Here is a 111,349-nt window from a genome sequence, read left to right as displayed (position 1 = left end):
CCGGATGCGCAACGAGGATGTCATCGACCTCTATGGCCGCGTGAACGTCGGTGCTCGGGTCATCGTGCTCTGACGACCGCCGCTGCACGACATCCGCAACTGAAAAAGGCCGCCCGTGGGGCGGCCTTTCGCATTCTTCAGTTCGCTGCGACCTGGGAGCATCAAGCGTAGTCGCTGCCACCGTCGTCGTCGCCATAGCCGTCATCAGCGTCGAAGTCGGCCGCGTCGTTGTCATTGCCGCTGTCGTCATAGTTCGCCTGGTCGAACAGGCCGGCACGGCCACCGTCGCCGCCCGAACGGCCGATGTCGTCGAGACCGGCGTCGCGCGCCAGCGAGCCGCTGGACTGGTCGCCGCTCCACGGGCCGGCACCACCGCCGCGCTCCTCGATGATCGTGGTGTCACCGAACGCCTGATGCGACCCGCCGCCCATCATCGAGCGGATGCCGCCGAGCAGCAGCGAGCCGCCGACCATGCCCGCCGCAGCGGCCGCCGCCGTTCCGAGGAACGAGCCGCCTCCACCGCCGAACATGCCGCCACGCGGCTGGCCGAAGCCGCCCTGATCGTAAGGGCCGGGCTGACCGGGATAGCCGGGCTGGCCCTGGTAGCCCGGGGGCATCGCCTGACCGCTGTTCCAGACCGGTCGGCTCTGCGACGGCGGCGGCACGTTGGGGACCGAACCGCGGCTGCCCGAGCCGAAGATGCTGTCGCGCATCGAATCGAGGAAGCCGCCGGACTGGGCCTGCTGCGGGGCCTGGGCGTGCTGCAGCTCCTCGATGCGGGCATTGGCGCGCTTCAAGGCTTCGTCCTGCACCAGCACCGTCTGCACCAGCGCGTAGACGGCATTGGGAGCCCGCTGCAGCGCCTGGGCGATGGCGGCGGCGGCCTCCGGATCACGCGGTGCACTCTCCAACTTGGCAAGCCGGTCGAACAGATCGTCGATGAGTTGGCGTTCTTGCGGTGTCATGTCGTTCTCCTGCCGCTTGCCTTGTTCCGGCCAAGCGCGGCCAAGATTTAGGGGGACTTTGTGGCCCGGCCAGCCGGGGCGCGGATTAAATTTCCGTATGCGACACAGCGTCTCTCGGGCTTGCGCAGCGTTTTGGACCTCGATGTTGCCCGCACTACAGGAGGAACGCAGCCGGGCGGCCTTTTGTTCGTCGCAGACCCGCAAGATCCGTTCAGGCCAGCGTCATCCGCCGGCGGTCGAGCAGCGCTGGAAAATGCTCGCCGGCGAGATAGGCGTGCTCGTGCTCGCGCTGGACGGTCAAGGGATCGAGCTCGATCAGGACGTCGTCGACGAAGCCGGGGTGGCACATCACCAGCCCGTCCTCGGGCAGCTCCTCCAGGAAGCCGTCCATCAACGTGGCGAAATCCGAGGTCTTGCTGAAGTCGTAGGCGCCGGCGAAGGCAGGATTGAAGGCGATCTCGGCCCGCTTGGCATGACGGCGGAATTGGGCGCTCAGGACGTCCAGCAGCAGCGCCTTCGGTGCCGTCAGCCGCTGCATCAGCGGCACGTTCCGCCCCCCCTGACGCACCCAGGCCGCCGGCGCGGCTTCCTTGACCGCGGCGAGGAAGCCCTCGCGCACCTGCGGATAGAGCTGGGCGTGCTGATGGCCGTCGACGAAATCCGGGGCGCGGCCGAACAGCTCGCCGAACGCCGCAAGCTGCACCAGCACCTCGGCGCGGATCAGCTCGGGATCGAGCCGGCGGGACATTCCGGCGCGCAGCAGCTTGGGAAAGGGCAGGAACATGCCGCCCTCCGACGGGCGGAAGTGCATGGTGAGGGGCCGGAACGGCGCGGTCAGCGTGACATGCAGGCCGATGGCGCAGCGCGGGCTGTCGGACGCGACCTTGGTCAGCTCCGTCACCTCGTCGCGTCCGATCGCGGCGCCCACGGTCATCACCGAGGTAGCGTTCAGCCGACCGCGCGCGATCAGGTCGCGGATGGCGCTGTTGACCCCGGGGCTGATGCCATAGTCATCGGCGCACAGCCAGATGCGCCGGTGCGGGGTGGCGCTCATTCGGCGGCGTTCCTCTCGGCGCCGTCGCTCCGTGCATCGAGCGCTGCACGCTTCTCGCTGTGCTCGGCGACGAAGTAGATCGGACGCGCTTTCAGCTCGGACAGGATCTTGCCGATATACTCGCCCATGATGCCGATCATGATCAGCTGCACGCCGCCGATCGTCATCAGGCCGACCATCAGCGAGGGATAGCCAGGCACCGATTTGCCGGTTGTGAAGGTCTCCCAGAGGATCGAGAGGCCGAACAGGAACGCGGCCGAGGCCAGCAGGATTCCGAGCAGACTGGCGAAGCGCAAAGGCGCGACCGAGAACGAGGTGAGACCTTCGATCGACAGGCCTAGCAGGCCGGTCAGGTTGAAGGTTGTGACGCCATGGGCGCGGGCCGCTGGCTCATAGTCGACGCGGATCTGACGGAAGCCGATCCAGCTCGCCAGGCCCTTGAAGAAGCGGTTGCGCTCGGGCAGCTGCCGTAGCGCGGCCACCGCGCGCGGCGACAGCAGGCGGAAGTCGCCGGCATCCTCCGGAATCTTCTGCCGCGCCCCCCAGTTGATGAGCGCGTAGAAGCCGTGAACGGCGACCCGGCGCAGGAACGGCTCGTTGTCGCGATGCGCCTTGGCGGTATAGACGACGTCGTAGCCGTCCTTGATCCAGTGCGTGACGAGTTGCTCGACCAGGGCCGGCGGATGCTGGCCGTCGCCGTCCATGAACAGCACCGCGCCGCGCCGGGCATGATCGAGGCCGGCCATCAGCGCGGCCTCCTTGCCGAAATTGCGCGACAGCGACACGACCTGCACATCGAGCGCATCGGCCTGCAGGGTGCGGGCGATCGCGAGCGTGTTGTCGCGGCTGCCATCGTCGACATAAACGAGCTCACAGGCGAGACCGAAGCGCTGACGCAGGGTGCGTGCGAGATTGTTCAGCCGCTCGTGCAGCGCCGTCAGTCCCGCGCCCTCGTTATAGACGGGGATAACGATCGACAGTCCCTGCGACGCGGCGTCGGCCGCGGTCGTGGTCAGGTCGGACACGTCAGTTCCCAGCATCGCTCAGAGTCCTCGTTCTCCTACCAACATATGGTAGTCGCGCTCACCTGTCGCTACGATGAACGGCGATTTATGATCGCAGGAAGGCCTCGAGGCGGGCAAACAGCGGATTCTCGCGGTCGAGCACGTAGTCGAGCGAGGCGACCGAGACGGTCTCGGCGCCATGCGTGCGCAGAAAGCTGCCGAGCGCGTAGATCTGCGCCGGCGGGCAGTGCAGGGTGAGCATGCCGGACGAGGTCGGGCCGCCGAACGGCGCCACGACGCCGAAACGGTTGTGCGCCTCGGTCAGCATTGCTGCGTCGCACCCTTTGAAGCGGGTGCGGACCTCGCGGTATTTGCTGGCGCGGGCGCGGGCATGGATGTGGTCGAGAATGATCCGGGCGCTCTCGCGCGGACCCTCCGACCAGTCGGCGTCGCGCGAGGCGACCAGGTTGGCCTGGCTGCGCAGGATCACGCCGTCGTCCAGCACCTTCAGCCCGTTGGCGGCGAGCGTCGAGCCGGTGCTGGTGATGTCGACGATCAGCTCGGCCGTGCCGACCGCGGGCGCGCCCTCGGTGGCGCCGGCGCTCTCGACGATGCGGTAATCGACGATGCCGTGGGCGGCGAAGAAGCTGCGCGTCAGGTTGATGTACTTGGTGGCGACGCGCATCCGGCGATTGTGCTGAGCGCGAAAACCGGTGGTGACGTCATCGAGATCGGCCATGGTCCGGACGTCGATCCAGGCCTGCGGCACCGCGACGACGACGTTGGCGCCGCCGAAGCCGAGCGTGTCGATCAGCAGCACGCGCTTGTCGGCATCGGTGATGCTCTCGCGCACGAGATCCTCGCCGGTGACGCCGAGATGCACGCTGCCGCGCGCCAGTTGCGAGGCGATCTCACTCGCAGAGAGATAGGCGATCTCGACATTGTCGAGACCTGCGATGGTGCCGCGATAGTCGCGCGCGCCGCCGGGCTTGGACAGGTTCAGCCCGGCGCGGCCGAAGAAGGCTTCGGCATTCTCCTGCAGACGTCCCTTGGAGGGAACGGCGAGGACGAGGGGGCCGCTCATGATGCTCTCCCGACCGGGGACTTGCCCACGGCGCTGCTCTGGGCCAGGCGCTCGATCCAGATCGAGAAGCCGACGGCCGGAATCGACTCGGCGGCGCCGAGCTGGCTCAGCAGGCCGTCATAACGGCCGCCGGCGACCAGCGGCTCGTCGCCATTGTCAGGATGATGCAGCTCGAACTCGAAACCGGTGTAGTAGTCGAGGCCGCGGCCGAACGACGTGGCGAAGCGCACCTTGGCGATGTCGATGCCGCGCTGGGCCATGAAGCCCGCGCGGGCCTCCAGCGCGTCGATCGCGGCCGAGATGTCGAGCTTGGCATCGGCGGCGAGGGCGCGAAGCTGCTGGACGGCTTCGGTCGGGCTGCCGCTGATGGCCAGGAAGCGCTTGATGCGGTCCAGCGCGTCACGCGGCAGCGCCCCGCTCTTGAGGGTGGACTGCTCGAGGAAGCGGTCGGCGATCTCCGCCACCGTGCGGCCGCCGACGGCGGTTGCGCCGGCAATCGACATCAGGTCGGTGACCAGAGCGAGCGCCGCCTTGCGGTCGGAGCCGGCCAGAGCGGCGAGCACGCCCTCATACTCGTTGCGCGGCGCCACCGAGGCGATCGCCAGCCGCTCGAGGTCCTGCGCCAGGGTGCGCTTGCGGTTGAAGTCCTTGATCAGCCGCCGCCGCCAGACCGGATAGAGATCGAGGGCGTCGATCAAGGCCGTGAACAGCGCGACGTCGCCGGTGCGGATATCCACCGCGGCAAGGCCGGCGGCGGCGGTCGCCTCGATCGCCAGCGCCAGCATCTCGGCATCGGCAGCGGGCCGGTCCTGGCGGCCGAACGATTCGATCCCGGCCTGCAGGAACTCGCTCGGGCGGCCCTCGCGGTAGCGAAATACTGGACCAAGGTAGCTGAAGCCGGCCGGCTGCCCGGCGCGGGCCGAGCCGAGGTAGTCACGGGCGACGGGAATGGTCAGGTCGGGGCGCAGGCACAGCTCTTCGCCAGCGGCGTCGCTGGTCAGATAGAGGCTCTTGCGGATGTCCTCCCCGGAGAGGTCGAGGAACGGCTCGGCCGGCTGCAGGATCGCCGGCTCGGCCCGCTCATAGCCGGCCTGGGCGAAGGATTGCAGCAGCGTGTCCGCCCACGCGGCGGGTCCGGTCGGAGCGGGTCCGGTCATGTCGATTCGAGTTCCAAAGTGGCTTGGGCGCCCGCTGGAAGCGGCGGCTGCCCCTTAGCATGGCCGTTTGACGGTTTCGACTGGGAATGGCCGCGGCGCGCCACAATTGGTCGGATGCCTTAACCGCGGGCTCCGGCCCAGTCTCCGAGCGTCGCCTGAATCACGGCGAGGGCGGCGACGCCGGCCGTATCCGCGCGCAGGATGCGCGGGCCCAGGGCCAGCCTGATCACATGCGGCTGGCGCAGCAGCAGCGTCCGTTCATCGTCGGCGAAACCGCCCTCCGGTCCGATCAGCAGGTCGATGCCGGCCGCATTCTGGCCGCCGCGCAGGGCCTGCAGCGGATCGGCCAGTTCGGCCGCCTCGTCGCAGAACACCAGCAGCCGCTCGGGTCGCCGCTGCGCGAGGAAGCGCTCCAGCGGCACCGGGTCCTTGACGTCGGCGAGGCTGAGGATGCCGCATTGCTCGGCGGCCTCGACCACGTTGGCGCGCATGCGCTCGCCATTCACGCGCGACACCTGGGTGCGACGGGTGATCACCGGCTCCAGCCGCGCGGCGCCCATCTCGACCGCCTTCTGCACCATGTAGTCCAGCCGCGCGTGCTTGAGCGGTGCGAAGACGTAGGCGATGTCCGGCAGGTGATCCTGCGGCCGGCTCTGCTGCTGGATCGTCAGGCCATCCGGCCGCTTGCGGCCCTCGATCACGGCCCGCCATTCGCCGTCGCGGCCGTTGAAGGCCAGCACGTGATCGCCGGCGCCAAGGCGCAGGACGTTGCCGAGATAATTTCCCTGGTTGCGGTCGAGCGCGACCGAGCCTCCCTCCTGCAGGGGCGCGTCGACGAACAGGCGCGGGGCGTTGAAGTCGTATGCGGGCATGGAGCGAAGCGGAGCCGATGATGGACGTTGCTTACCGGACCCACGCGCCAGCCGCAAAGCCGGAAGGGCCGTCACGTGGTGTTGTATCGGACATCGGCGATGGCGCCTTTCGGCCGTGCTGTCGACAGATTTTACCGTTTCGATCCCGCCGGTCGTCCCCCGGGACGGACATCCGACGATTCCGTAAGCCTCGATGCGGAGAACGGCCTTGATCTTGAGACATTCGACTTCGGCGCTTGCGATCTGGGCGCTGGTCGCGATCATCGCGGTGATGGTCGCCGCGCCGTCCCGGGCCGATGACAAGGCGGTCGCCGCGCCGCAACGGGCGGCCCCCGCGGTTCCGGGCGGTGCCAGCGTGGCTGGCTTCCGCCCGCCCGAGACCTGCCTGAAGGAGTTCACCCCGCTGCGGGACGAGACCGCCCGCCGGGCCAAGCTGCTCAAGGCGGCGACCGAGCGGCGCTTTGCGCCCGGCGAGGCCTGTCAGCTGGTGCATGACTACGAGCTCGCCCAGACCAAGATGATCGACTACGCGGTCGCGCATGCCTCGCTATGTGGAATCCCCGCCAAGATCACCGATCAGCTGAAGGCGAATCACGAAAACACCCTGGCCGTGATGCGCAAGGTGTGCACGGCGACGTGAACCGTCCCGCCGGCCGCCGAATTGGCGACTCCGGCTTGGGCGAGGGCGCGGAGTGAACGGATTTTTGGGCTCCGACGTTCGGGAAGGGCCTCGTTTTGGGCCTTTGCGCCGGTTGGAACCCGGCTGCGTCTCTGCGCCGCGGATGTGATCAAATCCGCGGTTGTGCTGGACGGGCGAGAATCGTAAAAGCCCCGGATCGGATCGTGCTTTCATCCGGAAGTGTTGAGGATTCTTGGTCTTGCCGGAGAACCAGCCTTGATCGTCCGCCAGTCTTTCATGCCGCTCGCCATTGCAGCGCTGGTGCTCTCCACAGGGCAGGTCTTCGCGCAGAGCTCGTTTCCCGCGCCGATGCCTGGCCAGGCCCAGACCAGCAATTCGCCGTTTCCACCCATCAACGGTGCGGCGCCGACCCGGGCTGCAGCCCCGGCAAGTCCGTTCCCCAGTCCAGGCGCCTCGGCGTTCGGCGGCGGTGGCGGTGGCGGCTTCCAGCCGGCCCCGATGGGAGCCGCGCCGCAGGGTGGCCCGCCGGAGAGCTGCATGAAGGAGTTCATGCCGCTGCGCGAGGAAGCCGAGCGTCGCGGCAAGCTGATCAAGGCCGCGAGCGACCGCAAGGCCTCGCCTGACGAGGCCTGCAAGCTGATCGCCAATTTCGGCAAGGCCGAAGTGAAGATGATCAAATATGTCGAGGCGCATGCGGCGAGCTGCGGCATCCCCCAGCAGATCTCCGATCAGCTGAAGGCCGGTCACAAGAACACCGACGCGCTGGAAAAGAAGGTCTGTGCCGTGGCGGCGCAGATGCAGTCGGGGGCCGGAAGGCCCGCGGCTCCGAGCCTGAGCGACGTGCTGGGCTCGTCGGCTGCGCTGCCTGAGGCCAACACGACGAAGAAGGGCGGTTCCGCCTTCGACACCATGACTGGCAACGTTCTCACCCGATGAGCACGACCGCCGTCCGCGTTGCTGACGCGACCGGCAACTGGGTCGACACGCTGGCGCCGGTGTGGAGCCGGCCTTACCTGCGGCTCGCCCGCTTCGATCGCCCGATCGGATCCTGGCTGCTGCTGATGCCGTGCTGGTGGTCGGCCGCTCTGGCGGCCGGGATCGGCGGGGACCTGTCCATGCTGCCGGCGTGGATCGGGCTCTATTTCGTCGGCGCGTTCGTCATGCGTGGCGCCGGCTGCACCTGGAACGACATCACCGACCGCGATCTCGACGCCAAGGTGGAGCGCACCCGTTCGCGACCGATTCCGGCCGGACAGGTCGGCGTGAAGCAGGCGCTCGCCTTCCTGGTGGCGCAGGCCCTGATCGGCTTGGTGGTGCTGCTACAGTTCAACCGGTTCGCGATCGCCACCGGCATCGCCTCGTTGCTGATCGTCGCGATCTATCCGTTCATGAAGCGTGTCACCTGGTGGCCGCAGGTCGTGCTGGGTCTCGCCTTCTCGTGGGGCGCGCTGATGGGATTTGCGGTTGCGTTCGGCCGCATCGATGCAACCGCGCTGCTGCTCTACGCCGGGTCGATCTCGTGGGTGATCGCCTATGACACGATCTACGCGCATCAGGACGCCGAGGATGACGCGCTGATCGGCATCAAGTCGACCGCGCGCCTGTTTGCCGAGCGCACCCATCTGGCGCTGGTCGTCTTCTACAGTTTGGCCGTGATGCTGATAGGGGCCGCCTTCGCGACCGCCCATGTGCATGTCGCGGCGTGGCTCGGGCTCGCGGGTTTTGCCGCGCATCTCGGCTGGCAGATCTGGCGTCTGGATATCGCCGATCCGGCGCTGTGCCTGCGGGTGTTCAAGTCGAACCGCGATGCTGGGCTGCTGCTGTTCGCAGCGCTGCTGGTCGATGCCGTGCTGCGCGCAACCTGATCAGTTGCGCGCGATGATCTCGCGCTCGCCGCGATGGACCGAGGCCGGATTGAGCTGGTAGCCGACACGGCGGCGCATCAGGAAGCGCGGGCGGCGCGAGCGGATCGCGTTGCGGCGGCGGCGGCGCGGCGTCGCCTCGCGGCGCGCGTCCTGCAACTGCGGCAGCGCGAACGTCTCGCTCCACATCGCCCACGCAGCAACGATCTCGTTCTGGTCGTCGCTGACGCAGAGCGGGATGGTCAGGGAGGGGTCGCGGTGGACGAGCACCAGCATCACCTGCGTGGCGTCGATTTCGCGCACGCCGATGCCGAGGAAGTCGCTGACGCGGAGGTTCAGGGCCATGCGCATGCCGCTGACGGCACGCCGCAGGACCACGCGCTCCCGGTGCAATTCGATCTGCCGGATCCCGCCATCGGCACGGGTATCGTGCGCGCTGTACGAGACGGGTAGGGAAAGAGGGTCGAGCCGCAGGACGCGGCCCGACCCAGCGGAATTGCTTCCGCCTGTTGCTGTTTGACGCCTCACGGCTTGGTCTCCCCGCCGGGATTATGCTCCCGGTCGATGCGTGTGACCTTGCCACGCGGATCGCCCGTATCGGCTTAACAAGCCTGGTTAATCAGATCTCACGCATGATCCTCTCACCGTCATGATTGACAAGCGCTTGCCCCGCATGATTGACGAGACCTTGCCGATTTGCCGACAATCCGATGTGCCGTCTGCCGTCCTGCTTGAAGTCGGCGTGAACAGGCCACATTTCGTTTGGATTGAGCCGTCTTCGCCGCCCACCTGACATCGATCGGATCGTGTTCGTGACCTCTTCCCCAGCCTCATCGTCGACATCAGCCCAATCAGATCTGCTCGACCAGTCCGCCCTGCGAACGCTCGCCGAGCGGCTGGTGGAAGCCGCGAGGAAGGCCGGCGCCGATGCCGCCGATGCCATCGCGGTGCGCGGCATCTCGCAAGGCGTCGAGGTCCGTGACGGGCGAGTCGAGGAATCCGAGCGCTCGGAAGGCGACGATGTCGGCCTGCGCGTTCTCGTCGGCAAGCGCCAGGCCGTGGTGTCGACCAACGACGTCAGCGGCGACGGTGTGGCGCGGCTGGCCGAGCGGGCCGTGGCGATGGCGCGGGTGGCGCCTGACGACCAATATGTCGGCCTCGCCGATCCGGCGCTGCTGGCGCGCGATATTCCCGAGCTCGACCTGCTCGATCCGCAGATTCCCTCGACCGCAGAGCTGGAGCGCCGTGCCCAGGAGGCGGAGGCCGCCGCGCTCGGCGTGAAGGGCGTGACGAAGTCCGGTGGTGCGTCGGCCTCGACCGGCATCGGCGGCATGGTGCTGGTCACGAGCGACGGTTTTCACGGCGCCTATCTGCGTTCGAGCCAGAGCATCTCGACGACCGCCATTTCCGGCGAAGGCACCGGGATGGAGCGCGACTACGACTACACGGCGGCTCCGCACGGCGCCGACCTGCTGGCGCCCGCGGCCGTCGGGCGCAGCGCTGGCGAACGCGCGGTGGCGCGCGCCAATCCGCGCAAGGTTGCGACGTGCCAGGTGCCGGTGGTGTTCGATCCCCGCGTGTCCGGCTCGCTGGTCGGACATCTGGTCGGCGCCATCAACGGCGCCTCGATCGCGCGCAAGACCAGCTTCCTCAAGGACAAGCTCGGCGCGCAGCTCTTCGCCAAGGGCATCCGCATCATCGATGATCCGCTGCGCAAGCGCGGACTGCGGTCGCAACCGTTCGACGCCGAGGGCGTGAAGGTGAAGCAGACCGCGCTGGTCGACGACGGCGTGCTGACGACGTGGCTGCTGGACTCGGGCACCGCGCGCGAGCTCGGCATGGTGACGACCGGCCACGCCCATCGCGGCGTGTCGTCGTCGCCTTCGCCCGGTCCGTTCAATCTGCATCTCGAAGCCGGCGTCGTGACAGCCAAGGAGCTGATCTCGGACATCAAGCAGGGCTTCTACGTCACCGACCTGATCGGCTCGGGCGTCAACGGCGTCACCGGGGACTACAGCCGCGGCGCGTCCGGCTTCTGGATCGAGAATGGCGAGATCGGCTATGCCGTGAGCGAGGTGACGATCGCCGGGCATCTGTTCGAGATATTCAAGTCGATGACGCCCGCCAGCGATCTGGAATTCCGCTATGGCGTCAATGCGCCGACGGTGCGCATCGAAGGATTGACGCTTGGCGGACGATGAGATCGAGAAACCGAACGAGACCAGCCTCGCGGCAGACGCCAGGCTCCTGAAGGAGGCGGTCCGCGAAGCCGGCGAGCTCGCACGTTCGATGTTCGGAACGGAGCTGCGCAAATGGACCAAGGGGGCGTCGTCGCCCGTCTCCGAAGCCGACATGGCGGTCAATGCACTGCTCGAACGCAGGCTGCGATCCGCAACGCCGGATTACGGCTGGCTGTCCGAGGAAAGCGCGGATGATCGGGAAAGACTCGGCCGGTCACGGGTCTGGATCGTCGATCCGATCGACGGCACGCGGTCCTATCTCGGCGGCCGCAACGATTGGTGCGTGAGCGTTGCGCTGGTCGAGCACGGTGCGCCGATACTCGCCGCCGTGCATGTCCCGGTCAGCGAGGAGTTCTTCTTCGCCGCCCGCGGTAGCGGCACCACGTTGAACGAACAGCCGGTTCGGGTGGCGCCCGGACGAGAGCTCGAATTCTCGCGCGTGGCCGGTCCAAAACCGTTGGTTGAGCGGCTGGCTCCGGATTCTGCGCGGATTGAACTCCATCCGCGAATCGGATCATTGGCGCTGCGCCTTTGCCGTGTCGCGCATGGCGGGCTCGATGCCGCTTTTGCAGGCGGGCAAAGCCGCGATTGGGATCTTGCGGCGGCTCATTTGATCGTGCAGGAAGCGGGGGGTAAAATGACCGCGTTGTCCGGCGAGGCGATCCTCTATAATCGTCCGGAGGTGGTGCACGGGGTGCTGGTGGCAGCGGGCCGCGACCGACATGCCGACATCGTCGCGCAGTATCGCAGGTTACCGCCGGACTGATCGCCCTGGATCGCCCCCTCCACGTCGCCTGCAAGGCGTTGACTAGGAAACGATACCGATGACAGATAGCGCCTCGCAGCAGCTCCTTCACCTCGTGATCGGCGGCGAGCTCATCAATCTCGACAAGAACGAATTCAAGGATCTCGACAAGGTCGATATCGTCGGCGTCTATCCGAACTACGCGGCGGCCCACGCCGCCTGGCGAGCCAAGGCGCAGATGACGGTCGACAACGCCCACATGCGCTATTTCATCGTTCACCTGCACCGGCTGCTCGATCCCGGTCAGGATGCGAAGTAAGACGCAAAGCTCGCGACTTGAAACATCTGATCCGTAATACGCTGCGTAGCGGCTGGTTCCAGCGTGCCGTCGGGTTCCTCGCGGCCGAGTACCTGCGGTTGGTGTGGCTGACCAACCGCTTCACCTATGAGCCGCCGGAGGTCTACGACATCGTCGAGCCGCAGATGCCGGCGATCTTCGCGTTCTGGCACGGCCAGCATCTGCTGACCCCCTTCATCAAGAACAAGCCGAGCTATCGCGCCAAGGTGCTGATCTCCCGGCATCGCGACGGCGAGTTCAACGCGATCGCCGCCGAGCGGCTCGGCATCGGAACCATCCGCGGCTCCGGCGATCATGGCTCCTCCTTCCACCGGAAAGGCGGGGTGGGGGCGTTCAAGGAGATGGTGCGGGCGCTCGAAGACAACTATAATGTTGCATCGACCGCCGATGTGCCGAAGCGGGCGCGGATTGCGGGTCTCGGCATCATCATGCTCGCGCGCGAATCAGGACGTCCGATCATGCCGTTCGCAATGGTCACGAGCCGCTTCATCCGCCTGAAGAACTGGGACAGCACCACCATCAATTTGCCATTCGGCCGCGGCGCATTGGTGGGAATCAAGGAAATCAACGTGCCGCGCGATGCCGACGCCGCGATGATGGAAGAGGCACGTCTCGACCTCGAGGCGACGCTGAACGAATGCATGCGCCGCGCCTATGAGATCGTCGGCCGTCCCGAGGCCTGTCCTCCGCCGGTCGCGTCGGGAGCATCGAGTGCCTAGCCCGCTGCCGATGGCCCTGCGTGTCTACCGCGGGTTGTCCTCGGCGGCGGTGCCGCTTGCGCCGGCACTGATCAGACAGCGGCTCAAGCACGGCAAGGAGGATCCCGAGCGGACCGACGAGCGGCGCGGCCTGAGCCATGACACGCGCCCGCTGGGTCCGCTGGTCTGGATTCACGGTGCCAGCGTCGGCGAGGTGCTGGCGGCGGCGGCGCTGATCGAGCGGCTGCGTGAGCTCAACATCCGCATCCTCATCACGTCCGGCACCGTGACGTCGGCCGCCATCGTGGCCAAGCGCTTCCCGCCCGACGTGATCCACCAATACGTGCCCTATGACACGCCGCGCTTCGTGGAGCGGTTTCTCGATCATTGGCGTCCCTCGCTCGGGCTGTTCATCGAGTCGGACCTCTGGCCGAATCTCATCCTCGCCGGCGCCTCGCGGCGGGTGCCGATGGTGGTGATCAACGGCCGCATGTCGCCGCGCTCGTTCCCGCGCTGGCGCCGCATGTCCGGCACCATCTCCGCCTTGCTCGGACGCTTTGATCTCTTCCTGACGCAGTCGCAGGCGGATGCCGACCGGTTCGCCGCGCTCGGCGCGCGCAACGTCATCACCACCGGCAATCTCAAGCTCGACGTGCCGGCGCCGCCCGCCGATCCGGCGAAGCTCGATCGGCTCACGGCGATGACGCGCGGCCGTCCGGTCGTCGTCGCCGCCTCCACGCATCCCGGCGAGGACGAGATCCTGATTGCGGCCCACAGGGCCTTGTCGGTGTCCTATCCGTCGCTGCTCACCGTGATCGTGCCGCGCCATCCGCATCGTGGCCCGGCGGTCGCCGAGCTCGTCGCAAGTGCCGGCCTGCGGGGCGCCTTGCGGTCGCGGGAGGACCAGCCGCTCGCCGGCACCGACATCTACGTCGCCGACACGATGGGTGAGCTCGGCCTGTTCTACCGGCTGGCGCCGGTCGTGTTCATGGGCGGCTCGCTGGTCGAGCATGGCGGCCAGAATCCGATCGAGGCCGTCAAGCTGGGTGCGGCCATCGTGCACGGGCCGCACGTGTTCAACTTCACCGACGTCTATGAGTCGCTGGACAAAGCCGGGGGAGCCAGGCTCGCCCACGATCAGGAGGCGCTGATCCGCCAACTCCGGCAACTGCTCGCTGATCCCGCAGCCGGCAACAGCCTGGTTGCGGCAGGAACGCGGGTGGTCGATCAGCTCGGTGGCGCGCTGGAGCGGACGCTGTCAGCGCTCGAGCCGTATCTGTTGCAGGTCAGGCTCGAGATGGGGGCCGCCGGCGATGCGTGAGCCGGCCTTCTGGCATCGGCCGGCCTCCTGGCAATCGCGTCTGCTGTCTCCGCTCTCGACACTCTACGGCGCCGTTGCCGCACGTCGGATGGCGCAAGGCGGCGTCGATGCCGGCCTGCCGGTGATCTGCGTCGGTAATTTCCACGTCGGCGGAGCCGGCAAGACGCCGACCGTGCTGGCGCTGACGGATATTCTGCGTGACCTCGGCGAGCGGCCGGTGGTGCTGAGCCGTGGCTATGGCGGCCGGCTGGGCGGTCCCGTCGTCGTCGATCCTGCGGTCCATGAGGCTGCCGATGTCGGCGACGAGCCGCTGATGATGGCCGCGCGGGTGCCGGTCGTCGTGGCGCGCAATCGCGCCGACGGCATCGGTCTCGTCAAGGCGCAAGGCGCCACCGTCATCCTGATGGACGATGGCTTCCAGAATCCGTCGATTACGAAGGATCTCGCGCTGATCGTGATCGACGGCGCGCGCGGCCTCGGCAATGCCGAGGTGTTTCCCGCCGGACCGTTGCGCGCGCCGCTGCCGCCGCAACTGGCGCGCACCGACGCATTGGTCGTGATCGGCAGCGGCGGAGCCAGCGAGGCGGTCGCCTCACATGTGTTGGCGGCCGGCAAGCCGGTGTTTTCAGCCGCGTTGCGGCCAGATCCGCAGATCGTTGCGGCGCTGCGGGGCAGGCCGTTGCTGGCGTTTGCCGGGATCGGCGACCCCGCCCGCTTCTTCCGCACCCTTCGCGGCGCTGGTCTCGACGTCAGGCGCGAGCGTGCCTTTCCGGACCACCACCCGTTCACGGCGGGCGACGTCGTGGCCCTCGCCAACGAAGCCAGGCGTGATGGATTTGCCCTGGTGACCACGGAAAAAGATCTCGTGCGGTTCCGCGGCCACGAGGCCGCGCCCGATGTCATGGCATTCCCGGTCACACTGCAGTTCGACGATCTCGCCGCGTTGCGCGCGCTGGTTGTGCAACGGCTGTCAGCGAAGCGCAAAGATCAGCCGTTGGCCTTCAATGCGCCAGGATAATGCCGCTGCAGCACGGCGCTCGGCAGGGCGTAGGCTTCCTGCAGATCGACACTCCAATACTTCAGCTCGTCCAGCGGAATCCGCACATCGGTGACCGCGCAGCGCACATAGCTTCCCGGTGAGATCACCCGGAAATCGCCATCCAGATACTGCACCTGCGCCTCGCCCTGGCCCGAGGGACCAAACTTGTTGAGCACGTCCGCGATCTCCAATTCCTTGACGTGAAGTCCCCCTACGCGGGCGCCGCGCGCACACGACAGGCCGAATTTCGATGATTTCCTAGCATAGATGGGGGACGCTGTCCCCCCGCGCAAACCCACTGATTTGTGATGCTTCTGCTCGAAACTCCGTGCTAGCTAGATTGCGATATCCGCCGCTTGTCCCGCCCGGCTGGTTTGATGCGCTCCCTCGTCGCCATCGTCGTCTCACTGCTCTGCGCCACGGCGTTTCCAGCCTTGGCAGAGCCGTTGCCAGCGCCCGTCGCGGTCGAGATCCCCTCGGGAAGCTATGTGCTGCACGCCCAGCTCTACCGGCCGAAGGGGGCCGGCCCATTTCCGGTCGTCGTCGCGCTCCACGGCTGCGGCGGGCTTTCCGGCCGCTCGGAGCCGGTGCTGCCGCGCTATCGCGACTGGGCCGAGGAACTCGTCAGGGACGGCAAGGCCGTCCTGCTGCCGGACAGCTACGGCTCGCGCGGGTTGGGCCCGCAATGCCGCGTCAAGGAGCGTCGTATCAGCGGCCGGCGCGAGCGTGTCGCCGACATCGTGATCGCGCAGAAATGGTTGGCCGAGCAAGCCTGGGCGATGCCCGACCGGGTCAGCCTGGTCGGCTGGGCGGCCGGCGCGAGCGCGCTGTTGTGGGCGGTGCGCCCGCAATTGCCCGAGCATGTCTCGCCGGATTTTCGCTCGGCGGTGGCGTTCTATCCGGATTGCCGCGCCTCGTCCGGCCTCGGCTGGAGCACGCGCGTTCCGACATTGGTGCTGATCGGCGGCCTGGACGACGTCTATTCGCCGCCCGCGTGCCGGCAGATGATCGATGGCGCGCGCGGCCGCAGCGCGCTGACCCGCATCGTCATCTATCCCGGCGCCTATCACGATTTCGATCGTGTGAACCTGCCGCTGCATCAGGTCGCGGGATCCGACGCCGGGGCGCCCGAGCGCGGCCATGTCGGCTCGGATCCCGAGGCGCGCGCCGATGCGCAGAAGCTCGTGGCCGATTGGCTGGCGCGCTGAAGGCTACTCAGAACAGGCTGCCTTGGTCGGCGGGATCGGGCGTGCGCTTCGGTGCCGAAGGCTTGGCCTCGCGCGCAGGTTTCGGCGATGACGGCGCTGCCGGCGGAAGCGGGCGGTCCGCGCCCGCCGTGGCCGCGACCTTGCCGTCCGCAAATTCGATCGAGAGCGCGGCGCCCGGACCGATGCTCGCGGCATGGTGCAGCGGGTGGCCGGCCTCGTCACGCACCAGGGCAAATCCACGGGCCAGCACGCTGCGATAGGACAGCGCGGTGAGGAGCTTCTCGTTCTGGCCGACGCGGGCCGACAGGCGCTGAAGCTGGGTCAGCAACGCGCGCCGGGCCCGCTCGGCAAGACGTTCGGTTCGGTCGCGCTCGCGACCGATGGCCTGGCGCTTGGCCTGGGCGTAGGCTTGGCGCGAGGCCTTGAAGCGGGCGTCGAGCGCCTCGAATCGCTCGCGCCGCCGGTGCAACTGGCCGCGCGACGACAGCGACAGCCGCTCGGACGACGCGATGAGACGATGGCGTGATTGCGCGATCTGCGCGTGCAGCACGCGCAGAGTGAGCTTGGCGCTCGCCGCCGCGAATTGGCGAAAGTGTACATGCGTGTTGGTCTTCAGCGCGCGTGGCAGGCCGGCGGCCGCCGAATCCAGCCGCTGCCTGGGAATGGCGAGCAGATCGCTAGGGCCGGGCAGGGCGCGCGCGGCGGCGCGCAGCTCGTTGCGGCGGCTCTCCTGGCTGCGCTGCCAGCAGACGCCGACACGGCGCGCGAGGCTTGCGACCTCCTGCATCAGCTCGCTGCGCACCGGCACCGCCATTTCCGCGGCTGCGGTCGGCGTTGGCGCACGTTTGTCGGCGGCGAAATCGATCAAGGTCACGTCGGTCTCGTGGCCGACCGCCGAGATCAGCGGGATCATGCTCTCGGCCGCGGCGCGGACCACGATCTCCTCGTTGAACGACCACAGGTCCTCCAGCGAGCCGCCGCCGCGCGCGACGATCAGCACGTCGGGCCGCGGGATCGGGCCATCCTGCGGCAAATCGTTGAAGCCACGAATCGCGGCGGCAACCTGCTCGGCCGAGCCTTCGCCCTGCACCTTCACGGGCCAGACCAGCACGCGGCGAGGAAAGCGGTCCTCGAGCCGGTGCAGGATGTCGCGGATGACGGCCCCGGTCGGCGAGGTGACCACGCCGATCACCTCGGGCAGCCATGGCAGCAGTTGCTTGCGTGCGGGATCGAACAGTCCTTCGGCCCCGAGCTTCCGCTTGCGCTCCTCCATCAGCGCCATCAGCGCGCCGATCCCGGCCGGCTCCAACGCCTCGATGACGATCTGGTATTTCGACGAGTTCGGATAGGTGGTGAGCTTGCCGGTGGCGATCACCTCGAGCCCCTCCTGGGGCTTGAAGCGCATGCGGCCATGCACGCCCTTCCAGATCACCGCCTCGATCTTGGCGCTCTCGTCCTTGAGCGCGAAATAGCAGTGCCCCGAGGAATGCGGCCCGCGAAAGCCGGTGATCTCGCCGCGCACCCGGACATGGCCGAACTGGTCCTCGACGGTGCGCTTCAGCGCCGAGGACAGCTCGGTGACGGTGAATTCGGGCGCGTTGGGCAAGGCTTCCGCAGGCGGCATCGCTGTTTGATTCGGTTCGGGGAGCAGCAGCCAAGGTAGGGGCTTTCCGCGTCCGCCGCCAATCAAGCCGTTGCCTTTTCGATAACTCTATAATACAGAGTACTCTGTAAAATGCAGAAAAGCTGGAGGACAGCGTGCGACGCGGCGCGAAGTTCCTGTTTCGGGTCCTAGGATGGGGGCTCTGCCTCCTGGGCATGCTCGCTTTGGCCCTGGCTGCGATGATCGCGACGCCACTGGTGCGCCCGCCCGAGCTCAAGTCGATCTCGGAGACGGCCGGCCAGGTCGACCGCAGCACCATGCCCGGCCTGCAGCGCTTCAGTGCCCGCGATGGCACCGAGCTCGCCTATCGCCACTACCCGGCGCGCGGAACGGCTGTCGGCAAGGTCGCCATCGTGGTCCACGGCTCCTCCGGCTCCAGCGTCGCCGTGCATGCCCTTGCCGATGCGTTGGCGGCGCGCGGCATCGATACCTTCGCGCCCGACATTCGCGGCCATGGCGGCTCCGGCACCCGCGGCGACATCGGCCATCTCGGACAGCTCGAAGACGATCTCGCCGACCTCGTCGCCGAGGTCAGGAGGTCGATTCCGGCCCAGCCGATCGTGTTGCTCGGCCATTCGGCTGGCGGCGGCTTCGCGCTGCGCGCGGCGAGCGCCCCGATCCAGGATCTGTTCACGCGCACCGTGCTGCTCGCGCCCTATCTGGGTTACGACGCGCCGACCAACCGGGAGAATTCGGGCGGCTGGGCCGGTCCCGACATTCCGCGCATCCTGGCGCTCGGCGTGCTCAGGCGCATCGGCATGCCGTGTTGCGAGGCACTGCCTGTGCTGGCCTTTGCTGTCAGGCCGAACTCGGAGAAATTCCTGGCGCCGACCTACAGCTACCGGCTGTTCCGCAATTTCGCGACCCGTGGCTACAAGGCCGATTTCACTGCGGCGAAGCACCCGGTGACCGTCATCGCCGGCGCCGATGACGAGCTGATGCGCGCCGACAAATATGCAGATGCGGTGCACGCCGTCGTGCCGGGCGTTGACGTGAAGCTGATCGCTGGCGTCAATCACATGGAGATCGTGTCGGCGCCGCAGGCGGTGAGCGCGATCGCCGAGGACGTGGCGACGCACTAGAGGTCCAAACCGCATGATCGACAGCCTGGAAGCCGCGCGGGCGCTCAGCGACATCGAGGATGTGACGAAGCGCGTGCGGCAGTCGCAGATCTATCGGCTGTCGAGCCTGCTGATGATCCTCTGGGGCGTTCTCGTCTTCGCCGGCAATCTCGTGACCTATCTCGCGCCCAACTACGCCGACAAGGCCTGGCTATCGGTCTATGTCCTCGGTCTGGCCGGGTCGCTGGTGTTGGGCGCGACGGAGAAGGCGCGTTCCGGCGTACGCAGCTTCGATCTCCGGGCGCTGCTCGCCTTCGTCATGTTCTTTGCGTTCGGCTTCTTCGTCGAGGCGATCGGCCATTTCGGCCCGCGCGAGATGGGCGCATTCTGGCCGGTCTATTTCATGCTGTTCTACGGCCTCGCCGGCTTGTGGTTCGGCGCGGCGTTCACGGTGTTCGGTCTCTGCGTGACCGCGTTGACCCTGGTCGGCTATCTCTTCATCGGCGCGGCTTTCCCGCTGTGGATGGCGTTCGTCAATGGCGGCGGCCTGGTTCTCGGCGGCTTGTGGATGCGACGGAGCTGACGGTTTGGCGGAGCTCGACGAGATCATCCACCAGCCGCTGCGGCTGAAGATCATGGCGGCGCTGAATGCCCTGCCTGCCGTGGCCGGGCTGGAATTCGTCCGGCTGAAGAAGCTGACCGGCGCCACCGACGGCAATCTCGGCGCGCATATCGACACGCTGGCGCGCGCCGGCTACGTCGCCGTGGACAAGGCCTTCGTCGGCAAGAAGCCGCAGACCACGGTCACGGCGACCGCGGCCGGCCGTGCGGCCTTCGCCCGCTATGTCGCGAATTTGCAGGGCATCATTGCCGGCGCTGCCGCGAAGCCGCCGGAGCCATGATTTGACTCCGTTGCGAGGGCCGGGCAATTGGGGCGTCCAAATTGGCCCACCCCTGCGACGGCATCGACGATGAACATTCTGCTCCTTGGTTCCGGCGGCCGCGAGCACGCGCTCGCCTGGAAGATTGCCGGCTCGCCGCTGCTCACCAAGCTGTGGTGCGCTCCCGGCAATGCCGGGATCGCCAAGGAGGCCGAATGTGTCGCGCTCGACGTCGCCGATCATGCGGCGGTGATCGCCTTCTGCCGGGCGAACAAGGTGGATCTGGTGGTGGTCGGCCCCGAGACGCCGCTCGCCGCCGGCATCGTCGATGATCTCGAGGCTGCCGGCATCAAGGCGTTCGGCCCATCCAGGCTCGCCGCCAAGCTCGAGGGCTCCAAGGGATACACCAAGGATCTCTGCGCCGAATACGACATCCCGACCGGCGCCTACTGCCGCTTCGACAACGCCCCCGAGGCGCTCGCTTATGTCCGCGAGCATGGCGCTCCGATCGTCGTCAAGGCAGACGGGCTCGCGGCCGGCAAGGGTGTCGTCGTGGCCAAGACGGTTGCCGAGGCCGAGGACGCCATCAAGATGATGTTCGAGGGCGGCTTTGGCGTCGCTGGCGCCGAGGTCGTCATCGAGGAGTTTCTCGAAGGGCGGGAGGTGTCGTTCTTCGCGCTGTGCGACGGTGAGACCGCGATACCGCTGGCCTCCGCCCAGGACCACAAGCGGGTGTTCGATCACGACCAGGGACCGAACACCGGCGGCATGGGAGCGTATTCGCCGACGCCGTTCGTGACGCAGGAGATTCATGACAAGATCATGAATCAGATCATTCAGCCGACCATTGCCGGGATGAGCGCCCGGGGCACACCCTTCAGGGGCATTCTCTATGCCGGCCTGATGCTGACGGCTCAGGGGCCGAAGCTGTTCGAATACAACGTGCGCTTCGGCGATCCGGAATGTCAGGTGCTGATGCTGCGGATGATGTCGGATCTCGTGCCCGCCATGCTGGCCGCCTGCGATGGGCAGTTGAAGAATTTCGACCTGCGCTGGTTTCCCGACGCCGCCGTCACCGTGGTCATGGCCGCGAAGGGCTATCCCGGCGATTACGCGAAGGGCGGTGTGATCGAGGGACTCGACGATGCCGCGAGGATCGAGGGCGTGGAGATCTTCCACGCCGGCACGGTGGCGAAAGACGGCGCCATTCTCGCCAATGGTGGGCGCGTCCTCAACGTCTGCGCGTCGGGAAAGAGCGTCGCCGAGGCTCAGGCGCGGGCCTATCAGGCCGTCGACCGCATCAAATGGGCTGACGGCTTCTGCCGGCGCGACATTGCCTGGCAGGCGGTGGCGCAGGAAGGCGGTCGGGGCTGAGCATCGTGATCGCCGCAGTCGGCCCCGCAAGGCTATTTTTCCCGCGAGAATTGTGGCAGTTCCATAGACTCATGCCGTGATGGGATGAATCAGTTCCGCCGTGGAACGGAGGGGCCATGGAATGCGCGCGGTGCGGCAGGCAGAATCAGCCCGGGAGAGCCTCGTGCGACCGGTGCGGCGAGCCGCTCAGCCTCAGATGTGAGGCGTGCAACCAGACCAACAGCCCGTCGAATCGCTTCTGCGGCCAATGCGGCGCGCCGTTGCCGGGCCGGCTGGCTCAGCCGGATCAGAACGCCCAGCGGGTGCTACGGACCCTGAGCAGCAAGGGCGGTGAGCGCAAGCGACTCACCATCCTGTTTGCCGACATTCGCGACTCGACCCAGCTCATCGATAGTCTCGGCGATCCCGAACTCGCGATGCAACGGCTCGATCCGGTCCTCAACCTCATGAAAGAGGCCGTCCACCGCTATGACGGCGTCGTCAACAAGACACAGGGCGACGGCGTCATGGCCCTGTTCGGCGCGCCGGTGCCGCACGAGGATCACGCCGTGCGTGGCTGCCTCGGTGCGCTCGCGATGCAGGACTCGATCGCCCGCCTGGCGGATCCGCATCTGCAGGTCCGCGTCGGACTGCACACCGGCGAGGTGATCGTCCAGGTCGTCGAGAACAGCATGTACCAGACCTACGATGCGGCCGGCGCCAACGTGCATCTGGCCAATCGTCTGGAGCACATGGCCGAGCCAGGGACCATCCTCATCAGCAAGGAGACCTACACCGGCGCCAGGCAGTTCGTGGAAGCCGAGCCGCTCGGCACCCACACGCTGCGCGGCATTGCCTCGCCGGTGTCGATCTACAAGCTGATCGGCCGCCTGAATGCGCCGGCGAGCGACGTCTTCCGCAGCGGGCAGCGGCTGTTGCCGTTAATCGGTCGCAACGCTCAGCTTGCGGTGCTCGAACGCGAGCTCGACGACGTCCTGGCGGCCAGAGGCGCCGTCGTCGGCATCGTCGGCGAGGCCGGCATCGGCAAGAGCCGGCTGTGCTTCGAGTTCGCCGAGCACTGCCGCCGCCAGGGCATTCGCGTCTACGAGGCGCGCGTGCTGGCACATGGCCGCGCCACCCCGTTCCAGCCGGTGCTCGAATTGTTGCGTGACTTCTTCGGCATCCGGGCGAAGGAGCCGGTCGAGGTGTCGCGACAACGCGTGGTCGACAGGCTCGAGGCCCTCGGCATTCCCGATACGGCGCTGGTGCTGCTGCTGGACTTCATGAGCCTTGCCGATCCGTCTCGTCCTGCGCTTCGGCTCGATCCGGGCGTGTTCAAGACGCGCCTCCTCAACGTGTTCAAGACCTTGTTCCGCTCGGCGCCGGCGGATGGCGCCGTGGTGATCATGATCGAGGACCTGCATTGGCTCGACGAGGCCAGCGAGGAGTTCGTCGAGGCGCTCGCGGAGGCCTCGATTGGCACCAAGACGCTGCTGGTTGTGAACTACAGGCCTGGTTTTGCCGCATCCTTCATGCAGCGGGCTCCGTTTCACGAGCTGCACATCGTGCCGCTCGCATCCGCCGAGGCGCGCGAACTGCTGCGCGGCGTCTTCGGCGCCGACGCATCGCTCGAGGCGCTGGTCGGCGACATCATCGAGCGCGCGCAGGGCAATCCCTTCTTCCTCGAGGAGCTGGCGAGCGCGGTTTCCGAGAGCGGCGGGTTCGAGGGTGAGCGCGGCGCCTATCGGCTGAAGGGCGGGATCGGCCCGATTCCGCTGCCGCCGACGGTGCATGCCGTGGTAGCGGCCCGCATCGACCGTCTGAGCGAGACTGCCAAGAGCGTCCTGGAAACAGCGGCTGTGATCGGCCGCTCGGTCGCGCTCGCCGTGCTCAAGCCGGTCGTCGGGCTCAGCGAGGCAGACCTGTTCGACGCGCTCGCACAACTGAGGCATGCCGATCTTCTCTATGATCTGCCGCCGTTCGACATGGGCGTGCTCGCCTTCCGCCATCCGCTGATCCAGGAGGTGGCCTATGCCATGCAGCTGCGCTCGCGCCTGAGCAGTGTGCACGTGGCCGTGGCCAAGGCGATCGAGGCGCTGGATTGGGGCACGCAGGACGAGTTCGCCGCCCTGATCGCCTCGCATTACGAATTCGCCGGCCAGACCATGCAGGCCGTCGAGCATCTGCAGCGCGCGGCGCGCTGGATCGGCCGCACCAACACGGCGGAGGCGCTGCGGCTGTGGAAGAAGATCCGCTCCCTGCTGCAGGCGCTGCCGCCATCCGAGCGCGTCGACCGCCTGCGAGCGCTGGCCAGCGGCCAGATCCTGAACTTCGGCTGGCGCGAAGGCATCTCGGCCGAAGAAGTCAAGCCTTTTGCTGAGGAAGCGTTGAGATTTGCCCGCTCCTCCGACAAGGCGCATGAGCCGTTGTTGATCGGCGCTTATGGACGCGTGCTCGCTTCGACGGGAGCGGCCGATGACTACGTCGACCTGGCGCAGAACGCCATCAAGCTGACCTCGGGCGAGGGCGATGTCGGCCGCTACGCGACCGTCAACGCCATGCTGGCGCAGGCATACACACATTCGGGACGGATGAACGAGGCGCTCTCGGCGGCCAATACGGCTATCGCTGCGATGGCAAGCCAAGCCGGCTTCGACAGTCACGTCACGCTTGGTTTGAACCCGAACCAGATTCTCGGCTTCGACGTCAGCTATTGGGTGAGATGCATCAGGGCGCGCGCAATGGCTCATCTCGGCCAAATCGAGGATGCTCGCAGCGAGCTTCTCGAACTGGTGCAGCAGCCTTCATCCGAGGTCGCACCGGTGCTTCAGTTCGTTCCGCACTTCAACCTGGTGGAGCTAGCATGGATCGTCGGAGACCAGGGTCTTGCGCGCGAGCACGCAAGGCGAGTTTCCGATCTCGCTGAAACATCCGGCATTCCCTACATCCGCGTGCTCGCCTTGCTCTGTGCAAGCCTCGAACAGGCTTTGACTGGTCGATTCGCCGATGCGACGAATGAGATGGTTGGAGCGATCGAAGCCGCACGGGCCGCAAGAACCGGGCTTGAGCTTGAGGCGCGCATGGCTGCCATAAATGCCGATCTGCTTTACCGGAGTGAGGACTTCGATGCCGCTATCGAGGCCAGCAAACAGGCGATCCTTGTAGCCAAACGAAAGACGGATCGAGTCGCGGAGTGTTATGCGACGATCATCCTGGGCCTTGCTCTTGCCGGAGCCGGCAGGAACGAGCAGGCTGCGGGACTTCTCGAGCAGATACGACATTTGATGAATGTCTCCGGTGCGTTCTGTCTGCGTTCATTAGTTCAGAAATTGCAATTGCATCTTGAAGCAATGCAATGATGCATGCATTGTCGATTCGTTGAATTCCAGCTTTTTCAGATTTGGGGGTTACAATGGGGGTAATGATTAAAGACAGTACTACCCTTGATATTATCGTGCAGCTCAACAAACGGTTCGATGCTGATGCTTTGCCCGAAATGGTTGAGCTACAACGGGAGTTCGGGGTCTTCTCGCTGAAGCATGGTCTACAGCAGTCCTTTGCTTTGCTCGGAATCGTGCCTGCCGATTGGTCCGAGCGGCGGCGCTGGTACAAGTTTCTCGAGTTTCTCAAGACTTATCCGTCGGACCTCGCCAATGTTAACGGGCATGATCGAGTGATCCAGGCGTTCAAGGATGACCTCGAATCCGAAAAGCCGCTCCCCGTCTCGATCGTCTGTCATTCCGCGGCTGACGATCCGCGGGTGACCGTGTCCGAAGGTCGTCCGATCGTTTTTTCTCTCGACACGCACGTCATCATCTCGATTCCGACGACGCCCGGTCGTGAAGCACGCAAGCAGGCGGCTGAGACCGCCCGCACAAGGCGGGTCGAGAAACGCAAGAAATGACCGTGAGGGCGGGCAGCGTCGTCGGGGCCGATCATCTGTCGCTCGATGACATCTCCTCCGACGTCGATGCCTACTACACCGCATGCGTCGCGCGTCATGGTGCGACGCCGCGGGGCGTCGACTGGTCCTGCGAGGCGACGCAGGGCCTGCGCTTCGTGCAGCTGATGAAGCTGTGCGATGCGTCGGCGCCGTTCAGCCTCAACGACATCGGCTGCGGCTATGGCGCGCTGGTGCCGTTTCTGGCCGCGCGCTATCCGACCTGCGAGATCGACTATCTCGGCATCGACCTGTCGCGCGCCATGATCAGCCGCGCCCGTCGGCGCTTTGCCGGCCCGCAGCGGCGTTTCGTCGTTGCTGCGGAGAGCCCGCGCATCGCCGACTACTCGGTCGCGTCCGGCATCATGAACGTCAATGTCGGCTATCCGCGCCAGGCCTGGGAGAGTTACATCAAGGGCCTGTTGCGGCAGATGTTCGCCACCAGCCGCCGCGGCTTCGGCGTCAACTTCATGCGGGCCCACGGTGACGATGACGAGGCCTCCGATGCCGCGACGGCGCGGCTGTACCGGACCACGCCGGAGATCTGGGCGGCCCATTGTGAGCGCGAGTTTGCCGCGCCGGTCGAGGTCATCGGCGGTTACGGCATGAAGGAGTTCACCCTGCTGGTGCGCCGCAGACCCGAGGCGGCCGTCTCGGACGGCGATCCGTCGCACTGATGTCCCCAGCTCCGTTGCTCTCATCCAAGCCCGGTCGACACGCTGCCGCGATCGCGCGCGCGGTGGATGTGCTGATCTCCTCGAAAGGTCACGCCAGCCCCTTGCGGCTTGAACGGGCCTGCGCACTGCTGCGCCAGCATGCGCCGCTGCACTGGGTCGAGCGCCCGGGCGTGCGTCCGTTCTGGGCCGTCACGCGCTACGCCGACATCGTCGCGATCGAGACGCGGAGCAGGGATTTCGCTGCGGGACCGCGCACCTATCTTGCCAGCGAAGCCTCGGAGGCCGTGCTGCAGCGGGTCACCGGCAAGCCGCAGGCCGTCCGCAGCCTCACCGAGATGGATCCCCCGGATCACGCCGCCTATCGCGCGGTCATCCAGGGCGCCTTCGCGCCGCCTTCTCTGCGCGCGATGGAGAGCTGGCTGACGCAATGGGCCGCCGAGATCCTCGACCGGGTTGCCGTGCGTGGTGATGCTTGCGATTTCGCACGCGACGTCGCGCTGCCGTTCACCTTCCGCGTCATCGGTCGCATGCTGGGCACGCCGGAAGCCGATGACGCACGGCTTGCCCGGCTCGCCCAGGCGTTCGTGGCCGCCGAGGATCCGCAGCGGCGTTTTGCCGAGGCGCCCGGCGACACCATGCGCATGGCCATGCTGGCGTTGCGCGACTACTTCGAAGCCGTGGTCGCCGACCGCCGCGCCAGCCCGCGCGACGATCTCGCCAGCCTCATCGCGCAGAGCGCGCCGCATGGCGCCGCGATGCCGCATTACGAGCTGATCTCCTATTTCATCCTGCTGGTGACGGCCGGCCACGACACCACCTCGCTCGCTTTGGCCGGCGGGCTCGAGGCGCTGCTCGCGGACCCGGGCCAGCTCGCGCGGTTGCGCGCCGAGCCTGAGCTGCTCGATCCGGCGATCGAGGAGATGCTGCGCTGGACCACGCCGGTGCGCCATTTCATGCGGACGGCGGTCGGCGACACCGAGGTCGCCGGCCAGGTCATTCGCGCGGGCGAGGCGCTGGCCTTGTTCTTTCATTCCGGCAACCGCGACGAAGCCATGTTCGACGACGCCGGCACGTTCCGGATCGATCGCAGTCCGAATCCGCATATCGCCTTCGGCCGCGGTCCGCATGTCTGCATGGGGCTGCAGCTGGCGCGGATGCAGATGCGCGCGATGTTCGCGGAGCTGCTCCGTCGTACGTCGCATATCGCGCTCGCCGGACGGGTGCGCCGGGTCGAGTCGCCGTTCATGAGCGGGGTCAGCAGCCTTCCCATCCACATCCGCTTTCGCGAATGATGCGGCCGGGGCGAGGCCTCGTCAGCGCCGCGCCTTGAAGAAGTCCTTCAGCATCTGCGACGCCTGTTGCTCGCCGACGGCCGAATAGACCTCCGGCGCGTGGTGGCAGGTGGGCTGGCAGAAGAACCGCACGCCGGATTCGACGGCGCCGCCCTTGGGATCGGCGGCCCCATAATACAGCCGGCGGACGCGGGCGAAGGAGATGGCGCCAGCGCACATCGTGCACGGTTCCAGCGTGACGTAGAGGTCGCAATCGACCAGCCGCTCGCTGCCGATCGCCTGCGCGGCCTGGCGCAGCGCCAGGACCTCGGCATGGGCGGTGGGGTCGCGGTCGGTCAGAGTGCGGTTGGCGGCGGTGGCGATGACCACGTTGTCCCGCACCACGACGCAGCCGATCGGCACCTCGCCGGAAATTGCGGCCGATTCGGCCGCTTTCAACGCCAGATCCATGAAAGAAGGAGCGTTCATGGCTCGTAATGCCCGGATAAGTCTGGTACTGCATCGCCCTTCAGCAAAACCGGACCTCGATTTCCCGCGTGACAGGCGCTGCTCAGAGCGCGCGTACCACGCGACGTCCCGCACCTCAAAGTGAGACCTTCATGCCCCGCGACACCGACAAAGACAACGATTCCCGCGGCCGCCGCGGCGGCGCCCCGCGGGGGCGTTCCGAAGGGACTAAGGGACGCTCGGGCGCCGCGCGCGGCCCGGAGAAGAAGTTCGCCAAACGCGGCTTCGGCGACAAGGCGGCGGGGGCCAAGGGCAAGCGCTCGTTCGACGAGGGCCGTGCACCGCGCCGCCGCGACGACGGCGACGCGCCGCGCAAATCCTTTGGCGAAAAGCCGCGCTTTAACCGCGATGAGCGTCCGCGCGGCGACCGTCCGTTTGCCGCGCGTCCGCCGCGGGGTGAGAACGGCGAGAAGCGCGCCTTCAAGCCGCGCGGCGATCGGCCGAAATTCGACCGCGACACGGGCGGCGGCAGCAAGCGTCCCTACACGCCGCGCACGGATCGCGACGAGGCCCGTCCGGCGGCGCGATCCTCCGAGCGCAAGTTCGGCGAACGCAAGCCCTACGCGCCACGCGAGCGTGACGGTGAGAAGCGCCCCTATACGCCGCGCAGCGGGGGCGCCCGCGATCGCGGCGACCGTCCGCGCACCGAGCGCAGCTTCGGTGACCGGCCGCCGCGTGGCGATCGGCCGGAGCGGAAGTTCGGCGGCGAGAAGACATTTTCCCGCGGCGCTGACGGCGATCGCGGCGAGCGCAAATTCGGCGCCGGCCCGCGCGGTCCGCGCAAGGAATTCGGCGACCGTCCGGCCCGCGGCGAGTCCAAGCCGTGGCAGAAGCGTGAGGGCGGCGATCGACCGGAGCGCAGCGCCCGCCCGCCCCGCGATGGTGCGCGCAGCTTCGACCGTCCCAAGTTCGACCGTCCCAAGTCCGACCGGCCCACGTCCGATCGCCCACGCGAGGATCGCCCCAAATTCGATCGTCCGAAGTTCGACCGTTCCGCCTCCGATCGGCCACGCGGGGACCGTCCCAAGTTCGACCGGCCCACGTCCGACCGTCCGAAATTCGACCGGCCGCGCGATCGCGGCGACGACCGCAAGTTCGATCGCCCGCGTCAACGCCCCGAAGGCCGCAGCGAGTGGCAGGAGCATCCGCGTGGCGAAGGTCGGGGTGGTGATTTCGCCGACCGGCCGCGCCGCGACAATGAGGACGAGAGCCGGGTCTTCGCCAAGCGTCCGGCGTTCGGCGGCCGCGGTCCGTATCGCGAGCGCAAGCCCGAGACCGACAAGCGCACCAAGCGCGTCGTGCCCGACGAGGCGCCGAAGCCCGGCAAGGCTGGCGAGCGCATCGCCAAGGTGCTGGCGCGCGCCGGCCTTGCCTCGCGCCGTGATGCCGAGGAGATGGTGACGCAGGGCCGCGTCACCGTGAACGGCCGCATCATCAACTCGCCGGCCCTCGACGTCACCGAGAACGACGTGATCCAGGTCGACGGCGCGCCGTTGCCCGAGCGCGAGCGCACGCGGCTGTTTTTGTACCACAAGCCGCGCGGGCTGATGACGACGCACAGCGACCCCGAGGGCCGCCCGACCGTGTTCGACAATCTGCCCGAGGGTCTGCCGCGCCTGATCTCGATCGGCCGGCTCGATTTCAATACCGAGGGGCTGCTGCTGCTCACCAATGACGGCGGGCTGGCGCGCGTGCTCGAACTGCCGGACACCGGCTGGACACGCCGCTATCGTGTCCGCGCCCATGGCGAGATTACGCAGGCGCAGCTCGACCAGCTCGCTGCAGGCGTCGAGGTCGACGGCGTGAAATACGGCCCGATCGAAGCGACGCTGGAGCGCGACCAGGGTGCCAATGTCTGGCTGGTCGTTGCGATCCGCGAAGGGAAGAACCGCGAGGTGCGCAACGTGCTCGCCCATCTCGGCCTCGAGGTGAACCGCCTGATCCGCGTGTCCTACGGTCCGTTCCAGCTCCTGGAGCTGGCCGAGGGCGAGGTGCAGGAGGTCAAGACGCGGGTGCTGCGCGAGCAGCTCGGCGAGAAGGTCATCGCGCAGTCGGGCGCCGATCTCGGTCCGGCCGGCAAGGGTAATCGCGAGCCGTTGCCGGATCCGAAGCCCAAGCCGAAGCGCGAGGTCGTCGCCGACCGCAAGGGCCGGCGCGTGCTGGTCCAGCGCACAGGCAGCGAAGAGGCACGCGAGCGCCACGAGGCCGAGGCGCGCTTTCCCGGGCCGCCGCGGCGGCCGAAGCGCGGCTATCACGGCAAGCGCGATATCACGCCGCAGGACGAGTAGGGTGGTGCGATGCGTGTCGTCGGCGGACGGCTGAAGGGCCGCAACATCGCCTCGCCCGCCTCGCGCGACATACGGCCGACGCAGGATCGGCTGCGCGAGGCGCTGTTCAACATCCTCGTGCACGCCTACGAGGATCCGATCGAGGGGGCACGCGTCCTCGATCTGTTTGCCGGCACCGGTGCGCTCGGCATCGAGGCTGTCTCGCGCGGCGCGGCGTTCACGCTGTTCGTCGACAACGGCGCCGAGGCAAGGGCGCTGCTGCGCAACAATGTCGAGGCGCTCGGCCTCGGCGGTGTCACCAAGGTCTACCGCCGCGATGCCACCAATCTGGGTCCGGCGCGCCCGGTCGAGCCGTTCTCGCTGGTGTTTCTCGATCCGCCCTATGGCAAGGGTCTGGCCGAGAAGGCGTTGGCCTCGTTGCGCGACGGCGGCTGGCTGGTGCCATCGGCGCTGCTCGTGGTGGAAGAGTCCAAGGCCGCCGCGTTCAAGGCGCCCGAGGGGTTCGAAGAGCTCGAGCGCCGCGCCTATGACGACACCGAGTTCGTGTTCTTGCGTGGCTCTTGATCCTTGCGAATGGCTCGTTGCGGAAGTCGTCGGCGCTATCTCCTCCCGAACAGCTTCTCGACATCGGCGAGCTTGAGCTCGACATAGGTCGGGCGGCCGTGATTGCACTGGCCGGAGTTGGGCGTGTCCTCCATCTCGCGGAGCAGCGCATTCATCTCTTCCGGCTTGAGGCGGCGGCCGGCGCGCACCGAACCGTGGCAGGCCATGGTAGCGGCGACGTGCATCAGGCGGCGCTCCAGCGGCAGCGCCTCGCCCCATTCCTCCATGTGCTCGGCGAGATCGCGCAGCAGCCCCGCCGCATCGATCTTGCCGAGCAGCGACGGCGTCTCGCGCACCGCGACCGCGCCGGGACCGAACGATTCGATCGCGAGGCCGAATGAGGCAAGCTCATCAGTCCGCGCGAGCAGCGTCTCGACGGTGGCTTCATCGAGCTCGACGATGTCCGGGATCAGCAGGATCTGCCGCTGCACACCATGCGCCGCGAGCGAGGCCTTGAGCCGCTCATAGACGATGCGCTCATGGGCGGCGTGCTGGTCGACGATGACGAGGCCGTCGCGGGTCTGCGCCACGATGTAGGTGTCGTGGATCTGGGTGCGCGCAGCGCCGAGCGGACGGTCGAGCAGGTCGGGCGCGGCCGGCTGCTCGTGCAGCCGAAGATCGGCGCGGGGCGTGCCGACGTCGAAGGCCGCTTGAGAGGATTCCGCAAGCCCGAACGACCCGAAATCTGGTGAGGGCGCCGCCGCAGGGACGGAGCCGCCGAAATGCGGCATCACCGGCGCCGACGGCGAGCGCTGCCAGTCCCAATTCATCGGACCGACGTTGGGCCGCGGTGGCGCGAAGGCCGGGCGGAACGCGGCGATGGTCGCGCCGCCGTCATTGGCCGCGGTGCGGCGGCCTTCGCGGGCGAGACCTTCCTTCAACGCGTGGATGATCAGCGCGCGCACCAGGCCGGCATTGCGAAAGCGCACCTCGGTCTTGGCCGGATGCACGTTGGCGTCGACCTCGCGCGGATCGAGTGTGACGAACAGCGCCACGACAGGATGGCGGTCGCGCGGCAGATAGTCGGCGTAGGCTGCGCGCACGGCGCCGAGGATCAGCTTGTCGCGCACCGGGCGGCCGTTGACGAACAGATACTGCCCAAGCGCATTGGCGCGCGTCAGCGCCGGGGCCGCTGCGAAGCCTTCGACCACGACATGATCGCGCTCGCTGCGCACGGCGATCGCATGGCTGCGGAAGTCGGCGCCGAGGATGTCGCCGAGCCGCGTCAGCTGGCCCGGCGCGCCGGGCAGCGCGGCGGCCCAGGTCACCGGCGCGCGCTCCTCGCCGGCGAGCGTGAAGGCGATGTCGGGCCGCGCCATCGCCAGCCGCCGCACCACCTCGCGGATCGCCTCGGCCTCGGTGCGGTCGGTCTTGAGGAACTTCAGCCGGGCCGGCGTGGCGTGGAAGAGATCGGCGACCTCGACGCGGGTGCCCTGGTTCAGCGCGGCCGGCACGATCGGCGACTTGTCGCCGCAATCGACCGCGAGCGCCCAGGCATGCGGCTCGCTCCTGTGCCGCGTCGTGATCGACAGCCGCGCCACCGAGCCGATCGAGGGCAGCGCCTCGCCGCGGAACCCGAGGGTGCGGATCTGCAGCAGGTCCTCGTCGTCGAGCTTCGATGTCGCGTGGCGCTCGACCGCGAGCGCAAGATCGGCCGCCGTCATGCCGCCACCGTCGTCGGTGATCGCGATCTTTCGCCGGCCGCCACCGTCGGTGAAGATGTCGATGCGGCTCGCGCCGGCATCGATCGCGTTCTCGACCAGCTCCTTGACGACGCTCGCCGGCCGCTCAACCACCTCGCCGGCGGCGATGCGGTTGACGATCTGTTCGGGAAGCTGGCGGACGGGCATGGTGCGAACGAACTTGAAAGCTGGCTGGCTTGGATATTGAAGGCGCGCGGCGCTGCGGCGGTCACGTTGCAAATGTGGGGTGAGAATAGCTTTTTTCATGCGCTGCGGCAGAGAAAAGCAACCTTCTCCAACGGGATTGTGAGGCGGGCGGGGCCAGTATATCGTTTCGCAAAAATAACGATCAGCCGGAGGAAGCCCATGTGCCATCTGTTCGCACACCAGCCTCAGCGCGATTATGAGTCGCAGACCCGCTCGTTGCGGATCGGCGGCCATAGCACGTCGATCCGGCTCGAAATGGCGTTCTGGGACACGCTCGAGGAGATCGCCGCCAAGGAAGGCATGAGCCTCGCCAAGTTCGTGACCACGCTGTACGCCGAGGTGCTCGACCATCACGGCGAGGTGAAGAATTTTGCGTCGCTGCTGCGCTGCTCCTGTCTGATCTATCGGGCAAAGGCGACTGCGACGCTGCCGGAATTTACCGCGGCGGCGATCATGGACGCGGCCGAGTAGCCACGGCCCCGCTGTCTTGTCTCCCTCCCCCGCTTGCGGGGGAGGGCGAGGGTGGGGGCGCCACAGCGGCAGTCCCGCCGCAGCGTTCCCCCACCCGCATCGCATCTTCGATGCGATGCGACCTCCCCCGCGAGCGGGGGAGGCGCTGACCGTCATCGTCGCAAGCCGTGTACTCAACACAGCAAGGACTTGCCCATCAGATCTCCTTCTTCTGCATCGCGCCAGCAATGTAGTCCGCCTGGCGGATCGCCAGCGCCACGATGGTGAGTGTCGGATTGCACGCAGCCCCCGTAGTGAACTGGCTGCCGTCTGAGACGAACAGGTTCTTGACGTCGTGGGTCTGGCCAAACTTGTTGACGACGCCGTCCTTGGCCTTCTCGCTCATCCGGTTGGTGCCGAGATTGTGCGTCGAGGGGTAGGGCGTGGTCGGGTAGGTCACGGTTGCGCCGACCGCCTCGTAGATCGCCGAGCCCTGCTTGTAGGCGTGGGCGCGCATCGCGACGTCGTTGGGATGATCGTCGAAATGCACTGAGGCGACCGGCATGCCGAACTTGTCCTTGGCGACAGGATCGAGCGTGATGCGGTTGGTCTCCTGCGGCATGTCCTCGCCGACCAGCCACATGCCGGCCATGCGCGGATAGGTCTCCATCGCCGCCGTGAAGCTGCGGCCCCAGGCGCCGGGATTGAGGAACGCGGCCATGAACGGCAGGCCGAGCGAGAGCGTCTCCATCTCGTAGCCGCCGACGAAGCCGCGCTTCGGATTGAACGCCGCCTCGTCGCGGACGATGCCGGCCATGGTGGTCCCGCGATACATGTGCACCGGGTTCTCGAACGTCGCATAGACGCTGCCGGTCATGTGCCGCATGTAGTTGCGCCCCACCTGGCCGGAGGAGTTGGCAAGACCATCCGGGAACATGTTCGAGGCGCTGTTGAGCAGAAGCCGCGGGCTTTCGATCGAGTTGCCGGCGACGGCGACGATACGGGCCTTCTGCAACTGCATCTTGCCCTGGCCGTCGGCATAGACCACGCCGGTGACCTTGCCCGAAGCGTCATGCTCGATCTTGATCGCCATGCTGTTGGGCCGCACCTCGAGATTGCCGGTAGCCTCGCCCTTCGGGATCTCGGTGTACAGGGTCGACCATTTCGCACCGGACTTGCAGCCCTGGAAGCAGAAGCCGATCTGCTGGCAGGCGCCGCGGCCGTCGCGCGGCTGCGAGTTGATCGCCATGTTGCCGGTGTGCACGGTCTTGTAGCCGATCTTCCGGGCGCCGGCTTCGAGCACCTTGAAATTGTTGTTGCCGGGTAGGCCCGGAATGTCGTTGGTGCGGGTGACGCCCATCTTGAACTCGGCCTTGGCGTACCACGGCTCCATTTCGGCCAAGGTCACCGGCCAGTCCAACAGGCTCGTGCCGGGCACGCCGCCATAGGTGGTGCGGGCCTTGAACTCGTGCTCATCGAAGCGCAGCGAGGCGCCCGCCCAGTGCACGGTCGAGCCGCCGACCGCCTTGACGATCCAGGCCGGCAGGTTGGCGAAGTCCTTCGCCACGCGCCAAGTCCCGGATGTCGTGCGCATGTCGGTCCAGGCGAGCTGGGTGAAGCTCTCCCACTCGTCGTTGATGAAGTCGGGAATCTCGTAGCGATTGCCCGCCTCGAGGATCACGACCTTGATGCCTTTCTGTGCGAGCTCGTTGCCCAGGGTGCCGCCGCCGGCGCCCGAGCCGATGATCACGACCACGCCCGAATCGTTCTGATCGAATTTTGCCATGGTGGTTTCCTCCGTGTTTTCTGTTGTTCGCCGGCGTCAGGCTTTCGGCAGCCAGTCGATGTCGGAGAAGCCACGGTTGATGTAGCCGCCATGCTCGGCGGAGGAGCCCTCGTAGCCGAACTTCGGCCAGAGCTCCTTCTGATTGTAGAGCGACACCACGAGGTCGCCGCGGAGCGTCTTGAAGAAGGTCGTCTGCTCGATGCCCTGGAGCAGCGCGACGCGGTCGGCCTCCCACGGCACCTGGGCGTAAGGCAGCTTGTGGCGGTCACGCGCGTCCTGGTCGAGCCGGGCGACGCCGTCATTGATCATTGCCTTCACGGCGGCATCTTCCGCGGCCTTGCCGTCCCACGGCTTGACCGCGGTGATGTAGTAGCGGTCGGCGAGGAAGTCGTGCGGATAGATGTCGCGCGCGACCTTCACGAGTGTCTTCAGGGTGGCCGGCGTCAGCGCCTTGGCATCCTCCGCCCAGGCATCGGCAATGCCGAGGCCGGTCGCGGAAGCCACGGCTGCGGCCGGCACGGTCGAGGCCGCGCCCTTGAGAAAGACGCGGCGGTCGTATTTGTTGCGGCGATCGACTTCTCTCATGGGTATCCTCCGTTGGGTTTTTGTTTGGTGTATTTTCGTGGTCAGCGGCTCATCCGAAGCGGCCGCCGCGCTGGATGACCTCGATCTTGTAGCCGTCGGGATCGGTGACGAAGAAGAAGCGCGCGAGTGTCGCACCATTGTGCTTGAAATCGCGCAACGGGCCTGGTACCAGGTTCTCGCGCTCGAAACGGGCATGCTCGGCATCGAGATCGTCGACCACGACAGCGAGATGGCCGTAGCCGTCACCGAGCGTATACGGCTCCTTGCGGTCGTAGTTGACGGTGAGCTCGACCTCGAAGGGCGACGACGGATGGCGCAGATAGATCAGCGCGAAGCCGTCGAAGCGCAGATTGTCGGCGATCTCCAGGCCGAAGGCGCGCTTGTAGAAGTCGAGCGCCTTGGCCTCGTCGAGCACGCGGATCATGGAATGAACGGGTTTGGCCATCTCAATTGTCCTTCAGGTAGTTGATGATCGCGGCGCGCACGTCGGGCTTGGCCTGGCGATACGCCATCACGGCGCCGGGGATCAGCTCTTGCGGGTTGGTCAGCCAGGCATCGAGCTTGGTCTCGTCCCAGGTGAAATCAGCTTTCGCGAAGCCGGCCGAATAGCGGAAGCCTTCGACGGAGCCGGCGCGGCGGCCGACGACCTTCGAGAGCGGCGGCCCCTGGCGCATCGGCTCGGCGCTGCTCAGCGTGTGGCAGACGCCGCATTGCTGCTTGAACAAGGTCGCGCCGTCGGCAGGCTTGGGCGACGGCAAGGCCATCTGCGCCGATGCGATCGTGGTGCTCAGGACTGCGCCGCACCATCCTAGTCCTAAAACAAGCAGCAGCTCTTGCGCCGTACGCCGTCCCGACATCGATCCTCTCTCATCATTTTTGATGAGACTAGGTCGCAGCGAGAGCGCCGTGGTAGTAGCGGGCTGTTTCGGCCGGAACAAAGCGTGCGCAGGACTCGTCCAGCCGCAGGATATGTCAGCGTTGCGGACTAATCGTCGAAGCGGCGCCCACCGCGTCCCGCCTTGACGTCGCTGCGGATCTTCTTGCCTTCGAGCCGGCGCTGCTTGGAGCCGAAGGTCGGCTTGGTCGGGCGCCGCACCTTCGGCCGGATCATCGCCTCCTTCAACAGCGTGACGAGACGCTCGATCGCATCGGCCTTGTTGCGCTCCTGGGTGCGGAAGCGTTCGGCCTGGATGACGATGACGCCGTTCTTGGTCATGCGCTGTCCAGCGAGCCGCGCCAGCCGTGCGGCGGCGTCCTCGGGCAGGGTGATCCGGGTCGTGTCGAAGCGCAGCTGCGCCGAGGTCGACAGCTTGTTGACGTTCTGGCCGCCGGGGCCGGAGGCGCGGACGAACGAGATCTCGATGTCGTCTTCGTTGATGGCGAGGTCGCGGGAGATCCGCAGCATGGGGCACCAGTGGAATCGAGGTTTTCGCGCCCACCATAGCGGGTTTAGGGGAGGTGTGCGCGGGGCGTCATGGCGAGGCGCGGTTGGCGGCCCGAGACCGCCGCCAGAATCTCCACTGTCATCCCGGCGAACGCCGGGATCCATAACCCCAGGGAGCAGTTTGGGGCAGGCTGGCCGCTGACACCTCCCGCCTCACGTCGGCTGCGGCGTATGGGTGCCGGATCTGCGCCGCGCTGGCGCGCGTCGCAGCTTGTCCGGGACGACAGCGGTGTGCGAGGCGGATTCACGGTTCAAACAGCGGCCGCAGGCGACGACATGTCAGCGCGTTCTCGCGGCATCTGATGCCCGAGGTCTGCGATCAGTTCGTCCCTCGCGAGCATGCAGAGGGCGCGGGGAATGCCGGGCGCTGGCCGCACCCATGGCCCGCCTGCGAAAAAAATGCAGGCGGCAGGTACCACAGGTTCAGCCGAGGCATCCCGGCATTCCCCGCGCGATGGTCTTCACGCTTATACGCAGTCTCCCTGGTGCGCCGGGCGTGTTGGCCACCATTGCGCATGATGCTTGCGCATCAGCGCGTGATACCAGCATCGGGGTATCAGGACGCTGCGACTTCACGTCCGCAAGACATCGTTCGTCCGCGTCCTCGTGAGAAGACGCTGCGATCTCTCGCGGCCACCGCTCCCCGCCTCGCGTGTCGTGACGATCGCGCGCAACGCCCCTCCGCAGTGAGGCGGGATGGGCGGATCAAATCATGAATTCCGAAAAATAGCAAGCTGATTATTTTTATCGGAATTCGATGCGCGGTCCTCCGCTGTCGTCCCGGGCAAGCCGTCAGCGACGCGAAGCCTGGCTGACGGCGCCGACTCGGGACCCATTCGCCGCAGCCGAGGTGGGGCGGCAGATGCCAATGACCAAGCTGCCTCAAACATCGCCCTGGGGGTTGGGGTCCCGGCTCAAGGCCGGGACGACACTGTTTTTGTGCCGCCAGCGGTGGTTGGCCACGATCGTTCGTCATGGCCGGGCCTGTCCCGCCTGCGCGGCCGAAGCCGCTTCGGCGCGGCGAAGGCCCGGCCATCCACGTGGCCCAGCGTCCTCGGAACGACGTAGATGCCCGGGACAAGCCCGGGCATGCCGAGCGACTAACAACGTGCTCGTAGGAGAGAAGCTCCGCGCCCCGCTCAGTTCGTCTTCGTCACCGGCGCCGTGGCCGGCGCCTGGGACGGTTCGGCGGCGGCCTGCGGGGTGCGGCCGACGACGGCCGTGAGCAGGCCCTGGCTCCAGAGCTGCTTCGCCGCCTTCTTGGCGTCGTCCAGGGTGACGGCGTTGACGATCTCGCTGCGCTTCTCGATGTAGTCGATCGGCATCTTGTCGAGCTGATATTGCAGCATCGCCTGCGCCAGCTTGGAGGAGGTGTCGAGCGCCAGCATCTGCGAGCCGTTGATGTAGGACTTGGCCTCGTCGAGCTCCTGCTGGGTCGGGCCTTCCTCGGCCATGCGGCGGATCTCCTGCTCGACGGCCGCGATGGTCTCGCCGGCGCGGTCGAAGCGGGTGGCGGTGTTGCCGATGAACAGCGCCGAATGATCCATCCACAGCAGCGCGTCGTAGACGGAGTAGGCGAGGCCGCGCTTCTCGCGCACCTCCTTGTAGAGCCGCGACGACAGGCCGCCGCCGCCGAGGATGTGGTTGACCACATAGGCCGCCATGAAGTTCGGGTCGTGGCGGCGGATGCCGGGACCGCCGAAGGTGATCACGGTCTGCGGCACGTCGAGCGGCACGAGCGCGCGCTGCGGCGGCATGGTGGCGACGACGTCGGGCACCGGCGTCAAGGTGGCCTTGGCCGGCAGGCTGCCGAAGGTCTGATCGAGGAGCTTGCCGAGCGTGGCCGGGTCGACGTCGCCGACAACCGCGACCTTCAGCGTGTCCTTGGCGAGCACGCGGCCGACATAGGCCTTGAGATCGTCGACGGTGATGGTCGGCACGCTGTCCAGCGTGCCGTTCGCCGGACGGCCGTAGGGGTGGTTGGGGAAGGCAAGCTCGAGGAACTTGCGGCCCGCCAGCGAGCTCGGATTGGTGGTCTCGCGGCGCAGGCCGGAGATCACCTGCGAGCGGATGCGCTCGACGTCGGCGCTGTCGAAATGCGGCGAGGTCAGCGCGGTGCGCAGCAGCTCGAACGCCTCGTCCTTGTTGTCGCGCAGCATGCGCAGCGAGCCGCGGAATTGATCGCGCGAGATCTGGAAGCTCAGCTCGATGGCGCGGCGGTCGAGCCGCTCGTGGAAGGTCTTGGAGTCGAGATCGCCGGAGCCTTCGTCGAGCAGGTCGGCCACGAGATTGCCGACGCCGGGCTTGCCGACGGGGTCCTGCGAGGCGCCGCCCTGGAACGCATATTCCATCGCGATCAGCGGCACGGTGGCGTCCTGCACGAACCAGGCTTCGATGCCGCCGGGCGACACCAGGCGCTGGATCTTGGTCGCCGCGTGGGCGGCGGGAACGATCGTGAGCGCGGCGGCGCCGACGGCGACAACGCAGGCGAAGCGGCGGGCGAAGGTCATTGTGTTCATCACGACCGCTTCTCCTCGCGCTTGGCCGCATTGTCCTTGATCAGATAGCCGGTGACCGAGCGCTTCTTCTGCAGCCAGGTCTGCGCGGCGGCGCGCACCTGCTCGGCGGTCACGGCACGGATGCGGTCGGGCCAGCTCCGGATGTCCTCGATGCTGAGACCCGTGGTGAGGCCGCCGCCATACCAGCGTGCCATCGTCGCCTGGTTGTCCTGGGCGTAGATCGCCTCGGCGATGAGCTGCGTCTTGACGCGCTCGAGATCCTCCGCGCGCACCGGGTTCTGCGCGATCTCGGCGATGACGCTGTCGACGACAGCCTCGACCTGGGCGAAATCGACGCCCGGACGCGGCGCGACCGCGATCGAGAACTGGCTCGGATCGAGCGACGTGCCCTGATAGGACGCGCTGGCATTGACCGCGAGCGGCTTGTCGACGACCAGCGCACGGTAGAGATAGGAGTTGCTGCCGCTACCCATCAGTTGCGCCAACACATCCAGCGCGGCCGACTGCCCGGGGGCCGCGGTGGTGGCCGAGGGCACCAGATAGAAGCGGCGCATCGAGGGCTGCTCGACATGCGGGTCGGCCAGCGTGACCGTGCGCGGCGCCACCGGCTCGGGCTCCTGCGGCCGCAACCGGCGCGCGGGGATGTCGGGTTGCGCGGGAATCTTGGCGAAGGTCTGCTCCACGAGCGGGCGCACTTCCTTGGCGTCGGTGTCGCCGGCGATCACCAGGATGGCATTGTTGGGCGCGTAGAAGCGGCGATAGAACGCCAGCGCATCCTCACGGCCGAGCTTCTCGATCTCCGGCCGCCAGCCGATCACCGGGCGGCCATAGGGGTGGTTGACGTACAGCGCCGCCATGATCTGCTCGTTGAGACGGGCTTCCGGCGAGTTGGCGACGCGCATGTTGTACTCTTCGAGCACCACGTCACGCTCGGGCAGCACGTTCTCGTCCTTCAGCACGAGGCCGGTCATGCGGTCGGCCTCGAACTCCATCATCTTCGGCAATTGATCGCGCGGCACGCGCTGGAAATAGCCGGTGTAGTCGACCGAGGTGAAGGCGTTCTCATTGCCGCCGATCTTCAGCACCGTCTTGGAGAACTCGCCGGCGGGATGCTTCTCGGTGCCCTTGAACATCAGATGTTCGAGGAAGTGCGCCAGGCCCGACTTGCCGGGCGTCTCGTCGGCGGAGCCGACCTTGTACCAGATCATCTGCGTCACCACCGGCGTGCGGTGATCCTGGATCACGACGACCTGCAGGCCGTTGGGGAGGGTGAAGCTGGCGGGGGGCTCGGAGGCGAACGTCGTTTGCGCCGAAGCGCCCGCCGTGAACGCGATGAGGGAGACGAGCGCGGCGGCGACGGGAATGAACCGGTGCGAGGACATCATGATCCTTCTGAAGGCCCGCGGGGCGGGGCGATCGGGTTTGAGCGCAGCATGCTACACCGCGCCGGACGGGGCCCGGCGTCACAAAACGGCGACATCCTGTCGCCGCGAGACATTAAATTTCGCTAACGCCAGCGAAGCCGGCATCTCCGGGCGAACGGCTGCCGCCGTCACCGTTCCTTGCCGGTCATGATGTCCAGCTGCTTGCCGCCGATCGGCTCCTGCTTGCCGGTGCCATAGGCATAGCTCGGCGACGGCGTCTGATAGCCCGGCGGCGGCTGGGTCAGGCTCTCGCGCTGCGGCTCGCTGGTGAACGGCTTGGTTTCGCTGTCGCTGCCCTTGAACATGCCGAACAGGCCGCCTTTGAAGCCGAGCTGCGACGGGCTCATCATCGGGTTGTTGGCCACGCCGGGCTGAATCGGCTCAGTCGGCTTGGCGGCGGCCGTCCGCCCCATCTTCATCTCGGCCGGGGTCAGCGGACGGGCCGCATTGACCGGATCCCTGTTTTCCTTCTTGCGCGCGGCGGCCGCGGCCCGGCGTTGCTGCTCGTCGGGGTCCTTCGGCCAGTTTGGCGCGGTCGCCTGCGCCGCGGCGGCGGGCGGCGGCAGATCGAGCTTGGGCGGCACCACCAAAGGCGACCGCTCGCGGTATTCGATGGAGGGCGTCTCCATGTTGGTGCCGCCGAGACCGCGCATCAGATTGTCGATGATCTTCTCTTCGAAGGTCTTGTCGTCTTCCTCATCGTCCTGGGCACGGGCGGCGCCGGCGGCCATGACGAGGCCAATGCCGAGCGCAACGGCGGACAGCCGCAGGACGCGAATGGCCGCGTGGGTCATGATCCGGCCGCTGACTTCGGTCTTGCGCATGGCTTTCCCTGTCCTCGCTTGTCCAGTGCTCGTGCTCCGACGAACCGGCCGCGACCCACCGATTGCGATCCTCGATTCGACGGGGGGCCGTCCAGGCATCGCGCCGATCTCGAAAACGTGAAGATCATCAGGCTCTTGACCCAGGATCGGCACCGGCCGGTATCGACCCGGATCAGGGCGCTTTTGCGGCGGGGGCCCCGAAGAAGGAGTCATATAGCAGGCCCGCCACCCCGGCAACGATCGCCACGTCGGCCATGTTGAAGATGTACCAGTTGTAAACCGTGCCGCCGATCTGGATGTGGAACAACGCGAAATCGACCACCGCGCCATAGGCCAGCCGGTCGATGCCGTTGCCGATGGCGCCGCCGATGATCAGGCCGAGTGCCGCCGTCGCCAGCTTGCTTTCCGCACGCGCCATCCAGATGGCGAGGGCGATCACCGCGACGGCCTTCACCGCCATCAGTCCATATTGCGCCAGCGTGCTCTCGCTCTGCAGCCAGCCGAAGCTGATGCCGATGTTCCAGGCGAGGTAGAGGTCGAAGAACGGGGTGATCTTGACGGTGCCGCGGTTGGGCAGGTCGAACACGTACAGCAGCCACAGCTTGGAGGCCTGGTCGATGACCAGGGTGGCGAAGCCGGCGATGAGGCCGAGGCGGAGGCGGGGGGTCATGGGGTGAGCGCGATCATGCCAAGCAACTCGCGGCAAATACCGCTGTCGTCCCGGCGAACGCCGGGACCCATACTGCGTGATGTGTGTTGGCGGAGAAAGTCTGGGTCATCGTCCTTCGTCAACATGAACGCCGGTGGTTATGGGTCCCGGCGTTCGCCGGGACGACAGTTGTGGGTGTCGCGCGATCACGCGTCACATACCGACCCCGAGCGCCTTCCACTCGCGCAGCGCTTGCGCGTCGCGCGGGGAAACGTCCGGGTACTCAGGGTCGTCGCCGACGCTCTCCAGGATCTTCCAGGAACGGGCGCACTTCTTGCCCACGGCCTTCTCGACGACGACCGCCACGCCCGGCACCGCATCGAGCCGGAACGCATCGGCCGGGGCGTCACCCTCGCGGACCTCGTAGTTCGAGGTGATGCAGACCTCGGCGAGATCGGTGTCGAACAAGGTGCCGAGCAGCGCGCGGTCGGCGACGTAGATGACCGGCGAGGCTTCGAGCGAGGAGCCGATGGTCTTGGCGGCGCGGGCGAGCTCCAACGCGCCGGTGACGACGCGCCTGACGTTGCGGATCGTCTCCCACTTCGCGGCAAGCGCATCGTCGCGGTATTGGTCCATCGCCTCCGGGAACAGCGTCAGATGCACCGACGGCTCTGCGTCGGGCCTGTACATCCGCCACGCCTCGTCGGTGGTGAAGGAGAGCACCGGCGCCAGCCATTTCAGGACGGCATCGCAGATCAGGTCGATCGCGGTCAGCGCCGCCTTGCGCGCCACCGACGACGGCGGGTCGCAATACAGCGTGTCCTTGCGGATGTCGAAATAGAACGCCGACAGCTCCGTGTTCATGAACGCAGCCAGGCTCGCGATCACGGTCTTGTAGTCGAACGCGGCGTAGGCGCGGCTGATGACCTCGGCCTGCTGCGAGAGCTGATGCAGCATCAAGCGCTCCAGCTCCGGCATGTCGGCAAACGCCACGGCGTCGCTGCGCTTGTAGTGATGCAGGGTGCCGAGCATCCAGCGGATGCTGTTGCGCAGCTTGCGGTAGGTCTCGATGGTGTTCTTGAGGATCTCCGGGCCGATGCGCTGGTCGTCGGCATAGTCGGTGGCGCAGACCCAGAGGCGCAGGATGTCGGCGCCGGACTCCTTGATCACCTTCTGCGGCTCGACGGTGTTGCCGAGCGACTTCGACATCTTGCGGCCGTTCTCGTCGAGCGTGAAGCCGTGCGTCAGCACGACGTCGTAAGGCGCGCGGCCGCGGGTGCCGCAGCTCTCCAGCAGCGACGAGTGGAACCAGCCGCGGTGCTGGTCACTGCCTTCGAGATACATCACCGTGTCCTGGCCGCCATCGACCTTGCGCCTGATGCCGGCGAGGCCGGGGAAGTGCACGGGGTCTTCGAGCACGAAGGCGTGGGTCGAGCCGGAATCGAACCAGACGTCGCAGATGTCGTCGACCTTGTTCCAGTCCTCGTTGGCGCGGGACCCGAGGAAGCGCTCGCGTGCGCCGTCGGCGTACCAGGCGTCGGCGCCTTCCTTGGCAAAGGCCTCAGTGATGCGGGTGTTGACGGTCTCGTCCTGCAGGATCTCGGCGGAGCCGTCGCCGGTCTCGCGCACGAACACCGCGATCGGTACGCCCCAGGCGCGCTGGCGCGAGATCACCCAATCCGGACGGTTGGCGATCATGCCGGTGATGCGGTTCTGGCCGGCGGCCGGCACCCATTGCGTGACCGAGATCGCGCGCAGCGCGCGGGCACGCAGCGTATCCCCGGACTTCGCCTGACCTTGGTCCGCGATGTCCTTGTCCATCGCGATGAACCATTGCGGCGTGTTGCGAAAGATCACCGGCTTCTTGGAGCGCCAGGAATGCGGGTACTGGTGCTTGAGCCGGCCGCGCGCGAGCAGCATGCCGGCATCCGTCAGCGCCTTGATGACGGCCTCGTTGGCGTCGCCCTTCTCGCCCTTGTCGTTGATGACGCGTTTTCCTGTGAAGCCCGGCGCGTGGTCGGTCAGCGCGCCGTTCTCGTCGACGGTGTAGGGGATGGTGGTTGCGATGCCCCGGCCGTCGAGCTCGCGCGCATGCGCCATCCAGACGTCGAAGTCCTCGCGGCCGTGGCCGGGCGCGGTGTGCACGAAGCCGGTGCCGGTGTCGTCGGTGACGTGGTCGCCGGGCAGCAGCGGGACGACGAAATTATAGCCGCCGGCGAGACCTTTCAGCGGATGGGCGCATTCGACGGCGTCGAGCGTGTCGCCGGGGATGTCGCGCAGCTTGTTGTAGCTCGTGACGCGCGCCTGCTTGAACACGCTGTCGGCCAGCGCGTCGGCCAGGATCAGCTTGTCACCGGTCTTGGCCCAATTGTCTGCCGGCGCGTCCGTGACCTCATAGAGGCCGTAGGCGATCTTCGGCGAGAACGAGATGGCGCGGTTGCCGGGCAGGGTCCAGGGCGTGGTGGTCCAGATCACCACCGAGGCGCCCGCGAGCGCGCCATGCGCCGGCGATGTCACCGGAAACTTCACCCACACCGTGTCGGACTGATAGTCCTCGTACTCGACCTCGGCCTCGGCGAGCGCGGTCTTCTCGACCACGCTCCACATCACCGGCTTCGAGCCGCGATACAGCGTGCCGTTGGCGGCGAACTTCATCAGCTCGCGGGCGATCTGCGCCTCGGCCGGATAGGTCATGGTGGCGTAGGGATGATCCCAGTCGCCGATCACGCCGAGACGCTTGAACTCCTCGCGCTGCACGTTGAGCCAGTGCTCGGCATAGGCGCGGCATTCCTTGCGGAACGCGACCATGGCGGCGGAGTCGCGGAAGTCGGGCTTGGTCTTGCCCTTCTTGCGGTAGTTCTCCTCCTCGATCTTCCACTCGATGGGCAGGCCGTGGCAGTCCCAGCCGGGCACGTAGTTGGAATCGTGGCCGAGCATCTGCTGGCTCTTGGTCACGACGTCCTTGAGGATCTTGTTCAGCGCGTGCCCGATGTGGATGTTGCCGTTGGCATAGGGCGGGCCGTCGTGCAGGACGAATTTCGGCCTGTTCTTGGCGGTGTCGCGCAGCTTGCCGTAGAGGTCGATGTCGCTCCAATATTTCAGGATCTCCGGCTCGCGCTGCGGCAGGCCGGCGCGCATCGGGAATTCCGTCTGCGGCAGGTAGAGGGTTTTGGAATAGTCCTTGGCGTCGGATTTTTGGGCGTCGGGCTTTTGCGGCTTTTCGGACATCGTGATCTGGCTGGCTGAGAGATGAGGCGCTGAGACGCGATTTCGATCGCGGGCGGCGGAACGAGCAGAGACATCCCGGTCTTGCGCCGAGCTCAAAGCTCAGGCGGAAGCCGGGCCGCTAATGCCGATGATGCGCCGTATCAACATGGGGCCTCCTCATAGCAGCCGGACTGCGGAATCGCAAAGCGATCCTGCGGCAGCAGCGCTACGGGATCGTCGTTCAGCGTCATTCCGGGGCGATGCGCCAGCATCGAACCCGGAATCTCGAGATTCCGGGTTCGGCCCTGGCGGGCTGCCCCGGAATGACGTCACCGATGGAGCAGGAGGATCAGCCGATCTCGCCGAGCCGGGGGAAAAGGCCGGGATGGGCAGCCAGCAAAGCGCGGGCCCTGGCGCTGTCGTCGTCCATCTGCCGGATCAGGGCCTCGATCGAGCTGAATTTGGCCTCCTCGCGGATGAAGCCGATGAAGGCGACGTCGAGGACCTCGCCATAGAGGCTGTCCTTGAAGTCGAACAGGAAGGTCTCGAGCAGCGGCGCGCCGTTGTCGAAGGTCGGCCGGCGGCCGAAATTGGCGACGCCGTCGATCAGCACCCGCTCAGCGCCGCGGCCGCGGCCGACCCGGACGGCATAAATGCCGTGGCGCAGCCCGCAATCGCGATCGAGCCGCATGTTGGCGGTGGGGTAGCCGAGATCGCGGCCGCGCTTCTCGCCGTGGATGACCTCGGAGCTCACGAACCAGGGGCCGCCGAGCATCGCGGTCGCCTCGCTGACCTGGCCCTCCGCCAGCGCTTCGCGGATCGCGGTGGAGGACACCGGCCGCTCGTCGATGTCGACATGGGCCTGGATGTCGACCTCGATGCCGAGCTTGGGGGCCTCGTTGGCGAGCAGGCTGGGCGAGCCGACGCGGCCCTTGCCGAAATGAAAGTCGTAGCCGACCGCGATTCCGGCGATCCCGAGCCGCCCGATCAGGTCATGGTGAATGAAATCCTGCGCCGAGGTCTGGGCGCGGGCCTTGTCGAAGGCCATGACCACGGCGCCGGCAAGGCCGGTTCCGGCCAGGAGTCGCAGCTTGGCGGTCTCGTCGGTCAGGCGGAACTGCGGGGTGTTGGGGCTGAAGAAGCGCCGCGGATGCGGCTCGAAGGTCAGCGCCAGCGCTGGGCGCCCCTTGGCCTTGCCCATCTCGATCGCCGCCTCGATCACGGCCCGGTGACCGAGATGGACGCCGTCGAAATTGCCCATCGCCACCACCGCGCCCTTGAGGATGTCCGACGGCGGGGTGGAATCGCGGATGATCTTGAAATCGGGCATGTGACGGAAATATCTCGCGGATTTCGGTGGGCTACCGGCGGACGGTGGTTGCCGTGACGGTGGGCGGCCGGCCCCGCGAAGTCAAGCCGAAGGGGTTCCTCCGCTCATGCAGCGCAGCAATAGCGACATGCAGCCGCAGCGCAGTTAACGCGCTGTTTAACGGCTGATGCTACTGCTGAAAGCGGATGGCGGGGTCGGTTACGACCCGTGCCGCATGAGCTTTTTTGTAACAGTCTGCGCGTTGTGTTCGCGTCTGGGGGAGTCAAGATGGCGGTTGATTTGACGATGCCGGTGCTCGTCGTCGACGATTACAGCACCATGATCCGTATCATCAGGAATCTTCTCAAGCAGATCGGTTTCGAGGACATCGACGATGCCAGCGACGGCTCGATGGCCCTCAACAAGATGCGCGCCAAGAAATACGGCCTCGTGATCTCCGACTGGAACATGGAGCCGATGACCGGCTACGACCTGCTCCGCGAGGTCCGCGCCGATCCGAACCTGGCGACCACGCCGTTCATCATGATCACGGCGGAATCCAAGACCGAGAACGTGATCGCGGCCAAGAAGGCCGGCGTGAACAACTACATCGTCAAGCCGTTCAATGCCGCGACCTTGAAGACCAAGATCGACGCGGTGTTCCCGGACATGGCAACGGCCTGACGCCCGCCTGATCCACTCCAACGAAAGACGCCCGGCACTCGGCCGGGCGTTTTGCGTTTCAGGATCCGTTCACCACTTCAATTCGCGCATCAGGGCGCGCGGCGGATGGCCGAACAGCTCCTTGATAGAGGCCGGGTCGAGCTGCTCGACGCCGGCGAACTCCTCGGAATGGATGCCGCGGGTCACGAACAGGCAGTCGATGCCGAAGCCGTGCGCGCCGGCGAGATCGGTTCGGACGGAATCGCCGATCGCCAGCACCTCCTCGCGCGCGACCGGCCGGCCGGCGTGCTGCTCGGCCAGCATCATGGCCCGCTCGTAGATTGGCCGGTGCGGCTTGCCGTAGAAGATCACCTCGCCGCCGAGCTCGCGATAGAGCTCGGCGATGGCGCCGGCGCAGTAGATCAGCCGGTCGCCGCGCTCGACCACGATGTCCGGATTGGCGCAGATCAGCGGCAGCTTGCGCTCGCGGGCGCGCAGCAGCATCGGCCGGTAGTCCTCGGCGGTCTCGGTCTCGTCGTCGTAGAGGCCGGTGCAGATGATGTAGGACGCTTCTTCGAGCGGCGACAGCGCCAGGTCGAGACCGCGATGAATGGAATTGTCGCGCTCGGGGCCGAGCCAGAACACCTTGCCGCCGGGATGATCGGCCACGTAGTGGCGGGTCAGGTCGCCGGAGGAGACGATGGCGCTGTAGACCTCGTCGGCGACGCCGAGCTTGCGCAACTGGCGCTGGACCGAATCGGCCGGCCGGGGTGCGTTGGTGATCAGGATCACCGTACCGCCCTGGCGGCGAAAGTGGTGCAGCGCGTCGCAGGCGTCGGGGAAGGACTCGAGCCCGTTATGGACCACGCCCCAGATGTCGCTCAGCAGCACCTGCTTGCGGCCGACCAGATCGCGCAGCCGCTCTTCGAAGCGGAGAACGGTCATGGCAGCCGGCTGATCTCAGAGGGTCCCGGCGGCACGGCGGGCGAGGGCGGCATTGCCGCTGCGCGTCGGAGCATTGGTGTGTGACGCGTCGAGAGAGGTGGTGCCGGCGGCATTGGGGTCCTGAATCTTGATGTCCTGCCCGCCCGATGGGCCGGCGGCGGCCTCGCCGGTAGCAGATGCGCCCTCGGGTCGCAATGGGCGGGGCGGCGCGAACAGGAAGCCCTGGCCGAAGCGGACGTCGTAGTCGAGCAGGTCGACGACGCTGTTCTCACCTTCGATCCGCTCGGCGATCAGGTCGATGCCGAAGCGGCCCAGCAGATCGGAGAGATCGGTCGGGTGAATGTCGGAGGCCGAGCTTTGCTTCGGGTCGAGCAGCAGCGCGGCCGGGACCTTGATGAAGCGGACTCCGCGATCGGCGAGCTCGCGCGGCTCGAACCGGAGGTCGGTGACATGGTCGATCGAGAAGCGGTAGCCGCGCTGTGCCAGGGCCGCGAGATGCTCGGTCCCGGTCGGACCGAGGCTGCGAAGGGTCGACTGCTTGAATTCGAGCACGAAGGACGGCGCCAGGGCGCGATTCGCTTCGAGGAAATCGAGGCATTGCGAAAAGTTTGCAGGGCTGCTGAGCGTCGCCGAGGAGATGTTGCAGAAGATGCCGACGTCCTTGTTGCGAACCATCAGGCGGCGCAGCACCTGGACGCAGCGAAGCAGAACCATGTGGTCGATGCGCCCGACCAGGCCGGCGGCTTCCGCGATGCCGATGAAGTCCTCGGCCGCGACCACCTGGTCGCGCTCGTCGCGAAGCCTGGTCACCGCCTCGTAGAAGCGCACCTTGCGCTGTGGCAGCGTCACCAGCGGCTGCAGATAGATGTCGAGGCGGTTGTCCTCGATCGCGCCTTTGACGGCGGCGAGGATCTGCGGCTGGCTGCGCGGCACGGCCGTGACCGCCGGGGCCTGCGGTTTGGGCGGCAGGGGGGCGGCAGCCGGTGCCGCGCTGAACGTGCCGGAGGTCTCGGCCACCTTCTGCTCGACGCCGCGCGACGGCAGCGCGTTCATCTCGAGCGCGCCGCTGGAGGAAGCGGTCGCCGGGAGCGGGCGATCGGCGTCGCGAACCGTGCCGGCCCCAGCTCCCGGCGGTGTTGCCGGCGGGATGGCCGCGATCAGGTCCTCGTGCTGGGCCACGGTGACGGCGAGCTGCTTCATCAGTCCGCCGAGCTCGTTGATCTCGCCGATGACCCCCTGCAGGCGATCGGCGCTGACCGAGCTCGACGACACGATGCGTCCCTCCACCGCCGACAGGCGGCGGCCGAACTCGGCGACCTGACGCGCGAGGTCGGCGGTGCCGCGCGACAGATCGGCTATCTGGCTGCCGATGTCGGTGCGGTCGCGCAGTCGCATCGATACGGCATTGTAGAGAATCAGGAACGTCAGTGCGGCGAGCGCGACGATCGCGGATTCCGAGCCACTGATACCGGCCACCGAATACAGGATCAGGCCGAGCGAGGCCGCGACCAGAACCATACAAATGGCAACGAAAATTGTGGAGATACGGATCATGCTTGGCGACGCTCCCAACCGAACGCAACCTTAGCACTTCTGTTGATTCGCGAGGATAGTGGGCGGGATTCAAATACCGGGAGACGCCGATGATTTCTCGTCTGCGTGTCATTTACGCAAGTTCACGTGGGAAAGCGGAGTGTCATCGTAGTGTCGCGGGTCCGTAGAACGCCGGAGTACGCGCCGTGCGGATTCCAGACATCTTTAGACATGCGCGCGGTGCCATGAGCTGATCAACGCGTGTTGCTGAGCAGCTCAATTGAGCCGGTGATTCTTCGATGTCCGTCGAACCGCGCCTGCCGCTGTCCGGGCAGGCTCACGTGCTGCGGTGACGCCGGCGCAGGGCGGCCACGCCGAGCAGCAGTGCCGCAACGGCGACACCGACGGGTACGTTGATCCGTCCGAGTGCGCCCGCAACTCCGCTCGCGTGATTCGTGGAAGTCGATGACGGTGCCAAGGGGATGGTGTCGGGATCGATCTCGTCCGCGTCGGGTTCCCGGGCCACGGGCGCTGCGATCGCCACGCGCAGCCGGCTGGAGAGCGACGGATAGTGCGGCGAAGGGCTGCGGAGCTTCACTGCCGCGACGATCGCGCAGATCGCCGCCAGCGCGATCAGGATGCCGCCGACAACCGCGAACGCGGTGAACAGGCCGTAGGTCATTTCCACCCAGCGGAACAGCGCGGTCAATCCGACGATGCAGGCGGCGATCAGGAAGATGCCCGCGGTGGCGAACAGCCCGGCGGCGACGGCGTAGGACGTCACCGTTCCGGTGGCCTGCCGGGCGCGATCCCGAATGTAGGATTGGGTGGCGCGCTTGACGCGGTTGAGCCTCTGTTCGAGCCCCAATCGTAGCAGCTCTCCTGGCGGTGCAAGCATGCGCGTCCTCCGACAATCCGCTCGCCGCGCGCAAACCGCCGGCTCGCGACATGAACGTGGAGGATTTGCGAAGGTTCCCGGCAGGAAGGCGTGCCGTTCTGCGGCAATCCTTGCAGGGCAAGCTATTTGCGATCGGGGATGCTCTCCCGCACGCCGGGTAGGAGCGGACTTCATAAGGTGATGGCGGCGCATGACCGATGCGGAGCCAGAGCGAGACCGTATGAATAGCTATGCCAACCAACGTTATTCCAGGGCAAGGCCGCAGGCCTTGAACCCGGAATCCAGATATTGTCTCGCGTCCCTTCCCAACAAGTACGAGATTCCGGGTTCAATCGCCAACGCGTGGCCGCGTTGACGATTGCCCCGGAATGACCGCTGCTGGGAAGCAGTCCAGATAAGGAAATGGCGGCCACCGGGGCCGCCATTGTTGTTGGCTGACGATGTCCGCGCGCGGCTTACGCCACGGCCTTGATGACCTTGCCGACCTTCTCGATGATTTCGCCGACCTGATCCTCGCTGACGATCAGCGGCGGGGTCAGGGCCAGTGTGTCACCGGCGATGCGCAGCATCAGGTCGTTGTTGTGGAAGGCGGTCTCCATCGCGGAGTAGCCGCGCTTGCCAGCCGCGTCGGGCAGCGGCGCGAGGTCGATGCCGGCGGTGAGACCAACCGTGCGGATGTCCAGCACGTTGGGCAGGCCCTTGAGCGACATCACGGCGTCGGCGAATTTCGGCTCGATCGCGCGGGCGTGCTCGAACAGCTTGTCGTCGCGATAGATGTCGAGCGTGGCGAGGCCGGCCGCGCAGGCGATCGGATGCGCCGAGTAGGTGTAGCCGTGGGTGAACTCCACCATGTGCTCGGGGCCGCTCATGAAGGCGTCGTGGATGGTGTCGCGTACCAGCACGCCGCCCATCGGTGCCGCGCCATTGGTGACGCCCTTGGCGAAGGTGAGAAGGTCAGGCGTCACGCCGTAGCGCTCGGCGGCGAAGGCGTAGCCGAGGCGGCCGAAGCCGGTGATGACCTCGTCGAAGATCAGCAGGATGCCGTGCTTCTGGGTGATCTCGCGCAGCCGCTTGAGATAGCCCTTCGGCGCCGGGATCACGCCGGTCGAGCCGGCCATCGGCTCGACGATCACGGCGGCGATGGTGTTGGCGCCGTGCAGGTTGACGAGGTTCTCGAGCTCGTCGGCGAAGTGCGCGCCATACTCCGGCTCGCCCTTGGTGAAGGCCTGCTTCTCGCGGTCATAGGTCGCCGGGATGTGGTCGACGCCGGTCAGCAAGGTGCCGAACAGCTTGCGGTTGTTGACGATGCCGCCGACCGAGGTGCCGCCGAAGCCGACGCCGTGATAGCCGCGGACGCGGCCGATCAGGCGGGTCCGGCTGCCCTGGCCGTTGATCTGGTGATAGGCGAGCGCCATCTTCAGCGCGGTGTCCGCCGCCTCCGAGCCGGAGTTGCAGAAGAACACGTGGTCGAGGCCGGCGGGCGCGAGATCAGCGATGCGGTTGGCCAGCTCGAACGCCTGGGGAATGCCGAACTGGAACGGCGGCGCGTAGTCGAGCGCCGCGGCCTGCTGGCCGATCGCCTCGGCGATCTGGCTGCGGCCGTGACCGGCGTTGCAGCACCACATGCCGGCGGCGGCGTCGATGATCTTGCGGCCATCGACGGTGATGTAGTGCATGTCCTTGGCACCGGCGAGCAGGCGCGGGTTCTTCTTGAAGGCGCGGTTCGCGGTGAACGGCATCCAATGCGCGGCAAGATCATTCGGAACGGTGACGGCGGGGCGGGGGCTCTTGTCCAGCATGGGGACCTCTCGGACGGTTGTGCGACGGCGGCAGCATGATCCGGAAAGGTGGCGAACCGGTGCCAGAAAAGCTTGCCGAAACGGATCGTGCTTGATGGGCCTGAATGCGTGCGCCGACGTTGTCAGCCGCTGATCCGGGCCGCCGCCAAGCTATCAGCTTCGCGGACGGACGGAAATGTCAAAGGTCCAGCGTTCCCGCTGCCCTGGTGAGCGGATTCTGCACAGCAGCAGCAGATTGTGCCGCATATTGGAAGTCGCTGCGTCATTTCGCGCCAACCGCGCCGGTGTGCCTCGGGCAGCCGCGTCTCAGACGAGATCGCGCGCGGTGATCCAGAACACTTCGCCCTCGGAGTCCTCGGTGTCGAGCCAGAGCAGCGGCAGGTCGGGATAGGCCGCCTCGATCTGCGGACGGTCGCGCCCGACCTCGCACAACAACCCTCCCTCCGCAGTCAGGTGGTCGCGCGCCTGGCTGAGGATGCGATGGATGATGTCGAGCCCATCGGTGCCGCCGTCGAAGGCCAGCGCCGGCTCGGCGCGGCATTCCCGAGGCAGGCCGGCCATGCCCTCGGCGTCGACATAGGGCGGGTTGGTGATGATCAGATCGTAACGGCGCTGGCTGAGCGGTGCGAACAGGTCACCGCGGTGCAGCGAGATGCGCTCGCCGAGGTCGTAGTCGGCGACGTTCTTCGCCGCAACGGCGAGCGCATCCTTGGAGATGTCGACGGCGTCGATCACCGCATTGGGGAAGTGGCGGCTGGCCAGGATCGCCAGGCACCCAGAGCCGGTGCAGAGGTCCAGCACGCTGTCCACGGCCAGCGGATCGTCGATCAGCGAGGTGCCGTCGGCTTCGGCGCCGCCGAAATGCGTCTCCAGCAGCTCGCCGATGAACGAGCGCGGCACGATGACGCGCTCGTCGACGTAGAACGGCAGGCCGCGCATATAGACCTTGTTGACCAGATAGGCCGCCGGCTTCCTCGTGGTGATTCGCGCCGTGATCAGGTCGAGGATCGTCTTGCCTTCGGCCGCGGTGACCCGGGCCGTGACGAAGCTCTCGAACTGATCGGGGCGCAGATGCAGCGCCTCGCCGATCAGGAAGGCGGCCTCCGACACCGGATCGGTGGTGCCGTGCGCAAACACCAGATCGGCGTTCTGGAAGCAGCTCACCGCGTAGCGCAGGTAGTCGAGCAGGCTCGCCAGCTCGCCGGCATTGACCTTCGGCAGCCTCAGTGCCGCCGCCTTGCGCGGTGCTGCCGTCTTGACCTTCTTCGCCATCACGACTTCCAGCGCGCCGCGGCGGCATCGTCGTGGCTCTTGGCCTCGACCCAGCCGCCGCCGTTCTCGGTTTCCTCGCGCTTCCAGAACGGCGCGTTGGTCTTGAGATAATCCATCAGGAACTCAGCCGCCTCGAACGCCGCCTGACGGTGGCTGGATGCGGTCACCACCAGCACGATGTTCTCGCCCGGCCGTATCCGGCCGAAGCGGTGAATCACGGTCATGCCCTGCAGCGGCCAGCGCGCCATCGCCTGCTCGGCATGGCGCATGATCTCGGCTTCCGCCATCCCTGGATAGTGCTCGAGCGTCAGTGCGCTGATCGGCGTGTCATGGTCGTTGCCGCGGCACAGGCCGGAGAAGCTGACGACGGCGCCGATGTCGGTGCGGCCATGGCTGAGGGCTGCGATCTCGGCCGCGGTGTCGAAATCCTCTTGCTGCACGCGGACGGTGACGATCGCGGTCATGGACAGATATTCCGTTACGTCAGCCGCCGGTCATCGGCGGGAAGAACGCGATCTCGCGGGCGCCGGCGATGGCCGCATCCGGCTGCACATGGGTCTGGTCGATCGCGGTGCGGATCACCTTCGGCCTCTCGAACGCATAGGCGTAGCCCTCGCCGCGCGTGGTGAGCCAGGCGATCAGCTCGCTGACCGTGCGCACGTCCGCCGGCGGCTCGATCGTCTCCTCGGCCTTGCCGACGCGCTCGCGCACCCAGGCGAAATACTTCACCTTCATCGCGAGTCCGCCTCGATGAGGTGGTGGATGCCGGCGCGGAAATAGTCGTAGCCGGTGTAGATGGTGAAGACCGCCGACAAGCCGAGCAGCCAAATTCCGATCCCGCTCACGATCGGGCCAACGGCCGTCGAGATCTGGGCGACCGCCGCATCGCCGGCCTCGCCCGCGAGCAGGAAGCCGATTGCCACCAGTTGCATCGTGGTCTTCCATTTGGCGACCTTGGTCACCGGCACCGAGACGCGCAGCGCGGCGAGATATTCGCGCAGGCCCGACACCAGGATCTCGCGGCACAGGATCACGATGGCCGCCCACAGCGACCAGTTCTGGATGGTGCTGTCGGCGGCCAGCATCAGCAGGCAGGAGGCGACCAGAAGCTTGTCGGCGATCGGATCGAGCATACGGCCGAATGCCGATTGCTGGTTCCAGATCCGCGCGAAATGACCGTCGAGATAGTCGGTGATCCCAGCCGCAATGAACACCGCGACGGCGACCCAGCGGAGCCACAAAGGATACATCCAGACCGACTGCGCGTAGATGCAACCGACCACGACCGGTATCGCGGCGATGCGCGTATAGGTCAGGATGTTCGGCAGGGACGTCGACGTCTTGCTGGGCACGCGTGTGGTCGCAATATTCATCCGGTGTACCAATACTGCCGCCGTTCGGACGTCAACCTCCGAGCCGAGCCGCTTCGGCAGGATGACGCAGATATGACGCGAATCGCAACGAAGTCTTGCGGAGATAGGAACTCTTGCGCATGCGGCAACGCGACCCGCAACGCTTCATTAAGCAACCGGACGCGGTCGCGCCAGTGCGCAGATCGGCGGGCGCGACGCACGGCTGGGACCTTGTTGCGGTGCAGTGACGGCTGCGCGAAGGCTTGAGCGAAAGCTCAGATCGCCTCCGCGCCATGCACCGCGCACCAATGCGCCTGGCGTTCCGCGAACACGCGGTCGCGGACATAGCCCAGCGTCTCCTCGTCCAGGGTCTCGATGACGTCCAGGCTGAACGCCTCCGCGCCGTGGGCGGTCCAGGCCGCCTGCAGGCCGCCGCGGCGATGGCCGCCCTGGCGCAGGGTGAACCAGAGGCGGTTCTGGATTTTGTCGAGATCCGGCGCGCAGCCGACCCAGCGCTGGCCGGTGGCGGCGCAGGTCACGGCGAAGATGCCGGCAGGTGTCTTGCGTTCCTTATAGGCGGCGACGGCCGCCTTGCGCTGGTCGGGGGTCATGGTGGGGCTCCACTTTAACCCGGGTAATTAGCGTATATTTTTATCCGGGTAAATTGTTTTTGCCGACAGCCTGCCAACTCGCCGTTTTTTTGCTGTCCCGGCTTTCACATGGTGAGCACGACGCGGCGGGTGGCATCATCCCTGGCCCAATTGCGTTCGATCGCGTTCAGCGGGATCGGATCGGCCGCGATCTCGAGCCGGGCAGGGATGGCCGCCTGCAACAACTCATCGGTGAGCGCGATCAGACGCTCGAGCGGAATGCTGCCGATGCCGCTGCCCATCAATTCGATGGCTGATGCGCGCAGCACCGCGCTCGGCAGGGTGATGTCGCCGCTGCTGATGGAGCCGATCTGGACGAATCGGATCGGCCTCGCCTCCGCGCCCGCCTTGGCTGCTGCCATCAGCAGCCGCTCGGCGCTGGCGCCCCAGAGATAGTCGAGCACGACGTCGACACCCCCGGCGAAATGGGGCTTGAAACGTTCCTCCAGCGCGTCGCCATCGCCGACCAGGGGAATGACCGCGTCGGCGCCGAGCGCGGTCAGGGATTGCAGCGTCGCGGCGTTGCGCCCGGTCGCGATCACCTTGGCCGCACCGAGATGCTTGGCGATCTGAACCGCGAGCCGACCGGACGTTCCAGTGGCGCCATTGATCAGCACGGTGTCGCCGGCGCGGAGGTGTGCGCGCTCGCGCAGCGCCGCCCAGGACGACAGGCCGGGATTGGCGATTGCCGCCGCGGTGACGTCATCGAGATCATCGGGCAAGGCGAGGCATCGCGCCTTCGGCACCACCGTCTTTTCGGCCATGCCGCCATGGGGGGCCCTGGGAAGCACGAAGTAGACCCGGCTGCCGTCCTCACAGCGGCCGACGCCATCGATCCCAGCCACAAAGGGAAACGCGCCGGTTGAGCTGTAGTGCGTGCCGGAGGCGCGGGCCTTGGTGATCTGGCTGATCGCTGCGGCGGTCACGGTGATCAGATGCTCGTCAGGAGCAGCGATCGGGTTGGCGAAATCGGCGTAGACCGGCGGCTGCCCGGCTTTCTGGACAATAGCGGCTTTCATGGTGGAGCTCCGGATTATATGTGTGTAATGCACATATATCCGGAGGGACTGATGTCGCCAAGGAATAATGTGCAAAATACACATATAAGTGAGCAGCTCCGCGTCCTGCACGGGGCGCTGCTCGACATTGTGGCCGTGATGAACCGGCCGCAGCGCGACGAGGCGCTGATCAGGGAAGCCGGCATCGCGCTCGACCGCGCGCTGTTTCCGCTGCTGGTCGGAATCGAGCGATTTGGCCCGATCGGTGTGGTCGAGATGGCGGATCGGGTCGGGCGCGACTACACCACCGTCAGCCGCCAGGTCGCCAAGCTCGAGAGCCTCGGGCTGGTGGCACGCCAGGCCAGCGCCGCGGACCGGCGGGTGCGCGAGGCGGTGATCACGCCGAAGGGCAAGGCCATGACCGACCTCGTCGACGCTGCGCGCGAGCGGATCGGCCGCGCCATCTTCGAAAGCTGGGAGATCCGCGATGTGGATGAGCTGGTGCGGCTGATGCGGAAGTTCGCCGATGCGGTGAAGCAGGAGCCGCCGGCTGCGGCTTGAGCCGCGATCGGCTTAGCTCGCGTTGCTGTGAAAATACTCGAAAATCTTCCGCGCGCTTTCGGCGCTCACGCCCGGCACCTTGCCGAGATCGGCGATCGAGGCGCGTTCGATCTCTTTCAAGGTGCCGAAATGGTGCAGCAGCGCGCGCTTGCGCGACGGGCCGATGCCGGGGATCTCCTGCAGGCCGGCCTCGCGGATGTCCTTCTTGCGCAGCTTGCGGTGTGAGCCGATGACGAAGCGATGCGCCTCGTCGCGCAGGCGCTGGATGAAATACAGCACGGGATCGCGCGGCTCGAGCTTGATGGCCTCGCGCTCGGGGATGAACAGCGTCTCGCGGCCGGCGTCACGGTCGGGGCCCTTGGCGACCGACATCAGCGCGACATTGGTGACGCCGAGCTCAGTGAAGATCTCGCGGACGGCATTGAGCTGGCCGCGGCCGCCGTCGATGATGACGAGATCCGGCCATTGCGGCGCGTCGTCCTCCTTGGCCGCGCGGGCGACATCCTTCTCCGACGGTGACACCAGCCGCTTGAAGCGGCGCTGCAGCACCTCCTTCATCATCGCGTAGTCGTCGCCGGGCGTCAGCCCTTCCGACTTGATGTTGAACTTGCGGTACTGGTTCTTCATGAAGCCGTCGGGGCCGGCGACGATCATCGCGCCGACCGCGTTGGTGCCCTGGATGTGGCTGTTGTCGTAGACCTCGATGCGCTTCGGGACCTGCGGCAGACCGAGCGTCGTCGTCATCGCCTCCAAGAGGCGGCTCTGCGTTGCGGTGTCCGCGAGCTTGCGGCCCAGCGCCTCGCGCGCATTGGTCAGCGCATGGATGACGAGGTCCTTCTTCTCGCCGCGCTTCGGGCAGGACACCTCGACCTTGTGGCCGGCCTTGACGCACAGCGCCTCGGCGAGCAACTCGGCTTCCTCGATCTCGTGCGACAGCAGGATCAGCTTCGGCGGCGGCTTTTCGTCGTAGAACTGCGTGATGAACGCCGACAGCACCTCCTCCGGCAGATAGCTCTTCTCCGCGCGCGGGAAGTAGGCGCGGTTGCCCCAGTTCTGCCCGGTGCGGAAGAAGAACACCTCGACGCAGGAATAGCCGCCCTCCTGGTGGATGGCGAACACGTCGGCTTCCTCGACCGTGCGCGGATTGATGCCCTGCTGCGAGGAGATCGCCGACAGCGCCGCGAGGCGGTCGCGATAGACGGCGGCAGTCTCGAATTCGAGCTCGCCCGACGCCTTCTCCATTTCGGCCGCCAGCAGCGCCTTCACCGCCTGGCTGCGTCCGGACAGGAAGTCGGTCGCCTCGCGCACCAGCTCGGTGTAGCCGGGGAAGTCGATCTCCTGGGTGCAGGGCCCGGCGCAGCGGCGGATCTGGTGCAGCAGGCAGGGGCGGGTGCGGCTCTCGAAGAACGAGTCGGTGCAGGAGCGGATCAGGAAGGCGCGCTGCAGCGCCGTGATGGTGCGGTTGACGGCACCGGCCGAGGCGAACGGACCGAAATAGCGCCCCGGCCTGGACTGCGCGCCGCGGTGCTTGAGGATCTGCGGCGCCCAATGGTCGCCGGTGATGAGAATATAGGGAAACGACTTGTCGTCGCGCAGTTGCACGTTGAAGCGCGGCTTGAGCTGCTTGATGAGGTTCGCCTCCAGCAGCAGCGCCTCGGTCTCCGTGGTGGTGGAGACGATCTCGACCGTCACGGTGGCTGCGATCATGCGCAGGATGCGCGCCGGCAGCGGCGCGTTGGCACGCGCATAGGACGACAGGCGCTTTTTGACGTTCTTGGCCTTGCCGACATAGAGCACGTCGTGCGCCGCGTTGAGCATGCGGTAGACGCCCGGCGAGGTCGGCGCCAGCCGCACCGCGTTCTCGATCGCCGCGTGGCCGATCGCAAGCGGACCTTCGCCGACCGCCTCCAGGCTCTCCTCGGCCAGCTCCGGCAGCCGGCCGTCATCGTCCTCGTCCGCAGCCGATGCGGCGGGATCGAGGTCGGGCGTGTCGATGGTCTCGGGCGGCAGGTCGGCCGCGCCACGCCGGCTCGGGGGCGCCGGCGCCTTGGGTGGATCGGAGCTGTGGGTGGTCATGTCCGCAAACTAAGCGCTGCCGCGCCGTCTCGCCAGCTTGCGATGGCGCCATGCACAGGGCAGGGCGGTAACGCTTCGTTAAGCACGTTAATGGCCGGGTAACCCGGCTTAACAACGGCTTAACCTAAAACTCTCGATAAATGCTCACGAAAGAAGCGAGAGTTCCGTAACCACGCCGGCCCGCGCACCACAGTCGCGCGGCGCAGGCTCCGGCGGGTGACGGCGAGTGGCGTGGAGTGAGCGATGAACAGGTTCTTGGTCGGTGCTGCCGCCGCGGCGGGCTTGGGCGCGGCGGCTCTCGGATCGGTCTCGGCCCAGGCGGCGGATCTCGGCTACGGGCGCGGCGCGCCCTATACCGTGAACCAGCCCCTCAACGCCTACAGCTGGGCCGGGCCCTACCTCGGCGGCACGCTGGGCTATGAATGGGGCACCGTCGGCAACAACCCGACCAAGCCGTCCGGTCTCACCGGCGGCCTGACCGCGGGTTACAATTGGCAGAACGGCCCGTGGGTGTTCGGCGCCGAGGGCGACATCAACCTGACCGGCGCCAATGACACCTTCGCCCCGTGGAAGTTCTCGAACCCGTGGTTCGGCACATTGCGCGGCCGCGCCGGCTACGCCTTCAACAACATCCTGTTCTACGGCACCGGCGGCCTCGCCTTTGGCGGCCTGCGCGCCGAGACCTTCGGTCTTTCGGAATCGCACACCACGGTGGGCTGGACGCTCGGTGCCGGCACCGAGTTCGGCCTCGCACAGAACTGGACCGCCAAGATCGAGTATCTCTACGTCGATCTCGACAGCAGCAATTTCGTGATCACGGGGGCGAAGAACGACTATCGGTTTGGAATTGTGCGCGCAGGCATCAACTTCCACTTCTGATGGCAACGAGGGAATAGGAAGAAGAAACGTCCAACGACAACCTCCCGGCCGCTCGCGCGGCCGGGATTTTTTTGTCGGAGCGCTCTGTGCAATCTGGCAGGCGCGCATCACTGCGCGCGGCCTGCACGTACGAGCCGGCAATGCTGTGCACGCGAGCAGGCGCTGCCGACAGCTTCCAAACCAGCGAAGAGGTGGCGTCGAGGCGCGCCCGGCTGCAATCATGCCGGCGCGTGAACCACCGCCAGGCGGGCTCGCCCTAAGACGACAGCACCAGGTTCACCGCTTTCGGGCCCTTGCCCTTCTTGTCCGGCTCGACCTCGAAGCTGATCCGCTGTCCTTCGGTCAGGTCCTTCAGGCCCGCGCGCTCCACCGCCGTGATGTGCACGAACACGTCGCGTCCACCGTCGTCCGGCTTGATGAAGCCGTAGCCGCGTTCGCCGTTGAAGAACTTGACCGTCCCAGTCATGGCCATCGGGAAACTCCTCCCCCGCAATGCTTCCTCCACTGCGCGCCCTGCGCAGCGTCCGACCGGACATCACTTTGATCGGAAAGCGTTGGCCACCTTAACGCCCAGCGCTCGCCGCGCCGGATCGCCGGATCTTGTTAGGCCTTGATCACCCCGCCGCAACCATTCGCGGAAGCGGAACGTAAAGCCAGTCTTACAATCGGACACAATAATACGGTTCCGCGCCGATTGACTACGGCTTTTCGACCAGTCGCCGTTTCAAGCTTTGGGGAATTCGAGTCGGAAGCGCGCCGCGCCGCCTTGGCCGAGGGGCTTCTGCAGTTCCTGCAGGATGAGCTTCAGCTCGTCATGTAATGTCCAGGGCGGGTTGACGATCAGCAGCCCGGTCGAGGTGAGCGCCTCGCCTTCGATCTGCGGCGCAACACTGAACTCAATCCGCAGCACCTTGCCCGGCGGCTTGGCCGCGGCTGCGAGCGCCGCGACACGATCGCTCAGCTCTTCCGTCGCACGCCGGCTCTTGGCGGGATACCACAGCACGTAGATACCGGTGGTCCACTTCGCGAAGGCCGCGGCGAAGCGATCGGCGAGCCGCTCGAACTCATCCTTCGCCTCGAACGCCGGATCGATCAGCACCACGCCCCGGCGCTCGTTCGGCGGCACGAAGGCGGGCAGGGCGACCCAGCCGTCGAGATCGACGACACGGGCCTGGGTGTCGCGGCGCAACTGATCGATCAACTGCTTGCGGGGGATCGGCGCGAGCTCGCACAGGGTCATGCGGTCCTGCGGCCGCAGCAGCGCGCGCGCGATCAGCGGCGAGCCGGGATAGGCGACCAGCTCGGCCTTGGGATTGAACGATCGGACGATATCCAGATAGGGCTGGACCAGCGCATAGGCCTGATCGGACAGCCGCGCCTGCAGCACGCGGGCGATGCCGGTGAGGTACTCGCCGCTGCGCGTCGCCTCGTCGCCGGTGAGGTCATACAGGCCGGCGCCGGCATGGGTGTCGATCACCCGGAACGCGGCGGGCTTCTCCTGGAGGTAGACCAGGATGCGCGTCAGCACGATGTGCTTGATGACGTCGGCGAAGCCGCCGGCGTGGAAGGCATGTCGGTAGTTCATGCCATCCGGTTACGCCGTTCCGCGTCAAAAGGGTACCCCGTCGATGCGCCGGATGCCCTCCGGAGAGCCGCGGATGAGCGCCGCCGCAGGAGGCGCCGCAGGCCGACGCGCTGCGTCGCCCCGATTCGCAGCCGCTAGCCGCCGCGGACCGGCGGCATGTTGACCTCGTCGCGCCGGCAGGCCTGCCGGTCGATCTCGTCGCAGTTGCGAAACTCCAGATCCTTCGACAGACAGATCCGGACCTCGCTCAGCCTGGTGCGATTGCAGGTGACGGCAATGCCCGATGTCGTGAGCTTGGGGTTGGCCTTGATGAAGGCCTCCTCGATCGCCGCTGGCGCCACCGTCTTGGCCTCCGCGAGATCGAGGAATTCCGGGGGGATCTTGATGGCGGCGCGGGCCTTGCGGATGGCTTCGAAATAGGCCTTCGCCGACACGCCGGCGCAGGTGCCGTGCTTGTCCCACTCGTTGTAGATCAGGCCCGGCGCCGGCATCAGGTCGAGCATCGAGGTCATGATGTTGCGCGGCAGGCGCGGCGCCGGCTGCTCGCAATATTCGGGGTAGCCGTTCTCGTATTGCGGCCACAGCCCGTGCACGACGAACGAGTACGGTCGGCCGCTGCATTGCTGGGACCGGCTGCCGCGACCGCCGCGCTCCTCGGCTTCGGCGCAGTACGAGGGCGACCACGACAACGAGAGAACGTAGAAGTCGAACGCGCCCGGCGCATTCTGGCGGCGGTCCTGCGCCTCGGCGGCGCCAGCCGTGAGCACGCCGAGCAAGAGGGCAAAGCAGGCGATCGTTCTGGACAACAGGACGGCAGGTCGGCACAGGCAATCGAACATGGCGTACTCCCCGGACAATGCCAGGAGCCTACCAGTGCGCTGGAACATTTCAAGAACAAAAATGGCTGCCCCGAGGCAGCCATTCGTCAGCCGGCCGCCCGCGCGAGCGGCCGATACGCCGGGAAAGGCGAATCAGGGCTTGGCGGCGCGGCAGGCCGGATTGAAGGCCCAGTTGCGATCGAGGCCGACGACGCAGAACTCGACGCCCTGGTCATAGCCGGCGAAGCCGCCATCCTCGATGATCGAGAAGTTGACGGTGCGCGCCTTGCCGTCGCTGATCATCACGCTGCCGGTGCAGAAGCGACGCGGAATGTTGTCGGACTGCCAGGGCCGGAAGGCGATCTCATGGACATTGGCGACGCCGGTGATCGTCAGCGAGGAATTCCAGAAGGTGCTCTCCTTGTCCTGGAATCGCGAGACGATGGTCGGAATGGCCGCCTCGCAAGGCGCGACCCGGCCTTCATATTTCGGACCGGACAACCAGAAGTTCATCTCGAGCGGGTTGGCGGCCTGAGCCGGGGCGGTGGCGACGATGGCGGCAAGCAGCGCGCCACAGGCGGCGCCGAACATCTTGAAAGGTGAGCTGAAGTCGCGCATGGGCCGTCCGCAAGGCTGATCCGGGAGCGTGGACCGTGCCGCGGCGGCCACAGGAGGTCAAGTGCAACGCGGCAACACTCCACGATTAGTCCTGTTAACGCGAGGCCGGTGTTCTTTTCTTGACCGGACAGGACCTTTAGAATGGCGGGCCAGATCGAGGAGAATGCAATGCGGACGCTGATGGCCGGATTCGTGAAGACTGCAGGCCTCGTGGCCACTGGGATGGTGCTGGTTGCGGCATCCGCCCAGGCCGACGTGGTGCCGCCCTTCAAGGGCAACGACACCGGCGGCATCATCGCCTTCCAGCTGGCCCAGACCACGGATGCGCGCCAGCTCGCGGTCGATCATTGCGCCTCCTACGGCAAGGTCGCGAAGTTCCGCGCCGTCGATGCGCGCTACGGTGGCTACGTTTCGTTCGCCTGCCGCTGGGTGCCCTATGGCTCGGCGCAGCGGCCGCTGCGGACGCTGTACTGACCTTCCATCAACTGCCGTTCTCCCAATTGCCATTTTTCTGCGGCATTCGCTCCGGCATCGATCAACGAGCCGGAACGGGGCATATGACCTGCACACGCATCGCAATTGGGCTGTTGGCCTGCTGCCTCCTGGGCGTGACCGCGAGCCATGAGGCACGGGCCGTCGACCTGCCGGTGCGCAAGGCCGGCCTGTGGGAGCTGAAGATGATCAGATCCGGCGGTCAGCTGCCGGAGGCGACGATGCAGCACTGCACCGACGCGGCCACCGACAAGGAGATGAACAACTTCGCCTCGCCGATGGCGCAGCAGGTCTGCTCCAAGCAGGACATCCAGAAGACCGCGACCGGCTACGTCTCCGATTCGGTCTGCAATTTCGGCGGCATCAATACGACGTCGCATGCCGACATCACCGGCGACTTCAACTCGGCCTATACGGTGAAGACGATGTCGCGCGTCACGGGCGGCGCCGCCGGCACCGGGGTGAAGGACACCGCGATGACGATCGAGGCCAGATGGCTCGGCGCCTGCAAGCCCGACCAGAAGCCCGGGGACATCGTGATGCCCGGCGGCATGAAGATGAACGTCAAGGACATGGCCAAGCTGAAGGCCCTGATCCCGGGCGTGAAGCAGTAGGCGGGCGCTCGTTGCGCGTGGCGGGCGCAGCGACGTGGATCGTCGCTCATTCGCGGACGTTGAGCATGATCTTCCCGATGTGCCGGCCCGTCTCCATGCGTTCGTGCGCATCGGCTGCCTCGGACAGGCGATAGGTGCTGTCGATGTGCGGCCGAATGGCCGTTCCGAGCAGGGACGAGATGCGCTGCCGCAGCTCGCTTGCGAGGCGGCGTTTGATATCGAGTGACGTCGACCGCAGGAATGCGCCGGTGATGCTGGCCCGGCGCGCCATCAGGCTGCGCAGCGGCACCGCCAGCTCCTTGCCATGTCCGGCCGAGAGCAGGGCGATCCGTCCGCCCATCGCGAGCGCCGCAAGGTCCTGCGCAATGTGAGCGCCGGCGGAGGTGTCGAGGATGCAGTCGACCCCGCGCTTCCCCGTCGCCGCGCGGATCTGCTCGGCGAGATCGGGATCGGCATAGTCGAACACGGCGCTGCAGCCGAGCCCGAGTGCCAGGGCGCGCTTCTCTGCGGTGCCGGCGGTGGCCATGACGGGATGACCCAGCGCGCGCAGGAGCTGGATCGCGATCGTGCCGACGCCGCTGCTTCCGCCATGAATCAGGGCGGTCTCGCCGGGCATCATGCGCATCAGCTCGAAGAAATTGAACCAGGTCGTGAACAGCGCTTCGGGTAGGCCGGCGCCTTGGATCAAGTCGAGGCCGCTCGGCAAGTCCAGTGCAAGATGCTGATCGGTGGCGACGTATTGCGCGTATGAACCGCCGTCGGTCAGTGCGATCACCGCTCTACCCAGCCGTTCCGGGGAAACGTTGGCGCCGCAGGCCACGATGCGCCCCGAGGCTTCCAATCCCGGTATGGGATTGGGCTCCCGCGACGGCCCGGCAGCGCGCTGGTTGCAGTCATGACGGTTGATGCCGGCGGCTGCGACCTCGATCAGCACATCGTCTGGTCCGAGGCGCGGGACCGGCCAGTCCTGTCGCTCCGACAGGACCTCCGGGCCGCCCGCGGCGGTGATGATGACGGCGCGCTGATCGTCCGGAATCATGCTTGGTCGCTCATGTGCTCACTTGCCGACCAGGCTGCACTTGCTGCGGTCGAGCGGGCGAAACGCCTGATCGGGGGCGATCTTCGTCACCAGCTTGACGAAGTCCCAGGGGCGCTTCGATTCGGCGGGGGTCTTGACCTGGACCAGATACAGGTCGTGCACCATGCGCTGGTCGTCGCGGATCTGGCCGTGGTCCGCATAGGCATCCGAGACCGGCGTGGCCTTCATCCGGACCATCACCGTTGCGCCGTCGTCGCTGTCGGCATCCTTCACCGCCTGCAGATAGTGCCGCACGGCCGAATAGACCCCGGCCTGGATCTGTGACGGCATCGCCTTCCGGCGCGCGTAGAACGCGTCGGAGAAGCGGCGCGCGGCGGGAGAGGCATCCTCGAAGAAGCTGGTGACGATGAGATCGCCCTGCGTCGCCTTGAGGCCGATGGCCTCGATGTCGACGTTCTGGAACGACATCGGCACGATCTTCATGCCCTGGGCCGCAAGCCCGAATTCCTCGGCCTGCTTGATGGCCGTGGCATTGTCGCCGGCGACGTTGAGCGCCAGGATCTTGGCGCCGGAGGCCTGGGCCTGCAGCAGGAACGAGCCGTAATCCGGCGTGCCGAGCTGCGCCTTGACGCTGCCGGCGACCGTGCCGCCGAGCTCGGCGATGCGGGCGCGCGCGGTTGCCTCGACCGAATGGCCGAATGCGTAGTCGCCGGTGATGAAGAACCACGGCTCCTTGCTGGTCTGCATGATGCCCGACACGACGGCTGTCGCGGTCGAATAGGCGTCGTGCGTCCATTGCACCGAGGTCGGGGCGCAGGCCTCGTCGGTGAGCTGATTGGCGCCGGCCCCGGAGATGAGAAAGATCTTGCCGTTGCTGCGCACCAGCTCCTGGACGCCAAGGGCCGCGCCGGAGCTGCCGCCGTCGGCGATCGCCTGCACACCGTCCTGCTCGAACCAGCGCCGGGCGATCGCGACCGCGATATCCGGCTTGTTCTGATGATCGGCCTGAAGGATTTCGATCGGCCTGCCGTTGATCTTGCCACCGAACTCCTCAGCGGCCATCCGGGCCGCTTCCACGGAGCCGGGCCCCATCGCGGTCGCGAAGATGCCGGTCATGTCGGTGAGTACACCGATACGGATGGCACCCGCCTTGATTTCGGCCTGCGCGGATGAGCCTGCAAGCAGTAGCAGGCCAGCGATGCTGGATCTGAGACAGCGCGACATGATGATCCTCCCCGGATTTGAAGATTTGGTTTTTTGTCGTGTTTGATTGGTGCGCCCTCGCGGTTCTCCGCGAGGCGGAAACGTCAGGCTTCCAGTTCGGCAGTCACGGGATTGCGCAGCACGCCGATGCCCGAGATCTCGACCTCGACCGTATCGCCGGGCTTCATGAACAGAGGCGGGGTGCGCTTGAAGCCGACGCCTCCCGGCGTTCCGGTGACGATCACGTCCCCCGGCAGCAAGGTCATGATCGTCGAGCAATAGACGATCAGATCGGGCACGTCGGTGATGAGGAGATCCGTGGTGGTCTGCTGCACGGTCTCGCCATTGAGGCGGGTCTGCAGCGTCAGCTTGGACGGGTCGGGAATTTCGTCGGCGGTGACCAGCCAGGGGCCAAATGCGCCGGACTGATCGAAGGTCTTGCCCGACAGGAATTGCGACGTGTGGCGTTGCCAGTCGCGGATGCTGCCTTCATTGTAGCAGGAATAGCCGGCGATGTGCGTGAGCGCGTCCTCGCGCCGGACATGCCGGCCGGCTTTCCCGATCACGAGCGCGAGTTCGCCCTCATAGTCGAAATGATCGGAGACACCAGGGCGAATGACCGGTTGCAGATGTCCCACCTGGCTGGTCGGAAAGCGCGCGAACAGCGCGGGCTTCTCGGTGACCGTTCGTCCAGTCTCTGCGACGTGGTCGCGATAGTTCAGGCCGACGCAGATGATTTTGCCGGGATCGGGGATGACGGGCGCGAAGGTGATCGCATCGAGCGGATAGTCGGGCGGTTCGGAGGTGAGCAGCGCGGCGGCGTCGCGAAGCGCATCCGCCTCGAGCAGCGCGCGCAGGCTCTTCGCCGGCAGCCGCCGGCCGAGGTCGACGACACCGTCTCCCTTCACGGCGCCGTATCCGGGACGCCCGTCGATCACAAAGGAAACCAGCTTCATACGTGAACCCTCTCAAAAAGAACGGAAACGCTCAGGCCGCGCTCGGCGGCGGTGCGAGGAAGGCGAGGCCTGACAACAGCGCCGCGGGATCTTCGCCCGTGCGGACAGCACCCAGGATGTAGCGGTCGGGGCGCATCAGCACGGCGTCGAAGCCGTGCTGATCGAGCCAGCCGTCGAGGCCGCCAGCTTCCTCGCCGCAAATGACGGCGACGTCAGCGGCCGTCAGGCGGGCATGATGCTGCTCGATCATTGCGGTCCCGAGACCGGACCGGCATAGCAGCGCGAAGCGATAGCCGACGCGGTCGTCGCTGCGGCCGTGATCACGGCTGCGGAATTGCGGCGCCAGCTTTCCCGTCATGCTGCGTTCGCCGCAGGCAAGGCCCGGGCCGAGCACTGGCTTCTGCACGTCGAGCTTGAGCTGGCCGTCGCCCTGTGCCGTGCCGGTCGCAAGCGCCGCCTCGACCGCCTTGGTGTTGATCAGCCCACCCAGCCGGATCGCGAGCTCGATGAATTCGCGCACATGCGGCGCGCGCTCGCTCTGATAGGTGTCGAGAAGATCAGGCGTCGCCTTCCCGGCAATCACAAGCGCCAGCTTCCATGCGAGGTTGGCTGCGTCGCGAATGCCGGCACACATGCCCTGACCGAGGAAAGGCGGGGTCTGATGCGCGGAATCGCCTGCGAGCAGGAACCGTCCGGCACGCCATTGCTGGGCGACCGCGGAGTGGAATGTGTAGACGGCGGCGCGTTCGATCTCGGCCTCTGCGGGCCGGAGCCAGGGCGAGAGCAGCTCCCACACGCGCGCCGGTTGGGTGATCTCGACCGCGTCCTCGTCGGGATGAACCGCGATCTCCCACCGGCGCCGGTTGCCGGTGCCGCGAATATAGGTTGCGGGACGCTGCGGGTTGCAGTGCTGGACGCTGAAATCGCCGAGATCGGGCCGCTCCTCCCTCAGCAGCACGTCGCAGACGAGCCAGCGCTCGTGAAAGCCGAGATCGTCCAGCGCCGCGCCGATGAAGCGGCGCACCAGCGAACGTGCACCGTCGCAGCCGATGACATAGGCGCAGGAGATGTCGACGAGCCGGCCGGTGTCGAGGTCCTCATAGCGAACGCGCGCCCCCTCGCGGTCCTGCTCGAGCGCGAAGACATCACAGCGCGTGCGCAGCTCGACATGAGGCCAGCGCTCGAGTCCCTTGTTGAGCACGCTTTCGAGATCGGGCTGGTGAAAGCGGTAGCTCAGATTCCAGCCCATCGCGGTCGGCTCGCTGGGGCGCGGCCAGTCGAGCAGCAATCGTCCCCCCGCATCGACGAAGCGCATGCCGGGACTCAATGTAAGGTGGGGCAGGATGGCGTCGGCAAGGCCGATGGTCTGGAACACGCGCATGCATTCGTCGTCGAAATGCACCGCGCGCGGCAAATGATAGGCCTTGGCTTCGCGCTCCAGGATCAGGGTGCGGATGCCGCACAGGCCGAGCAGGTTGGCGAGCGTCGAGCCCACGGGCCCGCGACCGACGATGACGACGTCGAAGCTTCCGGAATGTGCGGCCATGTTGCTCATGGCCGCATCTGTTCCGCAACCGCCTCGCACCTTCAAGGCGCGGTCACGAACTGTCCGCGCAGCGGACGCTCAGGCCTGGACGGGGATCGCGGCCGCGGCGTCGCGCAATGGGGCCGCGTACTGAGCGACAGCCTCCTCGAGGGTCATGGCGGAGCGGATCCAGATGATCGAAATGCAGCCGAACACGACGTCGCCCCGCACGATCGGCACCGCGATCGACGACGTCTTCGGATTGAATTCGCCCTCGTTGCGGATCGCATAGCCGCGCTGGGACGTTTCCGTCATCATGCGCTGCAGCCGCTCGGGCGCCAGGAAGAAGAGGTCCTCGGCATCCTCGATGCGTCGCAGATGGTTGATGATGAGGTCCCGCTCTGCGGGCGGGCAGGCGGCCAGATAGGCCCGGCCGGCCGAGGTGTGCAGCATCGGCAGCCGCTTGCCGATCATGCTGCGGTCGATCGAGAGCGGGCTGCGCGCATGCGTGGTCTCCTGGATGACCATCGCGCCGTTCTCATAAGTCGACAGATCGACCGGCCAGATCAGGCTGCGGCTGAGCTCAGCGAGATAGGGCGCGGCGACCTGGCAGATGAAGATGCCGGGATCATAGCCGTCGCCGAGGCTCAACGCGTGGCGCGTGACCCGGAAGCGGTCGTCGCTGGCGCTGCGCGCGACATAGCCGAGTTCCTCGAGTGTTTCGAGCAACCGATAGACCGTGGGCCGCGGCAGATCGAGCTGGCGCGCCACGTCGCCGGCGCGAATGCCCCCGGACCGATTGACCGCGCGCAGCACGTCGAGCCCCCGCTTGAAGGCGCGGACACCCTCCGCAGGACGGGCCTGCGGAGATCGCGTCCGTTGCTTGGACACTTGGAAAATCCTCCCTGTTCTTCGTTTCCGTCCGCCGATACCGTCTTGAGAACGCGAGCCGGATGCAGGGGCGGCAGTCTACTGCAGGACCGCGCGGAGCTGATACGAAATTCCGCCCGCGCCTTTCGGGAGAAAACAAGATGGAAATAACGGCGCTCGGTTACATCGGCATCAAGTCGTCCCAAGCGGAGCAGTGGGGACGCATGGCGACCAAGCTCCTCGGGATGCAGCGCGTGGATCGCGCGGCCAGCGTGCAGGCCTATCGGATGGATGATCGCAAGCAGCGGCTGATCGTCGATGGCAGCGGCGATGGCGGGCTCGCCGTCATGGGCTGGGAGGTCGGCGACGCTGCCGCGCTCGCGCGGCTCGCGAGCCGTCTCGACGACAACGGCGTGAAGGTGGCCCGCGGTTCGCAGGCACTGGCCGACGAGCGTCATGTCAGCGAGCTGATCTGCTTTCAGGATCCCGCCGGCAACACGATCGAGGTGTTCTGGGGGGCCGCCGTCGCCTCGGATCCCTTCAGGCCGGGACGTCCGATCTCCGGCTTTCGCACCGGGCCGCTCGGCATGGGGCACGTCGTGCTCAACGTCGAGGACGTCGAGCCGCTGCTGCGGTTCTATCGCGACCTGCTCGGCTTCAAGGTGTCCGACTTCGGCCTGACGCCGTACAAGCTCTATTTCTTCCACGTCAACGGCCGTCACCACAGCTTCGCGATGGTCGGCTCCGGTCGCCGCACACTGCATCACTTCATGGTGGAACTAGGTAGTCTCGACGACGTCGGCCAGGGCTACGACCTGGCACAGCTCGACGACGGGCGCGTGGCCTACACGCTGGGCCGTCACACCAACGACCACATGACCTCGTTCTACGTCAACACCCCCTCCGGCTTCTTCATCGAATATGGCTGGGGCGGCCGGGTGATCGATCCCGCGACGTGGCAGCCGCATGAGACCTTCGACGGCCCGTCGCTGTGGGGGCACGAGCGATTGTACCTGCCGGACGAGCAGCGCAAGCGCATGCGTGACATGCGGCTGTCCGCCGCCGCACGCGGCGTCCGTGTGCCGGACCCACGCGTTCCGCCGCTGAACTGCGCCTGGCTCGACGCGGTGATCGCGCAGGAATGAGCTATGCGGCGCGCTACACCGGAATGCGCACGCTCGCCCGCAACCCGCCCATCGGGCTGTCGCCAAGGGTGATGTCGCCGCCATGGGAGCGGGCGATGTCGCGGGCGATGGCGAGGCCGAGGCCGGTGCCGCCCTCGTCCTGGTTGCGCGCGTCGTCGAGGCGCAGGAATGGCTTGAACACCTCCTCGCGCATGTCGGCCGGGATGCCCGGGCCGTCATCGTCGACGGTGATGGTGAGGTAGCGGTGGTCGCGATGGCCGGTGATGGCGATCGCGTCGGCATGGCGGGCGGCATTCGAGACGAGGTTGCCGAGGCAGCGCTTCAGCGCCTGCGGCTTCACGGTCACCACCGGCAGGCCGTGGAACGATACCGTGGCGGAATGGCCGTTGCGCTCGGCGTCGCTCCGCAGCTCTTCCAGCGCATTGGAGATGTCGGTCGGCTGCGCGATCTCGCCATTGTCGCCACGCGCGAAGGCGAGATAATCCTCGAGCATGTGCGACATCTCGTCGACGTCCTTGCGCATGGCGTCGATCTCGGGACTGTCGCCGAGCAGCGCCAGCTCCAGCTTGAAGCGCGTCAGGATGGTGCGCAGATCGTGGCTGACGCCGGCCAGCATCGCCGTGCGCTGCTCCAGGGTGCGCTCGATGCGCGCCTTCATCTCCAGGAAGGCGTGCGCCGCACGCCGCACCTCGCGCGCGCCGCGCGGCCGGAAGTTCGGCACCTCGCGGCCTTTGCCGAAGCTCTCGGCGGCGTCGGCGAGCCGCAGGATCGGCTTGATCTGGTTGCGCAGGAACAGCACCGAGACGATCAGCAGGATCGACGACGTCCCGACCATCCAGAACAGGAAGATGTCGGTGTTCGACGCATAGGCCGCGCCGCGCTGCGCGAACACGCGCATCACGGCATCATCGAGCGCGATGCGGATCTCGACCAGGTTGGAGCGGCCGACGGTGTCGATCCAGAACGGACGGCTGATCTGGCGGCCGATCTGGCTCGACAGCGACTGATCGAGCAGGTTGAAGAACGGTTTTGGCCCCGGCGGCGGCATGTCGCCGGCCGGCAGGAAGTCGACCACAAGGTTGAGCCGCTGCTGCGCGATCCGGCGCAGCATGGTGCGGTCCTTGTCCTGCGGATAGCCCTTGTAGATGTCGATCAGCGCGGCGACGTCCTGCACCACTGCGGCGGAGAGGCGTCGTGTCACCGTGTTCCAGTGCCGCTCCATGAACACGCCCGCGACCACCGTCTGCAGGATCACCATCGGCACGATCATGATCAGCAGCGCGCGCGCATAGAGGCCGGTCGGCATCCAGCCCTTGAACGCATTGCCGACGATGCTGTTGGCGCGCGAGACGCGGCGGGATGCGGTGCGGATGAGGGTGAGGCCGGTGTCGAGCGTGCTCATGCTGGGACGCCCTCGCTGCTTCCGTCATTGCGAGGAGCGAAGCGACGAAGCAATCCAGAGTCATCGCGGGCCTCTGGATTGCTTCGTTGCGCTCGCAATGACGTCGAGACCTTCACCTGCACCGCCTCAGCCCGTCACCATCAGCCGATAGCCGATGCCGCGCACGGCCTGCAGGAACAGCGGGTTGGCCGGATCGCTTTCGAGCTTGCGGCGCAGGCGGTTGATCTGGACGTCGACCGCGCGCTCGTTGACGGTGCCGTTGCCGGTCAGCGCGCCGCGCGGCACGGTCTCGCCGCGGGCATTGGCGAGGATGCGCAGCATCTCGCGCTCGCGGTCGGTGAGGTGGACGATCTCCTCGCCCTGCTTCAGCTCGCCGCGCGCCAGATGATAGACGAACGGGCCGAACGCGATCTGCTCGACGACTTCCTCCGCCGGCGGCGGCGCGGCGCGCTTGAGGATGTTGCCGATGCGCAGCGCGAGCTCTCGCGGTTCGAAAGGCTTTGCGACGTAGTCGTCGGCGCCGAGCTGCAGGCCCTCGATACGGCTCTCCGGCTCGGCGCGTGCGGTCAGCATCACGATCGGCACCGACGATTGCGTGCGGATGAAGCGGGCGAGGTCGAAGCCGCTTTCGCCGGGCATCATCACGTCGAGGATCAGCAGATCGAAATGCAGCCCGGTGAGCTTGGCGCGGGCATCGCTTGCGCTCGCCGCCGTGGTGACGCGATAGCCTTCGCCGCGCAGGAAGCGCGACAACAGATCGCGGATGCGGCGGTCGTCGTCGACGAGCAGGAGATGCGGTGCGTCGTCGGCCGGCGTCTGCGGCGGATGCGGTGCGATGGCGGCGATCGTCACGGTCACTCCTTGGCGGCGGCGACAGGCGTCTTGAAGATGGCTTCCAGCACCTTGTCCGGATCGTCGCGATCGATCATCGCGAGCAGGAACTGCCGGACCTTTTCGGCGCCGGCCGGCCCGATCTGCTCCAGCGCATGATCGATGCGCCGCGTCTGCAGCCCGGCCAGCTTGGCGACCAGCGCCTCGCCCTTCGGCGTGGCGAAAAGAAGGCGCTGGCGGCGGTCGTTGTTGCCCGTCTTCTGCACGATGTAGCCCTCGTCCAGCAGCTGCTTGAGCACGCGGCCGAGCGACTGCTTGGTGATGCGCAGAACGTCGAGCAGATCGGCGACCTTCAGGCCGGGATAGCGTGTGACGAAATGCATCACGCGGTGATGCGCGCGGCCGAATCCGAACGCCTCCAGCTCGTGGTCGGCATCGCCCACGAAGTCGCGATAGGCGAAGAACAAGAGCTCGATGATGTCCCAGCGCAGCGGCTCGCCGGCCGTCGCGGAGGGCTCAGCCGCGCGCAGCTCGGGGCTCAACGTCGGAGACGAGAAATTTATGTCAGCCATATTGACGTTTCTGCGGTTCAATGTTACAAAACAATCGCCCGCTGCGAAATTTTAGATCGTTTCATCAGCGGGCAATGGTCTCCAGGCGTGTCTCAACGGGCCGTAGGCAACCCCGACGGGCATCCTTGGGCGACGTATCGAACAACCGTGTGATGTCGAGCGGCATTTCGGCAAACCATACTGGACTTCCGCCGGGCGCAAAAGCATGTCCTGTGGTGGCATGCTTGCCCGGTGACCGGCTCGAAGCCGGTCGCGGCAGGTCCGAAATTCAAAAAGCCGACCGGCCCGTTCGGACGGGTCGGCGCCAGAACTCGCGAATGGCGATCAGAGCGGGGGAAGCAAGGACATGACTTTGACATTCGACATCAAGCCGACGACGAACCCGACCTCCGACCAGGAGCGCGCGGCCAAGCTCGCCAACCCGGGCTTCGGCCGGGTGTTCACCGATCACATGGCCGTGGTCCAGTACAGCCAGGACAAGGGCTGGCACAGTGCGCGGGTCGAATCCCGCGCCAACTTCCCGCTCGATCCGGCCGCGGCCGTCCTGCATTATGCGCAGGAGATCTTCGAGGGCCTGAAGGCCTACAAGCGCGACGATGGCGGCGTGAACCTGTTCCGCCCCGATGCCAATGCCAAGCGGTTCTGGAATTCGGCCGAGCGCATGGCGATGGCGCAACTGCCCGAGGCGGTCTTCATCGAGGCGGTCGAGCAGCTCGTCCGCATCGACCGCGCCTGGATCCCGGGCGGCGAGGGCAGCCTGTATCTGCGCCCGTTCATGATCGCCAACGAGGTGTTCCTCGGCGTGAAGCCGTCGGCGGAATACATCTTCGCGGTGATCGCCTCGCCGGTCGGCTCCTATTTCAAGGGCGGCCCGGCGCCGGTCTCGATCTGGGTCTCGGAGAACTACACCCGCGCCGCGGTCGGCGGCACCGGCGGCGTCAAATGCGGCGGCAATTATGCCGCGAGCCTCAAGGCGCAGGCCGAGGCGATCGCGCATGGCTGCGACCAGGTCGTGTTCCTGGACGCGATCGAGCGCCGCTATGTCGAGGAGCTTGGCGGCATGAACGTGTTCTTCGTGTTCGACGACGGCTCGCTGTCGACGCCGCCGCTCGGCACCATCCTGCCCGGCATCACCCGCGATTCCATCATCAAGCTGGCGCGCGACGCCGGCCGCGAGGTGCGCGAGGAGGCGTACTCGATCGACCAGTGGCGGGCGGACGCCAAGAGCGGCAAGCTGAAGGAGGCGTTCGCCTGCGGCACCGCCGCGGTGATCTCGCCGATCGGCAAGGTGTGCTCGGCGAGCGGCGACGTCCTGATCAACGGCGGCGAGGCCGGCCCGGTCGCCATGGGCCTGCGCAAGCAGCTCGTCGACATCCAGTACGGCCGCAGCCCCGATCCGCATCAGTGGATCAGGGATGTGAAGTAGGGGCAGGGCTCGCTTAGGCTGGCAAGTTCTGGGCACAGTCGAACCGCGATGACGGTCTTCTCCCCTCCCCCTTGCGGGGAGGGGTCGGGGGTGGGGGTCTCAGCAAAGACTGCCCGAGTGGACCCCCACCCCCAACCCCTCCCCGCAAGAGGGAGGGGGGCGCACCGCCCGTGCGACCGACATCCTGGCTCTTACGGACATGTTCGAGCATTGTGATGCGTCCCGCGCCCGACCCTGCTTCGGGTTGCCGCACCCCGCCCTGACTGCTACCAACCGAGCCAACGCATTCCATCCCGTAGGGTGGGCAAAGGGCCGCGAAGCGGGCCGTGCCCACCGCTGCGGCGTCATCCGGCAATGGTGGGCACGCGACGCTTTGCCCACCCTACGCTCTGGTATCAAATGAACGACAAACCGAAGAAATCGCAGAAGCTCAAGGCGCGGCTGCCGCGCGGGCTGGAGGATCGCGGCCCCGCGGCGATCGCCGCCACGCGCGAGATGGTCGAGAAGATCCGCGCCGTCTACGAGCGCTACGGCTTCGAGCCGGTGGAGACGCCGGCGTTCGAATACACCGATGCGCTCGGCAAGTTCCTGCCCGACCAGGATCGTCCGAACGAGGGCGTGTTCTCGTTCCAGGACGATGACGAGCAGTGGATCTCGCTGCGCTACGACCTCACCGCGCCGCTGGCGCGCTACGTCGCCGAGAATTTCGACGCGCTGCCCAAGCCGTATCGCAGCTATCGCGCCGGCTACGTCTTCCGCAACGAGAAGCCCGGCCCCGGCCGCTTCCGCCAGTTCATGCAGTTCGACGCCGACACCGTCGGCTCCGGCTCGCCGGCGGCCGACGCCGAGATGTGCATGATGGCTGCCGACACCATGGAGGCGCTGGGCAATCCGCGCGGCTCGTATGTCGTGAAGGTCAACAACCGCAAGGTGCTCGATGGCGTGATGGATGCGATCGGCATCGGCGGTGATGAGCACGTGGGCCGTCGGCTGACGGTGCTCAGGGCAATTGACAAGGCCGACAAGTTTCCGATTTCAGAGATCAAGAAGCTGCTCGGCGAGGGCCGCTGGGACGGCGGCGAGGTCGGCAAGGGTGATTTCACCAAGGGCGCGGGCCTGACTGAAAGTCAGATCGACGCCCTGCTGGCCTTCTTCGAGATGAAGGTCGCGGAGCCGCAAATCCAAGGTGAGGAGCAGGATCTGCAGTTCAACGCTCAGGTCTTGGCGAGCGTTGCTCAGCGGACATTGTTCATGTCCTCGCCGGCCTATGTGGAAGGCGTCAACGAGCTGACCGAGATCGCCAGGCTGTGCAGCGCGGCCGGCTACGGTTACAGCCGCGTCCGCGTCGAACCCTCCGTCGTCCGCGGTCTCGAATATTACACCGGCCCTGTCTACGAAGTCGAACTCCTGCTCGAGACCAAGGACGAGAAGGGCCGTCCGGTGCGCTTCGGCTCGGTCGGCGGCGGCGGGCGCTATGATGGTCTCGTCTCGCGCTTCCGCGGCGAGCCGGTGCCGGCGACCGGATTCTCGATCGGCGTGTCGCGCCTGCAGGCGGCGCTGACGATGCTCGGCAAGCTCGACACGCGCCCCGCCTTCGGGCCCGTGGTCGTCACCGTGTTCGATCGCGACCGCGTCGCCGACTATCAGAAGATGGTGTCGACCTTGCGTAGTCACGGCATCCGCGCCGAGCTCTATCTCGGCAATCCGAAGAACATGGGCAACCAGCTCAAATATGCTGATCGCCGCAACGCGCCCTGCGTCATCATCCAGGGCAGTGACGAGAAGGCGCGCGGCGAGGTGCAGATCAAGGACCTGATCGAGGGCGCCAAGGCGGCCGCCGCGATCGCCTCCAACCAGGAATGGCGCGAGAGCCGCCCGGCGCAATTCTCAGCCAAGGAGGACGAACTGGTCGCCGGCGTCCGCGAGGTGCTCGCGCGCCACGACGTGAGCTGGGGATAACAAGACTCGTCATACGCGGGCTAGACCCGCGTATCCATCTCTTCAAACGACGCCATCGATTTCAGAAGATGGATCGCCGGGGCAAGCCCGGCGATGACGCAGCAGAGACAACAACAGGGAGCAACGAATGCCCGAGATCACCGTGAGCATGGCCGCCGGCCGCACCGACGAGCAGAAGGCCAACATGATGCGCGATATCACCAAGGCGCTGGTGACGCATCTCGGCGTCGATCCGGAAGCGGTGGTGATCCAGATCAACGAGGCGCCGCTGACGCACAAGATGAAGGGCGGCAAGACCTTCGTCGAGCGCCTGGCCGAGCAGAAGAAGTAGTTGGCCGTCGTCCTGGCGAAAGCGAGGCTATGACATCTGTCTCGACGATCACCGCGGTCGTCCCGGCGAACGCCGGGACCCATACCCCCAAGGGAGCGGCTCGAGGCACGCTGGTCATTGGCCCTTCGCCCATCACGACCGCCACGGCGTATGGATCCCGGATCGGCGCGCGCGTGCCGCGCGCTTGTCCGGGACGACAGCACAGTTCGGAGCAGCCATGGACGCACGTGAGATCATCAAGCCGGGCATGCGCGCCGAGCGTCTGCTGGTGGTGCCGCCGGAGCGCACCGTCGGGCATTTCGTGCCGCACATGCCGATGGTCTATGCGACGCCGATGATGATCCTGGAGATGGAGATGACGTCGGGCGACGCCATCAACCCGGCGCTGCCGCCGGGCTGGGTTACGGTCGGCACCGAGGTCAACGTCCGCCATCTCGCGGCCTCGCCGGTCGGCGCGACCATCCGCACGGTCGCCGAGGTGATCGAGGTCGAGCGCCGCGTCATCCGCTTCTCGGTCGAGGCCTATCATGGCGACGTGAAGATCGGCGACGGCCGCCACGGCCGCGGCCTCATCAATGTCGAGCAGTTCAAGAAGCGCTTCGGCGTGACGTAGCCGCTCAGCGCTAGACCGACTGGCCCGTCTTCAACAGCGAACAGCCGGTGATCCTGAGGCTGCCGTCGGGCTGGGTCCGCAACGTGTACAGAGCCTCCCACGCCTCGCCTTCGGCATCGACGATGTGCACGCGCTGCGCGATGCTGCCGTCCTCGACCTGCGCGGCGCCGAATTCGAAGCTGCGATGGCGATAGACCGGCGGATAGCCGCTTTTGACCATGCTCATGAAGATCTCGACGCTCGGAAACAGCGCCTGGATCTCCGGCGCGGCTTGGGCATAGGCGGTCGCTCCGTCGTCGCGCGCCAAAGCCTGTTCCTGGGCGCGAATGACGCTCTGCGCCGCGCTGGCGTCGGCAGCCTCGGCAGGGTGCATCAGCAGCGCCATCAGCAGGACGAGCGGCACCAGAATGCGCATTTTGGGCTCCATCGGCAGTTCAGATCGATCTATCATGCGCCACGCGCCGCCCGTGACAAGCCTGCCGTGGCGCGTCAATGTCACCGGCCGGCGGCGATCGACCGGCTGGATTGTGTCGCCATCGTCACGTCTTCGCGAGCCATGCGGCCCGCGCGGTGCCGGTCGCGATGGGACCGGCTTGATCTGGCCCGACCCGGCGCGAATCATGCATTCAGGCCGTGAACGAAGCAGGAGCCGCATGACCGATTTTTCCAGGACCCGATCGCTCTTCACGATACCTGAAGGGGTCATCTATCTCGATGGCAATTCGCTCGGCGCGCTGCCGTCGGCCGTGCCCGCCCGCGTTGGCCGCATGATCGAAGCGGAGTGGGGACAGGAGCTGATCCGCGGCTGGAACACCGCCGGATGGATGGTGCAGCCGCGCCGGGTCGGCGATCGCATCGCCCGGCTGATCGGGGCCGCGCCCGGCACGGTCGTGATGGGCGATACGCTCTCGATCAAGGTGTATCAGGCGCTCGCCGCGGCGCTGTCGCTCAATCCGGGCCGCCGCGTGATCCTGTCCGACAGCGGCAACTTCCCGTCCGATCTCTATATGGCGCAGGGCCTGGTCCGCATGCTCGGCGACCGCGCCACCTTGAAGGTGGTCGAGCCCGAGCAGGTGGAGGCGGCGATCGACGACAGCGTCGCAGTGCTGATGCTGACCGAGGTGGATTACCGCACCGGCCGCATGCACGACATGGCCGCGCTGACGAAGAAGGCGCACGCGGCCGGCGCGCTCGCGGTGTGGGACCTCGCGCATTCCGCCGGCGCCGTGCCGGTCGACCTCGCCCGCGCCGAGGCCGACTTCGCGGTCGGCTGCACCTACAAATATCTCAATGGCGGGCCCGGCGCGCCGGCCTTCATCTATGTCGCGCCGCGTTACGCAGACATCGCGCCGCCGGCGTTGTCCGGCTGGATGGGGCACGAGGCGCCGTTCGCCTTCGATCTCGACTACCGCCCCGGCGGCGGCATCGAGCGCATGCGCATCGGCACGCCGCCGATCATTGCGCTCGCCGCGCTCGACGCGGCGCTCGACGCCTGGGAAGGCGTGTCGATGCAGGACGTGCGCGCGGCTTCGATCGCGCTGTCGGAATTGTTCATCGCCGAGGTCGAGAAGCGCTGTCCGTCGCTGACCTTGGCGTCACCGCGTGATGCGACGCAGCGCGGCAGCCAGGTGTCGTTCCGTCACCCGGACGGCTATGCGATCATGCGCGCGCTGATCGCGCGCGGCGTGATCGGCGACTTCCGCGCGCCGGACGCGCTGCGCTTCGGCTTCACGCCGCTCTATATCGGCGAGGCCGAGGTGCGCGGCGCCGTGGGCATCCTCGCGGAGGTCCTCGACAACAGGCTGTGGGACAGGCCCGACTATCGCCAGAAGGAGCTCGTGACGTGAGCAGCGCGCCCTACGATCCCGCCACCGAAGGTGCGCGGATGAACTTCAAGGGTCGGATGTCCTATGGCGACTATCTGATGCTGGATCGCCTGCTCGATGCGCAGGCGCCGCTCTCGACCGCGCATGACGAGCTGCTGTTCATCATCCAGCACCAGACCTCCGAATTGTGGATGAAGCTCGCGATCCACGAGATCAAGGCGGCGATGGCCGCGATCGCCAAAGACGACGTGCAGCCGGCGTTCAAGATGCTGACGCGGGTGTCACGCATCTTCGAGCAGCTCAACGGCGCCTGGGACGTGCTGCGCACGATGACGCCGAGCGAGTACACGTTGTTCCGCGACAAGCTCGGCGAGTCCTCCGGCTTCCAATCGTTCCAGTATCGTTCGATCGAATTCCTGCTCGGCAATCGCAATCTCGCGATGCTGCGCCCGCATGCCCATCATCCGGAGCTGACCGCCGAGCTGGAAGCGATCCTGGCGAAGCCCAGCCTGTACGACGAAGCGCTGCGGCTGTTGGCGCGGCGCGGCTTCTTCACTGGCGCCGACGGCCAGCGCACCGACTGGCGCGGGACGCGCGCTGAGAGCGCGGAGGTCGCGGCGGCCTGGACCAGCGTCTACCGCGATCCGCAGCGGCATTGGGAGCTGTATGAGCTCGCCGAGAAGCTGGTCGATTTCGAGGATTATTTCCGCCGCTGGCGCTTCAACCACGTCACCACGGTGGAGCGCATCATCGGCTTCAAGACCGGCACCGGGGGCACCAGCGGCGTCAACTATCTGCGCAAGATGCTGGAGATCGTTTTGTTCCCCGAACTCTGGAAGCTGCGCACCGGGCTGTGAGCCCGCGCGCACATCAATCCGATCAGGAGATCCTCATGCTCTATGCCGTCAAGGACTGGGACAACGCTTACGCCAACGGCCCGAACATCGCCGGCGGCGAGCGCTGGCCCGGGCTGTGGGTGGCGCCGGCGGAGAGCTATCGCGCCGACATGGTGGGGCAGGGCCGTGCCAAGCTCGACATCGCCTATGGCGCGCATGACCGGCAGCGCCTCGATCTGTTCCTGCCGGAGGGGGCGCCGAAGGGCCTCGTCGTGTTCGTGCATGGCGGCTATTGGATGCGGCTGGACAAGAGCTTCTGGTCGCATCTTGCGCGGGGGCCTATCGCGCGCGGCCATGCCGTGGCGATGCCGTCGTACCGGCTGTGTCCCGAGGTCGGCATCGCCGATATTTCGACGGATGTGGCGCAGGCCATCGCGCGCGCGATGGACGAGGTCGCAGGTCCCGTGGCTTTGACTGGCCACTCCGCCGGCGGCCATCTCGTCAGCCGCATGATCTGCCGCGGCGCGCCACTGCCGCCCGAGCGACAGGGGCGCATCACCAGCGTGGTCTCGATCTCCGGCCTGCACGATCTGCGCCCGCTGCAGCGGACCGCGATGAACGAGACGCTGCACATCGACGACGCCACGGCTGCGAAGGAGAGCCCCGCGCTGCTGGTGCCGATCGATCACGTCAAGGTCACTGCCTGGGTCGGCGGCGCCGAGCGCAACGAATTCCGCCGCCAGGCTCAGCTGCTCGCCAATATCTGGACGGGGCTTGGCGCATCCACGGCTTATGTCGAGGCGCCGGACCGGCACCATTTCGACGTGATCGACGATCTGGCGGATGCGGACAGCGCGTTGATGACGGCACTGGTCGGATAGGATGTCGGTGCCGCCGTTCGCAATTGCAGAGACTGCTGGTCGAGAGTGAGCCTGAAGCGATGACGCCTGATCAGTTCGTCAAGGTCTTCGATGTCCTCGACGCGGGTTTCATGGCCTCGTGGATTCCCGCGACCGGCCTGCTCTTCATCGTTCTGACCGGACTTCTCGCGGCGCTTCCCCGCGGGCTGCAAGCTCTAGGAATTCCGTATCTCCCGAAGTCGAATGTCGTGCGCTATGGCCCGGTCGTGTTCGCGACGATTTGGACCGTTGGGGCCTTTGCGTTGACCTTCGTCCCCTATCACCGTCATCACAGGCTGGCCGCGAGCGGCGAATGCCGGATGGTCGAGGGGCCCGTCGAGCAGTTCACGCCGGGGCCGCTCGCGCGGCGTTCGAGCGAGTCGTTCACGGTGTCGGGCGTGCCGTTCCAATATTCGGACATGGATCTCATTGAGGGCTTCCACGCGACGGCGGCCCGCGGCGGCCCGCTCACGCCCGGTGCTTACGTCCGGATTTGCTACGACCCGTCTGACAGCGTGATCCTGCGCCTGGAGATCCGCGGCTTTGCCGGACCCGTGCCGAACCAGGTCGGACGTCCATCTCTTCAGCCTCACGATCCTCCGTCTGCGGCTCCCACCCCGGTCGATCTGCCGTCCTGGCTGGCGCCTTTGCTGTTTGGCACTGTGATTTTCGACCTGATCGCAATCATGGCCCTCTACCGGCCCTATCTCGGAGCCTTCCTGCGGATCGGGCGGGAGCGGGATCGATTTGTTCTTCAATCCGAACTGGCGGCGGGCAGGAGAGTCAAGCTCAGCACCTGCACCGTCTACTGGGACGAGAGGCATCGTGTGATCTGGCTGCGGCCGCGCGGATTGATTCTGATTCAGATTCCCCTCGTCGTCGGCAGGCTGCATGTCGACGCAACCGAGCGTTCCGTCATCGGGTGGGACATCTGTCTGGCGCCGGCGAGCTGCATTGCTGTCGTGGTGGTCGCAGCCGGCTTGTTCGGTCCGGCGCTCGCCGCAGTGGGGGGCCAGACCTGGTCCTTGCCGACGTTGCTCGTCGGCGGCTTGATCGGGCTTGCGCTCGTTGGCTTGAACGTGGCCGCGCTCCGCTCCCGTATGCGGGCCTTCTTGCGGGCAAGCTTTCCGCAAATCGCCGTGCCGTCACCGCCGACCGTATGACAGTGCTAGCGCGGCTGCCGAGCGTCCGCCCAATGAGAGCGTTTGTCACGCCTCTCGCCAGGTCTAGAGTGCGGCGGTGAGCAGGCGTCGCGCTGCCTTGAGGCCTTGTTCGTCGCGCTTGTAGAAGGTCCAGCCCTTGGCGCGCTTGGCCTTCACGAGCCCTGCGGCCGTCAGCACGCGCATGTGCTCGCTAAGCGTCGGTGCCGACACGCTGAGCTTGTCGGCGATGAAGAGCCCGCAGACGCCATCCTTGACCAAGTCACCGTCGCGCTGCGGCGGGAAATGCCGCGCGGGATCACGCAGCCATTCCAGGATCTGCAGCCGCTTGTCGTTGGCCAGGGCGCGAAACACGAGGTCGGGAGCCATTTTGTAACTTTGCCAATTAGCTAAGCTATGTCAAGATGCGCAGGAGAGGTGCGGCATGTCGGAAACGTCCACGGCGTTTACGCGGGAGCGGATCGCCACGACCCACGAACTCATCAGGCCCCATGTCCGGCACACACCGCTGATCACGATCGCGGGCGGCGACGTCGGTCTCTCGGCTCGCCCGTTGCGGCTCAAGCTCGAATTCATGCAGCATGGCGGCTCGTTCAAGGCGCGCGGCGCATTCGCCAATCTCCTGATGCGCGAGGTGCCCGAAGCGGGCGTGGCCGCGGCGTCGGGCGGCAATCACGGCGTCGCGGTGGCGCTGGCAGCCCAGCGTCTCGGCCGCAAGGCGGCGATCTTCGTGCCGAGCATCGCCTCGCCGTCGAAGATCGATCTCATCCGGCGTTGCGGCGCGGATATTCATGTCGGCGGCGATCGCTACGCCGATGCGCTTGCTTCGAGCGAACGGCATGTTGCGGCCACGGGTGCGATGCCGATCCACGCCTTCGACCAGCCCGAGACCATGCTGGGGCAGGGGACGGTCGGCTTGGAGATCGAGCGCGACGCGCCCGAGATCGACACGCTGCTGGTTGCTGTCGGCGGCGGCGGACTGATTGCCGGCATCGCCGCTTGGTATGAGGGGCGCGTCAAGGTTGTGGCGGTGGAACCCGAGGGTGCGCCGACGTTGCGCGACGCGCTGGCGGCAGGGCATCCGGTCGATGCGCCGGCCGGTGGCATCGCCGCTGACAGCCTCGCACCGCGCCGGATCGGCGCGCGGGTGTTTCCCATCGTCCAACGCTTTGCCGCGCCGGATGTCGCGGTCGTCAGCGACGACGCCATCCGCGCCGCGCAGCAAGCGCTCTGGACGGCGTTGCGCATCGTCACCGAGCCCGGCGGAGCCGCGGCCTTTGCCGCGTTGCTGTCCGGCGTTTATCGTCCTGCACCGGCCGAACGCGTCGCGATCTTGATCTGCGGCGCGAACACCACCGCCGTGAATTTCGAGAATTGAGGAAAGGGTCGACGAACTTGCCGTGGTAGGAGCGGGCGACGCGTCGGGCCCCCGGACCTCCTCACCGCTCCGCCACCGCATCGCCCCAGGCGTGGAAGATTTCCGTCGCGCCGCTGTTCACGTCGCCCTGGCGCAGCACGATGCTGGGGCAGGCGAACTTCATCGGCATGGTTTGCACCGGCGCCGGCACGGTCTCGAACTTCGCTGTCAGCACGTCCATCACCTCCGCCGGCAGCCGGGTGTCGGCGCCGACCACGTCACCTTCGCTGGCGTCGATGCGCGGCTGGTGGATCGCCGTATCGAGATCCATGCCAAAGTCCATCACGAAGGACAGCATCTGTGCCACGGCGGGCAGGATGCGGCGGCCGCCGGAGGCGCCGAGGGCGAGGCGACGGCCATCGGCGGCCTGCGCCACCACCGGCGTGTAGTTGGTGAGGCAGCGCTTGCCCGGAGCCAGCGAGTTCGTGGTGCCGGGCGTCGGGTCGAACCACATGATGCCGTTGTTCATCATGATGCCGCTCTGCGGCGCCTGGAATTTCGAGCCGAAGCCCGACAGCAGCGTCTGCGTCACCGCCGCCATGTTGCCGTCGCGGTCCACCACCGAATAGTGCGTGGTGCAGGCCGGCGCGAGATATTCGGCGCCAAGCGCGCGCTTGCCAGGCGCATCGCCCATGTCGTTCAGCCGTTCGCGGTACGCCGACTGCACCGCCTCGGCATAGGCGATGAACGTGCTTGCATCCGGAGCCTTGCCCGATGCCGTCACGCGCGCCTGCATCAGCCGCAGCGCGTGAGCCAGCGTCGGGCCGGCCGTCAGCTCCGGCGTCGCGAACACCGTGCCGCCGCGATAGGGGATGCGCAGGGGATCGCGGACATGCGCCTCGAACGCGGCGAGGTCATCCACCGAGAGCGCGCCGCCGGCGGCCTGGATGTCGCGGGTCAGCGAGCGGGCGATGTCGCCGCGGTAGAAGTCGCGCGCGCCGGCGCTGGCAAGATGTGCCAGCGTCGCCTTCAGCTGCTCCTGCGGCAGCCGCGTCACCGCCTTGGCGCCCCATTGCGGATTCGGCGGCAAGCCATCCTTCAGATAGGCCGCGGCGCTGCCGGGATAGCGGCGCAGGTCGGCGGCGCAGCTCGAGATCATCACGGTGGTCCACCAGTCCACCAGCAAGCCCTCGGCGGCGAGCTTCACGCTCGGCGTGACGAGATCCTGCCACGGCAGCCGCGCGTAGCGGCGATGCGCCGCCTCCATGCCCGCGACGACGCCGGGCACTGCGATCGCGCCGGGGCCGTGCAGATTGCGGTCGTCCTTGACGCGGGGCCAGGGAAAGATGTCTGCCGCGACGCTGCCGTCATTGGCCAGCGGATAGTCCGCGGCATCAAGGCTGTCGGGCGCGCGCATGCCGTAGTCGATCACCTCGACGTGGTTGTCCCTGGCGCGGTACAGCAGCATGGCGCCGCCGCCGCCGAGGCCGCTCATCCATGGCTCGAGCACGCCGAGCGCAAAGCCGGTCGCCACCACGGCATCGACGCAGTCGCCGCCTGCGGCCAGCACCTCGGCCCCGACCTCGGCGGCGCGCCGTGACTGCGCCGCGACAATGCCGCCCTTGCTGGTCACCGCCGGCTTGCGGATCTGCTGACGATTGGAAAACTGGTACGGCATGGCACTCCCCGATCCCGCCTGATGGTCCGGCGAATTGACACCGCCGGGCCTCGGCACACAATCGGCAACAGCGGGACGCTCCCCAGCCCGGATCGAATGACGGGGCCTCGCGTTGAGGAGATGTTTACCAATGGGTACTATGGTCTTCGGCAGACCAGATCGATCTCGATCAGCGCGTCATAGGCCAAGCCGGTGACGCCGACGCAGGTGCGGGCCGGCAGCCGGTCCGGCGGGAAGAATGAACGATAGGTTTCATTCATCGCCGCGTAATCCCGCTTGAACTCGGTCAGGTAAATCCGAGACATCACAATATGTTCGAGGCCAAGGTTGAGACCTTGGAGGATGTACTTCAAGTTCTGCATCACCGCCTTCGTCTGATTCACGATCCCCTCCGGCAGCACGCCCGGCGCCTCCGGCGAGTCCGGCATCTGGCCGGTGACGAACACGAAGCCGTCGGTTTCGACCGCGTGGCTGAACGGCGCCACCGGCCTGGTCGCACCGGAGATCATGTGGAACTGCATAGGGATGGTCCTTTGTTCGGGGCTCGCTCGAAACACAACAACCGTCGTCATTGCGAGGAGCGAAGCGACGAAGCAATCCAGGGCCGAGCGTGACGCCCTGGATTGCTTCCGCCTTCGCTCTTCGAGCTTCGGCGGACAAGTCGCTTCGCTCGCAATGACGGAATTCCGGGACGCAGCGATTGGATCGAGAGTCAGCCCGCATCCTCGAACAGCCGCTTGCTCAGGATCGCGTGCACGCCCCAATTGCCGTCGACGACCTGCGTGACGCCGAAGTCCACCGCCGCCGACATCAGCGCGACCGCCTCGTCCTCGCTGAGGCCTTTGATGTGCATCAGGAAGCGGCGCATCTTGCGGAAGGCATCCTTCATCGCGAGGTCGAGCGAGGAGGTCGCGTAGACCTCGCTTTGGCCTTGCGCGCCGAACTCGGCGAGATAGTTCGGGTGGCTGAAGCCGGTCAGCACCCAGTCGGTCGCGGTCTCGATCAGCGGGTAAGAGAGATCGGCGAACGGCTGCCCCGCGAGCTGCGCCTTCTTGTGCAGGATGACCTGAAACGTGCCAGTCATCGAGCATTCAATCGCCGTGCCGCCGAGCTCGCCGTCGCCTTGCGTGGCGTGGGGGTCGCCGACCGACAGCAGCGCGCCGGGAACCGCGACGGGGAGATACACGGTCGCGCCCTTGCCCAGCCGCCAATTGTCAAGATTGCCGCCGAAATAGGACGGCGGAATCGAATCGACGAAGTCGACCTCGCGCGGCGCCACCGCGATCACGCCGAAATGCGGCCGCAGCGGAATGCGGATGTTGTCGAGCACGCCGTGGCGGCGCTTGATGCTGCCGGGCGCCACCGGCACACCGGGATAGTCGTAGGTCGCGTGGACGACTCCGGCCGGATCGGTCTGCGGCTCCCAGCGGTAGGAATAGAGCGCGCGCGCATGCGGCTCGGGATCGCCGGCAAAGATCTCGTAGATCGTCACCGCCTCGCGCGGCGCCGGTGCTGCAATCAGTTCGTTGTAGTGATAGCCCCACCACGCCGCGACGCTGGAGCCGAACACACGGCCTTCATGCGTCCTGCTCTTGCTTGGCCGCGGCACGATGTCGAGGATGCGAACTTCGAGCACGTCGCCGGGCTGCGCGTCCTTGATCGCGACCGGGCCGGTGCAGATGTGGACGCCAAAGCCTTCGCCGGCGCCGCGGCCGAACACGCTGGCGTCCATCGGACCGGCGCCGCGGCGGTCGACGTTCTTCTTGGCCTTGGTCCAGCCGAACACGCTGAGCGCAGCGGCATCGCCTGCGATCATCAGCTCGGGATCATCGGAGGCATGCTGGGTCAGCGTCTCCACCGTGATCGTGTCGCCGGATGCGATTTCGATCTGCGGCGGCAGCGAGCGGCTGAAATAGCCCCAATGCACCCGTTCGGCCGACACCGCGAGATGATGGTGATGCCGCCGCGCATCCTGGTCGTTGGCCGGCGCGGGTAGGGCGATGTCGCTCCTGGTTGACGCCGGCCTCTCGCAGACGCGCTGCTGCGCCAGCGCGTCCTGCGGCCAGCCGCGCTGGCCGCGCGGAGTCGCCGACGTGATCGCCTGCTCGGCCTTCTGCTGCCGGAACTCGCGCGGCGACAGGCCGAAGCGGGCGCGGAAGCTGCGGCTGAAATGTGCCGAATCGGCGAAGCCGTAGCGATAGGCGATCTCCGAGATCGAATGGTTGGCTTCGGCCGGATTGGACAGGTCGGTCCAGGCCCGCTGCAGCCGCCGTTCCCTCACGTAGTGACTGAAATTATCACCAGCGCCTTCGAACAATTTCTGCAGATAGCGCTCTGAGATGCCTTCGGCCTGGGCCACCCGCGCCGGCGTCAGCTCGGCATCGTCGAGCCGCCGCTCGATGGTCTGGCAGATCCGGTGAAGGATCGCGGCCTGCGTCGCGCTGCTGCCGGCCTCCGTTGCCGGCACCGCTTGTTGATGGGCGAGCGTCAGCAGCAGATCGACCAGGCTCTGTGCGACCGTGCTCCATTCGGCATCGCTGAGGGTTTCGAGCGCCCGCGCGGTGGCCTCGATGGTGCGGCAGACCACGTCGGCAAGACCGCTCGGCGCGATCACCTGGGGCCTGGCCAATTTCAGCTTGCCGCTGATGCGGCCATGCAGGGCGTCCGCCGTCACCGACAGCACGATCGCGCGCAGGTCGCGCTGGAAGGCGATCCCCCAGTCTCCCGTGCGCGGCAGCAGCATCAGATGCCCCGCGGGCACGATGCGGTGACTGTCGCCGCTCCGGAGCACGGCGCCGTCCTCGATCGCCAGCAGCACGATCGGCAGGTCTTCGTGGGGCTGCGGAACCGCAGTGACCACCTGCGCGCCGGCCGACAGCCGCGAGAGCGCGATGCCCGGCGCATGGCGATGCGAGGCGGTGGCATGGCCATCATAGAATGGCGTCTTCGCCGCGGGCTGCAGCCCGACCGCATTCAGCACGTCGCGCCACGCCTCCGGACGCTCGCCCTCGGAATAGGATTCGCTGGTGAACGGACGAAAACTCATGGCACGCCCCGGGTCCGGGAACGCGAAGCAACCCCCGTGCCAGATGAGCTTGACCGTTTGTCGTTTTGGCATCGGCGTTTCGGTGCGCGTCAGTCGTCGGCTCCTGGTGTCGTTGTCGCTGGGGCTGTCGCCGCGCGCGCGGTCTGTTCCCCTCCCCCTTGCGGGGAGGGGGTGGGGGTCCACAGCGGCGGTGTCGCTTGGGGCGCCCCCACCCCGACCCTCCCCCGCAAGCGGGGGAGGGAGCGCACCTTGCGCTGGGCGAGAGGGTGCCCGACGTCGACCTCACTCACACCGGAACACGTTCTTGCGGATCGTGCCATGCACGCCCCAATTGGCGTCCACCACCTGGGTGACGCCGAAATCGGCGCCGACCGACAACAGCGAGATCGCCTCGTCCTCGCTGAGATGATGCACCGTCATCAGGAAGCGGCGCAGCTTGCGGAAGGCGTCGCGCATGGCGCGGTCGAGGCTGGAATGGTTGGCGATCTCGGTCTGCGCATTGGCGCCGAGTTCGGCGAGATAGTTCGGATAGGTGAAGCCGTAGACCGACCAGGCGTCGTTGGTCTCGAGCAGCGGATGTGTGAGGCCTTCGAGCTGGGTGCCGCCGAGATCGTTCTTCTTGTGCAGGATGAACTCGAAGTCGCCGGTGAGCGAGGTCTCGATCGCGGTGCCGCCGAGCTCGCTGTCACCTTGCGCGGCATGAGGATCGCCGACCGAGAAATAGGCGCCGGGCACGGCGACCGGATAGTACATCCGCGCGCCCTTGCCGATGCGCCAGTCGTCGATGTTGCCGCCGGTGTAGCTCGGCGGGATCGAGGACACGTAGTCGGCTTCCGATGGCGCGAGCCCCATCGTGCCAAAATGCAGCCGCGCCGGCACCTTGATGCCCGGCATGATGTTCTCGCGCTTGCTGATCGTCGCGTGGTCGACCGGCACGCCGGGATAGTCGATGGTCGGATGCACGATGCCGTCGGGGTCGGTCTGCGGCGTCCAGACGTAGTTGTAGACCGCCCTGGCGAACGGCTCCCCCGCGGTGTCCAGCTCGAAGATGGTGACGACCTCGCGCGGCTTCGGCTCCTCGATCAGGTCGTGATAGTGAAAGCCCCAATTGGCGGCGGCGTTGGAGCCGAAGCATCTGCCGGCATGGCAGCCGCATTGGCTCGGCCGCGGCCTGATGTCGAGGATCCGCACCTCCAGCACGTCGCCGGGCTCGGCGCCTTCGATCGCGACCGGTCCGGTCAGCAGATGCACGCCGATGCCTTCGCCGGAGCCGCGGATGAACGGGCCCTCGGTCGGACCGGAGCCGCGCCGCGCCACGGCCTTGTGCTCCTTCGTCCACTCGAACACGCTCTCGGCGCCGGGATCGTCCTTGATCATGCGCTCGTAGTCATCGTTGGCGTGATGCGTCAGCGTCTCGATCGTGGCGCGGTCGCCGGAGCGCAAGGTGAGAGCCGGTGTCACCACCTTGGAAAAATATCCCCAATGGATGGTCTTCGGGGACACCGGCAGCAGATGGTGCTTCATACAAGGGCCTCATGAAAGATCGGACGCGAGATTGTTGATGTTGACGTGAAGGATGAACTCATGCGACCGCATCCTTCGGCCGCTCGGCGTCCATCACCGAGAGGAAGCGCGCAGTCAGCGGGTGACGCGGATTGGAGAGCACCTCGTGCGCCGGACCCTGCTCGAGAATGACGCCGCCGTTGAGGAAGGCGACGCGGTCGGCGACCTCGTCGGCGAAGCGGATCTGATGCGTGGAAATGATCATGGTGAGCCCATCGTCGATGGCGAGCCGGCGGATCACCTCCAACACCTCGCCCACGAGCTCGGGATCGAGCGCTGAGGTCGGCTCGTCCAGCAGCAGCACGCTCGGGTTCGGCGCCAGCGCGCGGGCAATCGCCACGCGCTGCTGCTGGCCTCCGGACAGATGGCGCGGCAGCGCATCGGCGCGATGCGACAGGCCGACGCGGTCGAGCAGCTCCGCCGCGCGGCGCTCGGCCTCGAAGCGGCCCAGGCCGTGCACCCAGCGCAAGGGACCTGCGACATTCTCCTTCGCGGTGAGATGGCCGAACAGGTTGAACTGCTGGAACACCATGCCGACGCCGACGTTGGCGCGCTCATTGGCGATCTCGCGCGGCGACAGCTTGCGGCCGGCCTCGTCAAAGCCGAGCTTGCGGCCGCCGACGCGGATCTTACCGGAATCCCAGTTCTCCAGGTGATTGATGCAGCGGAGCAGCGTGCTCTTGCCGGAGCCTGAGGGGCCGAGCAGCGCGATCACCTCGCCGATGCGCACGGTGAGATCGAGCCCGTCGAGCACGGTGTGGCCGTCATAGGCCTTGCGCAGCCCGGTGACCTCGACGGCGACATTGTTGCGGGCGACCGTCGCCGCGCGCCTGGCGCGATCCTCGATCGACAGCGCTAGCGGCGGCGTTTCTTTCAGTTCGGCGGGCTCCGGCGGCGCGGCCTCGATGGCAGGGGCTGTTTTCTCGGCGAGTTCCAGCTTCGTCGCGTGGCCGATGCGGCGCCAAGGTAGCAATAGCGCAAGGTAGTCCGCCAGCTTGCGCTGCTTCGCCGTGCGGTCGAGATCGAGCAGCCATTCCAGCGCGAGCTGGATGACGCTGATCGCGCCGGTCAGCACGAGATAGATGAGACCCGAGGCGAAGAAGATCGAGAAGAAGTCGAAGGTGGACGACGCGAGCTGCGTCGAACGCAAGGTCAATTCCTGCACCGCGATGACGGAGGCGAGCGAAGAGTTCTTCAGCGCGCTCACCGCCTCGTTGCCGAAGGCGGGGATCATGGTGCGGATCGCCTGCGGCGCGATGATGCGGCGCATCAGCACTGATGGCGTCATGCCGAGCGCCTGGCCGGCCAGGAGCTGGCCGCGATCGACGCCGAGCACGCCGGAGCGCAGCATCTCGGCGATGAACGGCGCCTCGTTGCAGGCGAGTGCGAGGCCCGCCGCCAGCACCGCCGGCAGCTTGATGCCGATATGCGGCAGCGCGTCGTAGGCGAACACCATCTGCAGGATCAGGGGTGTGCCGCGGAAGATCACGGTGTAGCCGCGTGCAATCGCCGCCAGCAGCCAGAACCGGCTGAGCTGCATCCAAGCGAGGATGAGGCCGAGGAACAGTCCTCCGACGAGGCCGAGCGCGGTGACCTGAAGGGTCAGCTCGATGCCCTGCAGCAGATACGGCATGCTGAGATAATGCAGGAAGAGGGACATCGGTTGGCAGGCCTGCTGGCTACGTAGGGTGGCAAAGGCGCGAAGCGCCGTGCCCACCGCGGTGCTTCGGAACAGCGTTGGTGGGCACGCTGCGCTTTGCCCACCCTACGAGTTTGGTCGGGTAGATGGGTCGCGCACGTTTCGCCGAGGAATTGGTGCGCTCCCTCCCCCCCTTGTGGGGGAGGGCTGGGGAGGGGGGGTACCCAGCAAAGAGTCTTCGTGTGGACCCCCACCCCCGACCCCTCCCCGCAAGGGGGAGGGGAGCGCACTGTCTCTGCGGCGACAGATCCGCCTTCAAACGGAGCGCCTGTTAGTCCGCCGTGAGAATATCCGGCTCCTTGAAGTTCGCCGGATCGAGCTGCCACTTCTTCAGCAGCTCCTGATGGATGCCTTCCTTCTGCACCTCGATCAGCGCGGCCATGACGGCGTCGCGGAACTTCGGCTTGTCCTTGGGAACGGCGATGCCGACCGAATAGGGGATGGTGACCGCGATCGCCTTTTCGAGCTTGTCCGGATAGGCCTTCACCGCCTGGTCGACCGTGTTGACGTCGTTGACATAGGTGTCGGCGCGCCCGGCCAGGATGGCTTGGATACAGTTGGCGTTGTTGTCGTAGAGCTGGATCGTCGGCTCAGGCTTTCCGGCTTCCTTGCATTTCGGCGCGAGATCCTGGATCAGCGGCACCTCGACGTAGCCGGTGTTCTCGGCCGCGGCCGCGCCGCACATCGACAGGTTGATGCCGTTGATGCCCTTCGGGTTGCCCTTGGCGACCAGCACGCCGTCGAACACCTTGGAGTAGGTGATGAAGTCGGCGGCCTTGGCGCGCTCCTTGGTGGCGTAGATGTCGGAGATGACGATGTCGGCCTGGCCGCTCGCCAAGGTCGTCAGCAGCGCGGCGAAGGTCACCGGCTTGTAGGTCAGCTTGAAGCCGAGACAGTCGCCGATGGCCTCGCCGAGATCGATGTCGAAGCCGACATATTTGCTCGGGTCTTTCGGGTCGATCGACTCATAGCCCGGCGTGTGCGGATTGATCGCGTTGACCAGCGTCTTGCCCTTCCAGTCCGGATATTTCTCCTTCAGCGCCGCGCAGCCCGCGGGCGTCGCCGCCTGCGCGTCGATGGGGGCGAGAAGTCCCGCCGCGATGATGGCGCCGAGCGCGGCAAGCCACGCCCGCCGCGCTCCAGTGAATAGCCTCGTCTGCATGTTGCCAGCTCCTTCGAACGATGATGTCGCGCTGGTCCGGCGGTGCATTGGTGCCGTCGCCCCGGTCCAAGCTCGAAGGCAAGCTTAGGTGCGGGCCTGCGCGGATGGCTTGTCCGTGGGCGCACAAAATATTGGATCGTGCCGGTGCAAGAATTGAGCACGCATTGCTCAAATCCGCGCCGTTGCGACGGACCGTCGCGCAGGCGTCAAGTCCGCCTGCTCGGTCCTCGAAGATTCCGAAAGTCGGAAATCGAGCGCGCCGGCGACGGTTTCACGTGCGCACGGTGCTAGCGCCAAGATGGCGCTGCCGCCGCATCACGCGTCAGGATCGCCGCGTCGCTGCGCCCATGCGAATGTGCATTGCGATAACTCGTGGCACAGGCTTGGCGGCAGCAGAGCTCCCGACTACGATGCCGGCGCACAAGTTGCTGATCTGTTTGTTGAGGTGTCTGCAATGCCGTTCCGTTTTACGGGACAAATGTCACTCGGCCATTTCGCAGTGCGGACGCTGATCGTCACAGCCTATGCCGTCATCTTTGCGCCCGTCGTCATGATCGTCGTGACCAGCTTCTTCGCGCAGGAGATCGTGAGCTTTCCGCCGCCGGGCCTGTCGCTGAAATGGTACGCGAACGCGCTGAGCAAGCCGGAATTTCTGCGTGGCCTCGTGACCAGCTTCCAGGTCGCGCTGCTCGCGACCGTAATCGGCGTGCCGCTCGGCACTGCGGCGGCGCTTGCCATCGTGCGCGGCGAGTTCCGCGGCCGTCAGGCGCTATCGTCGTTTCTGCTGGCCCCGCTCGCCGTGCCCGGCGTGGTCGCCGGCTCCGGTCTCTACATGTTCTACGTGCTCGCCGAGGATCTGCTCGACCGCGACATCAAGGCAACGACGGAAGGGCTCGTCGCGGCGCATACGCTGCTGGCGATTCCGTGGACGGTGCGGCTCGTGGTCGCCAGCCTGCAGGGGCTCGACCGTGCCGCCGAGGAGGCCGCCGCCAATCTCGGCGCCAGCCCGTTCACGGTGTTCCGCCGTATCACCCTGCCGATGATGCGCTCCGGCATCGTCGCCGCGGCGATGTTCTCCTTCATCCAGAGCTTCGAGAATCTCGATCTGTCGATGCTGCTGGTCGGTCCCGGCCGGATCACCTTGCCGGTTGCGATGCTGAACTACCTCGAATTCCGCATCGATCCGACGCTCGCCGCGGTCGCCACTGTGCAGATCGCGCTGGTTGGCATTCTGATGGTGGTGACCGACCGCTTCGTCAAGCTGTCGCGGGTGGTGTGATGGCGCAGCTCACCCTGGAGAAGCTGACCAAGCGCTTCGGGACGTCGATCGGCGTGGAGGGGCTCGATCTCGCCGTCGGCGAGGGCGAGCTGGTCGCGCTGCTCGGACCCTCCGGCTGCGGTAAGACGACCACCTTGCGCATGGTCGCGGGCTTCCTGCCGCCCACGAGCGGCCGCGTGCTGTTCGACCGCGAGGACGTGACGCATCTGCCGGCCTACAAGCGTGCGACCGGCATGGTGTTCCAGTCCTACGCGCTGTTTCCGCACATGAGCGCAGCCGACAATGTCGGCTTTGGTCTGGAGATGCGCGGCATCGGTGCCGCCGAGCGCAAGACGAAGATCGAGGAGGCGCTCAGGCTGGTGCGGCTGTCGCATCTCGCCGACCGGCTGCCGCGGCAATTGTCGGGCGGGCAGCAGCAGCGCGTCGCGCTGGCACGGGCGCTGGTGATCAATCCGCGCATCTTCCTGCTCGACGAGCCCCTGTCCAACCTCGATGCCAAGCTGCGCGCCGAGGTGCGGCTCGAGATCCGCGCGCTGCAGCAGCGGCTCGGCCTGACCACCTTGATGGTGACGCATGACCGCGAGGAGGCGCTGACCATGGCCGATCGCCTCGTGGTCATGGAGGGCGGCCGCGTGCGCCAGATCGGCACACCGCAGGAGCTGTATGATTCGCCCAGGGATGCCTTCGTCGCCGACTTCGTCGGCCGTTGCAACATCCTGGCCGGCCGGCGTGCGGACGCCAATAACTTCCGTACCAGCGCCGGCCTGCTGTTGCCGGTCGATGTCGCCAGCGGCGAGCGCGACGATGCCGATGCTTTCGCGCTGCGGCCTGAACGCATTGCAGTGGTGGCCGGTGAGTCCGGCGAGGTGCGCGGCCGCGTGCTGGCGATCACCTATATGGGCGCGCAGAGCGAATATGTGGTGGCGATCGGCGACGAGACGCTGGTGGCCGTCAGGCCAACGCCCGACGCGAGCGAGCCGCTGGCAACACTCAAACCGAACGATCCCGTGTCCCTGCAGTGGGACCGCAAGGTCCCGCGTCTCGTGCCGCAGACATCTTCGTAACGCACCATCCACAGCGAGAGGTTCTCCCATGATTTCGCGACGACATTTTCTCTCCGCCAGCGCCGGCGTCGCCGCGCTGGCCTCCGGCATGCCCACTGCCCGCGCCGAAGGCGGACAGGTCGTGGTCGGCACCTGGGGCGGCGACTACGGCCAGTTGCTCTCCGACATCATCGATAAGCCGATCATGACGCCGAAGGGGTTCGAGATCGTGCAGGACGTCGCCAACGCCGATCCGCGCAAGACCAAGCTGCTGGCCGAGCGACAGAGTCGCCGCGGCTCGATGGACGTGTCGTGCCTGTCCGACAACGATACCTACATCGTGTCGCAGTCGGACGTGTTCGAAAAGGTCGATGCAGCCCAGGTGAAGCGGCTCGACAAGGTGTTCCCGGAGCTCAAGAGCGACATCGCGATCCCGCACATCTATTCGGCGCAGGTCATCCTCTACAACACCAACCAGGTGAAGACGCCGCCGCAATCCTTCGCCGATCTGTGGGATCCGAAATGGCGCGGCCGCATCGGTCTCGCCGACATCCTCTATCCCAACAACACGCTGGCTGCGGCGCTCGCCGGCGGCGGCGGCGTCAGCAATCTCGATCCGGCCGAGAAGAAGCTGATGGAATGGCGCTCGCTCGACGTGAAGATCTATCCGTCGAACGAGGCGCTGGCGGCGGCGCTGAAGTCGGAGGAGGTCTGGATCACTACGATGTGGCTTGCCCGCGGCTTCATGTGGAAGAAGTCCGGCATTCCGCTCGCCCATGTCGTGCCGAAGGAAGGCACGCCGGCGATCGTGTTCCAGGCCGCGGTGCCGAAGAACGCCAAGAACAAGGCCGGCGGTTTCGCCTATCTCGACGCGATGCTGGACGCCAAGGCGCAAGGCGGCTTCGCCGACAAGATGGGCTATGTCCCGACGGTCACCGATGCGCCGCTGCCGGAGGATCTCGCCAAGCAGGTCAGCCTGACCGAGGCCGAGCGCGCGCGGCTGCTGAAGCCGGACTATGCCTATGCCGCCGGGCGCTCGCAGCGTACGCTCGACTTCTGGAACAAGGAGTTCAAGGCGTAAGTCTTGAATGATGCGCTCCTGCGGCGAGGCCGCAGGAGCCGTGGCTGAACAGCCGACACTTTCGCAATCGGAGCTCGCGCGATGGCGCTGCTGGTCGTTCCTGCCTGTCTGCTGGTCCTGGCGCTGCTGGTCGGGCCGATGATCCTGATGTTCCGGATCTCGCTCAACCAGTTCAGCCCGACCCAGTTGATGATGCAGGCGCTGTCGCCGGACAACTACGTCAAGGCCGCGACCGATCCGTACTACCAGCAGATCATCCTGGCCACGCTGGGCATCGCGCTGCTGTGTACCTTGCTCACGCTGATTCTCGCCTTTCCGGCGGCCTATTGGCTCGGCCGCATGGAGAGCCGCTGGAAGAGCCTGGTCGTCATCGCGACCCTGTTTCCGCTGCTGGTCGGCAATGTCGTGCGCTCGGCCGGCTGGATGGCGCTGTTCGCGCGCGACGGGCTCGTCAACACGGTTCTGATGAAGCTCGGCCTGATCTCCGCGCCGCTGGAGATCATGTACACGACCAAGGCGGTCATCATCGGCATCATCGCCGTCGTGCTGCCCTACATGATCCTGACGCTGTCCGCGGTCATCGAGAGCATCCCCCGCGACCTCGAATATGCCGCCGCCAATCTCGGCGCCTCAGGCGCGCGCGTGTTCTGGCGGGTGATCCTGCCGCTGTCGGGTCCCGGCGTCGCCGCCGGCTCGATCCTGGTGTTCGTTTTGTGCATGAACACCTATGCAACGGCGGTGCTTCTCGGCGGCCCGCGATTCAAGATGATGGCGCCTGCCGTGTACGACCAGTTCGTGCGCGGCAACAACTGGCCGATGGGCGCCGCCCTCGCCTTCATGCTGCTGGCGGTGACCATGGCCTTCACGGTGTTCGGCAGCGTGGCGTTCGCGCGGAAGTACAGGGCGGGGTGACGGTAGACGCCGTCATTGCGAGAAGCGCAGCGACGAAGCAATCCAGACTTGCTTCCTGGCCCTGGATTGCTTTGCTCCGCTCGCAATGACGGGAAGACGATGCGTAGGGTGGGCAAAGGCGCGCAGCGCTGTGCCCACCATCTTGGAAGAAAGCAGACGCATGGTGGGCACGCTGCGCTTTGCCCACCCTACGGTCTCAAATGGAGGACACGCCGTCGTGACGGAACAGATGCTCCCTGGCGATGAGCTCGCCTTCATCCGGAACAAGGGCGCGGCGCCGATCGTGCCGAAGGCGACGACGCGGGATCGCGGGATCGGGCCGTTCAAGCGGCTGGCGCTGCGCAGCGCCACTGTCATCGACGGCACCGGGGCGCCGCCGATCGGGCCGGTCGACATCATCGTCGAGAACGGCCGCATCGTCAGCATCAAGAAGATCGTCGGCTATGGCTATGCCGGCACCCCCGGCGAGCCGGCCGATCACGAGATCGACTGTCGCGGAAAATGGGTGACGCCGGGCTTCGTCGACTGCCACGCCCATGCCGGCGTTGCCTATCACTCCGCCAATGGCTGGGTGCCGCCGGTCGACTACGTCTACAAGCTCTGGCTGGCGCATGGCGTCACCACGGTGCGCGAGATGGGCTCGATGAACGGGCTGTCCTGGATGCTCGACCAGAAAGAGCGCGCCGAGAACAACACGATCGCCGCGCCGCGGCTGCTCGCCTATGCCTATTTCCCGGCCGTCAACGACATGGTCAAGACGATCTACACGCCGGAGCAGGGGCGCACCTGGCTGCGTCAGGTCAAGGAGCGCGGCGCCGACGGCATCAAGTTCTTCGGCGCGCCGCCCGCGATCATGGAAGCCGCGCTCGACGAGTGCAAACAGATCGGCCTGCGCACCGGCTGCCATCACGCCCAGATGGCGGTGTCGCGCATGAACGCGCTGACCACGGCGCGCTGGGGCCTGACCAGCGCTGAACATTACTACGGCCTGCCGGAGGCGCTGTTCGAGGATCGCGTGATCCAGAACTTCCCGCTCGACTACAACTACACCGATGAATATTTCCGCTTCTCGGTCTCGGGGCAGATGTTCAAGCAGGGCGCCGAGCCCGGCTCGGCCAAGTGGAACGAGGTGCTGGAGCAGTTCCTGGAGATCGGTTTCACCTTCGTGCCGACCTTTACGATCTACGACGCCAACCGCGACCTGATGCGGGCGCGCCAGGCCTATTGGCACAAGGAGTACACTTGGAAGTCGATGTGGGACTACTTCACGCCGCAGCGCGGCGGCCACGGCTCGTACTGGTATCGCTGGTCGACCCAGAACGAGATCGAGTGGAAGGAGAACTACCGGCTCTGGATGGCGTTCATCAACGAGTACAAGAACCGCGGCGGCCGTGTCTGCACCGGATCGGATTCCGGCTTCATCTACCAGATCTTCGGCTTCGGCTATGTCCGCGAGCTCGAGTTGCTGCAGGAGGCCGGCTTCCATCCGCTGGAGGTGATCCGCTCGGCGACATCGCAGGGCGCAGCACTCTGCGGCCTGCAGGACGAGATCGGCACCATCGACATCGGCATGCGCGCCGACATGCTGGTCCACGACCACAATCCGCTGACCGATTTCAAGCTGCTCTACGGCACCGGCGCGATGCGCTTCAACGATGCGACCAATGCAGTCGAGTGGCATCGCGGCCTGAAATTCACGATCAAGGACGGCATCATCTACGACACCGAGGAGCTGCTCGCCGACGTCCGTGAGCTGGTCAAGGCGAGCTGGGAGAGCGACGTGCCGGAGAAATACGCCGCCAAGGATAAAGACAAGGACGCCGCGGCGCCATGAGCGTCGGCATCATCGACTTCTTCGTCCTGACCGGCTTCCTCGGATCGGGCAAGACGACGCTGCTCCGCGATGTGCTGAGCGCGGAGACGGCGTCCGACACGGCCGTGATCGTCAACGAGGCCGGCGAGGTCGGGCTCGATGGCGTGCTGCTGCGCGAGAGCGGCGATGACGTGCCGCTGGCGATGCTGTCGAACGGCTGCGTCTGCTGCCAGGTCGGCAGCGATCTCGCCTTCACCATCGACCGCCTGATCATGGCGCCGCGGCCCGCCGGCCTGCCGCCGTTGCGCCGGATCATCCTGGAGACCTCGGGCCTGTCGATGCCAGGACCGGTGCTGCGCCAGCTCGCGACCTTGGCCGAGCACCGCATGCGCGTCGTCGTCGTCGCGACCTACGATCTCACGCGCGGCCTGGACGTCGCGACGTTCGAGGAGGCCGCGGCCCAATGGGCCGCGGCACATCGGATCATTGCAACCAAGGCGGATCTTGCGCCGGAGGGGCTGACCGATGCGCCGGTGGTGATCGCGCAGCTCAATCCAGTCGCGAAGGCCGTCGCCAACGCGGATCGCGCCGCTGTGGTGTCGGCGGCCTTTGCGCCGCTTACGGCGTCCCCGCCGCTGCGCGACGTCGCGCCTGATCTCGCCGCCGCGCATCCGCGCCTCGCGCTCTGCCTGGTCCGGCCGCGCCATGAGATCGGCTATGCCGATCTCGCCAGTTGGCTGGACAACGTCGCGGGTCGGCTCGGCGAGCGCCTTCTGCGCATCAAGGGGCTCGTCAAGGTGCAGGAAGCACCGCGCCCATTGCTGGTCGAAAGCGTCGGCACGGTGTTCTCGCCGCCACGCCAACTGACCGTCGACAAGCCCCCAGCGCCCTTCATCGTCGTGATCGCGCGCGACATTGCCCGCGATGAGCTCGAACAGGTCGAGCCGATGGGGTTGTTCACGTTCTCCTGGCGGGAGCCCGAGCGCGGAGCAGCGAGGGGCGGCATCCGCGCGGAGTGGGTGACCTAGGCGGTTGTCTCGGTTGGACAGCACGAGAGGACTTGGCGTCATTCCGGGGCAATCGTGCACACGTGACGGCGTGTGCGCGATTGAACTCGGAATCTCGAGATTGTTGGAAACGAACGCAAGGCAACGTCGGGATTCCGGGTTCAAGGCCTGCGGCCTTGCCCCGGAATGACGGTGGTCGTGATGGAGAAGGACTAATTCCCCCCGATCGTGCTCAAGCTCCGTGATGGATAGCGCAAAGCCACGTCGAACGGGTTGAGCTTGCCGGCCAGCACCTGCGCCTCGCCCTGCAGGATCTTGACCACATGCGGCAGCCGGTCCGCGTTCAGCCGCTCCGCCAGCGTGCCCACGCTGAGCGCCGCCACCGCGTTGCCCCGCGCGTCGAGCACGGGCACGCCGACGCCGGCCATGCCGGGAATGAGGCCGGTGCTGGTGTTGACCCAGCCTTGCGCGCGCGCCTGCGCCAGCGCACTGCGCAGCGAGGCCTCGTCGAGGAAGCCGCGATCGAGCAGGCGCGGGATGTTGAAGCGGATCACGGCCTCCTGCTCGTCCTCGGGCAGGTTGGCGAGAATCGCGAGGCTGCCCTGGCCAAGCCCGAGCGGCACCTTGCCGCCGATGTCGCCGGTGAAGGAGCGGATCGGAAACGGTCCTTCGACGCGGTCGAGGCAGACCGCATCGAAGCCGTTGCGCACCAGCAGGAAGATCGTGTCGCTCAAGGTCGCCGACAGCCGCAGCAGCGCCGGCCGCGCCGCCTCGCGCAGGCCGCTGGCTTGGCCGGCGCGTGCGGCGAGCACGTAGAAGTCGAGCGCCAGGCGATAGCGCTTGCCGGCCGCCTGTTCGGCGAAACCCTCCGCGGCGAGATCCTGCAGCATGCGGTGCGCGGTCGGCTGGCTGCAGCCCGCGGTCTCCGCGATGTCCTTCAGCCGCAGCCCGTCGGGGTCGCCCTCGGCGAGGATGCGGAGCAGCTTCAGGGCCCGGCGAAGGCTGGAGGACGAATCGGTGTCGGCTGTCGTCATCTGATCGGTGAATGTTGGCGTCGAATTCGTCACATGGATTTCATATAGCAGAATATCAGATAGATAAATTCAGGATATCGGAATTCATGATTGACCGTCTGCGTGGCCCGCCGGCATGAAAGAGCCCCAGGGCGGCAATCCCGGGCGATGACAGGAAGCCTCCCGCGCGAGGACGCATGGGTTTCCTGACGCTGGACGGTTTGACGAAGCTCTACGGCGATGTCGCTGCGGTCAGCGACGTCAATCTCAGCGTCGCCAAGGGCGAGTTCATCTCGCTGCTCGGCCCCTCCGGCTGCGGCAAGACCACGACGCTGCAGATGATCGCCGGCCTGGTCGAGCCGACGTCGGGGCGCATCACGCTCGACGGTCGCGACATCACCCACGAGAAGCCCGATCGCCGCGGCCTCGGCATCGTCTTCCAGAGCTATGCGCTGTTTCCGCACATGACGGTGGCGCAGAACGTCGCCTTCGGACTCGAAATGCGCAAGGTGATCAGGGCCGAGCGCGAGGCGCGCGTCAAACAGGCGCTGGCGCTGGTGCAACTCGCCGCGCTCGCCGACCGCTATCCACGCCAGCTCTCCGGCGGGCAGCGTCAGCGCGTCGCGGTGGCGCGCGCGCTCGTGATCGATCCGCCGGTGCTGCTGCTCGACGAGCCGCTGTCCAATCTCGACGCCAAGCTGCGCGAGGAGATGCAGTTCGAGCTGCGCGGCATCCAGCAGCGCGTCGGCACCACCACGATCATGGTGACGCACGACCAGAGCGAGGCGCTGTCGATGAGCGATCGCGTGGTGGTGATGGAGCAGGGCCGCATCATGCAGGTCGACGCGCCCTATCGGCTCTACGAAAATCCGGCGACGCCGTTCATCTCCTCCTTCGTCGGCAAGATGAACCGGCTGTCCGGCGTGTGGCGCAACGGGGGCGTCGAGATCGGCCGGCGCCTGCTGCCGTGCGAGGGGGCTGACCTCACTGACGGCACGGCCGCCGTGCTCGCGATCCGGCCGGAGAAGATCGGCCTGACCGCTCCCGGCGCCGGCGTGCTCGACGGCCGCATCAGAGCGCGCTTTTTCCTCGGCAGCACCTGGTTCTTCACCGTGGAGACGCCCGCCGGATTGATCGGCGTCGCCCTGCCCAATGCGGGCGAGGAGCCGGCGTGCGAGGGCGATCAGGTCGGTCTCGCCTGGAGCAGCGCCAGCGCACGCGCGTCGAAGCCCGACGGAGCGCAGTCGGCATGAGCGGCACGCGCGCGACGACACCATGGCTGCTGGCGGCGCCGGGCGCGCTGCTGTTCACCGCATTGGTGGTCGTGCCGCTCGGGCTCACCCTGGCGCTGTCGTTCCACGTCTATGACGCCGCGACCGGCGTCAAGGACGAGACCACGCTGGCGCACTACATCGGCATCCTCTCCGACGGCTACTTTCTCAATATCTTCTGGCGCACGCTGCGGCTCGCCGCGCTGACCACGCTGATCTGCGCCGTGATCGGCGCGCCCGAGGCCTACATCCTGGCGCGCATGCGCGAGCCCTGGCGCTCGGCGTTCCTGCTCGCGATCATCGGCCCGCTGCTGGTTTCGGTCGTGGTGCGCGCCTTTGGCTGGAGCATGCTGCTCGGCCCCACGGGCCTCGTCAACGAGGCCTTCCGTGCGCTCGGGCTCGGCACGGTCAGGATCCTCTACACCGAGACGGCCATCGTCATCGCGCTCGTCCATGTGATGCTGCCGTTCATGGTCATCCCGGTCTGGACCTCGCTGCAGAAGCTCGATCCGATGGTCGAGGCCGCCGCCTGGACGCTCGGCGCCTCGCGCTTCACGGCGCTGCGCCGCGTGGTGCTGCCGCAGGTGACGATGGGGCTGCTGTCGGGCAGCCTGGTGGTGTTCGGACTGTCGGCCTCGGCCTTTGCGATCCCAGCGCTGCTCGGCGGCCGGCGGCTGAAGATGGCGGCGACGCTGGTCTATGACGAATACATGCACGAGCTGAACTGGCCGCTGGGGGCCGCCATCGCGATCCTGGTGTTGGTCACGAACCTCGTGCTCATGCTCGCCTATCAGCGCGTCGTCGAGGCGCGCGCCAGGCGGATGTTGGGGTGAGCGGCATGCGCCACAACGGTCCGATCGCCCTGGTCTTTCATGCGCTCGTCACTGGCTTCGTGCTGGCGCCGCTCATCGTGATCTGCCTCGTCGCGTTCACGCCGGCCAACACGTTGACATTGCCGACCACGCAGGTCTCGCTGCGCTGGTTCACAGCCGTGTTCGCGCATCCGGATTTCGTCGCCTCCTTCCTCAACAGCCTGTGGGTTGCGGCAACAGCCGCGACGATCGCGGTCGTGCTCGCGGTCGCCGCCGGCCTCGCGCTCGACCGCTACGACTTCCGCGGCCGCGCGGCGCTGAACGCGCTGTTCCTGTCGCCCCTGATGATCCCGCATCTCGTGCTCGGCGTTGCGCTGCTGCGGCTGTTCGCGCTGCTCGGCGCCACCGGCAGCCTGCTGTGGCTGACCGCAGGTCACGTTGTCGTCGTCACGCCTTATGTGCTCCGCTTGGTTCTGGCCGCCCTGTCCGGCCTCGACCGCAGCGCCGAGCAGGCGGCGGTGACCCTGGGCGCTTCCAGCTGGATCGTGTTCCGCCGCATCACCGTGCCGATGATCCTGCCCGGCATCACCGGCGGCTGGCTGCTCGCCTTCATCAACTCCTTCGACGAGCTCACGATGTCGATCTTCATCACCTCGCCCGCCACGATCACCCTGCCGGTGCGCATGTACATGTACGCGACCGAATCGATCGATCCGATGATGGCCGCCGTATCGGCGCTGATGATCGCGGTGACGGCGGCGGCGATGCTGCTGCTCGACCGCATCTTCGGCCTCGACAAGATCCTCGTGGGCCAAGGCTGATACCATGCCGTTGCTGCATCGCCTCGTCCGCAACGACAGCGCCGTCATCTCCTTCACGATCGATGGCGTGCCCTGCGACGGCCGCGCCGGCGACACCGTGCTGACGGCCATGCTCTGCCAGGTCGACCGGCTTCGCTACAGCGAGTTTTCCGCCGCGCCACGGGCCGGCTTCTGCCAGATGGGCGCGTGCCAGGACTGCTGGGTGCAGCTCGCGAGCGGTGAGCAGCTGCGCGCCTGCACGACGCCGCTTACCGAAGGCATGGACATCATCACACGACGAGGGCGCGGCCATGGCTGAGCGCGCATCGCCCCTGATCGTCGGCGCCGGCCCGGCCGGCATCCGCGCCGCGATGACATTGGTCGCGGCCGGCCTGCGGCCGATCGTGGTCGATGAAGGCCACGCCTGCGGCGGCCAGATCTATCGCCAGCCGCTGAGTCCCGACGGCCGCGATGCCACGGCGCGCTACGGCTCGGAGGCTTCGAAGGCCGCGCGGCTGCATCACGACTTTGCGGCGCTCGGCACCGCAATCGACTATCAGTCGAACACGCTGCTGTGGAATCTGCGCGACGGCGCGGCCGCCATTCTCCGCGACGGCATCAGCCATCGCATCAATTATGATGGACTCATCCTCGCGACCGGGGCGACCGATCGCGTGCTGCCGATCCCCGGCTGGACCCTGCCGGGCGTGTTTACGCTCGGCGGCGCGCAGATCGCGCTGAAGGCGCAGGGCTGTGCGATCGGCCGGCGCGTGGTGTTCGCTGGCTCCGGCCCGCTGCTCTATCTGGTCGCCTGGCAATACATGAAGGCCGGCGTCGACGTTGCCGCCGTGCTCGACGCGGCGCCCTTGTCTGCGAAGCTCAATCTGCTGCGCGCGTTGCCGCTCGCGCCGGGCATCGTGCTGCGTGGGTTGCGCATGGCGGTGGAGTTGACGCTGCGCGGCACGCGCGTGCGGTTCGGCGTCTCCCGGCTCCGGATCGAGGGCAAGGGCAGGGTGGCGCGCATCGTCTATCGGGCTGGCGGGCGCGAACACGCGATCGCCTGCGACGGCGTCGGCTACGGCCTCGGTCTGCGCTCGGAGACTCAGGCTGCTGATCTCGCCGGCTGCGCCTTTGGCTTCGATGCGCGCGACCGCGCGCATCGTCCGGTTCGCGACTCCGGTGGCCGCAGCAGCATCGCGGGCGTGTACCTCGCCGGCGACGGCGCCCGCATCGCCGGCGCCGATGCCGCGGAAGCCGCCGGCGAGCGGGCCGCGCTGGCATTGTTGGAGGATCGTGGCCTGCCGCATGATTCGATGCGCGCTACCGCCCTCGAACATGCGCTGGCGCGGATCGACCGGCTGCGCGATGGGCTCGAAGCCGCCTTTCCCTATCCATCGCATTGGGCGGGCGACATCGCCGATGACACGCTGCTGTGCCGCTGCGAGGAGATCGATGCCGGCGAGGCGCGGCGCGCGATCAGGGATTTCTCGCTCACCGAGATCAATCGTCTGAAGGCGGTGACGCGCATCGGCATGGGCCGCTGCCAGGGCCGCATGTGCGGCGCGGCCGCCGCGGAGCTCTTGGCTGCGCAGACGCGCCGCGACATAGGCGCCGTCGGCCGGCTGCGCGCGCAGGCGCCGATCAAGCCGATCCCGGTGGCCGTGAGTCTGTCCCTCGACGAGAGGCAGCATGACCCGGCGCATTGACTGCGATGTCGCGATCGTCGGCGGCGGGCTGGTCGGCAGCTCCGCCGCGCTGGCGCTGCGCGGCATGGGCTTCTCCGTCACGCTGCTCGACAAGGGCTTCTGCGGCGCTCAGGCGAGCGGCGTGAACTATGGCGGCGTGCGCCGCCAGGGCCGCCCGCCCGAGCAACTGCCGCTGTCGCAGCGCGCGCATGCAATCTGGCCGCGGCTCGCGCAGCTCATCGGCATCGACGGCGAGTTCCTGCGCTCCGGCCATCTCAAGCTGGCGCGCTCGCCTGCGGACATGGCGAGCCTGGAGCGCTACGCCGTCGAGGTCGCGCCGTTCGGGCTCGCTCTCGAGCTGATTGGCCACAATCAACTGCACGAGCGCTTCGGCATCGCGGGCGGCGTCGTGGGCGGCTCATTCTGTCCCGGCGACGGCCACGCCAATCCCCGGCTGGTCGCCGTCGCCTTCGCCGCAGCGGCGCGTCGCGCCGGCGCCGAGGTGCTGGAGAACACGGAGGTCACGGGCGCCACCAGGACATTCGAGGGCTTCGTGATCGAGGCCGGCGACGTTGCCATCAGAACGCGTACCGTGATCAACAGCGCCGGCGCCTGGGCCGACGGCTTGGCGCGCGCGTTCGACGAGCCCGTGCCGCTGGAGCGCACCTATCCGTCGATGATCGTAACCGAGCCGCTCGATTTATTTCTCGGCGTCAACATCGGCATCGAGGGCGGCGGCATCTACGCGCGACAGGTCACGCGCGGCAACGTCGTGGTCGGCGGCGAGCGCGCCGCGCCGCTCGCCGATCCCGACTATTCGCGCCCGCGCAGCGACGGCGTGCTCGCCATCATGCAGCGCGCGAGCGAGCTGTTCGGCCCGCTGCGCCATGCCCAGGCGATCCGGTTCTGGAGCGGCACCGAGGCGACGATGCCCGACCGCAATCCGGTGATCGGGCCGAGCGCGACGACGCCGGGACTGATTCACGCCTTCGGCTTCTCCGGCGCCGGCTTCCAGATCGCGCCAGGGGTCGGCGAGGTGCTGGCCGAGCTGGTGCGCGACGGCGAGACCTCGACGCCGATCGCGGCCTTCGCCATCAGCCGTTTCTCACCCGCATCGCAGCCGGGCGATGCCTCTCAAGCAGCAATGACGACAGGATCGAAGGAGACCTCGCCATGATCGATGCTCGCGCCGCGCTCGGCTCAGCCTTTGCACTCATCCTCGCTGTATCGGCCGCGCATGCGGAAACCAAGACGCTTTATGTCGGCATGAACGGCGGCAATTTCGAGCGCACCTATACGCAGGCGGTGTTTCCGGACTTCGAGAAGGCCAACGACGTCAAGATCGTCGTCGTGCCCGGCACCTCGTCGGAGATCCTCGCCAAGGCGATCGCGGCGAAGGACAAGCCGCAGATGCACGTGATGTTTCTCGACGACGGCGTGATGATCCGCGCCGCCGGCCTTGGTCTGTGCGAGAAGCTGAAGCCGAGCGAGGCGCTCGGCCAGCTCGAGCCGTTCGCGCGACTCAAGGACGACATCGCCGCTGGCATCGACATCGGCATGACCGGCCTTGCCTACAACAAAAAGCTGTTCGACGAGAAAGGCTGGGCGGCGCCGACCTCCTGGCTCGATCTCGCCGATCCCAAGTTCAAGGACAAGGTCGTTTTCCAGTCGGCCTCGGTCTCGACCTTCGGCCTGCACGCCTTCCTGATGGTCAACCGCATCAACGGCGGCAGCGAGGCCAATGTCGAGCCGGGCTTCAAGGCGTTTCCCGACACGATCGGCAAGAACGTGCTCGAATACATTCCGAACTCGGCCAAGATCTCCGAGATGGTGCAGACCGGCGAGGCAGCGATCTTCCCGCTGACGCCGACCGCCGTGTCGACCTTGAAGGAGAAGGGCATCGCTGTCGAATACGCGCAGCCGAAGGAAGGCTCGGTCGTGCTGATGGTCGCCGAATGCGTCATCGCCAACAACTCCGAATCCGAGCTGGCGCAGAAGCTCGCCGCCTATCTGCTGTCGCCGGAAGCGCAGGCCAAGGCGCTGGCCGCCGGCAACATCGTGCCGTCCAACACCACCGCGAAAGCCACAACGCCGGCGGCCGAGCAGAAGCTCGCGACCTTCCACGGCTACATGAAGAGCGCGATCACGCTCGACTGGGACGTCATCAACGCCAGGCGCCCGGAATGGAATACGCGCTGGAACAGGATGATCGAGCGGTAGGCAGGCTTCGTTCCGTCGTCATTGCGAGCGAAGCGATCAGACCTTTCATGCGGCCCTGGATCGCTTCGCTGGCGCTCGCGATGACGGCCGGGGAGCCAGCGCGTTTGCAGTTCCATCGTCATACCCCGCCAAAGCGGGGTATCCAGTCCGCCGCTGCTCTCGATGCCATCACAGCCGTCTCGGCGTACCGGATCGCCCGGTCGAGCCGGGCGATGACGGAAAGTGGCGCTACGCCTGCTCCGATTGTCATTGCGAGGAGCGTAGCGACGAGGCGATCCAGGGTTGCGCAAGGCACCCTCGGATCGCGTGGTAGCTACGCGCATTACCCCGCCGGATAGCTCGTCGCATACGCCTCCGTCAGCGCCTCATCGAGCCGCCGTCCAGCGCTGAAACCTGACAGCGTCGCGGGACGGGTGATGCCCGGCAGCAACCGGCCATCGGGCTCCGGCGGCCCGATCAGGGTGTGCACAGGAATGCGCTCGGCATAGATCGGCAGCGCGTAGTCCTCCTCATCGTCGATGACGCCCGCGGCGCGGATCTTCGCCGATGCCTTTTCGATCTCCATGGTCACGACCGACGTGGCCTTGAGCTCCTGCTCCGTGGTCGGGCGCAGGCTCGCCGTGCGGCCGGGAAACAGCCGATCGACCATCATCACCAGCGCTCGCTCCTTCTCCGCCGGATCCTCGATCAGCCGGGCATGGCCAAACGCCATCACCGAGCGATAGTCGGCCGAGTGATGGAAGGCGCTGCGCGCCAGCACCAGGCCGTCGAGATGGGTCACGGTGAGACAGGCCGGCTGTCCCTCGGACAGGCTGCGCAACATGCGGCTGGCGCTCGACCCATGCCAATACAGCGTCGTTGCCTCGCGCCAATACAGCGTCGGCGTGCAATAGGGCTGGCCGTCGATGACATAGGAGACGTGGCACAGCGTTGCGGAGTCGAGCAGGGCATGGACGGTCGCATGATCGTAGTGGGCGCGCTGATGCCGCCGCTTGACCCGGTTGGTGTCGTCGACGGGATAGCTCGGCATCTGTTGTTCGGACATCGTCAGTCTCCTGTTTCCGTCGACGTCATGCCATGGCAAAGTGGTTGCCGGGAGTTCCACTTCGATGCGAAAGCAGCCAACCACTTCGCGGCGCCGCGACGACGTGCTGGCGCTGCCGATCCACCTCGACCGCACCATCCGCAGCCAGTCGCAGCAGGTGCACGGCGCGCTGCGCACCGGCATCGTCGATGGCCTGCTCGCGCCCGGCCTTCGTCTGCCTTCGACGCGCGGGCTCGCCGAGCAGCTCGGCGTCCGCCGCAATGCGATCGTCACAGCCTATGAGGCGCTGCTGTCGGACGGCCTGGTCGAGGCGCGCCACGGCGCCGGCACCTATGTCGCGGCACGGCTGCCCGCACCGCAGGTCGCCGCACCAGTTGCTGAGCTGGACATCCGCATTCCGCCGCGCCGGCCGTTCGCGCTCGGCTGCACGCTGGTCGATCCCGTGCTCTTGCGGCGACTCGCCGCGGCCAGCCGGCGCCGCATCGCCCACGCCGCGCCGGATGAGCTCGGCTATGGCGATCCGCGCGGCAGCCTGCATCTGCGCAGCCAGGTCGCGCGCTACCTTGCCGCCAATCGCGGCGTACGCTGCGACCCAAGCTGCATTCTCATCGTGAGCGGCACCCAGCATGGCCTGCGGCTATGCATCGACGCGTTGCTTGCGCCGGGCGATCCCGTCTGGTTCGAGGATCCGGGCTATGTCGCCTCGCGCCATACGTTGAGCACGACCGGCGCGAAGCTGGTCCCGGTGCCCGTCGATGATGAAGGAATCATAGTGAGCTCGGGCGAGGCGGCGTACATGGCGGCCAAGGCCGCCTACGTGACGCCATCGCATCAGTTTCCGACCGGCGTTGCGATGAGCATGGCGCGGCGCATCGCGCTGCTCGACTGGGCGCGCAGGGCGGACGCCTACATCTTCGAGGACGACTACGACAGCGAGTACCGCTTTGCCGGCCCTCCGCTGACGGCGCTGGCCGGAATCGGCGGCGAGCGCGTGATCTATCTCGGCACCTTCGGCAAGACGCTGTTCGCGGGACTGCGGCTTGGCTACCTCGTGGTGCCGCCGGCGCTGGTCGCGCGGGTGGTCGCGGCGCGCGCGGCGCAGGACCGGTTTCCGCCGGCCTTCATGCAGGACGCGCTGGCCGACCTGATGGCCGACGGCGTGCTCGCAGCCCACATGCGGCGGCTGCGCCCGCGCTATCGCCAGGCGCGCGATGTCGTCGCCGAGGCGCTCGCCAAGCACGGCAAAGGCAGCCTGCAACTGGCCGCGCCGTCGCAAGGACTGCATCTGCTGGCGACCTTGCCGCCGGCAGCGCCGAAGGGCACGGCGAAACTGATCCGCGACCGGGCCGGCATCGAATGCCGGCTGCTGTCGGATGCGCGGATCGTGCAGCGCGGGCCCGACGGTTTCATCCTGGGCTATTCGGGCTTTGCAGCGAAGGATCTCGCCGATGCCGCCAGGCGGCTCGGGCGCGCCACCCAGGACATCCTGGGCGCGGCGGCGCGCCGCCGCTGAGCATCATCGATGCCGCGAGTGTGGCCGAGCCGGCACGTCGGGCAAATCAGCAGGGCTATGAGCTTCCGGGAATCTACACAGAGGCTCCGCTTGCGTGTCGCGCGCAACGCGCCGGTCTGGATTTTGTTCAGTTCGTTCAACGCGCTCTTGACGACCGATCGCGCGCCTGCATTTTTCTCTTTCGTTTTTTCGAAAATCGTGCTTTGGTAGCGCATCCCGCCTCACCGCAGAGGGGCGTAGCGCGCGATCGTCACGACACGCGAGGTGGGGATGCGATGGCCGCGCTGTTGCCGCAGCATGCTTGTCCAGCGTGCGGACGAACGGCGATGCGCGGACGTGAAGTCGCAGCGTCCTGATACCCCGATGCTGGTATCACGCGCAGTGCGCGCAAGCGCATTGTCGCAAT

At 66.8% G+C, this 111,349-nt stretch carries 105 protein-coding genes and 2 pseudogenes (1 of these 107 cut by a window edge); 51 read left to right on the top strand and 56 right to left on the bottom strand.

Going from position 1 to position 111,349, the window contains the following annotated elements; translation table 11 throughout:
* Window positions 1-73 carry the 3' end of a L,D-transpeptidase gene (locus ACQR0W_RS13450; RefSeq protein ID WP_315825398.1) on the top strand. The gene continues 719 nt to the left of window position 1, outside the view, so 73 of the gene's 792 nt are visible here — the last part of the coding sequence; the start codon falls outside the window, past its left edge; its stop codon occupies window positions 71-73.
* Window positions 74-161: 88 nt separating this feature from the next.
* Here the strand turns inward: ACQR0W_RS13450 and ACQR0W_RS13445 are convergent, their stop codons facing one another.
* From ACQR0W_RS13445 to ACQR0W_RS13420, 6 genes are all read right to left on the bottom strand, one after another.
* The gene (locus ACQR0W_RS13445) at window positions 162-965 is read right to left on the bottom strand and encodes a DUF2076 domain-containing protein (RefSeq protein ID WP_315716671.1); all 804 of its coding nucleotides are present in this window, start codon (window positions 963-965) and stop codon (window positions 162-164) included.
* A gap of 211 nt (window positions 966-1,176) precedes the next feature.
* Window positions 1,177-2,019, bottom strand: a complete 843-nt coding sequence (locus ACQR0W_RS13440; RefSeq protein WP_315716672.1) for a ChbG/HpnK family deacetylase — start codon at window positions 2,017-2,019, stop codon at window positions 1,177-1,179.
* Entirely contained in the window at window positions 2,016-3,059 is a 1,044-nt protein-coding gene (locus ACQR0W_RS13435) for a glycosyltransferase family 2 protein (RefSeq protein WP_315716673.1), read from the bottom strand. The genes ACQR0W_RS13440 and ACQR0W_RS13435 overlap by 4 nt, the downstream gene beginning before the upstream one ends.
* Window positions 3,060-3,129: 70 nt before the next feature.
* Window positions 3,130-4,107 (bottom strand): ATP phosphoribosyltransferase, encoded by a 978-nt coding sequence (gene hisG / locus ACQR0W_RS13430; protein ID WP_315753420.1) that lies wholly within the window; start codon window positions 4,105-4,107, stop codon window positions 3,130-3,132.
* The gene (locus ACQR0W_RS13425; protein ID WP_316171668.1) at window positions 4,104-5,264 is read right to left on the bottom strand and encodes an ATP phosphoribosyltransferase regulatory subunit; all 1,161 of its coding nucleotides are present in this window, start codon (window positions 5,262-5,264) and stop codon (window positions 4,104-4,106) included. The genes hisG and ACQR0W_RS13425 overlap by 4 nt, the downstream gene beginning before the upstream one ends.
* Before the next feature lie 119 nt (window positions 5,265-5,383).
* Complete coding sequence (locus tag ACQR0W_RS13420; RefSeq protein WP_316171667.1) at window positions 5,384-6,136, bottom strand: 16S rRNA (uracil(1498)-N(3))-methyltransferase; 753 nt, start codon at window positions 6,134-6,136, stop codon at window positions 5,384-5,386.
* Window positions 6,137-6,344: 208 nt separating this feature from the next.
* On the opposite strand from ACQR0W_RS13420, the gene ACQR0W_RS13415 reads away from it, so the two are divergent.
* The 3 genes from ACQR0W_RS13415 (at window position 6,345) to ubiA (ending at window position 8,641) form a co-directional block, all read left to right on the top strand.
* A complete protein-coding gene (locus ACQR0W_RS13415) occupies window positions 6,345-6,776 on the top strand; it encodes a hypothetical protein (RefSeq protein WP_316171666.1) in 432 nt (143 codons plus the stop codon).
* Between the two features lie 258 nt (window positions 6,777-7,034).
* Window positions 7,035-7,712: a hypothetical protein gene (locus ACQR0W_RS13410; RefSeq protein WP_409998679.1), complete on the top strand. Its 678-nt coding sequence runs from the start codon at window positions 7,035-7,037 to the stop codon at window positions 7,710-7,712.
* Window positions 7,709-8,641 (top strand): 4-hydroxybenzoate octaprenyltransferase, encoded by a 933-nt coding sequence (ubiA, locus tag ACQR0W_RS13405; RefSeq protein ID WP_315753422.1) that lies wholly within the window; start codon window positions 7,709-7,711, stop codon window positions 8,639-8,641. Before ACQR0W_RS13410 ends, ubiA begins: the two co-directional genes overlap by 4 nt.
* Here the strand turns inward: ubiA and ACQR0W_RS13400 are convergent, their stop codons facing one another.
* A complete protein-coding gene (locus tag ACQR0W_RS13400; protein ID WP_315753424.1) occupies window positions 8,642-9,166 on the bottom strand; it encodes a DUF6101 family protein in 525 nt (174 codons plus the stop codon).
* Window positions 9,167-9,450: 284 nt separating this feature from the next.
* On the opposite strand from ACQR0W_RS13400, the gene ACQR0W_RS13395 reads away from it, so the two are divergent.
* From ACQR0W_RS13395 to lpxK, 6 genes are read left to right on the top strand one after another with little or no spacing between them, the layout of a single operon-like run.
* Window positions 9,451-10,839 (top strand): TldD/PmbA family protein, encoded by a 1,389-nt coding sequence (locus tag ACQR0W_RS13395; protein ID WP_409998678.1) that lies wholly within the window; start codon window positions 9,451-9,453, stop codon window positions 10,837-10,839.
* Window position 10,840: 1 nt separating this feature from the next.
* Window positions 10,841-11,644: a 3'(2'),5'-bisphosphate nucleotidase CysQ gene (locus ACQR0W_RS13390; protein WP_315753464.1), complete on the top strand. Its 804-nt coding sequence runs from the start codon at window positions 10,841-10,843 to the stop codon at window positions 11,642-11,644.
* Window positions 11,645-11,702: 58 nt separating this feature from the next.
* Entirely contained in the window at window positions 11,703-11,942 is a 240-nt protein-coding gene (locus ACQR0W_RS13385; RefSeq protein WP_009031572.1) for a DUF4170 domain-containing protein, read from the top strand.
* Between the two features lie 17 nt (window positions 11,943-11,959).
* Window positions 11,960-12,700 carry a lysophospholipid acyltransferase family protein gene (locus ACQR0W_RS13380; RefSeq protein WP_315716682.1) on the top strand — a complete coding sequence of 247 codons (741 nt, stop codon included), beginning with the start codon at window positions 11,960-11,962 and terminating at the stop codon, window positions 12,698-12,700.
* Complete coding sequence (locus ACQR0W_RS13375; protein ID WP_316168031.1) at window positions 12,693-14,000, top strand: 3-deoxy-D-manno-octulosonic acid transferase; 1,308 nt, start codon at window positions 12,693-12,695, stop codon at window positions 13,998-14,000. Before ACQR0W_RS13380 ends, ACQR0W_RS13375 begins: the two co-directional genes overlap by 8 nt.
* Window positions 13,993-15,018 carry a tetraacyldisaccharide 4'-kinase gene (gene lpxK, locus ACQR0W_RS13370; protein WP_315716684.1) on the top strand — a complete coding sequence of 342 codons (1,026 nt, stop codon included), beginning with the start codon at window positions 13,993-13,995 and terminating at the stop codon, window positions 15,016-15,018. The genes ACQR0W_RS13375 and lpxK overlap by 8 nt, the downstream gene beginning before the upstream one ends.
* Here lpxK and ACQR0W_RS13365 read toward each other — a convergent pair.
* On the bottom strand, window positions 14,988-15,215 hold the full coding sequence (locus ACQR0W_RS13365) for a DUF2093 domain-containing protein (protein WP_315716685.1): 228 nt from the start codon (window positions 15,213-15,215) through the stop codon (window positions 14,988-14,990). The genes lpxK and ACQR0W_RS13365 overlap by 31 nt on opposite strands.
* Before the next feature lie 201 nt (window positions 15,216-15,416).
* Here ACQR0W_RS13365 and ACQR0W_RS13360 point away from each other — a divergent pair, with 201 nt between their 5' ends.
* The gene (locus ACQR0W_RS13360) at window positions 15,417-16,247 is read left to right on the top strand and encodes a dienelactone hydrolase family protein (protein ID WP_315716686.1); all 831 of its coding nucleotides are present in this window, start codon (window positions 15,417-15,419) and stop codon (window positions 16,245-16,247) included.
* A gap of 7 nt (window positions 16,248-16,254) precedes the next feature.
* Here ACQR0W_RS13360 and xseA read toward each other — a convergent pair whose 3' ends face one another.
* Window positions 16,255-17,871, bottom strand: coding sequence for an exodeoxyribonuclease VII large subunit (xseA, locus tag ACQR0W_RS13355; RefSeq protein WP_316171665.1), 1,617 nt, complete (start codon window positions 17,869-17,871; stop codon window positions 16,255-16,257).
* Window positions 17,872-18,065: 194 nt separating this feature from the next.
* Here xseA and ACQR0W_RS13350 point away from each other — a divergent pair, with 194 nt between their 5' ends.
* The 8 genes from ACQR0W_RS13350 to ACQR0W_RS13315 all read left to right on the top strand — a co-directional run bounded on the left by ACQR0W_RS13350 (window position 18,066) and on the right by ACQR0W_RS13315 (window position 27,114).
* Window positions 18,066-18,992: an alpha/beta hydrolase gene (locus ACQR0W_RS13350; RefSeq protein ID WP_434840711.1), complete on the top strand. Its 927-nt coding sequence runs from the start codon at window positions 18,066-18,068 to the stop codon at window positions 18,990-18,992.
* A 13-nt stretch (window positions 18,993-19,005) separates the two neighbouring features.
* Window positions 19,006-19,554, top strand: coding sequence for a hypothetical protein (locus ACQR0W_RS13345; RefSeq protein WP_434840696.1), 549 nt, complete (start codon window positions 19,006-19,008; stop codon window positions 19,552-19,554).
* A gap of 4 nt (window positions 19,555-19,558) precedes the next feature.
* A complete protein-coding gene (locus ACQR0W_RS13340) occupies window positions 19,559-19,873 on the top strand; it encodes a transcriptional regulator (RefSeq protein ID WP_315716689.1) in 315 nt (104 codons plus the stop codon).
* Window positions 19,874-19,942: 69 nt separating this feature from the next.
* A complete protein-coding gene (purD, locus tag ACQR0W_RS13335) occupies window positions 19,943-21,226 on the top strand; it encodes a phosphoribosylamine--glycine ligase (RefSeq protein ID WP_434840695.1) in 1,284 nt (427 codons plus the stop codon).
* Between the two features lie 116 nt (window positions 21,227-21,342).
* Complete coding sequence (locus ACQR0W_RS13330; RefSeq protein ID WP_434840694.1) at window positions 21,343-24,564, top strand: AAA family ATPase; 3,222 nt, start codon at window positions 21,343-21,345, stop codon at window positions 24,562-24,564.
* 95 nt (window positions 24,565-24,659) lie between these two features.
* Window positions 24,660-25,109 carry a hypothetical protein gene (locus ACQR0W_RS13325; protein WP_315736578.1) on the top strand — a complete coding sequence of 150 codons (450 nt, stop codon included), beginning with the start codon at window positions 24,660-24,662 and terminating at the stop codon, window positions 25,107-25,109.
* Window positions 25,106-25,822: a class I SAM-dependent methyltransferase gene (locus ACQR0W_RS13320; protein ID WP_434840693.1), complete on the top strand. Its 717-nt coding sequence runs from the start codon at window positions 25,106-25,108 to the stop codon at window positions 25,820-25,822. Before ACQR0W_RS13325 ends, ACQR0W_RS13320 begins: the two co-directional genes overlap by 4 nt.
* Window positions 25,822-27,114 carry a cytochrome P450 gene (locus ACQR0W_RS13315; protein ID WP_434840692.1) on the top strand — a complete coding sequence of 431 codons (1,293 nt, stop codon included), beginning with the start codon at window positions 25,822-25,824 and terminating at the stop codon, window positions 27,112-27,114. The genes ACQR0W_RS13320 and ACQR0W_RS13315 overlap by 1 nt, the downstream gene beginning before the upstream one ends.
* Before the next feature lie 21 nt (window positions 27,115-27,135).
* Here the strand turns inward: ACQR0W_RS13315 and ACQR0W_RS13310 are convergent, their stop codons facing one another.
* Window positions 27,136-27,582 carry a nucleoside deaminase gene (locus ACQR0W_RS13310; RefSeq protein WP_315825385.1) on the bottom strand — a complete coding sequence of 149 codons (447 nt, stop codon included), beginning with the start codon at window positions 27,580-27,582 and terminating at the stop codon, window positions 27,136-27,138.
* Between the two features lie 131 nt (window positions 27,583-27,713).
* Between ACQR0W_RS13310 and ACQR0W_RS13305 the strand changes: the two genes are divergently transcribed.
* Both ACQR0W_RS13305 and rsmD read left to right on the top strand, forming a co-directional pair.
* Window positions 27,714-29,909 carry a pseudouridine synthase gene (locus ACQR0W_RS13305; protein ID WP_434840691.1) on the top strand — a complete coding sequence of 732 codons (2,196 nt, stop codon included), beginning with the start codon at window positions 27,714-27,716 and terminating at the stop codon, window positions 29,907-29,909.
* Window positions 29,910-29,918: 9 nt separating this feature from the next.
* A complete protein-coding gene (gene rsmD / locus ACQR0W_RS13300; protein ID WP_316201689.1) occupies window positions 29,919-30,473 on the top strand; it encodes a 16S rRNA (guanine(966)-N(2))-methyltransferase RsmD in 555 nt (184 codons plus the stop codon).
* A 35-nt stretch (window positions 30,474-30,508) separates the two neighbouring features.
* On the opposite strand, the gene mutL is transcribed toward rsmD, so the two are convergent.
* Window positions 30,509-32,362 carry a DNA mismatch repair endonuclease MutL gene (gene mutL / locus ACQR0W_RS13295; RefSeq protein ID WP_434840690.1) on the bottom strand — a complete coding sequence of 618 codons (1,854 nt, stop codon included), beginning with the start codon at window positions 32,360-32,362 and terminating at the stop codon, window positions 30,509-30,511.
* Between the two features lie 198 nt (window positions 32,363-32,560).
* On the opposite strand from mutL, the gene ACQR0W_RS13290 reads away from it, so the two are divergent.
* Window positions 32,561-32,872 carry a ribbon-helix-helix domain-containing protein gene (locus ACQR0W_RS13290; RefSeq protein WP_315716699.1) on the top strand — a complete coding sequence of 104 codons (312 nt, stop codon included), beginning with the start codon at window positions 32,561-32,563 and terminating at the stop codon, window positions 32,870-32,872.
* Between the two features lie 196 nt (window positions 32,873-33,068).
* On the opposite strand, the gene ACQR0W_RS13285 is transcribed toward ACQR0W_RS13290, so the two are convergent.
* From ACQR0W_RS13285 to ACQR0W_RS13235, 11 genes are all read right to left on the bottom strand, one after another.
* Window positions 33,069-34,637, bottom strand: a complete 1,569-nt coding sequence (locus tag ACQR0W_RS13285; protein ID WP_316184172.1) for a GMC family oxidoreductase — start codon at window positions 34,635-34,637, stop codon at window positions 33,069-33,071.
* A 36-nt stretch (window positions 34,638-34,673) separates the two neighbouring features.
* A complete protein-coding gene (locus tag ACQR0W_RS13280) occupies window positions 34,674-35,222 on the bottom strand; it encodes a gluconate 2-dehydrogenase subunit 3 family protein (protein WP_434840689.1) in 549 nt (182 codons plus the stop codon).
* A 49-nt stretch (window positions 35,223-35,271) separates the two neighbouring features.
* Complete coding sequence (locus ACQR0W_RS13275; RefSeq protein ID WP_434840688.1) at window positions 35,272-35,667, bottom strand: VOC family protein; 396 nt, start codon at window positions 35,665-35,667, stop codon at window positions 35,272-35,274.
* Window position 35,668: 1 nt separating this feature from the next.
* The gene (locus ACQR0W_RS13270) at window positions 35,669-35,986 is read right to left on the bottom strand and encodes a c-type cytochrome (RefSeq protein WP_315716717.1); all 318 of its coding nucleotides are present in this window, start codon (window positions 35,984-35,986) and stop codon (window positions 35,669-35,671) included.
* Window positions 35,987-36,207: 221 nt separating this feature from the next.
* The gene (arfB, locus tag ACQR0W_RS13265) at window positions 36,208-36,627 is read right to left on the bottom strand and encodes an alternative ribosome rescue aminoacyl-tRNA hydrolase ArfB (RefSeq protein WP_315716703.1); all 420 of its coding nucleotides are present in this window, start codon (window positions 36,625-36,627) and stop codon (window positions 36,208-36,210) included.
* A 1,178-nt stretch (window positions 36,628-37,805) separates the two neighbouring features.
* Entirely contained in the window at window positions 37,806-39,185 is a 1,380-nt protein-coding gene (locus ACQR0W_RS13260; RefSeq protein WP_316165826.1) for a M16 family metallopeptidase, read from the bottom strand.
* Entirely contained in the window at window positions 39,185-40,570 is a 1,386-nt protein-coding gene (locus ACQR0W_RS13255) for a M16 family metallopeptidase (RefSeq protein WP_316165827.1), read from the bottom strand. The genes ACQR0W_RS13260 and ACQR0W_RS13255 overlap by 1 nt, the downstream gene beginning before the upstream one ends.
* A gap of 167 nt (window positions 40,571-40,737) precedes the next feature.
* A complete protein-coding gene (locus tag ACQR0W_RS13250) occupies window positions 40,738-41,403 on the bottom strand; it encodes a hypothetical protein (RefSeq protein WP_315713662.1) in 666 nt (221 codons plus the stop codon).
* 202 nt (window positions 41,404-41,605) lie between these two features.
* Window positions 41,606-42,103: a signal peptidase II gene (gene lspA, locus ACQR0W_RS13245; RefSeq protein WP_316187667.1), complete on the bottom strand. Its 498-nt coding sequence runs from the start codon at window positions 42,101-42,103 to the stop codon at window positions 41,606-41,608.
* Between the two features lie 192 nt (window positions 42,104-42,295).
* Complete coding sequence (gene ileS / locus ACQR0W_RS13240) at window positions 42,296-45,310, bottom strand: isoleucine--tRNA ligase (protein ID WP_315825379.1); 3,015 nt, start codon at window positions 45,308-45,310, stop codon at window positions 42,296-42,298.
* A gap of 328 nt (window positions 45,311-45,638) precedes the next feature.
* Window positions 45,639-46,619: a bifunctional riboflavin kinase/FAD synthetase gene (locus ACQR0W_RS13235; RefSeq protein ID WP_316165829.1), complete on the bottom strand. Its 981-nt coding sequence runs from the start codon at window positions 46,617-46,619 to the stop codon at window positions 45,639-45,641.
* Between the two features lie 267 nt (window positions 46,620-46,886).
* On the opposite strand from ACQR0W_RS13235, the gene ACQR0W_RS13230 reads away from it, so the two are divergent.
* The gene (locus ACQR0W_RS13230) at window positions 46,887-47,282 is read left to right on the top strand and encodes a response regulator (RefSeq protein ID WP_006613531.1); all 396 of its coding nucleotides are present in this window, start codon (window positions 46,887-46,889) and stop codon (window positions 47,280-47,282) included.
* A 69-nt stretch (window positions 47,283-47,351) separates the two neighbouring features.
* Here the strand turns inward: ACQR0W_RS13230 and ACQR0W_RS13225 are convergent, their stop codons facing one another.
* The 10 genes from ACQR0W_RS13225 to ACQR0W_RS13180 all read right to left on the bottom strand — a co-directional run bounded on the left by ACQR0W_RS13225 (window position 47,352) and on the right by ACQR0W_RS13180 (window position 56,840).
* Window positions 47,352-48,206, bottom strand: coding sequence for a TIGR01459 family HAD-type hydrolase (locus ACQR0W_RS13225; protein WP_315713614.1), 855 nt, complete (start codon window positions 48,204-48,206; stop codon window positions 47,352-47,354).
* A 15-nt stretch (window positions 48,207-48,221) separates the two neighbouring features.
* Window positions 48,222-49,760, bottom strand: a complete 1,539-nt coding sequence (locus ACQR0W_RS13220) for an EAL domain-containing protein (protein ID WP_315754467.1) — start codon at window positions 49,758-49,760, stop codon at window positions 48,222-48,224.
* A 316-nt stretch (window positions 49,761-50,076) separates the two neighbouring features.
* Window positions 50,077-50,637: a phage holin family protein gene (locus ACQR0W_RS13215; RefSeq protein WP_315825376.1), complete on the bottom strand. Its 561-nt coding sequence runs from the start codon at window positions 50,635-50,637 to the stop codon at window positions 50,077-50,079.
* A 455-nt stretch (window positions 50,638-51,092) separates the two neighbouring features.
* Window positions 51,093-52,436, bottom strand: a complete 1,344-nt coding sequence (locus ACQR0W_RS13210) for an aspartate aminotransferase family protein (RefSeq protein WP_315754462.1) — start codon at window positions 52,434-52,436, stop codon at window positions 51,093-51,095.
* 306 nt (window positions 52,437-52,742) lie between these two features.
* The gene (prmB, locus tag ACQR0W_RS13205; RefSeq protein WP_316187093.1) at window positions 52,743-53,708 is read right to left on the bottom strand and encodes a 50S ribosomal protein L3 N(5)-glutamine methyltransferase; all 966 of its coding nucleotides are present in this window, start codon (window positions 53,706-53,708) and stop codon (window positions 52,743-52,745) included.
* Complete coding sequence (locus ACQR0W_RS13200) at window positions 53,708-54,172, bottom strand: molybdenum cofactor biosynthesis protein MoaE (protein ID WP_316187094.1); 465 nt, start codon at window positions 54,170-54,172, stop codon at window positions 53,708-53,710. The genes prmB and ACQR0W_RS13200 overlap by 1 nt, the downstream gene beginning before the upstream one ends.
* Before the next feature lie 19 nt (window positions 54,173-54,191).
* Entirely contained in the window at window positions 54,192-54,443 is a 252-nt protein-coding gene (gene moaD / locus ACQR0W_RS13195) for a molybdopterin converting factor subunit 1 (RefSeq protein WP_315754458.1), read from the bottom strand.
* On the bottom strand, window positions 54,440-55,081 hold the full coding sequence (gene pgsA / locus ACQR0W_RS13190; RefSeq protein WP_315754456.1) for a CDP-diacylglycerol--glycerol-3-phosphate 3-phosphatidyltransferase: 642 nt from the start codon (window positions 55,079-55,081) through the stop codon (window positions 54,440-54,442). Before pgsA ends, moaD begins: the two co-directional genes overlap by 4 nt.
* A 254-nt stretch (window positions 55,082-55,335) precedes the next feature.
* Complete coding sequence (locus ACQR0W_RS13185) at window positions 55,336-55,671, bottom strand: GIY-YIG nuclease family protein (RefSeq protein WP_316174354.1); 336 nt, start codon at window positions 55,669-55,671, stop codon at window positions 55,336-55,338.
* Between the two features lie 104 nt (window positions 55,672-55,775).
* Entirely contained in the window at window positions 55,776-56,840 is a 1,065-nt protein-coding gene (locus ACQR0W_RS13180; RefSeq protein WP_316187095.1) for a quinone oxidoreductase family protein, read from the bottom strand.
* Between ACQR0W_RS13180 and ACQR0W_RS13175 the strand changes: the two genes are divergently transcribed.
* The gene (locus tag ACQR0W_RS13175) at window positions 56,781-57,269 is read left to right on the top strand and encodes a MarR family winged helix-turn-helix transcriptional regulator (protein ID WP_315713604.1); all 489 of its coding nucleotides are present in this window, start codon (window positions 56,781-56,783) and stop codon (window positions 57,267-57,269) included. The two genes, ACQR0W_RS13180 and ACQR0W_RS13175, sit on opposite strands and share 60 nt — an antisense overlap.
* 12 nt (window positions 57,270-57,281) lie before the next feature.
* Here the strand turns inward: ACQR0W_RS13175 and uvrC are convergent, their stop codons facing one another.
* On the bottom strand, window positions 57,282-59,345 hold the full coding sequence (uvrC, locus tag ACQR0W_RS13170) for an excinuclease ABC subunit UvrC (RefSeq protein WP_316187096.1): 2,064 nt from the start codon (window positions 59,343-59,345) through the stop codon (window positions 57,282-57,284).
* Window positions 59,346-59,588: 243 nt separating this feature from the next.
* Between uvrC and ACQR0W_RS13165 the strand changes: the two genes are divergently transcribed.
* Entirely contained in the window at window positions 59,589-60,224 is a 636-nt protein-coding gene (locus ACQR0W_RS13165; protein WP_315713602.1) for an outer membrane protein, read from the top strand.
* A 256-nt stretch (window positions 60,225-60,480) separates the two neighbouring features.
* Here the strand turns inward: ACQR0W_RS13165 and ACQR0W_RS13160 are convergent, their stop codons facing one another.
* The 4 genes from ACQR0W_RS13160 to ACQR0W_RS13145 form a co-directional block, all read right to left on the bottom strand.
* The gene (locus tag ACQR0W_RS13160; RefSeq protein ID WP_006612991.1) at window positions 60,481-60,696 is read right to left on the bottom strand and encodes a cold-shock protein; all 216 of its coding nucleotides are present in this window, start codon (window positions 60,694-60,696) and stop codon (window positions 60,481-60,483) included.
* 252 nt (window positions 60,697-60,948) lie between these two features.
* Entirely contained in the window at window positions 60,949-61,809 is an 861-nt protein-coding gene (locus tag ACQR0W_RS13155) for a 23S rRNA (adenine(2030)-N(6))-methyltransferase RlmJ (RefSeq protein ID WP_315713601.1), read from the bottom strand.
* Between the two features lie 134 nt (window positions 61,810-61,943).
* Entirely contained in the window at window positions 61,944-62,648 is a 705-nt protein-coding gene (locus ACQR0W_RS13150; RefSeq protein ID WP_315754447.1) for a ribonuclease T2, read from the bottom strand.
* A gap of 132 nt (window positions 62,649-62,780) precedes the next feature.
* Entirely contained in the window at window positions 62,781-63,245 is a 465-nt protein-coding gene (locus ACQR0W_RS13145; RefSeq protein ID WP_315713599.1) for a hypothetical protein, read from the bottom strand.
* A gap of 168 nt (window positions 63,246-63,413) precedes the next feature.
* Between ACQR0W_RS13145 and ACQR0W_RS13140 the strand changes: the two genes are divergently transcribed.
* A complete protein-coding gene (locus tag ACQR0W_RS13140) occupies window positions 63,414-63,719 on the top strand; it encodes a hypothetical protein (protein WP_316166178.1) in 306 nt (101 codons plus the stop codon).
* An 83-nt stretch (window positions 63,720-63,802) separates the two neighbouring features.
* Entirely contained in the window at window positions 63,803-64,351 is a 549-nt protein-coding gene (locus ACQR0W_RS13135; RefSeq protein WP_315754445.1) for a DUF3617 domain-containing protein, read from the top strand.
* A 46-nt stretch (window positions 64,352-64,397) separates the two neighbouring features.
* On the opposite strand, the gene ACQR0W_RS13130 is transcribed toward ACQR0W_RS13135, so the two are convergent.
* From ACQR0W_RS13130 to ACQR0W_RS13110, 5 genes are all read right to left on the bottom strand, one after another.
* Window positions 64,398-65,390: an NAD(P)H-quinone oxidoreductase gene (locus tag ACQR0W_RS13130; protein ID WP_316187097.1), complete on the bottom strand. Its 993-nt coding sequence runs from the start codon at window positions 65,388-65,390 to the stop codon at window positions 64,398-64,400.
* Between the two features lie 18 nt (window positions 65,391-65,408).
* Window positions 65,409-66,614 (bottom strand): ABC transporter substrate-binding protein, encoded by a 1,206-nt coding sequence (locus tag ACQR0W_RS13125; protein ID WP_316187098.1) that lies wholly within the window; start codon window positions 66,612-66,614, stop codon window positions 65,409-65,411.
* An 83-nt stretch (window positions 66,615-66,697) separates the two neighbouring features.
* The gene (locus tag ACQR0W_RS13120; protein ID WP_316174347.1) at window positions 66,698-67,549 is read right to left on the bottom strand and encodes a fumarylacetoacetate hydrolase family protein; all 852 of its coding nucleotides are present in this window, start codon (window positions 67,547-67,549) and stop codon (window positions 66,698-66,700) included.
* A gap of 31 nt (window positions 67,550-67,580) precedes the next feature.
* The gene (locus ACQR0W_RS13115; RefSeq protein WP_316187099.1) at window positions 67,581-69,104 is read right to left on the bottom strand and encodes a bifunctional 3-(3-hydroxy-phenyl)propionate/3-hydroxycinnamic acid hydroxylase; all 1,524 of its coding nucleotides are present in this window, start codon (window positions 69,102-69,104) and stop codon (window positions 67,581-67,583) included.
* 69 nt (window positions 69,105-69,173) lie between these two features.
* A complete protein-coding gene (locus ACQR0W_RS13110) occupies window positions 69,174-69,965 on the bottom strand; it encodes a DNA-binding transcriptional regulator (RefSeq protein ID WP_316165841.1) in 792 nt (263 codons plus the stop codon).
* Window positions 69,966-70,105: 140 nt separating this feature from the next.
* Between ACQR0W_RS13110 and ACQR0W_RS13105 the strand changes: the two genes are divergently transcribed.
* Entirely contained in the window at window positions 70,106-71,089 is a 984-nt protein-coding gene (locus ACQR0W_RS13105; RefSeq protein ID WP_315825366.1) for a VOC family protein, read from the top strand.
* 13 nt (window positions 71,090-71,102) lie between these two features.
* Here the strand turns inward: ACQR0W_RS13105 and ACQR0W_RS13100 are convergent, their stop codons facing one another.
* The 3 genes from ACQR0W_RS13100 to ACQR0W_RS13090 all read right to left on the bottom strand — a co-directional run bounded on the left by ACQR0W_RS13100 (window position 71,103) and on the right by ACQR0W_RS13090 (window position 73,894).
* The gene (locus ACQR0W_RS13100) at window positions 71,103-72,491 is read right to left on the bottom strand and encodes an ATP-binding protein (protein WP_315713591.1); all 1,389 of its coding nucleotides are present in this window, start codon (window positions 72,489-72,491) and stop codon (window positions 71,103-71,105) included.
* 126 nt (window positions 72,492-72,617) lie between these two features.
* Entirely contained in the window at window positions 72,618-73,349 is a 732-nt protein-coding gene (locus tag ACQR0W_RS13095; RefSeq protein ID WP_315713590.1) for a response regulator transcription factor, read from the bottom strand.
* Window positions 73,346-73,894, bottom strand: a complete 549-nt coding sequence (locus tag ACQR0W_RS13090) for a MarR family winged helix-turn-helix transcriptional regulator (RefSeq protein WP_316184130.1) — start codon at window positions 73,892-73,894, stop codon at window positions 73,346-73,348. The genes ACQR0W_RS13095 and ACQR0W_RS13090 overlap by 4 nt, the downstream gene beginning before the upstream one ends.
* A gap of 346 nt (window positions 73,895-74,240) precedes the next feature.
* On the opposite strand from ACQR0W_RS13090, the gene ACQR0W_RS13085 reads away from it, so the two are divergent.
* The 4 genes and pseudogenes from ACQR0W_RS13085 (at window position 74,241) to ACQR0W_RS13070 (ending at window position 78,223) form a co-directional block, all read left to right on the top strand.
* Window positions 74,241-75,320, top strand: coding sequence for a branched-chain amino acid aminotransferase (locus ACQR0W_RS13085; RefSeq protein WP_315713588.1), 1,080 nt, complete (start codon window positions 74,241-74,243; stop codon window positions 75,318-75,320).
* Window positions 75,321-75,674: 354 nt separating this feature from the next.
* Window positions 75,675-77,279 carry a histidine--tRNA ligase gene (gene hisS, locus ACQR0W_RS13080; RefSeq protein WP_410051234.1) on the top strand — a complete coding sequence of 535 codons (1,605 nt, stop codon included), beginning with the start codon at window positions 75,675-75,677 and terminating at the stop codon, window positions 77,277-77,279.
* 124 nt (window positions 77,280-77,403) lie between these two features.
* Window positions 77,404-77,610 (top strand): annotated as a pseudogene (locus tag ACQR0W_RS13075) (tautomerase family protein); the annotation flags it as partial.
* 217 nt (window positions 77,611-77,827) lie between these two features.
* Window positions 77,828-78,223 (top strand): thioesterase family protein, encoded by a 396-nt coding sequence (locus tag ACQR0W_RS13070; protein ID WP_315713585.1) that lies wholly within the window; start codon window positions 77,828-77,830, stop codon window positions 78,221-78,223.
* A gap of 10 nt (window positions 78,224-78,233) precedes the next feature.
* Here ACQR0W_RS13070 and ACQR0W_RS13065 read toward each other — a convergent pair whose 3' ends face one another.
* Window positions 78,234-78,638: a DUF4864 domain-containing protein gene (locus ACQR0W_RS13065; protein WP_315713584.1), complete on the bottom strand. Its 405-nt coding sequence runs from the start codon at window positions 78,636-78,638 to the stop codon at window positions 78,234-78,236.
* A gap of 238 nt (window positions 78,639-78,876) precedes the next feature.
* Here ACQR0W_RS13065 and kynU point away from each other — a divergent pair, with 238 nt between their 5' ends.
* Genes kynU through ACQR0W_RS13045 form a run of 4 tightly spaced genes read left to right on the top strand, consistent with a single transcriptional unit; the run spans window position 78,877 to window position 82,947 of the window.
* On the top strand, window positions 78,877-80,070 hold the full coding sequence (gene kynU, locus ACQR0W_RS13060) for a kynureninase (RefSeq protein WP_316187101.1): 1,194 nt from the start codon (window positions 78,877-78,879) through the stop codon (window positions 80,068-80,070).
* Window positions 80,067-80,906: a tryptophan 2,3-dioxygenase gene (gene kynA / locus ACQR0W_RS13055; RefSeq protein WP_315754423.1), complete on the top strand. Its 840-nt coding sequence runs from the start codon at window positions 80,067-80,069 to the stop codon at window positions 80,904-80,906. The genes kynU and kynA overlap by 4 nt, the downstream gene beginning before the upstream one ends.
* Window positions 80,907-80,941: 35 nt before the next feature.
* Window positions 80,942-81,766 carry an alpha/beta hydrolase gene (locus ACQR0W_RS13050; RefSeq protein ID WP_315754421.1) on the top strand — a complete coding sequence of 275 codons (825 nt, stop codon included), beginning with the start codon at window positions 80,942-80,944 and terminating at the stop codon, window positions 81,764-81,766.
* Window positions 81,767-81,825: 59 nt separating this feature from the next.
* Window positions 81,826-82,947, top strand: a complete 1,122-nt coding sequence (locus ACQR0W_RS13045) for a hypothetical protein (RefSeq protein WP_316187102.1) — start codon at window positions 81,826-81,828, stop codon at window positions 82,945-82,947.
* 63 nt (window positions 82,948-83,010) lie between these two features.
* On the opposite strand, the gene ACQR0W_RS13040 is transcribed toward ACQR0W_RS13045, so the two are convergent.
* Window positions 83,011-83,313, bottom strand: coding sequence for an ArsR/SmtB family transcription factor (locus ACQR0W_RS13040; protein WP_316187103.1), 303 nt, complete (start codon window positions 83,311-83,313; stop codon window positions 83,011-83,013).
* Window positions 83,314-83,368: 55 nt separating this feature from the next.
* Between ACQR0W_RS13040 and ACQR0W_RS13035 the strand changes: the two genes are divergently transcribed.
* Window positions 83,369-84,322: a threonine/serine dehydratase gene (locus ACQR0W_RS13035; RefSeq protein WP_315754415.1), complete on the top strand. Its 954-nt coding sequence runs from the start codon at window positions 83,369-83,371 to the stop codon at window positions 84,320-84,322.
* A gap of 61 nt (window positions 84,323-84,383) precedes the next feature.
* On the opposite strand, the gene ACQR0W_RS13030 is transcribed toward ACQR0W_RS13035, so the two are convergent.
* From ACQR0W_RS13030 to ACQR0W_RS13005, 6 genes are all read right to left on the bottom strand, one after another.
* Window positions 84,384-85,979: a gamma-glutamyltransferase gene (locus tag ACQR0W_RS13030; protein WP_316187104.1), complete on the bottom strand. Its 1,596-nt coding sequence runs from the start codon at window positions 85,977-85,979 to the stop codon at window positions 84,384-84,386.
* Between the two features lie 137 nt (window positions 85,980-86,116).
* Window positions 86,117-86,500: a RidA family protein gene (locus ACQR0W_RS13025; RefSeq protein ID WP_316165848.1), complete on the bottom strand. Its 384-nt coding sequence runs from the start codon at window positions 86,498-86,500 to the stop codon at window positions 86,117-86,119.
* A 191-nt stretch (window positions 86,501-86,691) separates the two neighbouring features.
* Window positions 86,692-89,025, bottom strand: a complete 2,334-nt coding sequence (locus ACQR0W_RS13020; RefSeq protein WP_315713578.1) for an acetamidase/formamidase family protein — start codon at window positions 89,023-89,025, stop codon at window positions 86,692-86,694.
* Window positions 89,026-89,307: 282 nt separating this feature from the next.
* The gene (locus ACQR0W_RS13015) at window positions 89,308-90,549 is read right to left on the bottom strand and encodes an acetamidase/formamidase family protein (protein ID WP_316165851.1); all 1,242 of its coding nucleotides are present in this window, start codon (window positions 90,547-90,549) and stop codon (window positions 89,308-89,310) included.
* A gap of 58 nt (window positions 90,550-90,607) precedes the next feature.
* Window positions 90,608-92,248, bottom strand: a complete 1,641-nt coding sequence (locus tag ACQR0W_RS13010) for an amino acid ABC transporter permease/ATP-binding protein (RefSeq protein ID WP_316165852.1) — start codon at window positions 92,246-92,248, stop codon at window positions 90,608-90,610.
* A gap of 310 nt (window positions 92,249-92,558) precedes the next feature.
* Window positions 92,559-93,449, bottom strand: a complete 891-nt coding sequence (locus ACQR0W_RS13005) for an ABC transporter substrate-binding protein (RefSeq protein WP_315713575.1) — start codon at window positions 93,447-93,449, stop codon at window positions 92,559-92,561.
* Window positions 93,450-93,903: 454 nt separating this feature from the next.
* Between ACQR0W_RS13005 and ACQR0W_RS13000 the strand changes: the two genes are divergently transcribed.
* The 6 genes from ACQR0W_RS13000 (at window position 93,904) to ACQR0W_RS12975 (ending at window position 100,605) form a co-directional block, all read left to right on the top strand.
* Window positions 93,904-94,728, top strand: coding sequence for an ABC transporter permease (locus ACQR0W_RS13000; RefSeq protein WP_316171636.1), 825 nt, complete (start codon window positions 93,904-93,906; stop codon window positions 94,726-94,728).
* Window positions 94,728-95,792: an ABC transporter ATP-binding protein gene (locus tag ACQR0W_RS12995; RefSeq protein ID WP_316171635.1), complete on the top strand. Its 1,065-nt coding sequence runs from the start codon at window positions 94,728-94,730 to the stop codon at window positions 95,790-95,792. The genes ACQR0W_RS13000 and ACQR0W_RS12995 overlap by 1 nt, the downstream gene beginning before the upstream one ends.
* Window positions 95,793-95,820: 28 nt before the next feature.
* Window positions 95,821-96,852, top strand: a complete 1,032-nt coding sequence (locus ACQR0W_RS12990) for an ABC transporter substrate-binding protein (protein WP_315825354.1) — start codon at window positions 95,821-95,823, stop codon at window positions 96,850-96,852.
* Between the two features lie 81 nt (window positions 96,853-96,933).
* Entirely contained in the window at window positions 96,934-97,764 is an 831-nt protein-coding gene (locus tag ACQR0W_RS12985; protein ID WP_315825353.1) for an ABC transporter permease, read from the top strand.
* A 229-nt stretch (window positions 97,765-97,993) separates the two neighbouring features.
* The gene (locus ACQR0W_RS12980) at window positions 97,994-99,598 is read left to right on the top strand and encodes an amidohydrolase family protein (protein WP_410051831.1); all 1,605 of its coding nucleotides are present in this window, start codon (window positions 97,994-97,996) and stop codon (window positions 99,596-99,598) included.
* Complete coding sequence (locus ACQR0W_RS12975; protein ID WP_316171633.1) at window positions 99,595-100,605, top strand: CobW family GTP-binding protein; 1,011 nt, start codon at window positions 99,595-99,597, stop codon at window positions 100,603-100,605. Before ACQR0W_RS12980 ends, ACQR0W_RS12975 begins: the two co-directional genes overlap by 4 nt.
* Window positions 100,606-100,796: 191 nt before the next feature.
* On the opposite strand, the gene ACQR0W_RS12970 is transcribed toward ACQR0W_RS12975, so the two are convergent.
* On the bottom strand, window positions 100,797-101,618 hold the full coding sequence (locus tag ACQR0W_RS12970) for an IclR family transcriptional regulator (protein ID WP_316171632.1): 822 nt from the start codon (window positions 101,616-101,618) through the stop codon (window positions 100,797-100,799).
* Between the two features lie 176 nt (window positions 101,619-101,794).
* Here ACQR0W_RS12970 and ACQR0W_RS12965 point away from each other — a divergent pair, with 176 nt between their 5' ends.
* From ACQR0W_RS12965 to ACQR0W_RS12935, 7 genes are read left to right on the top strand one after another with little or no spacing between them, the layout of a single operon-like run.
* Window positions 101,795-102,850, top strand: a complete 1,056-nt coding sequence (locus ACQR0W_RS12965; protein ID WP_316171631.1) for an ABC transporter ATP-binding protein — start codon at window positions 101,795-101,797, stop codon at window positions 102,848-102,850.
* Window positions 102,847-103,701: an ABC transporter permease gene (locus ACQR0W_RS12960; RefSeq protein ID WP_316171630.1), complete on the top strand. Its 855-nt coding sequence runs from the start codon at window positions 102,847-102,849 to the stop codon at window positions 103,699-103,701. The genes ACQR0W_RS12965 and ACQR0W_RS12960 overlap by 4 nt, the downstream gene beginning before the upstream one ends.
* Window positions 103,702-103,706: 5 nt before the next feature.
* A complete protein-coding gene (locus tag ACQR0W_RS12955; RefSeq protein ID WP_316171629.1) occupies window positions 103,707-104,501 on the top strand; it encodes an ABC transporter permease in 795 nt (264 codons plus the stop codon).
* A gap of 4 nt (window positions 104,502-104,505) precedes the next feature.
* The gene (locus tag ACQR0W_RS12950; protein ID WP_316171628.1) at window positions 104,506-104,799 is read left to right on the top strand and encodes a (2Fe-2S)-binding protein; all 294 of its coding nucleotides are present in this window, start codon (window positions 104,506-104,508) and stop codon (window positions 104,797-104,799) included.
* Window positions 104,792-106,186, top strand: a complete 1,395-nt coding sequence (locus ACQR0W_RS12945; protein WP_316171627.1) for an NAD(P)/FAD-dependent oxidoreductase — start codon at window positions 104,792-104,794, stop codon at window positions 106,184-106,186. The genes ACQR0W_RS12950 and ACQR0W_RS12945 overlap by 8 nt, the downstream gene beginning before the upstream one ends.
* Window positions 106,170-107,342: an NAD(P)/FAD-dependent oxidoreductase gene (locus ACQR0W_RS12940; protein WP_316171626.1), complete on the top strand. Its 1,173-nt coding sequence runs from the start codon at window positions 106,170-106,172 to the stop codon at window positions 107,340-107,342. The genes ACQR0W_RS12945 and ACQR0W_RS12940 overlap by 17 nt, the downstream gene beginning before the upstream one ends.
* Window positions 107,339-108,385, top strand: a complete 1,047-nt coding sequence (locus ACQR0W_RS12935; RefSeq protein ID WP_316171625.1) for an ABC transporter substrate-binding protein — start codon at window positions 107,339-107,341, stop codon at window positions 108,383-108,385. Before ACQR0W_RS12940 ends, ACQR0W_RS12935 begins: the two co-directional genes overlap by 4 nt.
* A gap of 322 nt (window positions 108,386-108,707) precedes the next feature.
* On the opposite strand, the gene ACQR0W_RS12930 is transcribed toward ACQR0W_RS12935, so the two are convergent.
* A complete protein-coding gene (locus ACQR0W_RS12930; RefSeq protein ID WP_316171624.1) occupies window positions 108,708-109,430 on the bottom strand; it encodes a pyridoxamine 5'-phosphate oxidase family protein in 723 nt (240 codons plus the stop codon).
* A 64-nt stretch (window positions 109,431-109,494) separates the two neighbouring features.
* Here ACQR0W_RS12930 and ACQR0W_RS12925 point away from each other — a divergent pair, with 64 nt between their 5' ends.
* A complete protein-coding gene (locus tag ACQR0W_RS12925) occupies window positions 109,495-110,943 on the top strand; it encodes a PLP-dependent aminotransferase family protein (protein ID WP_316171623.1) in 1,449 nt (482 codons plus the stop codon).
* A 221-nt stretch (window positions 110,944-111,164) separates the two neighbouring features.
* Here the strand turns inward: ACQR0W_RS12925 and ACQR0W_RS12920 are convergent.
* A pseudogene (locus tag ACQR0W_RS12920) lies at window positions 111,165-111,349 on the bottom strand (hypothetical protein); the annotation flags it as partial.

The organism is Bradyrhizobium sp. HKCCYLRH1034 (genome assembly GCF_051168375.1).
Lineage (GTDB): Bacteria > Pseudomonadota > Alphaproteobacteria > Rhizobiales > Xanthobacteraceae > Bradyrhizobium.
Note: the sequence above shows the minus strand (reverse complement) of the source record. Positions and strands in the feature narration are given on the sequence as shown.

Coding starts and splice junctions, on each gene's coding strand:
- hisS (WP_410051234.1), top strand. CDS start 75,675: ATGGTGGGCACGCGACGCTTTGCCCACCCTACGCTCTGGTATCAAATG.
- ACQR0W_RS13145 (WP_315713599.1), bottom strand. CDS start 63,245: ATGCGCGACTTCAGCTCACCTTTCAAGATGTTCGGCGCCGCCTGTGGC.
- ACQR0W_RS12995 (WP_316171635.1), top strand. CDS start 94,728: ATGGCGCAGCTCACCCTGGAGAAGCTGACCAAGCGCTTCGGGACGTCG.
- ACQR0W_RS12975 (WP_316171633.1), top strand. CDS start 99,595: ATGAGCGTCGGCATCATCGACTTCTTCGTCCTGACCGGCTTCCTCGGA.
- uvrC (WP_316187096.1), bottom strand. CDS start 59,345: ATGACCACCCACAGCTCCGATCCACCCAAGGCGCCGGCGCCCCCGAGC.
- ACQR0W_RS13035 (WP_315754415.1), top strand. CDS start 83,369: ATGTCGGAAACGTCCACGGCGTTTACGCGGGAGCGGATCGCCACGACC.
- ACQR0W_RS12970 (WP_316171632.1), bottom strand. CDS start 101,618: ATGACGACAGCCGACACCGATTCGTCCTCCAGCCTTCGCCGGGCCCTG.
- ACQR0W_RS13435 (WP_315716673.1), bottom strand. CDS start 3,059: ATGCTGGGAACTGACGTGTCCGACCTGACCACGACCGCGGCCGACGCC.
- ACQR0W_RS13220 (WP_315754467.1), bottom strand. CDS start 49,760: ATGATCCGTATCTCCACAATTTTCGTTGCCATTTGTATGGTTCTGGTC.
- ACQR0W_RS13025 (WP_316165848.1), bottom strand. CDS start 86,500: ATGCAGTTCCACATGATCTCCGGTGCGACCAGGCCGGTGGCGCCGTTC.
- kynU (WP_316187101.1), top strand. CDS start 78,877: ATGACCGATTTTTCCAGGACCCGATCGCTCTTCACGATACCTGAAGGG.
- ACQR0W_RS13200 (WP_316187094.1), bottom strand. CDS start 54,172: ATGACCGCGATCGTCACCGTCCGCGTGCAGCAAGAGGATTTCGACACC.
- ACQR0W_RS13040 (WP_316187103.1), bottom strand. CDS start 83,313: ATGGCTCCCGACCTCGTGTTTCGCGCCCTGGCCAACGACAAGCGGCTG.
- ACQR0W_RS13285 (WP_316184172.1), bottom strand. CDS start 34,637: ATGGCAAAATTCGATCAGAACGATTCGGGCGTGGTCGTGATCATCGGC.
- ACQR0W_RS13230 (WP_006613531.1), top strand. CDS start 46,887: ATGGCGGTTGATTTGACGATGCCGGTGCTCGTCGTCGACGATTACAGC.
- ACQR0W_RS13085 (WP_315713588.1), top strand. CDS start 74,241: ATGACTTTGACATTCGACATCAAGCCGACGACGAACCCGACCTCCGAC.
- ACQR0W_RS13345 (WP_434840696.1), top strand. CDS start 19,006: ATGATCGACAGCCTGGAAGCCGCGCGGGCGCTCAGCGACATCGAGGAT.
- ACQR0W_RS13150 (WP_315754447.1), bottom strand. CDS start 62,648: ATGTTCGATTGCCTGTGCCGACCTGCCGTCCTGTTGTCCAGAACGATC.
- ACQR0W_RS13155 (WP_315713601.1), bottom strand. CDS start 61,809: ATGAACTACCGACATGCCTTCCACGCCGGCGGCTTCGCCGACGTCATC.
- ACQR0W_RS13310 (WP_315825385.1), bottom strand. CDS start 27,582: ATGAACGCTCCTTCTTTCATGGATCTGGCGTTGAAAGCGGCCGAATCG.
- xseA (WP_316171665.1), bottom strand. CDS start 17,871: ATGCCGCCTGCGGAAGCCTTGCCCAACGCGCCCGAATTCACCGTCACC.
- ACQR0W_RS13130 (WP_316187097.1), bottom strand. CDS start 65,390: ATGATTCCGGACGATCAGCGCGCCGTCATCATCACCGCCGCGGGCGGC.
- ACQR0W_RS13120 (WP_316174347.1), bottom strand. CDS start 67,549: ATGAAGCTGGTTTCCTTTGTGATCGACGGGCGTCCCGGATACGGCGCC.
- ACQR0W_RS12985 (WP_315825353.1), top strand. CDS start 96,934: ATGGCGCTGCTGGTCGTTCCTGCCTGTCTGCTGGTCCTGGCGCTGCTG.
- ACQR0W_RS13165 (WP_315713602.1), top strand. CDS start 59,589: ATGAACAGGTTCTTGGTCGGTGCTGCCGCCGCGGCGGGCTTGGGCGCG.
- ACQR0W_RS12960 (WP_316171630.1), top strand. CDS start 102,847: ATGAGCGGCACGCGCGCGACGACACCATGGCTGCTGGCGGCGCCGGGC.
- ACQR0W_RS13175 (WP_315713604.1), top strand. CDS start 56,781: ATGTCGCCAAGGAATAATGTGCAAAATACACATATAAGTGAGCAGCTC.
- ACQR0W_RS13215 (WP_315825376.1), bottom strand. CDS start 50,637: ATGCTTGCACCGCCAGGAGAGCTGCTACGATTGGGGCTCGAACAGAGG.
- ACQR0W_RS12990 (WP_315825354.1), top strand. CDS start 95,821: ATGATTTCGCGACGACATTTTCTCTCCGCCAGCGCCGGCGTCGCCGCG.
- ACQR0W_RS13135 (WP_315754445.1), top strand. CDS start 63,803: ATGACCTGCACACGCATCGCAATTGGGCTGTTGGCCTGCTGCCTCCTG.
- ACQR0W_RS13420 (WP_316171667.1), bottom strand. CDS start 6,136: ATGCCCGCATACGACTTCAACGCCCCGCGCCTGTTCGTCGACGCGCCC.
- lspA (WP_316187667.1), bottom strand. CDS start 42,103: ATGACCCCCCGCCTCCGCCTCGGCCTCATCGCCGGCTTCGCCACCCTG.
- ACQR0W_RS13100 (WP_315713591.1), bottom strand. CDS start 72,491: ATGAGCACGCTCGACACCGGCCTCACCCTCATCCGCACCGCATCCCGC.
- ACQR0W_RS13005 (WP_315713575.1), bottom strand. CDS start 93,449: ATGCAGACGAGGCTATTCACTGGAGCGCGGCGGGCGTGGCTTGCCGCG.
- hisG (WP_315753420.1), bottom strand. CDS start 4,107: ATGAGCGGCCCCCTCGTCCTCGCCGTTCCCTCCAAGGGACGTCTGCAG.
- ACQR0W_RS13045 (WP_316187102.1), top strand. CDS start 81,826: ATGACGCCTGATCAGTTCGTCAAGGTCTTCGATGTCCTCGACGCGGGT.
- ACQR0W_RS13115 (WP_316187099.1), bottom strand. CDS start 69,104: ATGAGCAACATGGCCGCACATTCCGGAAGCTTCGACGTCGTCATCGTC.
- prmB (WP_316187093.1), bottom strand. CDS start 53,708: ATGGCGAAGAAGGTCAAGACGGCAGCACCGCGCAAGGCGGCGGCACTG.
- ACQR0W_RS13255 (WP_316165827.1), bottom strand. CDS start 40,570: ATGATGTCCTCGCACCGGTTCATTCCCGTCGCCGCCGCGCTCGTCTCC.
- ACQR0W_RS13315 (WP_434840692.1), top strand. CDS start 25,822: ATGTCCCCAGCTCCGTTGCTCTCATCCAAGCCCGGTCGACACGCTGCC.
- ubiA (WP_315753422.1), top strand. CDS start 7,709: ATGAGCACGACCGCCGTCCGCGTTGCTGACGCGACCGGCAACTGGGTC.
- ACQR0W_RS13275 (WP_434840688.1), bottom strand. CDS start 35,667: ATGGCCAAACCCGTTCATTCCATGATCCGCGTGCTCGACGAGGCCAAG.
- ACQR0W_RS13050 (WP_315754421.1), top strand. CDS start 80,942: ATGCTCTATGCCGTCAAGGACTGGGACAACGCTTACGCCAACGGCCCG.
- ACQR0W_RS12955 (WP_316171629.1), top strand. CDS start 103,707: ATGCGCCACAACGGTCCGATCGCCCTGGTCTTTCATGCGCTCGTCACT.
- ACQR0W_RS12925 (WP_316171623.1), top strand. CDS start 109,495: ATGCGAAAGCAGCCAACCACTTCGCGGCGCCGCGACGACGTGCTGGCG.
- ACQR0W_RS13280 (WP_434840689.1), bottom strand. CDS start 35,222: ATGAGAGAAGTCGATCGCCGCAACAAATACGACCGCCGCGTCTTTCTC.
- ACQR0W_RS13225 (WP_315713614.1), bottom strand. CDS start 48,206: ATGACCGTTCTCCGCTTCGAAGAGCGGCTGCGCGATCTGGTCGGCCGC.
- ACQR0W_RS12945 (WP_316171627.1), top strand. CDS start 104,792: ATGGCTGAGCGCGCATCGCCCCTGATCGTCGGCGCCGGCCCGGCCGGC.
- ACQR0W_RS12950 (WP_316171628.1), top strand. CDS start 104,506: ATGCCGTTGCTGCATCGCCTCGTCCGCAACGACAGCGCCGTCATCTCC.
- ACQR0W_RS13235 (WP_316165829.1), bottom strand. CDS start 46,619: ATGCCCGATTTCAAGATCATCCGCGATTCCACCCCGCCGTCGGACATC.
- ACQR0W_RS13000 (WP_316171636.1), top strand. CDS start 93,904: ATGCCGTTCCGTTTTACGGGACAAATGTCACTCGGCCATTTCGCAGTG.
- ACQR0W_RS12965 (WP_316171631.1), top strand. CDS start 101,795: ATGGGTTTCCTGACGCTGGACGGTTTGACGAAGCTCTACGGCGATGTC.
- ACQR0W_RS13015 (WP_316165851.1), bottom strand. CDS start 90,549: ATGAAGCACCATCTGCTGCCGGTGTCCCCGAAGACCATCCATTGGGGA.
- ACQR0W_RS13305 (WP_434840691.1), top strand. CDS start 27,714: ATGCCCCGCGACACCGACAAAGACAACGATTCCCGCGGCCGCCGCGGC.
- ACQR0W_RS13030 (WP_316187104.1), bottom strand. CDS start 85,979: ATGCCGTACCAGTTTTCCAATCGTCAGCAGATCCGCAAGCCGGCGGTG.
- ACQR0W_RS13020 (WP_315713578.1), bottom strand. CDS start 89,025: ATGAGTTTTCGTCCGTTCACCAGCGAATCCTATTCCGAGGGCGAGCGT.
- ACQR0W_RS13250 (WP_315713662.1), bottom strand. CDS start 41,403: ATGACCCACGCGGCCATTCGCGTCCTGCGGCTGTCCGCCGTTGCGCTC.
- ACQR0W_RS13360 (WP_315716686.1), top strand. CDS start 15,417: ATGCGCTCCCTCGTCGCCATCGTCGTCTCACTGCTCTGCGCCACGGCG.
- ACQR0W_RS13440 (WP_315716672.1), bottom strand. CDS start 2,019: ATGAGCGCCACCCCGCACCGGCGCATCTGGCTGTGCGCCGATGACTAT.
- ACQR0W_RS13260 (WP_316165826.1), bottom strand. CDS start 39,185: ATGAACACAATGACCTTCGCCCGCCGCTTCGCCTGCGTTGTCGCCGTC.
- ACQR0W_RS12940 (WP_316171626.1), top strand. CDS start 106,170: ATGACCCGGCGCATTGACTGCGATGTCGCGATCGTCGGCGGCGGGCTG.
- ACQR0W_RS13105 (WP_315825366.1), top strand. CDS start 70,106: ATGGAAATAACGGCGCTCGGTTACATCGGCATCAAGTCGTCCCAAGCG.
- ACQR0W_RS13290 (WP_315716699.1), top strand. CDS start 32,561: ATGTGCCATCTGTTCGCACACCAGCCTCAGCGCGATTATGAGTCGCAG.
- rsmD (WP_316201689.1), top strand. CDS start 29,919: ATGCGTGTCGTCGGCGGACGGCTGAAGGGCCGCAACATCGCCTCGCCC.
- ACQR0W_RS13320 (WP_434840693.1), top strand. CDS start 25,106: ATGACCGTGAGGGCGGGCAGCGTCGTCGGGGCCGATCATCTGTCGCTC.
- mutL (WP_434840690.1), bottom strand. CDS start 32,362: ATGCCCGTCCGCCAGCTTCCCGAACAGATCGTCAACCGCATCGCCGCC.
- ACQR0W_RS12935 (WP_316171625.1), top strand. CDS start 107,339: ATGATCGATGCTCGCGCCGCGCTCGGCTCAGCCTTTGCACTCATCCTC.
- ACQR0W_RS13445 (WP_315716671.1), bottom strand. CDS start 965: ATGACACCGCAAGAACGCCAACTCATCGACGATCTGTTCGACCGGCTT.
- moaD (WP_315754458.1), bottom strand. CDS start 54,443: ATGAAGGTGAAGTATTTCGCCTGGGTGCGCGAGCGCGTCGGCAAGGCC.
- ACQR0W_RS13270 (WP_315716717.1), bottom strand. CDS start 35,986: ATGGCCTTGCCGTCGCCCAAGCCTGCCGACGGCGCGACCTTGTTCAAG.
- ileS (WP_315825379.1), bottom strand. CDS start 45,310: ATGTCCGAAAAGCCGCAAAAGCCCGACGCCCAAAAATCCGACGCCAAG.
- ACQR0W_RS13125 (WP_316187098.1), bottom strand. CDS start 66,614: ATGTCGCGCTGTCTCAGATCCAGCATCGCTGGCCTGCTACTGCTTGCA.
- ACQR0W_RS13140 (WP_316166178.1), top strand. CDS start 63,414: ATGCGGACGCTGATGGCCGGATTCGTGAAGACTGCAGGCCTCGTGGCC.
- ACQR0W_RS13385 (WP_009031572.1), top strand. CDS start 11,703: ATGACAGATAGCGCCTCGCAGCAGCTCCTTCACCTCGTGATCGGCGGC.
- ACQR0W_RS13425 (WP_316171668.1), bottom strand. CDS start 5,264: ATGACCGGACCCGCTCCGACCGGACCCGCCGCGTGGGCGGACACGCTG.
- ACQR0W_RS13090 (WP_316184130.1), bottom strand. CDS start 73,894: ATGGCTGACATAAATTTCTCGTCTCCGACGTTGAGCCCCGAGCTGCGC.
- ACQR0W_RS13160 (WP_006612991.1), bottom strand. CDS start 60,696: ATGGCCATGACTGGGACGGTCAAGTTCTTCAACGGCGAACGCGGCTAC.
- ACQR0W_RS13350 (WP_434840711.1), top strand. CDS start 18,066: ATGCTCGCTTTGGCCCTGGCTGCGATGATCGCGACGCCACTGGTGCGC.
- ACQR0W_RS13070 (WP_315713585.1), top strand. CDS start 77,828: ATGGACGCACGTGAGATCATCAAGCCGGGCATGCGCGCCGAGCGTCTG.
- ACQR0W_RS13185 (WP_316174354.1), bottom strand. CDS start 55,671: ATGACCCCCGACCAGCGCAAGGCGGCCGTCGCCGCCTATAAGGAACGC.
- ACQR0W_RS13010 (WP_316165852.1), bottom strand. CDS start 92,248: ATGTCCCTCTTCCTGCATTATCTCAGCATGCCGTATCTGCTGCAGGGC.
- ACQR0W_RS12980 (WP_410051831.1), top strand. CDS start 97,994: ATGCTCCCTGGCGATGAGCTCGCCTTCATCCGGAACAAGGGCGCGGCG.
- purD (WP_434840695.1), top strand. CDS start 19,943: ATGAACATTCTGCTCCTTGGTTCCGGCGGCCGCGAGCACGCGCTCGCC.
- lpxK (WP_315716684.1), top strand. CDS start 13,993: ATGCGTGAGCCGGCCTTCTGGCATCGGCCGGCCTCCTGGCAATCGCGT.
- pgsA (WP_315754456.1), bottom strand. CDS start 55,081: ATGAATATTGCGACCACACGCGTGCCCAGCAAGACGTCGACGTCCCTG.
- arfB (WP_315716703.1), bottom strand. CDS start 36,627: ATGCTGCGGATCTCCCGCGACCTCGCCATCAACGAAGACGACATCGAG.
- ACQR0W_RS13210 (WP_315754462.1), bottom strand. CDS start 52,436: ATGCTGGACAAGAGCCCCCGCCCCGCCGTCACCGTTCCGAATGATCTT.
- ACQR0W_RS12930 (WP_316171624.1), bottom strand. CDS start 109,430: ATGTCCGAACAACAGATGCCGAGCTATCCCGTCGACGACACCAACCGG.
- ACQR0W_RS13065 (WP_315713584.1), bottom strand. CDS start 78,638: ATGCGCATTCTGGTGCCGCTCGTCCTGCTGATGGCGCTGCTGATGCAC.
- ACQR0W_RS13330 (WP_434840694.1), top strand. CDS start 21,343: ATGGAATGCGCGCGGTGCGGCAGGCAGAATCAGCCCGGGAGAGCCTCG.